General features: G+C 38.1%; 76 protein-coding genes, 1 other RNA gene, 2 pseudogenes, 1 riboswitch and 1 other annotated feature. Of the genes and pseudogenes, 21 read left to right on the top strand and 58 right to left on the bottom strand.

Annotation, left to right across the window (positions count from 1 at the left end; all coding sequences use genetic code 11):
- Positions 1-643: 643 nt before the first annotated feature.
- Together KFO35_RS08950 and KFO35_RS08945 are read right to left on the bottom strand one after the other, a co-directional pair.
- Positions 644-1,006: a hypothetical protein gene (locus KFO35_RS08950; RefSeq protein WP_002310196.1), complete on the bottom strand. Its 363-nt coding sequence runs from the start codon at positions 1,004-1,006 to the stop codon at positions 644-646.
- A 75-nt stretch (positions 1,007-1,081) separates the two neighbouring features.
- Complete coding sequence (locus KFO35_RS08945; RefSeq protein WP_002290989.1) at positions 1,082-1,462, bottom strand: CvfD/Ygs/GSP13 family RNA-binding post-transcriptional regulator; 381 nt, start codon at positions 1,460-1,462, stop codon at positions 1,082-1,084.
- Positions 1,463-1,525: 63 nt separating this feature from the next.
- Between KFO35_RS08945 and KFO35_RS08940 the strand changes: the two genes are divergently transcribed.
- A complete protein-coding gene (locus KFO35_RS08940; protein WP_181728961.1) occupies positions 1,526-2,719 on the top strand; it encodes a MalY/PatB family protein in 1,194 nt (397 codons plus the stop codon).
- Between the two features lie 75 nt (positions 2,720-2,794).
- Here KFO35_RS08940 and KFO35_RS08935 read toward each other — a convergent pair whose 3' ends face one another.
- A complete protein-coding gene (locus KFO35_RS08935) occupies positions 2,795-3,379 on the bottom strand; it encodes a peptidylprolyl isomerase (RefSeq protein ID WP_002290993.1) in 585 nt (194 codons plus the stop codon).
- Positions 3,380-3,589: 210 nt separating this feature from the next.
- Between KFO35_RS08935 and KFO35_RS08930 the strand changes: the two genes are divergently transcribed.
- Positions 3,590-4,588: an NAD(P)/FAD-dependent oxidoreductase gene (locus tag KFO35_RS08930; RefSeq protein ID WP_002315792.1), complete on the top strand. Its 999-nt coding sequence runs from the start codon at positions 3,590-3,592 to the stop codon at positions 4,586-4,588.
- Positions 4,589-4,699: 111 nt separating this feature from the next.
- Entirely contained in the window at positions 4,700-5,209 is a 510-nt protein-coding gene (locus KFO35_RS08925; protein WP_002290997.1) for a phosphatidylglycerophosphatase A family protein, read from the top strand.
- 26 nt (positions 5,210-5,235) lie between these two features.
- On the opposite strand, the gene KFO35_RS08920 is transcribed toward KFO35_RS08925, so the two are convergent.
- From KFO35_RS08920 to tadA, 6 genes are all read right to left on the bottom strand, one after another.
- The gene (locus KFO35_RS08920) at positions 5,236-5,895 is read right to left on the bottom strand and encodes a TIGR01906 family membrane protein (RefSeq protein ID WP_156271996.1); all 660 of its coding nucleotides are present in this window, start codon (positions 5,893-5,895) and stop codon (positions 5,236-5,238) included.
- A 1-nt stretch (position 5,896) separates the two neighbouring features.
- The gene (locus tag KFO35_RS08915) at positions 5,897-6,661 is read right to left on the bottom strand and encodes a TIGR01457 family HAD-type hydrolase (RefSeq protein ID WP_002290999.1); all 765 of its coding nucleotides are present in this window, start codon (positions 6,659-6,661) and stop codon (positions 5,897-5,899) included.
- Positions 6,662-6,668: 7 nt separating this feature from the next.
- Positions 6,669-7,346, bottom strand: a complete 678-nt coding sequence (locus KFO35_RS08910; RefSeq protein ID WP_070704731.1) for a YutD family protein — start codon at positions 7,344-7,346, stop codon at positions 6,669-6,671.
- A 36-nt stretch (positions 7,347-7,382) separates the two neighbouring features.
- Entirely contained in the window at positions 7,383-8,768 is a 1,386-nt protein-coding gene (locus tag KFO35_RS08905) for a bifunctional metallophosphatase/5'-nucleotidase (RefSeq protein ID WP_002291001.1), read from the bottom strand.
- A 221-nt stretch (positions 8,769-8,989) separates the two neighbouring features.
- Positions 8,990-9,076, bottom strand: an RNA gene (ffs, locus tag KFO35_RS08900) — signal recognition particle sRNA small type.
- A 39-nt stretch (positions 9,077-9,115) separates the two neighbouring features.
- Positions 9,116-9,613 carry a tRNA adenosine(34) deaminase TadA gene (gene tadA / locus KFO35_RS08895; RefSeq protein ID WP_002291003.1) on the bottom strand — a complete coding sequence of 166 codons (498 nt, stop codon included), beginning with the start codon at positions 9,611-9,613 and terminating at the stop codon, positions 9,116-9,118.
- A 106-nt stretch (positions 9,614-9,719) separates the two neighbouring features.
- Between tadA and KFO35_RS08890 the strand changes: the two genes are divergently transcribed.
- Entirely contained in the window at positions 9,720-10,577 is an 858-nt protein-coding gene (locus tag KFO35_RS08890) for a helix-turn-helix domain-containing protein (protein WP_156271994.1), read from the top strand.
- An 80-nt stretch (positions 10,578-10,657) separates the two neighbouring features.
- Here the strand turns inward: KFO35_RS08890 and KFO35_RS08885 are convergent, their stop codons facing one another.
- The 3 genes from KFO35_RS08885 to KFO35_RS08875 all read right to left on the bottom strand — a co-directional run bounded on the left by KFO35_RS08885 (position 10,658) and on the right by KFO35_RS08875 (position 13,053).
- A complete protein-coding gene (locus tag KFO35_RS08885) occupies positions 10,658-10,993 on the bottom strand; it encodes a hypothetical protein (RefSeq protein WP_002291007.1) in 336 nt (111 codons plus the stop codon).
- A 75-nt stretch (positions 10,994-11,068) separates the two neighbouring features.
- Entirely contained in the window at positions 11,069-12,439 is a 1,371-nt protein-coding gene (locus KFO35_RS08880) for an RsmF rRNA methyltransferase first C-terminal domain-containing protein (protein ID WP_002315789.1), read from the bottom strand.
- 77 nt (positions 12,440-12,516) lie between these two features.
- Positions 12,517-13,053 (bottom strand): TetR/AcrR family transcriptional regulator, encoded by a 537-nt coding sequence (locus tag KFO35_RS08875; RefSeq protein ID WP_025477330.1) that lies wholly within the window; start codon positions 13,051-13,053, stop codon positions 12,517-12,519.
- A gap of 319 nt (positions 13,054-13,372) precedes the next feature.
- On the opposite strand from KFO35_RS08875, the gene KFO35_RS08870 reads away from it, so the two are divergent.
- Complete coding sequence (locus KFO35_RS08870) at positions 13,373-14,863, top strand: helix-turn-helix domain-containing protein (protein ID WP_070704724.1); 1,491 nt, start codon at positions 13,373-13,375, stop codon at positions 14,861-14,863.
- Positions 14,864-15,020: 157 nt separating this feature from the next.
- On the opposite strand, the gene KFO35_RS08865 is transcribed toward KFO35_RS08870, so the two are convergent.
- The 7 genes from KFO35_RS08865 to KFO35_RS08835 form a co-directional block, all read right to left on the bottom strand.
- On the bottom strand, positions 15,021-15,728 hold the full coding sequence (locus tag KFO35_RS08865; protein ID WP_002287139.1) for a zinc metallopeptidase: 708 nt from the start codon (positions 15,726-15,728) through the stop codon (positions 15,021-15,023).
- A 78-nt stretch (positions 15,729-15,806) separates the two neighbouring features.
- On the bottom strand, positions 15,807-16,145 hold the full coding sequence (locus tag KFO35_RS08860) for a zinc ribbon domain-containing protein YjdM (RefSeq protein WP_002315786.1): 339 nt from the start codon (positions 16,143-16,145) through the stop codon (positions 15,807-15,809).
- Positions 16,146-16,256: 111 nt separating this feature from the next.
- Positions 16,257-17,219: a DHH family phosphoesterase gene (locus KFO35_RS08855; protein ID WP_002315785.1), complete on the bottom strand. Its 963-nt coding sequence runs from the start codon at positions 17,217-17,219 to the stop codon at positions 16,257-16,259.
- Between the two features lie 14 nt (positions 17,220-17,233).
- Complete coding sequence (locus KFO35_RS08850; protein ID WP_002315784.1) at positions 17,234-18,565, bottom strand: DRTGG domain-containing protein; 1,332 nt, start codon at positions 18,563-18,565, stop codon at positions 17,234-17,236.
- Positions 18,566-18,572: 7 nt separating this feature from the next.
- Positions 18,573-19,253: a metal-dependent hydrolase gene (locus KFO35_RS08845; RefSeq protein ID WP_002291020.1), complete on the bottom strand. Its 681-nt coding sequence runs from the start codon at positions 19,251-19,253 to the stop codon at positions 18,573-18,575.
- A gap of 213 nt (positions 19,254-19,466) precedes the next feature.
- Entirely contained in the window at positions 19,467-19,946 is a 480-nt protein-coding gene (locus tag KFO35_RS08840) for a YbaK/EbsC family protein (RefSeq protein ID WP_002315783.1), read from the bottom strand.
- Positions 19,947-20,073: 127 nt separating this feature from the next.
- Positions 20,074-21,753, bottom strand: a complete 1,680-nt coding sequence (locus KFO35_RS08835; RefSeq protein WP_002287130.1) for a ribonuclease J — start codon at positions 21,751-21,753, stop codon at positions 20,074-20,076.
- A gap of 547 nt (positions 21,754-22,300) precedes the next feature.
- Between KFO35_RS08835 and KFO35_RS08830 the strand changes: the two genes are divergently transcribed.
- Together KFO35_RS08830 and KFO35_RS08825 are read left to right on the top strand one after the other, a co-directional pair.
- A complete protein-coding gene (locus KFO35_RS08830) occupies positions 22,301-23,797 on the top strand; it encodes an ABC transporter permease (RefSeq protein WP_156271992.1) in 1,497 nt (498 codons plus the stop codon).
- 12 nt (positions 23,798-23,809) lie between these two features.
- Positions 23,810-24,472 carry an ABC transporter ATP-binding protein gene (locus KFO35_RS08825; protein WP_002315781.1) on the top strand — a complete coding sequence of 221 codons (663 nt, stop codon included), beginning with the start codon at positions 23,810-23,812 and terminating at the stop codon, positions 24,470-24,472.
- Positions 24,473-24,571: 99 nt separating this feature from the next.
- Here the strand turns inward: KFO35_RS08825 and KFO35_RS08820 are convergent, their stop codons facing one another.
- From KFO35_RS08820 to KFO35_RS08785, 8 genes are all read right to left on the bottom strand, one after another.
- Positions 24,572-24,775, bottom strand: a complete 204-nt coding sequence (locus KFO35_RS08820) for a CsbD family protein (RefSeq protein WP_002291027.1) — start codon at positions 24,773-24,775, stop codon at positions 24,572-24,574.
- 111 nt (positions 24,776-24,886) lie between these two features.
- Positions 24,887-26,071, bottom strand: a complete 1,185-nt coding sequence (iadA, locus tag KFO35_RS08815; protein WP_002315780.1) for a beta-aspartyl-peptidase — start codon at positions 26,069-26,071, stop codon at positions 24,887-24,889.
- A gap of 160 nt (positions 26,072-26,231) precedes the next feature.
- Complete coding sequence (gene yfcC / locus KFO35_RS08810; RefSeq protein ID WP_002291032.1) at positions 26,232-27,971, bottom strand: putative basic amino acid antiporter YfcC; 1,740 nt, start codon at positions 27,969-27,971, stop codon at positions 26,232-26,234.
- A 772-nt stretch (positions 27,972-28,743) separates the two neighbouring features.
- Positions 28,744-29,358: an SIS domain-containing protein gene (locus KFO35_RS08805; protein WP_025477328.1), complete on the bottom strand. Its 615-nt coding sequence runs from the start codon at positions 29,356-29,358 to the stop codon at positions 28,744-28,746.
- Between the two features lie 606 nt (positions 29,359-29,964).
- Positions 29,965-30,342, bottom strand: coding sequence for a hypothetical protein (locus KFO35_RS08800; protein WP_025477327.1), 378 nt, complete (start codon positions 30,340-30,342; stop codon positions 29,965-29,967).
- Positions 30,343-30,642: 300 nt separating this feature from the next.
- Positions 30,643-31,524: a UTP--glucose-1-phosphate uridylyltransferase GalU gene (galU, locus tag KFO35_RS08795; RefSeq protein WP_002315776.1), complete on the bottom strand. Its 882-nt coding sequence runs from the start codon at positions 31,522-31,524 to the stop codon at positions 30,643-30,645.
- Between the two features lie 42 nt (positions 31,525-31,566).
- Positions 31,567-32,586 (bottom strand): NAD(P)H-dependent glycerol-3-phosphate dehydrogenase, encoded by a 1,020-nt coding sequence (locus KFO35_RS08790; RefSeq protein WP_002291040.1) that lies wholly within the window; start codon positions 32,584-32,586, stop codon positions 31,567-31,569.
- A 729-nt stretch (positions 32,587-33,315) separates the two neighbouring features.
- On the bottom strand, positions 33,316-35,052 hold the full coding sequence (locus tag KFO35_RS08785) for a fibronectin type III domain-containing protein (RefSeq protein WP_156271990.1): 1,737 nt from the start codon (positions 35,050-35,052) through the stop codon (positions 33,316-33,318).
- 205 nt (positions 35,053-35,257) lie between these two features.
- On the opposite strand from KFO35_RS08785, the gene KFO35_RS08780 reads away from it, so the two are divergent.
- Complete coding sequence (locus tag KFO35_RS08780; protein ID WP_002291043.1) at positions 35,258-36,142, top strand: Rgg family transcriptional regulator; 885 nt, start codon at positions 35,258-35,260, stop codon at positions 36,140-36,142.
- 131 nt (positions 36,143-36,273) lie between these two features.
- Positions 36,274-36,918 (top strand): lytic polysaccharide monooxygenase auxiliary activity family 9 protein, encoded by a 645-nt coding sequence (locus KFO35_RS08775; protein ID WP_002315774.1) that lies wholly within the window; start codon positions 36,274-36,276, stop codon positions 36,916-36,918.
- Positions 36,919-36,981: 63 nt separating this feature from the next.
- Here KFO35_RS08775 and KFO35_RS08770 read toward each other — a convergent pair whose 3' ends face one another.
- The 7 genes from KFO35_RS08770 to KFO35_RS08740 all read right to left on the bottom strand — a co-directional run bounded on the left by KFO35_RS08770 (position 36,982) and on the right by KFO35_RS08740 (position 44,424).
- A complete protein-coding gene (locus tag KFO35_RS08770; RefSeq protein WP_002315773.1) occupies positions 36,982-37,986 on the bottom strand; it encodes an SIS domain-containing protein in 1,005 nt (334 codons plus the stop codon).
- Between the two features lie 12 nt (positions 37,987-37,998).
- Positions 37,999-39,048 (bottom strand): SIS domain-containing protein, encoded by a 1,050-nt coding sequence (locus KFO35_RS08765; RefSeq protein ID WP_002315772.1) that lies wholly within the window; start codon positions 39,046-39,048, stop codon positions 37,999-38,001.
- Positions 39,049-39,064: 16 nt separating this feature from the next.
- The gene (locus tag KFO35_RS08760; RefSeq protein WP_002315771.1) at positions 39,065-39,886 is read right to left on the bottom strand and encodes a PTS system mannose/fructose/sorbose family transporter subunit IID; all 822 of its coding nucleotides are present in this window, start codon (positions 39,884-39,886) and stop codon (positions 39,065-39,067) included.
- Positions 39,873-40,652 (bottom strand): PTS mannose/fructose/sorbose/N-acetylgalactosamine transporter subunit IIC, encoded by a 780-nt coding sequence (locus KFO35_RS08755; RefSeq protein WP_002315770.1) that lies wholly within the window; start codon positions 40,650-40,652, stop codon positions 39,873-39,875. The genes KFO35_RS08760 and KFO35_RS08755 overlap by 14 nt, the downstream gene beginning before the upstream one ends.
- Before the next feature lie 16 nt (positions 40,653-40,668).
- Positions 40,669-41,139: a PTS sugar transporter subunit IIB gene (locus KFO35_RS08750; protein WP_002287114.1), complete on the bottom strand. Its 471-nt coding sequence runs from the start codon at positions 41,137-41,139 to the stop codon at positions 40,669-40,671.
- Positions 41,140-41,150: 11 nt separating this feature from the next.
- Positions 41,151-41,570: a PTS sugar transporter subunit IIA gene (locus KFO35_RS08745; RefSeq protein WP_002315769.1), complete on the bottom strand. Its 420-nt coding sequence runs from the start codon at positions 41,568-41,570 to the stop codon at positions 41,151-41,153.
- Positions 41,571-41,649: 79 nt separating this feature from the next.
- Entirely contained in the window at positions 41,650-44,424 is a 2,775-nt protein-coding gene (locus KFO35_RS08740; protein ID WP_181728960.1) for a sigma-54-dependent transcriptional regulator, read from the bottom strand.
- Positions 44,425-44,617: 193 nt separating this feature from the next.
- Here KFO35_RS08740 and KFO35_RS08735 point away from each other — a divergent pair, with 193 nt between their 5' ends.
- Entirely contained in the window at positions 44,618-44,842 is a 225-nt protein-coding gene (locus KFO35_RS08735) for a hypothetical protein (RefSeq protein WP_002315767.1), read from the top strand.
- A 249-nt stretch (positions 44,843-45,091) separates the two neighbouring features.
- Here KFO35_RS08735 and KFO35_RS08730 read toward each other — a convergent pair whose 3' ends face one another.
- The gene (locus KFO35_RS08730) at positions 45,092-45,715 is read right to left on the bottom strand and encodes a hypothetical protein (RefSeq protein ID WP_025477325.1); all 624 of its coding nucleotides are present in this window, start codon (positions 45,713-45,715) and stop codon (positions 45,092-45,094) included.
- 598 nt (positions 45,716-46,313) lie between these two features.
- On the opposite strand from KFO35_RS08730, the gene KFO35_RS08725 reads away from it, so the two are divergent.
- Together KFO35_RS08725 and KFO35_RS08720 are read left to right on the top strand one after the other, a co-directional pair.
- Positions 46,314-48,029 carry an ABC transporter ATP-binding protein gene (locus KFO35_RS08725; protein WP_156271986.1) on the top strand — a complete coding sequence of 572 codons (1,716 nt, stop codon included), beginning with the start codon at positions 46,314-46,316 and terminating at the stop codon, positions 48,027-48,029.
- A gap of 2 nt (positions 48,030-48,031) precedes the next feature.
- Positions 48,032-49,795, top strand: a complete 1,764-nt coding sequence (locus KFO35_RS08720; protein ID WP_002315763.1) for an ABC transporter ATP-binding protein — start codon at positions 48,032-48,034, stop codon at positions 49,793-49,795.
- 39 nt (positions 49,796-49,834) lie between these two features.
- On the opposite strand, the gene KFO35_RS08715 is transcribed toward KFO35_RS08720, so the two are convergent.
- Positions 49,835-50,371, bottom strand: a complete 537-nt coding sequence (locus KFO35_RS08715) for a folate family ECF transporter S component (protein WP_002315762.1) — start codon at positions 50,369-50,371, stop codon at positions 49,835-49,837.
- A 37-nt stretch (positions 50,372-50,408) separates the two neighbouring features.
- A riboswitch (THF riboswitch) is annotated at positions 50,409-50,507 on the bottom strand.
- Positions 50,508-50,693: 186 nt separating this feature from the next.
- Complete coding sequence (gene mgsA, locus KFO35_RS08710; RefSeq protein ID WP_002291069.1) at positions 50,694-51,116, bottom strand: methylglyoxal synthase; 423 nt, start codon at positions 51,114-51,116, stop codon at positions 50,694-50,696.
- Positions 51,117-51,324: 208 nt separating this feature from the next.
- Here mgsA and KFO35_RS08705 point away from each other — a divergent pair, with 208 nt between their 5' ends.
- The gene (locus KFO35_RS08705) at positions 51,325-52,434 is read left to right on the top strand and encodes an ABC transporter ATP-binding protein (protein ID WP_002291070.1); all 1,110 of its coding nucleotides are present in this window, start codon (positions 51,325-51,327) and stop codon (positions 52,432-52,434) included.
- Positions 52,435-52,552: 118 nt separating this feature from the next.
- Here the strand turns inward: KFO35_RS08705 and KFO35_RS08700 are convergent, their stop codons facing one another.
- The 5 genes from KFO35_RS08700 to KFO35_RS08680 form a co-directional block, all read right to left on the bottom strand.
- Positions 52,553-53,182, bottom strand: a complete 630-nt coding sequence (locus KFO35_RS08700; RefSeq protein WP_002291071.1) for a hypothetical protein — start codon at positions 53,180-53,182, stop codon at positions 52,553-52,555.
- 313 nt (positions 53,183-53,495) lie between these two features.
- Positions 53,496-54,380: a 16S rRNA (adenine(1518)-N(6)/adenine(1519)-N(6))-dimethyltransferase RsmA gene (gene rsmA, locus KFO35_RS08695; protein ID WP_002315761.1), complete on the bottom strand. Its 885-nt coding sequence runs from the start codon at positions 54,378-54,380 to the stop codon at positions 53,496-53,498.
- Positions 54,373-54,942 carry a ribonuclease M5 gene (gene rnmV, locus KFO35_RS08690; RefSeq protein ID WP_156271984.1) on the bottom strand — a complete coding sequence of 190 codons (570 nt, stop codon included), beginning with the start codon at positions 54,940-54,942 and terminating at the stop codon, positions 54,373-54,375. The genes rsmA and rnmV overlap by 8 nt, the downstream gene beginning before the upstream one ends.
- Positions 54,935-55,711 carry a TatD family hydrolase gene (locus tag KFO35_RS08685; RefSeq protein ID WP_002315759.1) on the bottom strand — a complete coding sequence of 259 codons (777 nt, stop codon included), beginning with the start codon at positions 55,709-55,711 and terminating at the stop codon, positions 54,935-54,937. The genes rnmV and KFO35_RS08685 overlap by 8 nt, the downstream gene beginning before the upstream one ends.
- A gap of 154 nt (positions 55,712-55,865) precedes the next feature.
- The gene (locus KFO35_RS08680; RefSeq protein WP_025477323.1) at positions 55,866-57,188 is read right to left on the bottom strand and encodes an APC family permease; all 1,323 of its coding nucleotides are present in this window, start codon (positions 57,186-57,188) and stop codon (positions 55,866-55,868) included.
- A gap of 174 nt (positions 57,189-57,362) precedes the next feature.
- Here KFO35_RS08680 and KFO35_RS08675 point away from each other — a divergent pair, with 174 nt between their 5' ends.
- Positions 57,363-57,950 carry a hypothetical protein gene (locus KFO35_RS08675; protein WP_002315757.1) on the top strand — a complete coding sequence of 196 codons (588 nt, stop codon included), beginning with the start codon at positions 57,363-57,365 and terminating at the stop codon, positions 57,948-57,950.
- Positions 57,951-58,100: 150 nt separating this feature from the next.
- On the top strand, positions 58,101-58,373 hold the full coding sequence (locus KFO35_RS08670; protein ID WP_156271982.1) for a hypothetical protein: 273 nt from the start codon (positions 58,101-58,103) through the stop codon (positions 58,371-58,373).
- A gap of 54 nt (positions 58,374-58,427) precedes the next feature.
- Here KFO35_RS08670 and metG read toward each other — a convergent pair whose 3' ends face one another.
- Positions 58,428-60,437, bottom strand: coding sequence for a methionine--tRNA ligase (metG, locus tag KFO35_RS08665; protein ID WP_002315756.1), 2,010 nt, complete (start codon positions 60,435-60,437; stop codon positions 58,428-58,430).
- Positions 60,438-60,705: 268 nt separating this feature from the next.
- Here metG and KFO35_RS08660 point away from each other — a divergent pair, with 268 nt between their 5' ends.
- Positions 60,706-60,984 carry a hypothetical protein gene (locus KFO35_RS08660; protein WP_002293582.1) on the top strand — a complete coding sequence of 93 codons (279 nt, stop codon included), beginning with the start codon at positions 60,706-60,708 and terminating at the stop codon, positions 60,982-60,984.
- A 97-nt stretch (positions 60,985-61,081) separates the two neighbouring features.
- On the top strand, positions 61,082-61,903 hold the full coding sequence (locus tag KFO35_RS08655) for an NUDIX domain-containing protein (RefSeq protein ID WP_002293580.1): 822 nt from the start codon (positions 61,082-61,084) through the stop codon (positions 61,901-61,903).
- A 282-nt stretch (positions 61,904-62,185) separates the two neighbouring features.
- Here KFO35_RS08655 and KFO35_RS08650 read toward each other — a convergent pair whose 3' ends face one another.
- The 5 genes from KFO35_RS08650 to opp3b are packed head-to-tail and all read right to left on the bottom strand — an operon-like array spanning position 62,186 to position 67,212.
- Positions 62,186-63,196 carry an RNA-guided endonuclease TnpB family protein gene (locus tag KFO35_RS08650; RefSeq protein WP_002293578.1) on the bottom strand — a complete coding sequence of 337 codons (1,011 nt, stop codon included), beginning with the start codon at positions 63,194-63,196 and terminating at the stop codon, positions 62,186-62,188.
- An 11-nt stretch (positions 63,197-63,207) separates the two neighbouring features.
- Complete coding sequence (locus KFO35_RS08645; RefSeq protein ID WP_002315753.1) at positions 63,208-64,161, bottom strand: ABC transporter ATP-binding protein; 954 nt, start codon at positions 64,159-64,161, stop codon at positions 63,208-63,210.
- The gene (locus KFO35_RS08640; RefSeq protein WP_002315752.1) at positions 64,151-65,221 is read right to left on the bottom strand and encodes an ABC transporter ATP-binding protein; all 1,071 of its coding nucleotides are present in this window, start codon (positions 65,219-65,221) and stop codon (positions 64,151-64,153) included. Before KFO35_RS08640 ends, KFO35_RS08645 begins: the two co-directional genes overlap by 11 nt.
- A gap of 5 nt (positions 65,222-65,226) precedes the next feature.
- Positions 65,227-66,270, bottom strand: coding sequence for an ABC transporter permease (locus KFO35_RS08635; protein ID WP_002293574.1), 1,044 nt, complete (start codon positions 66,268-66,270; stop codon positions 65,227-65,229).
- Positions 66,271-67,212 (bottom strand): oligopeptide ABC transporter permease, encoded by a 942-nt coding sequence (gene opp3b / locus KFO35_RS08630; RefSeq protein ID WP_002293573.1) that lies wholly within the window; start codon positions 67,210-67,212, stop codon positions 66,271-66,273.
- 83 nt (positions 67,213-67,295) lie between these two features.
- On the opposite strand from opp3b, the gene KFO35_RS08625 reads away from it, so the two are divergent.
- Positions 67,296-67,643, top strand: a complete 348-nt coding sequence (locus tag KFO35_RS08625; protein WP_002293571.1) for a DUF3899 domain-containing protein — start codon at positions 67,296-67,298, stop codon at positions 67,641-67,643.
- A gap of 69 nt (positions 67,644-67,712) precedes the next feature.
- Here the strand turns inward: KFO35_RS08625 and KFO35_RS08620 are convergent, their stop codons facing one another.
- The gene (locus KFO35_RS08620; protein ID WP_002315750.1) at positions 67,713-69,374 is read right to left on the bottom strand and encodes a peptide ABC transporter substrate-binding protein; all 1,662 of its coding nucleotides are present in this window, start codon (positions 69,372-69,374) and stop codon (positions 67,713-67,715) included.
- 193 nt (positions 69,375-69,567) lie between these two features.
- Here KFO35_RS08620 and KFO35_RS14460 point away from each other — a divergent pair.
- A pseudogene (locus KFO35_RS14460) lies at positions 69,568-69,669 on the top strand (ribonuclease P); the annotation flags it as partial.
- A gap of 321 nt (positions 69,670-69,990) precedes the next feature.
- On the opposite strand, the gene KFO35_RS08615 reads toward KFO35_RS14460, so the two are convergent.
- Positions 69,991-70,539 (bottom strand): aminoglycoside 6'-N-acetyltransferase, encoded by a 549-nt coding sequence (locus KFO35_RS08615; protein WP_002293989.1) that lies wholly within the window; start codon positions 70,537-70,539, stop codon positions 69,991-69,993.
- Between the two features lie 549 nt (positions 70,540-71,088).
- On the opposite strand from KFO35_RS08615, the gene KFO35_RS08610 reads away from it, so the two are divergent.
- Complete coding sequence (locus tag KFO35_RS08610; protein WP_002315749.1) at positions 71,089-72,192, top strand: iron-containing alcohol dehydrogenase family protein; 1,104 nt, start codon at positions 71,089-71,091, stop codon at positions 72,190-72,192.
- On the opposite strand, the pseudogene KFO35_RS14410 reads toward KFO35_RS08610, so the two are convergent.
- The 7 genes and pseudogenes from KFO35_RS14410 to KFO35_RS08580 form a co-directional block, all read right to left on the bottom strand.
- Positions 72,189-72,395: pseudogene (locus KFO35_RS14410) on the bottom strand (hypothetical protein). The gene KFO35_RS08610 and the pseudogene KFO35_RS14410 sit on opposite strands and share 4 nt — an antisense overlap.
- Positions 72,385-73,452 carry a dual-specificity RNA methyltransferase RlmN gene (gene rlmN, locus KFO35_RS08605; RefSeq protein WP_002293564.1) on the bottom strand — a complete coding sequence of 356 codons (1,068 nt, stop codon included), beginning with the start codon at positions 73,450-73,452 and terminating at the stop codon, positions 72,385-72,387. The pseudogene KFO35_RS14410 and the gene rlmN overlap by 11 nt, the downstream one beginning before the upstream one ends.
- 233 nt (positions 73,453-73,685) lie before the next feature.
- The gene (locus KFO35_RS08600) at positions 73,686-76,133 is read right to left on the bottom strand and encodes a DNA translocase FtsK (RefSeq protein WP_002315748.1); all 2,448 of its coding nucleotides are present in this window, start codon (positions 76,131-76,133) and stop codon (positions 73,686-73,688) included.
- A 188-nt stretch (positions 76,134-76,321) separates the two neighbouring features.
- Positions 76,322-77,758 carry a glycoside hydrolase family 1 protein gene (locus KFO35_RS08595; protein WP_002315747.1) on the bottom strand — a complete coding sequence of 479 codons (1,437 nt, stop codon included), beginning with the start codon at positions 77,756-77,758 and terminating at the stop codon, positions 76,322-76,324.
- 154 nt (positions 77,759-77,912) lie between these two features.
- Entirely contained in the window at positions 77,913-78,728 is an 816-nt protein-coding gene (locus KFO35_RS08590; RefSeq protein ID WP_070704702.1) for an amino acid ABC transporter substrate-binding protein, read from the bottom strand.
- A gap of 17 nt (positions 78,729-78,745) precedes the next feature.
- Positions 78,746-79,381, bottom strand: coding sequence for an amino acid ABC transporter ATP-binding protein (locus tag KFO35_RS08585; protein ID WP_002293345.1), 636 nt, complete (start codon positions 79,379-79,381; stop codon positions 78,746-78,748).
- 18 nt (positions 79,382-79,399) lie between these two features.
- The gene (locus KFO35_RS08580) at positions 79,400-80,041 is read right to left on the bottom strand and encodes an amino acid ABC transporter permease (RefSeq protein ID WP_002293344.1); all 642 of its coding nucleotides are present in this window, start codon (positions 80,039-80,041) and stop codon (positions 79,400-79,402) included.
- Between the two features lie 155 nt (positions 80,042-80,196).
- Positions 80,197-80,431, bottom strand: a binding site (T-box leader).
- A gap of 89 nt (positions 80,432-80,520) precedes the next feature.
- Here KFO35_RS08580 and KFO35_RS08575 point away from each other — a divergent pair.
- Entirely contained in the window at positions 80,521-81,006 is a 486-nt protein-coding gene (locus tag KFO35_RS08575) for a prolyl-tRNA synthetase associated domain-containing protein (RefSeq protein ID WP_002293342.1), read from the top strand.
- Between the two features lie 430 nt (positions 81,007-81,436).
- Here the strand turns inward: KFO35_RS08575 and KFO35_RS08570 are convergent.
- Positions 81,437-81,972: Cna B-type domain-containing protein (locus KFO35_RS08570; RefSeq protein ID WP_211140337.1), on the bottom strand; the 536-nt coding region annotated here is incomplete at its 5' end.

The following is an 81,972-nucleotide window of genomic DNA, read 5'->3' as shown; positions in this document are numbered from 1 at the left end:
TTAAAAATGTTTGTTGTCTTGAATTGAATCAAGACGCCCTACACATTTGGTTTGTCTTACTTTGTTCAGTTTTCAAAGGTCTACTTCATCGGAAGTGTTTTTCCGATTTGTTTTTGGCTGCCGTAGCAACTTTTATATCATATCAGAGCGACAAGTGATTGTCAACTCTTTTTTAAAAGTTTTTTTCGATTTCGTTTTTCGAAATCTTTCAGCAACTCATTTATCATAACTTATTGTTTGTTATTTGTCAAGAACTTTTTTTGAAGTTTTTTTCGATAGAATCGAGCTTCGCAAGTTGTTCTTTTTTAACGACTCAGTTATCTTATCATGTCATTATCAACATGTCAATAACTATTTTTTAAGTTTTTTTCAGAAACGTGATATAACGTCCACTTCCAGAATCAACGCTGTTAAATTTATCATGTATTTCTTCCTCGGTCAACTATAAATTAAGCATTACTTTGTGAAATGATTTTTCGATCAATTATTATTATTCGTTATACAAACGTTTTCTACATATTTTGAAAACAAAATTCACTAAAAAATTATCTATAGCAGAACATTTCAATGTCTTTTCTGGATCAAACAATAAAAAAAGAAGTTTGAAAAAAATTCAAACTTCTTTGTTCGCTTAATCTGTATTTTAGAAGAAAGGCACTCCCTCTACTTCGTAAGTTCCAAGAACAGAGCGCATTTGACCTGGTTCTTCCCAAATATATCCTTCGCCTAATTCTTCTCTTTGATTCTTTTGTTCAGTCTCAAAGACAAACAACGGAACATTTTCCTGATTAATATGTGTATTTGTCAATTCCATCAAACTAATCTTGCTAACATCGATATGAACTATTTCTTTTAAGAAATTAAGTATATTCGCTAAACCAGTCTTCCCTTCAGAAAGTTCCGCTAACGCAAATTCCAACTTGTCATCAATTGAATGGACCAAAAATTTTTTAGAACCATCCTCCAAATGCAACATAATTGTACCAGCAACTCTTTTGCTTGCCAAAATTTCCACCTCGATCACCTTGTTCTATGGCTTACATAAAAATTCTAGCACATTTTCAGAAAAAATACACACTTTTTATTTCTTATTTTCTTTCCGTTCTAATTCAGATAACGCTTCTTCTATCCAAATAGGTAACTGCTCCGCAATAGTAGCAAAACCGATTTTACGATTTTTATTCGTGAAATATCTTTTTCTACGATAAGGAACAGCTGGATTTGTTTTTTCTAATGTTCTTAAAGATAAACTGATTTTTTTGGAATATTCATCAATGTCGATGATCTGAACGGTTACTGGCTGCCCGACTTTTAACAATGAATGGATATTTTTCGTATAACCGGATTGTACTTCCGAAACATGAATAAGTCCTTGCGTCTCATTATCAAGAGAGACGAATGCCCCATAAGGCTGTATCCCTGTTACTTTTCCTTCAATTATTTGTCCAATTTTATAAGTCATCTACTTCCCTCTCTTCGCATTTATCATTATACTGTAAATAGCTCAAAAAAAGAAGCGACGAAAATGACTGGAGGTATTGAGATGATCGAATTTGATAAAAAGATTTCAAGAAAAGATACAGAAAGTGTAAAATGGGACGCGATTGCCGAGACATATCAAATGGATGATTTACTTCCTTTGTGGGTAGCAGATATGGATTTCTTATCTCCCGAGGGGGTAGCTAATGCGTTTAGTGAATACATCAAACACGGAATCTTTGGTTATGCCACTCTGTCTGATAAACTCTATCAGGCTATCATTCATTGGGAACGTCAACGCCATGCTGTTGAGTTGACGAAAGAAAATATTGTTTTTACAAGTGGTGTGTTGACTAGTTTAGCTGCAGCAGTACAAACTTTTACAAAACCAGGTGATTCTATTTTGGTTCACGACCCAGTTTATCCTCCATTTTCCTCTATTATAGAAACAAATCAACGTCACATTGTTCGAAGCTCTTTGCTAGAAAAAAATAATCATTTTGTCATGGACTTTTCTGACATGGAGAAAAAAATAGAAGAAAACAATGTAAAAGCAATGATCTTGTGCAATCCTCATAATCCAGGAGGTCGCGTTTGGAACAAAGAAGAATTGAAACAGTTAAGCGAATTGTGTTTAAAACATCGAGTGTTTCTGTTTAGTGACGAAATCCATCAAGATTTGACTTTATTCGATCATACATTTACTTCCATGCTGACGATTAATCCCGATTTGGACGATTTGCTCATTGCCTTTACTTCTGCAACAAAGACTTTCAATTTAGCTGCAATCAAAAATTCAATGGTATTTATCAAAAATCCAGAGCTGAAAGATAAATTTGAAAAACATCTAGTGATGAATCAACAGCACGAAATCAACACTTTTGGTTTGATTGGGACTCAAGCGGCTTATGAGACCGGTGGAGAATGGTTAAGTCAACTGATTCCTTATCTAGAAAAAAATGTTCAAACAGTTAATCAGTTTTTTGAACAGCATCTTCCGAAAGTGAGAATAATGAACCCTGAAGGAACTTATTTAATGTGGTTGGATTTTACCGCTTATATTTCAGACGACCAGAAATTAGAGAACACTCTAGTGAGAAAAGGAAAGGTCGTATTAAATCCTGATATCACATTTGGGCCTTCCGGTCATGGACATATGCGCTTGAATATTGCTTGTCCAGAAGAAACTTTACTAGAAGGACTTCATCGAATCAAGCACGCTTTAGAAACAATCGAATAAATCAGTTATCAAAGTAAAAGGACGAGACCTTACTAGGTTTCGTCCTTTTCTATAATTGCTCCGTATCATACCAAACTATTCTGAAATTTCAATTGTTTCTATCACTACATCATGTACAGGGCGGTCTTGTGGACCACGTTGCACATTTGCAATTTCATCTACTGTATCCATTCCTTCCAGTACATGTCCAAAGACTGTATGTCGGAAATCTAACCAAGGGGTTCCGCCACCTTTATACGCTTCAATGATTTCTGATGGGAATCCAGCACCTTCTAATTGTCCAAGCATATTAGCTGGCACATTTGTGTTATTTACAATAAAGAATTGGCTTCCGTTTGTGTTTGGACCTGAATTTGCCATAGATAAAGCTCCGCGAAGGTTGAACAGTTCACGACTGAATTCATCTTCAAAACTTTCTCCATAAATACTTTCTCCACCCATTCCTGTTCCAGTTGGATCGCCGCCTTGAATCATGAAATCAGGAATAACACGGTGAAAAATCACGCCATCATAATAACCTTTTTTGGAAAGTTCAATGAAATTTTGAACCGTCTTCGGTGCTAGTTCAGGGAATAATTGAACAGTAATATCACCACGGTTTGTTTTGATAACAGCTTTTGGTCCTTTTTCACTTTTTAAATCTAGTTGTGGGAATCCCATATTGTTTCCTCCTATTATTTGCATACTTCATAAATAATAATAACATAATACCTAACCTTCCGTAAAAATACTAGATTTGTTTTTCTTTATTTTTTCATCACTGCCTGCATTCCATGAATAAATTCTATGACTGACCATTTCAACTTCAAATATTTTTGAGAAGCATTCTCAATTAAATTCTGCTATAGTGTGAAAAGGGAGGAATTTTTTATGGAAATCTATGACATTACAATTATCGGTGCAGGTCCTGTGGGGATGTTTGCCGCTTTTTATGCAGGAATGCGCCAAGCTAAAACAAAAATCATTGACAGTCTACCTCAACTTGGTGGTCAATTAGCAACATTATATCCTGAAAAATATATTTACGATATCCCAGGTTATCCAGCAATCAAAGCAAGTGAATTAATCGATCAATTAGAAAAACAGTTAACTACTTTTAACCATACATTTCATTTAAAAGAAGAAGTTCTCTCGCTTACTCGTGAAGACGAAGTTATCGAGATCACTACAAATAAAGGCATACATTATTCTAAAGCAGTCATTTTAGCTTTAGGAAATGGTTCATTCCAGCCAAGAAAATTGAATTTAGATAATGCTGAAGCATTCGAAAACCACGGATTGGATTATTTCGTAAATGATTTGATGAAATATGCCGGAAAAAAAGTTGCTATTGCTGGAGGCGGCGATTCTGCTATCGATTGGGCATTGATGTTGGAGCCTATTGCAAGCGAAGTTTACCTGATCCATCGTCGTCCGGAATTCCGTGCGCATGAACATAGCGTATCACGTTTGAAGTCTTCATCTGTCAACTTGCTTACTCCATATCTAATCGATGGATTGTCTGGAAACGATGGAGAACTGTCAGATATCCGCTTAAAAAAAGTGAAGAGCGATGAAACAATTGATTTGATGATTGATGCTCTGATCGTCAATTATGGATTCACTTCTAATTTAGAACATCTCTCTTCTTGGGGACTTGATAGTACCAGAAATGCCATCACTGTAAAATCAGATATGTCTACTTCTATTCCAGGTGTTTATGCAGCTGGTGATATCTGTACCTATGAAGGAAAAGTGAAACTGATTGCTACTGGGCTCGGTGAAGCACCTACCGCAGTGAACAATGCTTTACACTACATTAATCCAAAAGAACGGACTCAGCCTGGTCACAGCACAAGCTTATATGATAAAAATCTTCGTCCTAGTTGATTTTTTAGATTCCTCTGCATTTCACGCGAGATCCGAAAGCAGTTTCTTGCATTTTTTTCATGTTCCGTTAACATGAAATAGAGAAAGAAAAAATAAAGGGGGAGCAATAATATGGTCGTCAAAACTGAGACTTTAGAAGAAAAAGCAAGAGAACTATTGAAGGAACGTGGCGTAACTGTAGAAGATATCGCACAACTTGTCATGTTTTTACAAAAAGACTATATTTCTGATTTGACTTTGGCAGATTGTACTGAAAGTGTCAACAGCGTATTAACAAAACGTGAAGTACATAACGCCATTATCACCGGAATCCAATTAGATATATTAGCAGAAAAGAAAAGATTGATGGATCCGTTGCAACACATTATCGAAGATGACGAAGGTCTTTACGGTATCGATGAGATCTTAGCTTTATCAATCGTGAATGTTTACGGTACGATTGGCTTTACGAACTATGGCTATATCGATAAAGTGAAACCTGGTATTTTAAAAGAACTAAACAGCCACGATGGCGTTCATGTCCATACCTTCTTAGATGATATCGTCGGAGCAATCGCCGCTGCTGCTGCCAGTCGATTAGCACACAAAGAACCAGAAAAAAGAAGTCGACTTACTCAATAAATCAAAAAAAGAAAGAAAACGTCTATTTAGACGAGTTCTTTCTTTTTTGTTTGTTTCAAACTATTTTTCCCTAAGAAAAGAAAAATAGCAAAAAATACTTCTAATACTACAAAGAACAAGATAAAGCTATGCATGAAAAATTCTTCTGGAAGTACATTGATGATTGGATCAGTTACAGGATCGAATAACCAGTCATCGTTGTTGAAAAACGTTTCATGAAAAAGGATAAAAAAGCGATCAAATCCAATCATCATGAAAAAAACGAAAATAACTGGCAGCAACATGCCAATCTGAAACGGACGAATCAATCGCCAAAGACGATCATTCTTTTGCAAATATCTGATAAACAAAATACTTGGGATCAGAGTGATGAAAAATACAGCATAATCCACTAAAAACAAAATTTTCACTTCATAAAAATGATGAGCGCCGCTAGCAGAAACTGGAAAGTCCGGCAAACTGAGGACTGTTTGGAAGGGATTATTAAGATAATTCATCAGGTGATCAAAATTTTTCAGTAATGTCTCTTGGTCTAAAGAAGTATAATCCAAAATATGCAAATGTCCGATATCAAATACATACAGCGGTCGAAAATTGATCGTCACTCCAACTGCCAAACTGATCAGCGTCAGAAACAGGCTGAATAATCCGGCATATTCCAACCACCGCCATCTCGAATTTTTCATATTAGAAGCTCCATTCATCCAATGATCGTTTCACATAGGTAGCTGGGATAGGCAGCCCAGGTACATCTTCTTCTTTTGTGAAACCTGATAAAACGAGCAAAGTATCGATATTATTACGTATCCCTGCTTGGATATCTGTTTCATAGTTATCTCCAACCATGATTACTTCTTCTTTTTGCAGACCTAATACTTCAACGGCTTTATCCATAATGATTGCTTCTGGTTTTCCGATATAAATTGGTGGAGTTTGGGTTGCTGTCTCGACGAAAGAGATGACTGACCCAGCTCCAGGAAGAAGACCTCGTTCTGTAGGTATATTCTTATCCGGATTCGTTCCAATGAAAGTAGCCCCTTTTTGAATAGCAAGAGTTGCTTTGACGACCTTTTCATAGGTCAAATAATTATCTAGCCCTACTACTACATAGTCAGGAACCTCTTCTTCCCATGTAAATCCGGCAGCTAAAATCAAGTCAATCAATCCGGCTTCTCCGATAACATACACTTTTTTTCCTTTTCCATCTGTTTTCATGAAATCAATTGTAGCCAAAGTAGCTGTATAAACTGTTTCTGGTGCTACATGAATGTCAAACTCATCTGCTAGACGATTAGCCACTGTTTCTGGCGACTTAGTCGTGTTATTCGTAACAAATAAGAAAGGCAATTTCCTTTTTTGTAATTCTTCCACAAACCGTTTTCCTGCCGGTATAGGTTCCGTCCCGCGATAAATCGTCCCGTCTAAATCAATTAAATATCCTTTATAATCCATTCATCCACTACTCTTCCCTTTTTCTTATCGTAAATGCTGTTTTTGTTTTTTCCACTTGTTTAGATTGTTCCTGTTTTTTTACTTTTTCAGAGGTTTTTGCTGACTCTGTTTTTCGGTTTTTAATAACCGTTTTTTTGCGATTCGATGTGACTGGTCCTTTTTTCTCATCGATATACGCACGATTATGGTTTTTTTTCTTTTTTCGGCGCTGAGTTGTCTTTTCTTTTTTACCGCCGATTCTTTCGATGACAAAATACGCACAACCAAAATTGCAATATTCGTAAAGATAGTCTTCCAATGAATCAATTCGCTGATCCGGATGCGCCCGTCGATTATCCGCTCGGAAGAATCCTTTTAAACGTAGTTGTTCATAACCCCAATCTCCTACGATATAATCATATCGGGCTAATACATCACTGTATCGTTCTCCCAGTTTTTCTGCATTAAATCCTTCACGATAATCGGACACAAGCCGATAATGTCTTTCGCCTACCAAAAAATTACTGTCATCTAACAGCGTCACTAATTCACCTTTGACTTTTTCTGCTTTCGGCTCCTCGACGATTTCTTCCAAAGCAGCTGTCAATTCTTCTGTGACTGTTTTTTCCTGTTCAGCTGATGATTTTTTCTTAGCAATTTCTGTTTTATGCTCAACGTTCTGCTGTTCATTTTGTTTTGCAGACATGCGTTCACCACCTATCTTTTTTATTATACCTTGTTTTTATTTGATTGGGTAGTGAGCTTTCAAGTAATCTCCTACCACGCTTCGGATAAATTCAGGAAACAAAAATTCATTTTTTCCAACAATTTCGATCGTTGGAAAAAATGGGACAAACATTAGATGATCGACGGTAGTAAAAGTATAATTTTTAGTCGGATCGACTGGCTTGTTCTTCCAAAAGACTTGGTGGTTAACAGAATCATACGTGATTCCATTATAGACCATCTGTCCAAAAATCTTGCCGCGAAATCCCATTCCCTTCATCGGATAGTTACGTAAAAAAAGACGATTTTTTTCTATTTCTAAAACTAAACGAATCAGATCATTTCCACCCAATGTGACATTCAGCAAGTGCATTGGATGTGGCAATGCCGTGTGAAGCTGATCTTGATTGACCCGTCCTTTTGGAATTTCAGTTAAAAACAGACCACTGTTTAATATTGCGGCGTCCGTCTTTCCTCGTTCTTTCACCGCCTCAAGGGCTACTTGGATAAACGAATGCTCACTGAAGATATCTAGGCTTAAAGAAAACGGCAAATCCGCTACTTCTTTTTCTTTTAGCAGCTCATGCCCCTGTTCTAAGTAACCGTTTACCTCTTGTTCATCTTCTGTAAAAGCTGTCATTGTTTCTGTAGGGATGGCTTTGGCCGAATGCTTAAGGATTTTTTTTTCTTCATCGATGGTTAAATGGACTTCTCCCACATACTGACCGTATTTGCCAGCTGCTGCTATTTGGACATCGTTGACTACATGACCTTCTCTGAATAAATGATGGGTGTGCGAACCTAAAATAACATCAATTGCTGGTATTTCTTTTGCAATTTGTAAATCATCTTGAATCCCGAGATGACTCATCAAAACTAAAACATCCACTTGTGGACGTAAATCTTCGACTAATTCCGGCAAAATATCATATGGATTGCGTATGTCCCAGCCATTTGGATTATACGTAAGCGGGAACGGGGCAGTAAATGCAATCAAGCCAATTTTTGTCTGGTGTTTCGTTGTAATGATTTTATACGGTTTCGTCCATATCGGTGGCTGCAACGTATTTTTATCGAACAAGTTATCAAGGATGATATCAAACTCAGCATGATCATATAAATGATTTAGATCTTCTTTGGAATTTCCTACGCCTTCATTGTTTCCTATCGTCGCTGCATCATAACCAACTTCATTCATCAGCAAGATATTCGCCTGTCCATTCGTTGCCTCTGATAATGGATGCCAACGATCCACAAAATCACCTAGATCGACTGTAATCGTTGTTGTATTTTCTTTCTTTTCGTTTTCTCGTTTACGCTGATCTAAGAATCTTCTGATCCTTGGCCAATTTTCTAAATGTGAATGCAGATCATTCGTATGTAAAATCACTATTTTTTCCATGTGTCCTCTCGCCTCTCTTTATCTTCATCATACCACAGGCAGCTTTTTCTTCCATTGAAACAAGCTCCATTTCAGAGCTTTTCCTGCCTAAAAGCAAATTACATAAGTATAATATTCGATAAAATAGTCTGGCTAAAAGAACGAAAAACCATTCAGTTTTATAGCCTAATTATTTCTAGAAATAAAAAAAAAAAACAGACCCGAAAGTCTGTCGTCGTTTCATTATAATCAGACACATGGCGGAACCTGCTTAGTGCTGCTTCCTTCCAGACCTGACACGCTTCACAAGCCCACCATTGTCCTAGCCTTTCGGCAAAGAATAGTATACCTTATTTTTCATTCGTTGACTAGTCTTTTTTTAATTTCTTTTTTCGCTGACGTAGCTTTCGAAAAAAGTCAGTCAAAATCATCCCGCATTCGTCTTCTAAAATGCCACCTTCTACATACGCTTGATGGTTGAATCGTTCGTCTTCCAAAAGATTCATCAAAGTGCCGGCTGTTCCGCCTTTCGGGTCATATGCACCGAAATAAACTTCTGCTACACGAGACAAAATCATCGCGCCACTGCACATAGGACAAGGTTCCAAGGTAACAAAAAGAGACGCATTTTCTAAGCGCCAACTTCCAACTTTTTCACAGGCTTCCTTGATTGCAAGCATTTCTGCATGTGTAGTAGCATCTTGTGTCGTTTCTCTAAGGTTATATCCTTTTCCAATTACTTCTCCCTCTAATACAACCACTGCTCCAATCGGAACCTCATGGAGCACTTCTGCTTTTTTTGCTTCTGCCAATGCAAGGCGCATCCATTTTTCTTTATCTACTGCATCAAGATTTGTATTAACCAATTATCCTTCCCTGCCTTTGTTTTTTCTTGTTTTACTTTAGCATATGACAAAAAGGCTGTAACTAACTTTTTTTTCTATGGTAAAATAAATACAAGAGGTGAACAAGATGAAAATGAATAAATTACTTGCTCTTTACCCACAAGCACAGAAAAAAAGCTGTCCAGCGTCAGAAGCTGATATCCTTTCTTTTGCAGTTGATGATGCTTTTATTTGGATCAAAAGCGATTCACTATCCCAACAAGAAACTAGTCTTTTGAAAGCGTTATTCCCTATAGTCAGCGATCAAAAAAAACATCCATGGTATCACTATCTTTTTAAAGATGCTTCTTGCATCCAAGAAAAAAGCTTTCGCTTGATCCAGCTTCACGTCGAATCGAAAGGAGAATTCTTAAAAAAAGAATGGCAAGATACTATTTTGGAATTATTTCGCTATTCTGCTGATTTCTTCTTTTATACAGATACTGATGCTCTCTTGATCGAACAAAAAAATTGTGATTATCTTGATGCTGCTGAGATCAATGGTATTTTTCTATCTTTAGATGCTGATTTTGATACGACAACGTCTGTATTCGTTGGTTCTTTTCATTCACCAGGTAGCGACCTTGTCCCTTTGTTTGCTGAAGAAAGAAGAATTTTTTTAACAGAGCAAAACAATCTCTATACTCACAGCCGTACTTTTTCTATGCAAGATGTTGCTTTACATTACTATACAAAAGATGTCATAAAAGATAGTGCGTTGATCAAAAGTTACATAGAACTGATCAAACAAAATGAAATGGAAGAGATCATTCAAGAATTATGGAATGAATTAGGTAATGTCAGCTCTGCTGCAAAAACATTGTTTCTTCATCGGAATACGCTAAAATATCGAATCGAAAAATTTCAAGAACAATCAGGTTTCAATCTAAAAAAAGCCAATGATTTACTGTTTTGCTACCTTTTATTGATTCATGAACATGATTAAAGATAAGTTAAAGGGGTTATGACAAAAATTTTGTCACAACCCCTTATTTCGAATGAATAGTGTTCAAAAGCTAGTTTCTCTTACATCATTTTTTCAACAAAATGCATAAGGCGATCTTTTACGTCTTCGGTTGAGTCTTTGATGGAATCACCGTAAACAGAGATTTTCTTTTTTCCTGATTTTATTTTTGCTAACATCCCCATCAAAGAATCCAAGTCACTATCTGACAGATCATCTACGATTTCCATCAATTTTTCATTTCCATCGAATTTGTCATGGACGAATTTTTTTACTTTTGTCCGAGTAGTCATATGATGGATCTTTTCCATTACTTTTCCCGATACGACGACTGCTGTCGCTACACTGGCAGCGGCTGCTACGCTTAATCCAATTGTTACTTTTGTTGATGTTTTCATAAGTATCAGCTCCTTTTTATCTACTTCAATCATAGCATAGACAAAAAAATAAACGAACTAATCCACTCATCGAAATCAGCGAAATCTTAATCCTTTAGGAAAAAAGTTCTTTACTGTTCCTTTTACTTGTTTACCAAAACCGACAGGTATCTTATCCAATACTAATAAAACCCATCCTTGATCCCCATCACGTTGAAATGTTTCTCCTGCTGTGTAAGATTGCCATTCCTTTTGAGTGATCGACAAACAAGGGATGTTTTCTGTCTTTTTCATAGCAAGTGCTAAGGCATAGCTAGGTTCAAATCGATTCTTTTTGAAATCTCCTAAATGCAAACCTGTACGCATGACTTTCAAACCATCAAGAGAAGGGAGCAACTCAGGAACTTCCCAAAGATGATCGTTGAACACTAAAAGTCTCCCAGTGATTTCATAATGGAAATCCATTGAAAATTCCGTCCAAAGTTTTTCCTGTTCTTTTGTCAATTGTTCTTTCCGTTTCTTACGTACTTTCTTTTCTTTACACGTCGGGTTTTGTCCATGAAAAGTCAACTTTGCGACAAAATGCCCTTCTCCTTGATTTTCATGAGGCCATATACGTACTGTTTTGTCCAAACCATCTACGCTTCCCCATTCAGGACGTCCTGAACTAACGGTTTGAGACAAAGGGATTTCTTCAATTGTTACTGGATAATTTTCTACAAGCCAGCTAATAATCTCTTCATTTTCTTCTGGTGCAAACGTACAAGTAGAGTAGATCAGCTGCCCTTCATGTTTTAGCATCTTTATTGCTGAAGACAAAATCTCTTGCTGACGTTTTTGACAGTGTAGCGGAGATTCTTCTGTCCACTCTTTTACTGCATTCGGGTCTTTTCTGAACATCCCTTCCCCTGAACAAGGCGCATCAACCACGATTCGATCAAAAAAACCGGAAAAATGAGGAACAAGCTCTGCAGGTGCATGATTTGTCACTATTGCGTTCGAAACTCCCCATCGTTCTATATTTTCTGATAGGATCTTCGCGCGTTTCGGAAATATCTCATTTGACACTAATAACCCTTTGCCTCTCATTTGAGCAGCTAATTGGGTCGATTTACCGCCGGGAGCCGCACACAAATCCAACACTTTTTCTCCGGGTTTTGCTGCAGCAACTGTTCCAACGATCATTGCACTTGGTTCTTGGCTATATTCGTACCCAGCTTGATGGAGGAAAGACTTTCCATTCACAGTGCCAAGAAATCCCTCATTGCTGTAGGGAGCGGGTTGCAATTCTTCGCTATGGTAAGTTTGAACCATAGCCAATCCTGCCGGTTTTAGTGGATTCCACCGAAATCCTTTTTTTGCGCTTCCTTGCTCAAGTGCGCAAAAAAATTCAGTTGATTCTTCGCCTAAAAGAAGACGGTATTTTTTGATAAATTGCTGTGGTAACGTTGTAGCTTCCTCCTTCATTCAAATGTTTCGTTAGACATTTTACAATCTTTTTTACGAAAAATAAAGGTGGCTGATCTACTTTTTCATGTTGCTTCCTAAGATAACTGGTCCTTTAAGATACTTTCCAAGTATTCATCCGTCACCTCGTTTTTATCCCAAACAGCGTTCATCGTTTCAAAAAAATCTTGAGAAAAATTATCTGAGCTTAAACTTCCCAATGCATTAAGCCAAAGCAATTCAAGCAACTTTTCTTCTTTGATTTTCGTGTGGCTTTTGATGTATGAGAAAAATGGCCGTTTAAATAGCGAATTCATGTCTAATTCAGATTTTGCAATGATTCCACGGATACTTTCATGGATAGAAAAAAAATCTTTCAGCAAGTAGACCGTGCTTAGAACATCATTGGAATTGCATTCAGCTAAGTATCGTTCAAAGCAAACAGTGATTTCTTCTAATATTTTCTCCTTTAACCCGCTGATCGATTTGAAATGTGTATAAATCGGATATGTAGAGCACCCGCAGAAATCCGCCAGATCTCTTGCAGTAATTGATTTCATTCCATATTCTTCCACATATACCATACTTTTGAACAGCAAGTATTCTTTACTATAATTCGTTACTCTCCCCATTATTCTTACCTCCTTCCCTCTTCAACTACCCTCTAATAAATAACATACAATATTAAAAAAATAGCGAAATAATCACTGATAACCTTCATAATCACTTTAGATATATCCATTAAAAATCAAGTATATTTACTTCTTATACAAGAAAGCCTTGACAAAACATCCTATGAAATAAACAATAGAATAAACAAGGTGATAACTAGATTTAAATAACAATATATACAAACAAAAGGCGTTACTCTGTGAGAATAACACACACTGAAATGACTTTCCACTCACAGTTTTTGTCTAACTATATACAAAAACAGAATAAAAGGAGGCTATTATGTTAATTGAAGCAAGAAAAAAAGAGTTGCTTGTTCTGCACAGGGTCATTCAAAAAAAAAATTGTTCTTTACAGGAATTAGCCAATGAATTGCATATTCCAAAACGAACAATCAAAGAGTTGATTCGGAAAGTAAATTTTTCGCTCAAGCAATTTTTATTGATGGAGGAATTTATTTATTCTAACCATAAAGGAGAGATCTACACCAAAGAAACCGATCAACCTAAAAAGCTAGCTGTTTTTTATAAGTTAAGATTACGCTACCTACAAGAATCCAATCGTTTTAATTATTTAATGTTGCTGATCAATTATCCACAATCTGCTGTACCAAAAAAGTATTTACTTGAACAACTTTATATATCGCCCTCCTATCTCGAAAAGCTGACAAAACAGCTCAATCATTCATTAAATAAATTCCATTTAAGGATCGTATCTGTACAAAACTGCTGTGTTCTTGAAGGAAACGAATTATCTATCCGCCTTTATCTTTATTTTTTTCTTTCAGATACATTCGAAGGAGACGATTGGCCGTTTTCCTCTCTTGAATTAAATACACTAAAAAAGAAAAGTAAGGATGAGCACAGAGAAAAAAATCCAAAACAAGAAAAAAACATCTATTTATTACTTGCTTTATTCATATGTCGTAACAGACAACAGGCACGTTTTTCGAAAATTTCTCCTGAAATTACTGAATTAATGGATTTGTTGCAGCGTACACATGATTATTCAGAATGCTTTACTTCTTTTTCAGCGATTTATCCCTGTGAAGAGGTAGAAACGGAAAGAGCCTACTTCAATTATTTTTTCTATTGTTTTTTTCCAAATCAAATTTCATTCCAACAAAAACAGGTGATTGGTTTCTTATTTTCCACAAGCAAAAACCTTATTTGCCAACAAGTCGATCAATTGATGACTTACTTAACTCAACAGTTTCCTATCAATCATTTGGAAGACAAAAAACCGATCTATTTTTATTTTCTCGTACTAGCAGTTATTCTTTTGGAACTGTTAGGTGAATCTAGCAGTAGCTTTTCTACACTCTGCTTTCCAGAAACTACCTCCAATCAAACAGCTTCTTTTATACAGGAAAAAAAATTAAGAGAAAAAATCGACACAATTTTTTCAAACTCTAGAAAAAAAGTTCAATTAAGTCAATACCTTAGTCAATTGATCCAACACTTATTACAAACAGAAATGAAAGAACAATTACTCATCCACTTGCAGATAACCAAACCATTCACAGGGAATTACCATCTGCAAAGTCATTTACAGAAACTATTTCGCAATGAAGCAATCAAGATTATCGAATATCCTGAACATGCTGATTTGATTATTACAGATCAGCATGAGAAAATATCAGCTGAAACGGAAACTTTCTATCTAGATACAAACCACGATACAGTATTATTCGGTGAGTTGATAAAAGCGATTCAAGAACTGTATATGAAAAAAAGATATGAGAATAAAACAAAGAGCGTGGGACAAAAGTAAAGAACACTTTTGTCTCACGCTCTAAACACGTATAAACGACGGAAGCAGAAGCAACTCCTTCGGAAATAAGCTGAAATTCACAAAAATTTGAAAAGCAATTTTCGTGAATTCCTTCTTATTTCTTGGAGTAAAACGCTTCTGTCCCAGCCTCTTTATGTTAATCTCTTCGGTTACCGCCAAACAATAAAATCAGACGCAGTAGTTGCAAGAATGTCGAAAGCGCCGCTGCAACGTAAGTCAATGCCGCTGCAAACAATACGTGTCTTGCCATCGGTACTTCTTCTTCCGTCAGCAGTCCGCCTTCACTCAAAATTTGGATTGCTCGACGAGATGCGTTGAATTCAACTGGTAATGTCACCAATTGGAAGAGTAACGCTAAAGAAAAAGCAAAAATCCCGATATTGATCAACGTAGAGTTCCAACTAAGCAATACACCTACCATAATCAATGGGAACGAAATCATCGAACCAAAGTTAGCTGCGGGAACAAGTGCCGCACGGATCTTCAATGGAACATACCCCGAAGCATCTTGCACCGCATGTCCGCATTCATGAGCTGCTACACCTATCGCAGCAACTGAAGTAGATTGCGCAGTCGCTTGAGACAGGCTCAGCATCTTATTACCTGAATTGTAGTTATCTGTGAGATCTCCGGCAATTTGTTGAACGCCAACATTATTTATTTGTTGGCTTTGCAATATATATTGTGCTGCTTGTGTACCAGTCACGTTGTTTTTGCTTCTCACTTGATCATATTTGCGGAAAGTACTATTGACATAAGCAGACGCAATTCCGGAAATGACTAATCCAAGAATGACCAAAAGAAATGTCGGATCTAAAAAACCATACATTCCATAACCATACATTGTCGTTTCACTCCTTTTTGTTTCCTTTATTTTATCATTAGTAGCAAGAAAAGAATGTGAAAAGACCTTGAATATTCTTTAATTCTTTTTCACAAATTCCGATTTCAGTTTCATCGGTCCAAATCCTTCTACTTTACAATCGATATTATGGTCGCCTTCTACTAAGCGGATGTTTTTGACTTTCGTTCCTTGTTTAATGGCACCTGATGCACCTTTTACTTTCAAATCTTTGATCACTGTCACGCTATCGCCTTCTGACAGACGGTTTCCATTTGCATCTAATACCACTAATCCGTCTTCTATGACAGCTTTTTGTTCTTCTTTGCTCCATTCGTTCCCGCATTCTGGGCAAATCAACAGACCTCGATCTTCATATGTGTACTCTGAGCCGCATTCTGGGCAATTTGGTAATGTCATCTTCTTTCTCCTTTAAAATCTTTAGTGAGCACTATTGTAACGGAAAAAGAAGATGTTGAAAAGATACATTTGTGATTTTTACCACAAAAGGAACGTTTTCGAATGAAGTTGTTACTTCGTTTCTCTACTCTTATACGATTGGCAAATGTCTTGAATCTCTTTATAGATTTCCTCTACTTCTGCTAAATCTTTTGCATTCGCACCACTTGCTAATGGGTGGCCTCCCCCATGATGGCGTTTCGCTAATTCATTGATGACTGGTCCCTTAGAACGTAAGCGTACGCGGTAATGTCCTGAAGGCTGCTGAACAAAAATACCCCAAGCTAGTACTTCGTCGATCACTCCAGGAAGAGAAACGATTGAAGCCGTCTCTGAATCATCGATTCCATATTTATCAAGAATTTCTTCCGGAAGGATTATTCTTCCTGCACCATTTTCATCCACCTGGATATTTTGATAAAGATAACCGGAAAGTTTAGCGACTTTCATCGGCATTTGCTCAATCTCTCTATTCAAAGCACTTGCATCAAATGGATAATTTCTCAATATCGATGCAATCTCTAATGTACGGGACGTCGTGGAGGGATACAAAAAGCGCCCTGTATCTCCGACGATTCCCGCATAAAGTAACCGTGCAGCTTCCACGTTCATCTTAAATAATTCAGGAAACATCAAAGCAAATTCTGCAATCATCTCACTACAACTGCTTGCTTTTGTATTTACCCACACAAGATCTCCATAAGGGTCATCATTGGGATGATGATCGATTTTGATCAGCTTTTCTGCTAACTGATATCTTTGATCACTGATTCTGGGTGAATTAGCTGTATCGGTCACGATGACTAGCGCTCCTTGATAGAAGGCATCTTCAACCTCTTGCATTTCTGCTAAAAAGCGAAGACCATCAATCGTTTCACCTACTTGTCGTATTTCTTTTTCTGGGAAACTTTCCCGTAATAGTTCAGCTAATCCTACTTGTGATCCTAACGCATCAGGATCAGGGCGCAAATGCCTGTGGATAATGATTTTATCGTATTTTTTTATTGTATCTACTATTTCTTGCTGTACTGTCATTTCACTCCTGCTTTCTAAGAACGTTCCATTACTTGACAAACAACGATTGCTTTGGAAACGATGGTATTTTCAATAAATACTTCGATATCCAATTTAGCGGAACGTCTGCCGATTTCCAATACACGTGGACGAATGTCCAACTCGCTTTCCAATTGGATCAGCCGCAAATAATGTAGGTTCACTTGTTCAATCAAGATATTTCGTTTTTGGTTCATCACCATTGTTTTTTGTGCGACATCAGAAATGATTTCGCTAAGTACACCAAAAGAAATGGTTCCAACACCATTGACCATTTGTGGTGTCACTACAAATTTGAACTTAGGGTTTTCCAAACGGTTCCCTTCACGATCGGTATCAATCGTATGGATATTTCCAGATATCTGATCTGAAATCGTATCTGCAATCTGCGGTTGTCGCTGGACAAGCTGCATCGCTTTCATTACATCTTGCCGGGTAATCAAGCCTTCCAATGTCAAGTCATCGGAAACGACCGGCATGACTTCCAGCCCATCCCAGATCATTTGATGGCTAACAGAAGCAATACTCATTGTTTTCTTTACACTGATTGGTTCTTTCGTCATCACTCGATCAATGATCTGATTTGGTGATTTCCCTAAAACGTCTTTTGCCGTAACGATCCCCATCAAACGGTGATGGCGGTTAACGACTGGAAAACGTGAATGTTGCGTTTCTTCTGACAAACGTTGATAATCAGATATCGTATCCATCTGATGCAAATAATGTGTCTTTTCTGCCGGCATGTAGATATCGCTAACAAGCATAATATCTTTTTTGATCAATTGGTCACTTAATACTCGGTTGATCATGGTAGCGACTGTAAATGTATCATAAGAAGTGCGCAAGATTGGCATTTCAAGTTCATCGGCTAGCTTTGCAATCTCAGCAGTCGTATTGAATCCGCCTGTGATCAATACTGCAGCGCCATCTTCCAATGCTAATTTTTGGACTTCCGCCCGATTGCCGACGATCATCAGTGAGCCTGGTGTAATATAGCGTTCCATGGCATGTTTAGTCATCGCACCAATGACGAATTTATTCAAGACCTTGTCTAATCCTGCCGAGCCACCTAAAACGTCCCCCTCAATGATCCGGACGACTTCGCCAAATGTCAAACGTTCAATATGTTTTTTTAATTTACGTTCGATACGAATCGTACCTACTCGTTGAATCGTTGAAACTAGTCCGACATTTTCCGCATCTTTGATTGCACGGTACGCTGTTCCTTCACTGACATTCAATTCTTTTGCGATGCTTCTTACAGAAATTCGATTGCCCACAGGTAAACTTTCAATATATTCTAAAATCAAATCATGTTTTGTCGCCATTTTCTGCCTACACTTCCAGCGTTTCCGAGACGCTCATTATTTTTCCTTCGCTATCTTCCAGTAATGCTACAAAAGATTCAGGATCTTGTTCAATAACAGGGAACGTATTGTAATGGATTGGAACGACTTTCTTGGCACGAATTGTTTGTGCAGCCCGAGCCGCATCCTCTGGTCCCATCGTATAGTTATCACCAATCGGCAAGAAAGCAACATCAATATCGAATTCCTCTGCAAGCAATCCTAAATCACTGAAATAAGCTGTATCTCCTGCATGATAAATCGTTTTGCCTTCTGCTTGGATAATGATTCCGCTAGGCTCACCCATATACTGAACGATACCATCTACTTCATAGCTTGAACTATGCTGTGCATGGACGAATTTTACTGTGCCGAATGGAAATGCATGTTTTCCGCCGATATTCATACCGAATGAATCTACTCCTCTGCTATTTGCATAATCAGCGATCTCAACAATACTGATAACCGTGGCTTGATTTTCTTTTGCAATAGGGATCATATCTCCTATATGGTCACTATGTCCATGAGTAATCAGCAACCAATCTGTCTTTACTTCTTCTGCAGTTAAATCTGACAATGGGTTTCCTGTAATAAACGGGTCAATCATCACACGTTGGCCATTTTCCATTTCAATCGTTAAACAAGAATGTCCATGATACGTAATTTTCATATTCTACACCTCACGTTTTCTCTGTATCTTTTTTATTAAAACCGATTTCATTACTTGCACATCAATGAAAAAATATAGTTACTAAATATATTTTCATTGGATTGATAGTACAGTATGCACAAAGTAATTGTAACAGATAATACAGGATGCACCAAGTACCAAGCAGATATAATCTCAAGTTTGAGCTCTCTGCTTGGCTCCTCTTCTCGTCACTTAACTAATTAAATCAGCGTAAATAGGATGGACGATTTTTTCTAAATCAGCTACTTTTATCTGGAGGCTTCTCCCGATTTCACCGCTCGACACAATCACTTCTTCTTTTTCTTTTAAAGAACTGTCTGCTAAAAAACAATAATCAGGATGTGCGAGTTTTATTCCAATAGGGGTATTCGCTCCGTGAGGATAGCCTGTATGTGCTAATACAAAATCCATTCCAGGAAAACCGACTTTACGATCTTTCGTCACTTGTCTCGTTTTTTTATAATCTAAATGATCATTCAAAGGAATCAATGCGATGATCACCCCAGTTTTGTTCCCTTTTACTACGAGAGTTTTACATATCAAAGCTGGATCAATCCCTCTTTTTTGTAGTTCTTCTGTGAAAGATCCCTCTACTATATGACTAAAATCAAGTGGTTGATAGGTGATTTTTTGTTCTTCTAAATAACGTTCGACTTTTGTTTGACTCATCATTGATCCACTCCCTTTATTCTATCGTTTATTATAAAACGAGGGATACTGTATTCAAAAATCATTTGTTTCCCTCAAAAAAAGAGCAAGACGAGCACTCTATAGAGAGAGCCATCTTACTCTTATTTATTTATTTCTTATTTCGGCGTTGAGTAGCTTCCATGATGACTGGCAAGATCACAGGACGTCGTTTTGTTTGTTCAAATAAGTAACGACCTAATTGATCACGAATATCTTGCTTTAATTTGCTCCACTCAAAATCATTGCTTTCTAAATGTTTCTCGACGATCGTTTCGATCATGTTGCTACTTTCTTTCATCAGATCACGGCTAGCTTTTACGTAAACGAATCCTCGTGAAGTGATTTGAGGTTTTGAGATGATTTTCTTCTCTCTTCGGCTAATAGTGACAACCGCTACGAAAATCCCATCTTCTGATAAGATTTTCCGATCACGTAAAACAATGTTTCCGATATCGCCTATGCCTAAACCATCAATCATTACATTTTCTGCACTTGTAGTTCCTGCAACACTCATACGTTTATTCTTATATTCCAGCACATCTCCGCGTCCAGTAATATAGATATTTTTGTAAGGCATCCCTACTGCATGAGCCAAATCTGCGTGAGCAGCTAATTCCCGATATTCCCCTTGAACTGGCACAAAATATGTCGGCTTCATCAAATTGATCATCAATTGCAAATCATTAGGATTGGCATGACCAGAAACACGCATATTCTCAGAAATCAATTTCACTGTTCCACCAGCTCGATAAATGATATCTTCCGTTTTCGCCACGATTGTTTCCATCGCGATGCTTGGCGTAGTAGTGATATAAACCAAATCCCCTTCTTCGATCTTGACATTACGGTGTGTGCCGTTTGCCATTTTTTGCAGAGACTTGATGGGTTCACCCATTCGGCCAGTTTCTAAAATGATTAGTTCTTCTGGATCATAGTTTTTCATGTCTTTCAATGTAACAAGCAAATCTTCACTTGGTAATTGAAGTTTTTCTAAACGCATCGCTGTTCGAATAATTCGTTCGAAATCTTGACCAGTCAAGACAACTTTTCGTTGTGCTTTTTCTGCTGCGTCCAATACTTGTTGCACTCGTTGCAAATTACTTGCTACACAGGCGACGATGATGCGTCCTTCCCAATATTTGATCGTATCAAATACTTCATCAGCTATCTGAGCTTCAGAAGCTACAGGTTGAGGATTCTCTGCATTTGCCGATTCACTCAGTAAAGCTAAGACTCCTTCTTTGCCGATTTCTGCCAATCGTGCATAATCTGTTTGATACATCGGGATAGCCGTTTGATCAAATTTAAAATCTCCCGTATAAACGATACTACCTTCTTTTGTTTTCAGATTGATCCCCACTGAATCTGGTATCGTGTGAGTGGTACGGAAAAAGCTCACTACTGTTTCACCAAAGTCGATTTCTGTATGCTCATCTACCACATGGAAATCCTTAAATCCTTTGGCTGCTTCGTTACGACTGACATTCAATTTTGCTAACTCGATCGTCAACTCCGTTCCAAATACTGGTACAGAAATTTTCGACAACAAGTAAGGAAGCGCCCCGATCGCATCTGCGTGCCCGTGTGTTAAAAAGACACCAGCTACACGATCAATGTTTTCTTCTAAATACGTAAAATCTGGGATTACGACGTCGATTCCCAGCAACTCATTTTCAGGATATTTTAGCCCACAATCTAATATGAAAATATCCTCGCCCACTTCTGCGACATACATGTTTTTTCCATTTTCGCGAACGCCGCCTAATGGGATAATTTTAATGGTACTCACAAATTTCACCTCTTCTTATGACATCCAAGTTTAAAGATGTCGATTTTCTTCTTTATCTAAATTTACGAGCCATTCCAATGAAGCACATGCAAAATCACTAGTTCTCAACTTATGGAGAATCAGCAGGAAAATTACCAGCACATCCGCGTTCTGACAGTTGGATGGGCATTTTATTTTGGATATACTTCATTAACAAAATGGATCTTTTGCGAAACGCTATAGCCAGAATCCTTATATAAGTATTCGGCTGTTCCCCATTATTATACAACAAATGAACTAAATCGCTAGTATCAGCAATTGTTAGAATCACTAAGTAAATGAAAATTCCTCTGTAACATCTAGGATTTCTTTTGCTGTTTCTCTTTCATCTCTTCTTCGTCGGTTTGAAACATACTTTTTTCATTTTACCACATTTTTTGCAATAACTATAGTGACTTTTTATATATACAGAACCTCGAGTTGATGATATGCAAACAGCATAAGATTTAAGCTAGTTTTAAGATAGGTTGTCTATTATCAAATGCATCTACTAGGAGGGATGCAAGATATGAATTTTATGAAACGTGCATGGAAAAGTACAAAAGTAAAATGGGGACGTTCATTGTTATTATTTGCCGTGTTCACAGCCATTCTTATTTTTGTGCTAGCTGGCCTCACGATTCGAAGCGCTGCAGAAGAAGCAGCGAATCAAGCACAAAAAGAAGTTGGAGCAACAGTGACTTTAAGTGCCAATCGAGAAGCCTCATTTAAAAAACAGGAACAAACTTCTTCAAGCAATTCTACCGCTGAAGAACGTCCAGATCCGGGCAGTTTTTCTCTTACCCCAGTATCCTTAACGGACGCGGAAAAAATAGCTAAATTAGATAATGTAAAGAGCTATTCCTTTGAAAGTTCCGCCTCAGCTATGGCAAAAGATGGAATAACTGCCATCACTAGTTCTGATTCAAGTGAAGACAGTTCAGAAACTACCGATGCAGGCGGTGGACCTGCCGGAGGAATGGGCGGAAATCCGCAAATGACTCAAGCAGATTTTCAAATCAGCGGTGTGTCAGCAACTGCACAAAATAGTACTTTTTCTGATGGGACAGCAAAAATCACGGATGGTGAAGGAATAGATGACAGCGACAAAGGCACAAACAACGTAGTCATTGATTCTACGCTAGCAGAAGCAAATGACCTGACAGTCGGAGATACTTTCACAATCACGAGTACTGAAGAAGAAGATACCACTTATGAAATGACGGTCAAAGGAATTTATGAATCTAGCGAAACAAGTAGCAGTATGGGTATGAAATTCAACTTCATGAATCCGTCGAATACACTTTACACCTCTTATACTTTTGCAAATGAATTAAATGGGACATCTGACGATAACACGATAGATTCTGCTGTTTACACTCTATCTGATCCAGATGAAATGGATAAATTTCTCGAAGAAGCAGAGAAGCTGATCGACACAGATACATTTAGCTTACAATCAAATGATTCCATGTATCAGTCAATGTTGGAACCTTTAAACAATGTGGCAAGTTTTTCTAAAAATGTTGTTTTACTAGTGGCTGTAGCCGGTATTATCATACTTACTCTGATTATCATGATTACCATCCGGGAGCGTCGGCATGAATTAGGCGTCTTGTTGTCTTTAGGAGAATCCAGAAGTAAAATCATTCTCCAATTGTTTACCGAAGTTGCTATTTGTATGATTCTTGCATTAGGAGTTGCTTCGATTAGCGGGAACGTCGTCGCGAATGCCGTGGGGCAGCAGCTACTTGACCAACAGACAGAAACCACGACACAAAACCAACAAGCTCCTGGCGGTGGACAAATGCCAGGTAACGGACAAGGCGGTCAACGTGGGGGTCAACAAGGAAACATGAATAATCCATTTGCTGTTTCTGATCAAGTCAGCGAATTGGAAATCAATGTCAAACCTACACAATTAGGACTACTAGCCGGAGTAGCATTTGGAATCAGCCTGCTTTCTGTCTTTTTAGCTTCTATAGGGATATTAAGATTAAACCCAAGAAAAATCCTATTAAATTAAAGGAGGAATTTGATGTTACGGACAGAACAATTGGGATTTTGGTATCAAGATCCGCAAGATGCGCTTTATAAAGATGTAGAACTGAATTTCGAAGCTGGAAAAATGTACGCTATTTTAGGAGCAAGTGGTTCTGGAAAAACGACTTTTCTTTCGCTTATTTCCGGATTAGATACACCAAAAGAAGGAAAGGTATACTATCAAGATCGTTCACTGAACAAAATCGGGTTAAGAAGTTATCGTAAAAATGATGTCTCGATTATTTTCCAAGCTTATAACTTGCTTCCATATTTATCAGCTCTAGACAATGTCATAACAGCAATGGAGATCACTAAAACCAAACAAGAGAATTATCGACAAGTTGCTTTAGATCGACTGGCTCGTGTAGGAATTGATGAAGTATTAGCAAAAAAACAGGTGACCAAACTTTCAGGAGGTCAGCAACAGCGAGTCGCTATCGTTCGTGCTATCTGTTGCGAACATCAACTGATTGTAGCTGATGAACCTACTGGGAATCTGGATGAGACCGCATCACAAGATATCGTCAAACTTTTCCAAGAAATCGCCCATGAACAAAATCGCTGTATTATCATCGTGACCCATGAGGTCGAAGTAGCAAAAAGCTGCGATGAAGTCTTTGAACTAAAAAATAAAGAATTTCAAAAAATAGAAGTTTAAAAAACAGGATAACTTTCAAACAAAAAATCCGAACCATATCTATGAAGCAGATACGGTTCGGATTTTTATTTGCTTGATTCATTTAGTAATGAACGTTGTTTATTTGTTTTCATCTTTTCGAGAGAATTTGTCTTTGATTTCATCGCCCAAATCACGAGCTTTTTCTTTGATATCAGAACCTAGTGATTGTGCTTTTCCTTCTGTTTCTTTGCTCTTGTCGTCTGTTGCTTTGCCGTATGCTTCTTTTCCTTTACCGACTACTTTGTCTTTCATGTCTTTAGAACGCCCTTTTAAATCTGCCATTGTGTTTCCTCCTCTTAATTTGTTTATTGATCTACTTTCAGGGTAACATCAACAACAGATACAGACAAACAGAACGCTCGTTTTCTAAAAAAGGATGAGACAGATAGTGGATCAAAAACTTTTTTCGAAAGTTCCCCATACTTTGACTTCTTTTTCTTGGACCATTATTTCTCCTTTAGCAATAACTGTATCGATATCAAGCGTTTCTTTGTCCAAGATACACAAGTCTGCATCTGCGCCAATTTCAATTTTTCCTTTTTTATCCAATTTCAATATACGTGCTGGGTTACTGGTTATAGCTCGCAAGGCGATTTCCAGAGGAATATTTTCTTTTTGCACAGCTTCTTTGATCCCTACTAGCAATGCCTTAGCACTTCCTACTCCTAACCCTAGGAAATGATTGTTTTCATCAAAATAAGGCAAGCTTCCTTGTCCATCTGAGGTCATCGTGAAATTATCTAAAGAAACATCTTCCTCAATCAATCGTTTCAATGCTTTACTGAAGCGCACTTCCCCATCTGTCTTCTCCCAAAAATCAGGGTCTTCGCTAGCGGTGAAGTCAATCGTGCCGCCACGTTTAGCAAATGCCACGCAAGCTTCAAATAATTCTGGTGTACGATTCGCATGAGTAGGCAAAAACTGTGTGATCGGAATTTCTGTTTCTTCTACAATTCGTGTCAATAACTCTAGCTTTCTTTTTCCTCCGCCTAAGTGGACATTGATGATCCCAGCTTTTCCCGACAACATGCCTCCTACACGAGCATCTGCTGCTGCACGGGCGAACTCTTCAAAACTTGGCTGAGAAGAACGGTGATCGGATACTGCGATTTCTCCGATTCCGATGATTTTATCGATTGTTAAAAAGTCTTTGATGATCGAATCTGTTACTGTTTTTACCGGCAATCGGTACGAACCCTCGTACACATAAGTGGAGATTCCTTCTGCTTCAAGTCCTTTCGCTTTGCTGATCAAAGCAGTCATATCTCGACCTTCTCCGTCTGTTCCCAAGCAACCGACAACTGTCGTTACACCAGCTGTAGTCAATTGACTTAATGTAACTTCTGGTGTTCGGTTTTGATAACCGCCTTCTCCTCCTCCGCCTAAAATATGGAAATGACAGTCAATGAAACCTGGAGTCAGTACTTTTCCCTCACCTGAAAGTTCTTCTACTTCCACTCCTTCGTAGCCGCCTTCTAGCTGTTCTTCTACAGCCAAAATCTTCCCACCGGCAATCAATACGTCCATTTTTCCTAAGTAATCTGGTGCAAACACTTCAATTTGTCGGATGATCTTCATACATTTTTCCTCTTTCTTTAAGTATAACTGATGATAGGATCTTAAAAAATAATCCAAACGATAGAATCTTTACTCCTTTGATTTTACCGTAAAATGACGGTTCTTGGAGTCATTTATCTACTGTTTGGATTACTTTTTTTATTTACTTATATCTCCAGTACTACTGCAGACCGATCGCAATAGCAATCATGATGAAAATAGTTCCCAAAACAAACAGGAATCCTTGCATCTTGATTTGGAACCTTGCCCATTTTGCCCACTCGATCCGTGCAACACCTAACACACCAATCAAGCTAGCTGATACGGGCGTAAAAGCATCCATGAAACCAGAACCAAGCTGATAAGCAAGAACTGCTACTTGTCTGGATACACCGACTAAATCTGCCAATGGAGCCATAATCGGCATGGTCAAAGCTGCTTGTCCTGAATTTGATGTAACAACCAAGTTGAACAAACTTTGGAAGATATACATCGCCCAAGCGCCAATGACAGCTGGCACACCGGTCAATGCCGTCCCGATTCCATGCAAAATCGTATTCAAAGCTGAAGGAACAGACGCATCGGATCCACCTAAGACGAGAAGGATTCCTTTGGCCATCCCTACTACGATTGCTGTACCAGCTAAATCAGCTGCACCAGATTGGAAAGAAGAAGCGATGTCATTGACTTTCATTCCATCTAATTTGAAAAGAACAGCAATGATTCCGGCAACTAATCCCATCACAAAGAATTGAGAAGCGATTTCGGGGATGTAATAGCCTTTTTGAGTCACGCCCCAAACGATCCAAACAAGAACAGCTAACATCTCTACTAAAATCAGTTTATGCCCAAGCATGAATTTTTTATTTTCATCAGATGTCTTTTTGATATGAGAACGGAAATAATCATCTGATTTATAAGTCAACGAACTTTCCGGTTTTTTACGGATTTTTTCTGCATATATCATCATATAACCAGCTGCTAAGGCAGTAACAACTACCCACATAATCAATCGGAATGTCGCACCAGACAACACTGGGATTCCAGCAATCCCTTGAGCTACAGCTACGCTAAACGGACTCATCCAAGAGGTCGCATTTCCGACTTGAGATGCGACATAAGTCACGGTTACTGCTACGATCGAGTCATATCCTAAGGCAATGACGAATGGAACCATCACCATTGAGAATGGAATTACCTCTTCTGCCATCCCAAATGTAGCGCCCCCAAATGAAAAAGCAAAGAATAATAGCGGTAAAGCTAAACGCTCCAGTCCCTTCGTTTTACTGATAAACGCATAGATTCCTGCATCAATCGCTCCGGTACGCATAATAATACCAAAAGCACCTCCGACAACAAGGATCAATGCAGCAATCCCTACAGCAGATCCATATTTATCTCCAGATACTAGACCTTCAAAAACGAAATTTAAGAAGCCAAAGCCACCAAAATCGTCTGTTCCCCATATTTTGGCTGTTTTATGCAATTTTTTAGAAGTATCATAGATATTTTCGCCATACTCATCGTAAAGAACATCATCTGTTAAGGAAATTTCATCTAGTTTTTCTTGCGTAAGATTTTTTTCTCCGTCAGCAATGACTTTTTCCAATCCTTTTTCAGGAACATCCAGTTTTTCACGTTCTGCTGGATGATCTTGCAGTTCTTCTAATTGATCAAATACATACGATTTATCCAGCTCGTAAGCATAACGGAAGGAATCTTGGCGTAAAACAGTACGAGTACTTGTTTCGCCATTCGCATCTTTATATTCAATGTCTTGCGTGCTGAACTTTCCTGCTGGTACGACAAAAGTCAGTATCCATGCAAAGATGACTACACCAAAAATAATGACATACGTATGGGGTGTCGATAATTTAGTGAAGTCACGTTTCGGTTTTCCTGAAGAATTTGTTTTCTTCAAATTTATTTCTTCCTTTCTTTTCTCAGTAATTTTGATGAATAAAAAATGGATAATCAAATGAATTATACAGTAAAAATGTCAATTCCACATGAATAATTTATTAGAAAATCACTTTTTTCTATTTTGCTTTTTTTCTCATATGTATGACTATTTTTTTCTTTTTCCATTTATATTGAGTATTTTATTTCTCTGTTTTTCCTTAAAATTCTTTTTTTATTTTTAGATTAGCGGAAATCCCGTCCTGATTTTTTCATTTTATAATCGTGAATAAATTGTATTTCATTGCAAAAAAGCAAAAAATAATAATAAATATTCATCTCATATCTTTCATTTTTTGTATATTTTCTTTCTATTAGAAAAAGGAATCTTCTTCGACAATTTTGTTATATCAGGTAAACTTCATTGCAATAATGATAACAAATGTACTATAATTACATTGTAAAGAGTTTTGGGGAAGACTCTTTCATCAACGTGTATTAAGAGGCAAGAAAGGATCCATGCGGATTCTTTCTTGTCTCTTTTTCCGCTATTTTTTTTCTATCTAGCATTGCATATTTTTGTAGCTCTTTTCTTCTCATTGTGAAACAACTTATAAAAATAACGCACCTTCAAAAAAAAAGGCTGACCTCTAGATCTAAACAAACTTAAAATAACATAAAATAAAAAATGATTATTACTGATTTTCTTTAAAAATCGTTTTCTTTGTTTCAAACATTCCATATTTACGTGGAACACCGTTTTTTTAATGAAACTTTGGTCATTATGTGGAAAACTATTTTCCTCTTGGTTCCTGAACTAGCTGTTTTGCTGTAAAATACAATACTTGTTGAAGCAAAAAAATCGTTGCAAGAGAGGCTGTTCCACAGATTGCTGGATCTAAATTCGGCAAAGTCAAGACTGCATCATGCAGATTGGCATGGTTATCCAAAACTAAATCAGCAAATTCAAATAATCTCAAACCACTGCTATGCTGGGACTTGATGCTTCGTGACAAATCAAATCCAGTAACAATGATCAAAGGATGTCCATTTTCTTTGATCCATTGAGCCAACTCAACGATTGCTGGATTTCTTCCTTCATTCGAAAGAAGTAGAAAAATGTCTTCTGGTTTGACAGAAAGCTCATCAATAATCGCTTGTCCTGCCCCTTCTAGCGTTTCATAGACACCTCCGGCTGGGTTTTCAATCAATATACTTGGCACAAGGTCCGGTGTTTGATCCCAAAATTCAAATGCTACACCACTTAGTGTGCGGCTAGCATATATCTGCAATTTGCCGCCTTGATTGATTTGTTTCGCAATCCAAGTTCCTGCTTGAACCATCAACGGCTCTTCTATCCTTAATTTCTCTTCCAATTGGTAATAATAGTCAAAATAACATAAACTCATTTTTCTCTCCCGCCTAGCTATACTTGACATGAATAGAAACAGCTGCCTAATCTAAGGAAATACATAAAAAACAGAAGATAAACAGTAATACATGCGGTCTTTGCTGTTTCAAACGCAAAAAAGGTATTGAACGAATACGCCCAATACCTTGACATAGCAAATAAAACAACGTGCAGACCATAGAAAATCTCTACATAGGGGTAGAATTTTCCCCTTAGATTAGGTACAATAAATAAGGTCGATGCACTGCATTGACTATGGCAAAATGATCGGTCAGGGTGTATGAGTGTGACTGGTCATTCCCTGATTCTTAGCGCCAACTAAGGGTCAGGGAGCCTTTTTTTATTCAGCTGTTTCTATCTGAACTCATTGTAAGTAATCTCTTATTCAAGTGCAAGTACGAAAACACAAAAAAACATTGGTATGATTTTTTTACAAATAAATAACATAAAAAAAAGGAATGGCTTGTCCTTATGTAGCAAGCATTCCTTTTTGAAAAGATTCTTTTAAATAAGTGAAAAAAGTTTTTTCTCACCAATTAAATAAATCTCTCAACTCAATATTTTGTCCATTATTTTATCTTTTTTTGCGTATACATACTAAATATTACCGTCTTCTTCTCGCTCTTCTGCTTTGTTCTAGAGAATCTGTACTAGAAAAAGTAGTGGCATGTCTACCCTTTCTTCCGATCCGAGACTTTCTTTTCCTATAAGGAATATAAATGAGCAGATACAATACAGCAAAAAATAAGGCAAATATGCAAGCTTCCCAACTACCTAACGCCAGTTCGATCATCAAGCTAGCAACTGCAATAGACGCTGCATACCAGATAAAAATTAGGAATCTTTCTTTTTTTCTGACCATTTTGAACATGATAAATAGACTAATGAGCAATAGTGGTAACACAAATACCCAATTATTTCCTTCCATCAGCCACTTGAGTATATCAAGTAGCGACTGCGCAATAGCGACTAATTTTCCCATAGTGGACACACACCTTTTTTATAATTAAAAAAATTCGCCTTTTTATTCTACTATGAATCTTCTGGATTGGCTTTCATTTCTCTTATGTAATCATTTTCTTTTATGCAACTTAAAAAAAAATTAAACCATTAGCAGAAAATTTCCTAAATATATTCACGAAAGTCTTTTTCTATCTTTCATTTTTCCTCGTCTTCATTCACTTAGCGTCAAAAAATAAAAACGACAGTTGCGCAAATGACGCACAAGCTGCCGCTTTAATACCCATTTGATTTTTATTCTCAGCAGGTCACTTATTTCCAGTTAATTTCCTGTTCTTAGCTCTTTGCTCAACTGGATAATATATGCGCTTAACGATGCGCCGATTTCCGGATGATGAAGTCCATATTCAATATTTGTCTTCATATATCCTAGCTTATCGCCTACGTCATATCTTTTTCCTTTAAATTCTCTCGCATAGACCGCTTCTGTTTGGTTAAGGGTCTGGAGCGCATCCGTTAGTTGTATCTCGTTCCCTGCTCCTGGTTCTTGAGTTGCTAATATCTCAAATATTTTGGGAGTCAGGAGATAACGTCCGATAATGGCTAAATTGCTTGGTGCTTTTCCAAGTTCAGGTTTTTCTACAAAACCATTTACTCTGCAACGTCCCTTTTCGTTATCCGTTTTAGGATCAATAATTCCATATTTAGAGGTTTCATTTTCTGGTACACGCATGACGGCAACAGCAGAAGATTGTGTTTCTTCATAATCCATCATCAATTGTTGAGTCAGTGGGATATCATCTTTCATCAAATCATCCCCGAGCATGACAACAAATGGTTCATTCCCTATGAATGCTTTTGCTTGAAGCACGGCATCCCCCAGTCCTCTTGGATGAGATTGACGGATGAAGTGAAGATTGACATGAGTCGTTTCTTCAACTAAAGCGAGTAGTTCTGTTTTTTCCTTTTCCCGCAAATTGTTTTCCAATTCGATATTTGCATCAAAATGATCTTCGATGGGTCTCTTTTCTTTTCCCGTTACGATCAAGATATCTTCGATTCCCGAATCCAATGCTTCTTCCACAATAAATTGGATCGTTGGCTTATCCACGATTGGAAGCATTTCTTTTGCCATGGCTTTTGTTGCCGGCAAAAAACGTGTTCCTAGCCCAGCGGCAGGAATAACTGCTTTTTTGACCTTCACTTACTGTTCCTCCTAAACGACGCTTACCTGTTAATCATCTATTTAACGAAGAGAAAATTCATTCTCCATTTTTCCGTCACGTAGCATGATTTCTTTTGCTGCTTTTTTAATATCTTCTCCATTATACAAAACATTATAGATGGTTTGAGTAATTGGCATCTCAACCCCTAGCTGTTGTGCTAGCTCGACTGCTGCTTTTGTCGTTGCCACACCTTCAACGACCATTCCCATGTTTTCCAAAACTTCTTCCAGTTTATGCCCCTGTCCTAGTAAGTTACCGGCGCGCCAATTACGGGAATGAACACTTGTACAAGTAACAATCAAGTCCCCAACACCGCTCAAACCGATAAACGTCAGCGGATTGGCACCCATTGCTACACCAAGACGACTAATTTCTGCTAATCCGCGAGTCATGATGGCCGCTTTTGCATCGTCTCCGAACCCTAGCCCATGGATAGCACCGGCACCAATAGCAATGATATTTTTTAATGCTGCGCCAGTTTCTACACCAATCACATCATTATTTGTATAAATCCTGAAATAATCATTCATGAATAATTCTTGTACATAAGCAGCTGCTTTTTGATCGATACTTGCAGCTGTAATCGTTGTAATATCATGAACTGCTACTTCTTCCGCATGACTAGGGCCAGATAATACGACGATTGCCTGTCGTTTTTCTTCTGGAATCTCTTCAGCCAAAACTTCTGAGATCCGTTTATGCGTATCTTGTTCTAGGCCTTTACTTGCATGGATAATGACGGGCTTAGTATTCATTTTACCAATAAGTTCCTGGGCGACTGAACGGATCGCTTTTGTCGGAACGACAAACAAAATAGCATCTGCGTCATCCACTGCTTCTGCCAATTCTTTATATCCGATAATCGATTCTGGGATCGTCAAATCGGGTAAAAAATGTTGATTTGTATGATACGTATTGATTTCGTCAATCTGTTCAGGTACATTTCCCCAAATCCGGACATCATGCCCGTTTTCTGCCAATGTCTGTGCTAAAGCAGTGCCCCATGATCCAGGACCAAGAACTGCGATTTTTTGTTTCATGGATATTCCTCCAAATAAATAATTGATAATTTCCATTATAGTATACATTTCTTAAAGTTTGGACTAATTTCCATTGTTTTTAAGTGTTTGTTTAATTCTTTTATCGACTTTCACTTGAAATAATCTATTAAATGTTGCAATAGCGTACATTTTAATTTTTTTCTTTTTACACTTGTTATACTTTATTTGTCACTAAGAGAAAGGAGGTTTGACTATGTTTCCATTACCATTACCATTGGGAGGCTGGGAAGTTTCTCCTAACAACCCTTAATTGAAGCTACATACAAGAAGAGGCTGGGACAGAAGCGTTTAACTCCAAGAAGTAAGAAGGAATTCACGAAAATTGCTTTTCAAATTTTTGTGAATTTCAGCTTATTTCCGAAGGAGTTGCTGCTGCTTCCGCCGGTTATACGTGTTTAGAGCGTGAGACAAAAGTGTTCTTTACTTTTGTCCCACGCTCTTTGCTTAAATCAATACATGGTAGAAATTTTGATAAAAGTCGTATCCTCCTTATTCCGAGTAAATGATGTGACACGCAGTTATACATCAGGCTTATTATCTCTTGATACACAGTGTTCAATCAGCTCACCCTCAATATTAGATTAAAAAACGGCAAAATATGAAAAACTATTTTGCCGTTTTGTTTCTGTAATACTTAGGTCAAAGTATTGATTTCACAACCGCTTGATAAACGGTGTTACAGAAGTAGCTTCTATCACGACCTCATCATCAACTTATTTTTTGCCATAAAGAGAAGGCCGTATCTGGTGCCCAATGTGCGGCTGCAATATGCGCTTGCAAGCAACGATATTGAATACCATTATATGTGACTATGTCTCCTGCTTGATAAAAAGTACCGACTGTCCAAGAATTTCCTTGGCCGTTCTCGTCTAGGGTTCTTGCTGTGACAGACTGGCTTAGTAAAGAAACACCTGTCCGATTGACTGCACGAACTTGATAGCGATACGCAGTAGAAGCTGTTAAATTTTGATCTTCAAATACAGCGGTTTGTGAGGTAGCGATCTTCTTGCCATCTCTGTATATTTCATAATAAAGTACTTCTTCCAATAAGCTATTTTCTTGCCATACCAAACGAACTGTTGATTGTGTCACATGGTTGATGCTCAACCCGTTTGGAATAGAAGGTGCTGGTAAAGCTGTTGCTTCTTGCGTACGGATATTCAATCTATCGGAACGTGCAGAAATATTTCCTGATGGATCGACCGCTTCAATCGTATAAGAATAAGTCGTTTCTGGTTGTAAACCTGTATGTATATAATTCGTAGTGTTGCTTGTTCCTACTAATCGATTGTTTTCATAAATATTATAATGTGACACACGAACGTTATCCGTTGACGCAGTCCAAGACAATGTGACTGTCGTACTTGTTGCTGTTCCTCGAAAATTGGTCGGTTTAGAAGGTTTCTCTGTATCTGGTTCTTGTTCCGTAAACAGATTTTGATAAGCTTTCGCAAATGATTCATTATAAGAAATGCCAGATGAGTTTACCCCTTCGTCCCAGTTCACGCTCCAAGTCATCAAACCTTTTAAAGGTGTACGTTCTTTTTCCATTTGTTCGAATACTTGATAAACAACGGATGGATCTTGCACATAACCGTTGGCTGCCGCATCGTTATTTGCTGGAATCCCCAAAGCCAGACGATCTGCTGGTATCCGAATGTATCCACTCTCTCCGTTATGCAAGGCTTTTGACATACCATATAAGAAATCATATTTTCGACTGTCATTGTTCTGAGCAATCCATTCGTCTCCCACGCTTAATCCGTCGCCCGCCTGATTATATAGTTGTGGTGCAATAAAATCATACTCATTTTCTAATGCAGTGATATAAGGTACATAGCCTCCCGCTGTTCTCAAATAAGGGAATTCAGGTGCCATAGAAATAATAAAGTGTTTTCCTTGCTTTTTATAATGATCTCGTACGATTTTCAACGCTTCTGGGATCACTTGCTGGTTATCTCCTGCCGTAATGGCGCTTTGTTCTAAATCAATGTCTAAACCATCAAAACCATAAGTTTCTACCAACCGAATCACTTCATCTGCAAATGCTTGTTCTTGTCCTCTGTGCAATTCGATATGGGAATCAGCTCCGCCTAAAGAAATGATAACTGATCGTCCTTCTTCATTCAGGGCAGCCACTTTGCTTCTGAATTCTTCATCACTCATATTAAATGGCTTAAATGTAGGGATTCCTTCGCCTTTCATAAAAGATACTGCGATGACATTGTAAAACGGATTGATCTTTCCTAAGTCTGTCTCTGCTGGTTTCCCACCTCTATATCCCGCACCTTGCTCTGGTACCCAGTTATGATAATATCCAACAGCAATTTGCTTTTCTGAGATATCCGGCATCAATGCCGCGGAATCTTGTGCAGCATGTATAGTTTGTCCACCTCCAGCGAAACAGCCGATTGCTGCCAATGACAGCCAAAAAATTTTTTTCATTCATCATACCTCCTAGTATTTGGTAAATATATTTTATTTTAACAACATCTGTTTTTCATTTTTTGTATGTTATTACAACATAAATAAAAATTGCTTTTAAAGCATGAGCACTTTTTATCAAAAATAGTACATAATTGACATTTTCGTCCTTAGATAACAGCCTTGTGTTATCTTATATTCATAAAAACGTATGGAGGTAACTTACATGATAAAACATGCTTCTTTAATTCGAAAACTAAGAAAAGAACGTGGACTGACACAAGCTCAATTAACAGAGGGGCTTTCTCAGCGAGGGACATTAGCTGCTTTTGAATCTAGAGGAACAAAAATCAGTTTTGAATTGTTAGTGGATTACCTTGAACGGATGAATGTTACACTTGAAGAATATCAATTTTTGCTGAACAACAATACTCTCACAAGTAAACAAAAACTTTCTAATTACCTGATCACAACAAAATATTTAACAAAAGAGCAAGAGAATGAACTGCTAAAAGAATATAAAAAAACTGGGAATATTTATTATCGCCTGCTATATACGCAACGTATACTAATTGATCAATATCTGGGAAACCGAAAGCTCACTCGTTCGGAAACTTTGACAGAAGTTTCTATTATCAAAAAGTACTTGGAAGGTATCGATACATGGGGACACTATGAACTTTCTATTTTTTCCAATTGTTTATTCATATTCGATGACGAGTATATTTATCATTCTTTTCAGCGTAGTGTCACAAAAATGAAAGCATATGTCGATACTGCTCATTATTCCGAATTATTATCAAATTTTCTTTTGAACGGGATACATCTATCTTTTCATCGTTCTTCTGTTTTTCTTAGAAAACTATTTTTAGGAGAATGGAAAAAAGTAAGTGACCGTTATAAACATACGTTAGACTTAGCCCGTTACAAAGCATTCACTGCTTTAGCTCTATTAGCAGATGGCAATGAACGAGCACTAGAAGAAATTGACGAAGCAATCCATTTCTTTGAATGGCTAGGACTAGAGGAAGTGAAAGAAGAGATCATTGAATTGAGAGATTCTCTTTTGAAAAAAACTATACATAAAAATGATAAGGCTATTTATCAATAGTCATTCTTCTAGTTTTTTATTTTTGTTGTAATACCATACAAAAAAATAATATTTAAATAATACATTTTATACTATCTTACGAAAAGGAAACCTTTTCTTAAAATATTTTATCTAACTGGAGGAATCATCAAATGAAAAAAAGTACTTTATTGGGATTAGGAATGTTACTTGCTACAACAGGAATCGCCGCTTTGTCTTCTGTAGATGTCTCGGCTCATGGCTATGTTTCACAACCTATCAGCCGTGGCTATCAAGGTGCTCTAGATAGTAGGAATAATTGGCAAAGTGCTTTTGAAAAGTATGGTCGTATCATCAACGAACCACAATCTTTAGAGGCACCAAAAGGATTCCCTTCGGCTGGACCTGCAAATGGTCGGATTGCTTCTGCTAATGGTGCAGTAGGTGACTTTGTTTTGGATAAACAAACAGCTACGTTATGGACAAAAAACAACTTAACTACTGGGGCAAACCGATTCACTTGGCATTTCACAGCTGACCACGCAACGACGAAATGGCACTATTACATGACTAAAAATGGTTGGAATCCAAATGCCCCATTGAATAGAAATGACCTGGAATTCATTGGTGAAGTAAATAATGGTGGCAATTCGTCTATTACTAATCCGACTCATACAATCAATATTCCTAGCAATCGTCTGGGGTATCATGTCATTTTAGCAGTTTGGGATGTAGCTGATACAAATAACGCATTTTATAATGTAATCGATGTCAATGTTCAAAATCGTAATGCATTAACTGACTTGGAAAACAACTAAAAAATAAAGGGAGCAGTTGTCGCTGCTCTCTTTATTTTTTATATTCTTTTCATCCAATCGACCCTAATAATCAAACTGACGATAGTAGCGGCGTATCTCTAATGGATGACAATTCAGCTGTTCGACATGTGCATCGATACGCTGTGTCACTGCATGCATCAATAAGAAAGACAACACACGTCCGCGATATTTTTCGCCGATACCTTCTACTGGATAGTCTTTTGTATCTATCAATGTATAATTACTACAAATTTTTGGCAAAAGTTTAGCTACACGTTCAGATAACACTCTCTGTTCATCTTCGCCTAAAAATAAAGTGACTGGGGTCGTTTCTTCAACGATCTCTAACGTCCCGTGAAGAAACTCGGCAGCATGGATAGATTTCGATGGAAGCCAGCTTTGTTCTTCCCAATAACACATGGCATATGAATAAACAGCTCCCCATTGATTCCCTGCTCCGATAAAATAATGCATGCTATCACGTCGATGTTTTTCTGCAAATGATAAGCCAAATGCATCTGCTTTTTTCTCTGCTTCTACTAACCCTGTTGGTAAATAACGTTCGAGCTGTTCATAGTACTCTGAGTAATCTTCGAATTCCCCATGCAAATACATCAATCGATCTGCTACCATAAAAAATTTGATTTGTTCTGTTCCGGGAGCTGGATAAGTAACCACAAAATCGCATAGTTGAGACAACTTACTCTCCGCTTTATCGATAAATCCAATCAGTGTCGCTCCTACTTTCTTGATTTCTTCTACTGCTTTCACTACTTCTTGGGTTGTCCCAGTAACAGAGGACACGACAACGATAGAATCTTTTGTTAATCTTTTGTTCCCAGTAGTGTAATATTCTGCAGCATGCTGTACAAAGACAGGCAAGTTGCTTTTCCCATTCATATAAGTGACAGCTTGCATCGAAGAAGCATACGTTCCACCAATTCCTAAATAATAGACAGCATCGAATTTTTCCGTATAAAGTTTATCGATGATTTTTTCTACTTGCGGACGTAAAGCTAGTGCACCTTTTATTGCTTTGATTTGTTCTTCTTCATTGAACTTCAACATGATTTACACCTCTTATAATTTACTTTTCAAGACTGTATCAAAGTCTTCAAAGATCTTTTTGTTCAAGTCGATTCCTTTAGCTGCTGCGATTTTATAAGCGAATAGTTGAAATGGAACGACAAGTGCTAATATAGACAGATATTCATCACATTCTATTGCTAATCCAAGTGTTTTCTCGTCTCTTGCTTTTTTTGTGGTAATTGTGAGAGCCTCTCCAACATACTGACTCATATATCTCCGCAACTTTTGTGAACGTTCCTTATTTTCATTGTCCCCTTCAATAAAGAACAGCAAATGGGAAGCATCAGCCTCTAGATATGGGCCATGCATGTAAGCTTCTAACTCAAATCCTTGTGACGGGACACGGATTGTTTCCGTCAATTTCGTTTCTGCTTCTTTCGCTGTTCCCCAGTTTGGACCATAGCCAATAGTGATGAAGCGTTGTGTTAAACGAAACAAACTTTGATGCTCATCAAAAAATTCTTCCGTTTTTTGAATAATCACTGGTAAATGATCGATTATTTTTTGTAACTGTTGCATGTAGTTTTGTTCTATTTCTTTGCTGATATTATTTTTACTTATCCCAATTCCTAGCCCTAAGAGTAGTAACTGTAAGACAGTAGCAGAATAGCCTTTTGTAACGAAGCCAACTGTTTCTATCCCAGCACCTAAATCAATAATCTGTGTAGCTTCTAAAGCAAGTGGACTTTGTACGTCATTTGTGACAGCAATAATCGGTATTTCTTGTTTTTGGATCATTTTTACTGCTTCAACAGTAGAAGCACTTTTCCCACTTTGTGACACAGCAATCACAGTATCGATTGATGGAGAAAGTTTTCCATAATGAGCAAAATGAAAAGGTTCTTGAATATCGACAGTTAGCTTGCCATAAGATTCCAATGCCGGCTTCGCTGCTAAACAAGCGTTGTAAGAAGAACCCGTTGCTAGCATCAGCAGATTCGTTGTTTTTTTCATTTGTTTTCTTGTCGAAAAATCATTCTTTTTCAAGATCGTACTTAGTACTTCCTTTTCTTCATAAATATAATCTTGCATCGTAACCATTTTCTCTGCTCCTTTTCTAAAAAATCCCTATCCACGAACCAAAAATCCCAAAGAAAGCTAATCCGATCAAAATCGTCAATGGTTTTACTTCTTTTTTCAATAGATAAAACACTACACCAAATGCACCCAGACATAAGATATTTGGGACAATATCATCAAAAATACTTTGAACAGTCACAGCATTTTCTCCTGAACCGATTTTTAAAGGAATATTGATGGTAATCATCGTGGCAGTCATTGCTCCGACGACCATCAACCCAATGATAGACGCGCCTAATGTCAAACTTTCCATCATCCCGTTTGCCTGAATCTTTTTCAAAAAACCCGTTCCTAAGCGATAACCCCAACCTGTTGCTAGATAGCGGAACAGAATGTGCGGAATATTGAAAATCAAAATGAACAAGATAGGTCCTAAAATATTTCCTTGCATAGCTAAAGAGGTGCCCACACCTGTGGTAATCAATCGTAAAGTTCCCCAAAAGAAAGAATCCCCTAGCCCTGCAAGTGGTCCCATCAAAGATGTTTTGATACTGTCGATCGTGGTCACATCAAATTCAGGATCATCCTTATTTTCTTCCTCCATTGCAGCCGTGATCCCTAAAATCAATGTAACGATATGTGGGGTCGTGTTGAAAAACTCTAGATGCCGTTTCAAAGCTGCTGCCATTTCTTCTTTTGACTGATATAACTTTTTCAAAATCGGAATCATTGCGTAAACATAAGCCATATTCATCTGTCGTTCATAGTTCCAAGAAAACTCCATTTGAAAAGAACGCCAGAATACATGATTCAGTTCTTTTTTCGTTATTTTGCTGTTTTTACTCTCAGAATTCTTCATCTTCTTCGACCTCCCCTGCAGTGGTTTGAAGTGGCAGTTGACGGACATTCATGATATTGACTACCACAACGGCTAAAATTGCACCAAAAATAGCTACTCCGGTCACAGGAATCTCTAGGTAAGAAGCTATAGCAAAACCTAAGAAAAAGTATGGTGCAACTTGTTTATTAATCAGCAAGCGAGCGAGCATCGCGAAACCAAGAGCTGGAATCAACCCTGTTGCTACTGATAAGCCATTCTGAACGAAGTCAGGAATCTTATTGAGTAGATTTCCGATCGTATTGCTTCCCACCATATACGAAACCATTACCACAACACCAAGCATCAAGGAAAGACCGAAACCGGCAAGCAAGTGCATATGCTCGACTCCTTTATAGTTTCCTTCTTCTGCATAACTGTCCGCTTTATGGTTCATAATTGGAATCAAAAGACCTAAGTAAATATTTTTCAATATCAATGTCAACGTAGCAATTGGTAAACCTAGTAAAAGTGCCGTTTCCGTACCAGCTCCAGCTGTGATAGCAAAAGCCGTGCCTAGAATTCCTCCGGTCACCACATCAGGGGGGATCGAAGCACCTACTGAGAATGATCCGATAAATGCTAACTCCAAAGTGGCACCCATGACGATCCCAGTTTTTACATCACCCAACACGATTCCTGTAAACAGTCCCGTCACAATTGGACGAGAAAGCAGTGATGTCCCTAATGCATATTCTGATTGTGCGATAAATGCAACGATACCTAATAAGACTGCTTGTACAATCATTGAGTTTCTTCCTTTCTTACAAAACTTCCCTTACGTCCACTTTTTTATCTGCCGGTACTTGACGGATCTCCACTTCTATTTGTTTGTCAATCAATCTTTTCAATCGTTCCTCCTCTTCTGGTAAAATATTCACCGCTTTTCCAATACTGCGAGTACCAGGTTTCGCCTTGATCCCTCCTAAGTTGATGGTTTTGATTTCTGGATACGCTTCTGCCAGCTTATATGCGTCCTCGATTGATTCCACTACGATGAATAGCTTATATTTATCTGTCACACCGCTTTTCAATGCGGCAATCGAGTCATCAATGGATTTGATTACTAGTTTGACTCCTTGCGGCTTGGCTAATTTGATTGTTGTCTTTCGTATCTCATTAGTAGGCACATCATCATTGGCAATCAAAATACAATCTGCGCCTATTGTTTGTGTCCAAGAAAAAGCGACTTGTCCGTGTAATAACCGATGGTCAACTCTTGTCAATACAATCATTCTTCTTCCTCCTAAAATTCGTCTTCTTCTATTTTTTGATTGATCCGTTCGTTACAAAACTGGATCATTTTTTTTGAATCAGTTAGCACCTGCTGGATCAAAACAGTTGTCTCTACTTCAGCGTCCAACCGAGATACTAGCTCAATCAAGAGTGGCAAATTCAATCCGGCAACAAGATAGACATGATTCTGATTGATATATTGTAAGAATTCATTGTTGACACTTCCGCCAAAAAGATCCGTCAGAACAATGATTTCTTTATCTTTGTACCTCATAAACAGCTGACTTACTGATTCCGTTAAATCAAAATTCTCATCAGTATAGCAGTCCAATGCAGTAATAGAATGATTTTTCCCATAGATTAGCTCTAATGAATCTAGTATCCCTGAAGCAAATTTCCCATGGGAAGCTAAGATAATTTCTCTGTCCACTTTTTCATCTCCTCTTTTTACTTACACATACTAAAAAGCAAGTTGCGTGCCAAAGTTAGTGGCCGCAACTTGCTTATGTTCAAAATTCTTCTATCGAGAGTAACTCTGTACTTTCACTCAAAATATCACAGATATAGGCAATCTCAGAATGAGGGATCATGACACTATAATGCTCTTCAATGACACTAAACGCAGATTTAATAGCAGATACCTCTTCTTTTTGACACTGTTCCCATTTCTCTAATCCTTGATAGGTTTCAATTGGCATTTGTCGGATCAAACGTTCGATTAGACAGCTCACATGGACATATAACGCTAGTTTTTTAGGATTACTGATTCTTCGATTCAACTGCACCTCTAATTCTCGCATAAAATGATCGATTTCCTCCATCACCTTTTCTGTATCTAGAATAGTCACAGAGTCCAGTACTTTCTCCAATGAAAAATTGCGAATGATGTTCTGGTTGAATGTTTCCTTATCTGAAACATTCATAGCAGAATCCAACCATTCTGCTAGTACAGACATCTTCTCTCCTGAGATGAGGTCTTCTAATGAAAGATAGTCGATATCGGTGATAGCAGGATCTGCGGTACCTATGATCCCTACGATTTCGTATATGGAAAACAATGGTTCACTGTTTTTCTTATCTTTTAATCGCTGATATTCATATGGGATGATTTTCAACTGACAAGTCGTAGGCAAACTTTTCTCTAGCAGTTCACTTAGGTGAGCCGCCGTGCCGATTCCAGTGAAGCAGGTAGTAATGAGTGCTTTGGGTTTATTTTCTTGTGGATAGAGGAGCCGCCATTCTGGTTGGATTTGACGAACGGCCTCTTCTGCTATTTCTTCTAAAGCTGCATTTTTTTTCAAGCATTCCCCTACTGTGATGGCTAAAGGTGTCGTCACATTATTCAAAATCAAAAGTGGTACAGATAATTGTTTTTTAAAAAACTGATGGATTTCTTTCAGAGATCCCATATCTACTAATATGATCAACCCATTTGAAACATCGCTGTTTTCGCAATAATCCACGATTTCTGCAGCAATCTGCTGTGGTGTGACATCTAGCGGCATATCAAATGATTCAAATAGATCTTCTTGTAATAAACGATTGACCACATTTGCCATACTGCTGGCAGTTGCATAACCGTGCGCAGCAATCATTGCTTTTGGCAGTTGTTTTTCTTTTGACCATTTTGCTTTTTTTAGATAGATCGTCAGTAAAATCCGATCCATACTAGTGACTTCAATATCTAATTTAATCTTACTCAGTTCCAAGATTCGCTGGACATAATGATAACTAGATGGATAAGATTGAGAAACCTGTTTTTCTAATTCTTTGATTAGTTGGATAATCGCATGTTCTTCCGGTAACCATTTGACAGTGCTTCGCTGATAAAGATAGTAACTCAAGGCATAGACACTGTTTCCATCGAACTTGATTTGATAGGCAGACTCCATTTGTCGAAAGGTCTCACGGATAGATTGAGTCCAATAAACCAACAGCTCGTGTTTTTCTTGTCTACTGGTCTCAAATAGCAAAAAATCAAATAATTGGATCACTTCTTGTTTTAGTTTTCCTTCGCAAGAATATAGAAGACACTTATTTTTTTTGAAATCAAGCAGGATTTGCTCAAAACTTTTAACGATTCGTTGCTGTTCTGGTTGTTGCTTTTCCATCAATTGTTCTAAGGTCTGGTCTTGCGTGATATAGATTCCTTGCTGTGCTGTATTTTTGGTAATGGGCTCAGCGAGTAGTTCTTTTTGCAAATGATGGATGGTGACATGAATCTCCGACTGTTCACGTTGTTCAGCATACGCTTTTGCTGCTGAAACTTTGACAATATTTTTCAGCTCTCCTATGTTTCCAGATAATTTTTGACCTGCTAGAAGTGACAAAACTGGGCCACTGACTGACAAAGGGCTCCCCATTTTTCTTTGTTCCTCGATAAAAAAAGAGTAAACCAGTTCTAGCCGTTCATTTCGACTACGCTGATTGAGTGCAGGTAGTTCGATTCGGATAGGTATTCTTCGAATGAAAGTGGTTAAGAAATGACTAGTGGCCTCTTCTGTTGTGGCAAAAAAAAGACGTGTTTTGATCCGCCGTGACAAATTAGGTTCTCCCATACGATAAATCACACCTTGATCAAGATAGGTGAATAGTTTTTCCTGCCCTTCTGGTGTTAAGCGATGTACCTCGTCTAAAAACAAGATTCCACCATCTGCTGCTTCGAAAGCCCCTTTTTTATTTTCTTCTGCTCCAGTGTAAGCTCCTTTGACGTGACCAAACAAATTGCTAGTCAACAGTTCAGGATTATCTGCATATTGTGCACAATTGAAAGTGATGAATGGTGCAGAGTCCTCTAGTAAATCATGAAGCAGACAATACTGATAGACTAAATGGACTAAATAACTTTTACCTGTGCCGCTTTCACCTGTAATCAAAAGTGGCAGTCCGCCATCTGGATAGTAAAGAGCTGTTTTGATTTGTTCGATACTTTCTTTCAAACTGGCGTCGTGTCCGATCATAAAAGAGAATAAATCTTTTGGTTGTGCGAAAAAAGGCTGTTCTTCTTTAAGATCATTGATAGAAAAATAAAAATTCGTACGTAACTTAAAAAATTGTTTTTCAAAAGCTTCTTTGTGGAAATAAACCACTGGACGAGAATTGATTTTGACTAGTAGTTTCTCCTCATTCAACTGGTTCAAATAATGACTGACTGTGTTTCTTTTTACCCCAAAATGTTCAGCCAATCTTTTTGCTGTAAAGACCTCGTTCATATGGTTGAGATCGAAAAAGGCTGTCTGGTTCTCTAAGTAGCATAAAATTTCGTGTTTTAACAACTTATCCACCCCTATTCCATCATAGAAAACGGATTCATTTTGTCAATAAAATCTTTAATAAAGGGTTGAAAAATATGTCTTGTTATAGACAGCAGCTCACTTATCCCTTATAATTTTTATTCTAAAAAAGAACAGTTCCTTCCGGTTTTTATACTGGGATTTCCAAACAATAAAGAAAGAACAAGGAGGCTATGACTATTCAATGAAATCGGATAAATCTAAAAAGAGGAAGTATACTTCTTGGAAAACTTTTCGCGAAATCATCGGATCTTATCTCGCTGTGGTTGTGTTTTTACCTTTGCTTTATATGGCTATGACAGAACAAACCCGTTTTATTGATGTAGATACGCAATATATAGCCGAAACAGGATTTTTATTTATCTTTATCTTGATTTTTGCGTTCTATAAATCCTTCCACACAAAATAGGAGGCACAGCTCTCAATTTTTCTGTCTGCTTTTTGTTATTACAAATCCTTATATCTGGTATAACAACAATTTATTGGCGTAACGAGGAAAAACGAGTTATGATGCTTTCAGAGAGTAAAGAGGTACTGTTGTCACCATCCTTTTTATTGATTACGTACACCACTCTTAGTTTTTTCCCATTGATTAAGAAAACAAGGTAGAAACATCACTGTTCCTGCCTTGTTTTCTTTTTCGTGTGCTGTTTTGATATCAAAATCGCAAATGGCTTTCTACATAGCAATATTGATAATGAGAGGTTGTATTCGTTACACCGAACTTAATAGAAGCGTTTCTTCCTACTCCGATATTCACCCCTGCATTCCAAGTTGTCGAACCATTATTGAAGAAGTCGCCATTTACAATGTAAAAAATACGGTTAGCATCTTCTAAATGAACATAAACAGTTCCTCCAAATTGTTTCGACAAACCATTATATCCACGGATCATTTCAACTCGTACGATTCTTTTGATAGCCCTAAAATTTCCACTTTCACTGGTCTCGCAATAAAAGCGCATCGTAGATTTATAACTAACATTATCTGTCAAAGATTGCGATAATGCTCTGTATGTTGCTCTTGCTGTACGTGCATGTCTTGCACTTTCAGCTGTGAAGCCAAGCTCTTGTTGTGCTTGGATAATAGGGATGCCGTTTTCTTTTGCTACTTCTCGCACCATTTCATCAAAAGTGAGTATGGGACTTATGTTTATCTCTTTATTTTTATTTAATATGTCGATAACTGACGTATCACCTTCTACAGTAAACACATGCTGTCCGATATTATTTATCCCCCCTAAAGCTGCCATACATAATAAACCAATCAACAATTTTTTTATTTTCATAGTCCTTCCTTCAACATTAATTAGGTTTCCCTCAAACAATTTGTGACAATAACTTTATAGCATAAAAAGAAAACGATTTCAACAACTTTTGAAAAAGGAAAATAAACTATGAAAACAGAGCTTTTATTAGATTTAATAACATCCTTACTTTTAATTTTTTCGCCAAAAATAACGATGGTTTTTATGGAAAATGAAGCTTCGCCCTCTCCATTTTATGAGATTCTCTTTATTATTAAGATCATTTGCTTTATACTCGCTGTTTTTTACATAAATCATGGAATCACTACTTTTTTATTTTCAAAAAATAAATAGCGCTCCATTGATGATTCTGTACCTGATCCACCTTTTGCACACGATTCATTTATAAAAAATCGGACAAAATAGACGTTTGGAGGAATGAAGAGACCGGGATGAATTTCCCGTTCTCTTTCTTTTTTTCTAAAAAATATTCTATTCAATCTCTAAAATCTCTTCATAATAAAACTTTCATTTATGAAAAGGCTTGTTCTCTTTTCATTCTAAATTTCCTAAGCTACAATGTGGTAGTACTTGTTTTTTCAACTGTAGACAAATAAATAATAGGAGGAATCATATGATTCAGTTATTACGTTATGCAAAAGATTATCGTAAGCAAATCATTTTGGGTCCGTTCTTCAAGTTTCTTGAGGCTGTCTTCGAACTTGTCCTACCTTTAATGATGGCTTCCTTGATCGATAATGGACTAAAAATGAATGACCGAGGAAAAATCATTGAAATGGGCTTATGGATGGTCGCTATGTCTGTGATTGGTCTGATTTGTGCTATCATTTGCCAATACTACGCTTCAGTAGCTTCACAAGGATTTGGTACAGAGTTGCGAAATCAGCTGATCAAAAAAATCAATACTTTCTCTCACAACGAGTTGAATCATTTTGGAACAGATACCTTGATCACTCGAATGACAAACGACATCAATCAGCTTCAACTAGCTTTAGCAATGGTCATTCGTTTATTGATTAGAGCACCATTTTTAAGCATCGGTTCAGTAGTCATGGCTTTTGTGATCGACTGGGAAGTAGGTCTGTTTTTCTTAGCATTATTGCCTATTTTCTCCATCATCTTATTTTTTATCATCAGAAAAACTGTTCCTCTCTATCAAAAAGTGCAAGAAAAACTAGACCAGCTCAATGAACACGTCAGCCAGAATCTTAGCGGCGTTCGTGTCATACGTGCATTTGCACAGACAAAAAAAGAAACAGAAAAGTTTGATAAAAGCACAAATGATCTAGCGAACAATTATTTACGTGTTTCCAATATCTCTGCCCTTTTATCACCTGCTACGACCTTGATCATGAATGTCGGAATCATTTGTTTGCTAACAGTCGGCGGGATCAAAGTAAACATTGGTAGTTTGGAACAAGGACAAGTTCTTGCTTTGATCAATTATATGAATCAAATGCTTTTGGCACTGATCGTTGTTTCAAACCTCGTCGTGATCTTCACACGTGCCGAAGCTTCAGGTAATCGAGTAAAAGAGGTTCTAGACACAGAGAATTCGATTCTTGAAGCCGAGATCAGTACTACTCCCGATTTTTCTTCTGAATCGATTCTCGCTTTTGATCACGTTGACTTCCGTTATACTCCTGATTCTGGGCTTTCTCTTCAAGGGATTACATTTCAGCTGAAGCGAAATACGGTGCTTGGAATCATTGGTCCAACGGGAAGCGGGAAAACGACTTTGACTCAATTGATTCCGCGCTTCTATGATGTCAGTTCCGGTACAGTCATAATGGATGGAATGGACGTTCGTTCTTGGCAGCTGGATCATCTTCGTCAGCAAATCACCCTTGTTCCCCAAACTTCCGTGTTATTTACTGGGACTATTCGTGAAAACCTTCAATGGGGTAAGCAAGATGCCACAGAAGATGAGTGTTGGGAAGCCCTGAAAATCGCTCAGGCAGAAGAATTTGTACGTCAGCTTCCAAATGGTTTAGATACAAAAGTCATGGAAAACGGAAAAAATTTCTCCGGCGGTCAAAAACAGCGACTAACGATTGCAAGAGCTTTGATTGCCAAGCCAGAATTACTGATTTTAGATGACTCTTTGAGTGCGTTGGATTATCAGACTGACTTGGATTTGCGTAAGGCGCTGCAGACTTATCTTGGCAGTACAGTGATCATTATCTCCCAACGTGTCCGCTCCATTCAAGAAGCACACCACATCTTAGTGATGGATCAAGGAAAGATCGCTGCTCAAGGTACGCATGAAGAATTACTTGCTCAATCAGCGGAATATCAGGAAATCGTCGCATCACAGGAGGAAGAATAGTTATGAAAGTAAAAAAATTATCCTTGCAGACACTCCGTCGCTTCATCCCTTATCTTACTGCTTATGCGAAAGACATTTGGCTAGCTGTATTACTAGGGATCATCAACGGGATCGCAACAGTTGTGATGACGTTACAAATTGGCCAAAGTATCGATCAAATGATCGGAGAAGGACAAGTTCGCTTCAATCGACTATTCCATTTACTGATTCTGTTCGGTGGGATCGTTTTGATCAACGTAGTCAGTCAATGGCTCATCCAAGTATTAAGCAATCGGTTAGCTTACTTGTCCGTTGCAACATTAAGAAAAGATGCTTTTGCCCATTTAAATCGATTGCCACTTCGTTATTATGATCAAAATTCTCATGGAAATATCGTCAGTCGATTTACAAATGATATGGACAACATTTCTATTGCGATTTCTGCTGCCTTCAATCAATTGTTTTCCGGAGTTGCGATCATCCTTCTTTCGTTTATTTTTATGATGCGTCTAAGTCCACTTCTGACATTGGTCGTTCTTTGTTCCACACCGATTATTTTCCTTGTGAGTTGGATCGTTGCTCGTGCTTCGCAAACAAATTTCGATAGACAGCAAAGAATCATTGGGGAGATCTCGGGCTTTGTGACCGAACGAATCGGTAATCAGAAAATCGTGAAAGCTTTTCAGCAAGAAGAAGCTAGTCAACAACAATTTGAACTGCTTAATGCTGATCTATATCAAAAAGGACAACGGGCACAATTTTCTTCTTCTTTGACAAACCCGTCTTCTCGTTTTGTAGATCACCTTGCTTATTTATCGATTGGTTTAGTTGGCGGCCTATTGGCATTGAAGAGTGGTTCGTCAATCACTGTTGGTGTGATTTCCAGTTTTACGATCTACTCAAGTCAGTTTTCTAAACCATTTATCGAACTTTCTGGAATCACGACACAACTGCAAACCGCTTTTTCTGGTCTAGAACGAGCATTTGATTTGATCGATCAACCAGAAGAAACGCCTGATTTGCCAGATGCCTATGCCTTGGAACCCAAAAATATCAAAGGAAAAGTCTCTTTTGATCATGTTTCTTTTTCTTATGACCCCAAACAGCGTTTGATCGAAGATTTCAATTTTACTGCTTATCCAGGTCAAACCATTGCTATAGTAGGAAAAACAGGGGCCGGAAAATCCACACTTGTTAATTTGCTGATGCGTTTTTATGACACAACAAAAGGAACGATTACAATCGATGACCATGACATCCGCTCTATCCAACGTGATACATTACGTAAAAGTTTTGGAATGGTGTTACAAGATACTTGGCTATTTGACAGTACATTGCGAGAAAATCTTCGTTTTGGGAATCCGGAAGCAAGTGACGTAGAAATCAACGATGCCCTAAAAGCCTCTTATATGTATGAATTTGTTGAACGTTTGCCGGAAAAATTAGATACTAAGATTGGCGGTCAAGGGTTAAAGATATCAGATGGCCAACGCCAACTGTTGACGATTGCTCGAACGATGATCAGTAATCCGCCTATGTTGATCTTAGATGAAGCTACCAGCTCAGTCGATACATTGACAGAGAAAAAAATCCAACAAGCTTTCTTAGCAATGATGGAGGGAAAAACCAGTTTTGTTATTGCCCATCGCCTGTCCACAATCAAAAATGCGGACCAGATATTAGTGATGGATCAGGGAGCCATTGTCGAAATGGGCACCCATGATGAGTTGCTTCACAAAGATGGTTATTACCGACGGCTCTATCAAGCACAATTCACAGCACAATAAAAACAAGCAGTCTTCTGGGATGGGAAGACTGCTTGTTTTTTATTTAGCGTGGATCGCTAAAGTTCTTAAAATTTTTTTGTAAGGAACACTACGCCCTACGTAATAAATGGCAATTGATTGAATCGGTAACCATATCACTGTTTTTAACAGGCGGGGCGCCCAAACGACCCAGCTGAACAATGGCACATGGTACATCAACGCAAGCCATAATGGTGTCAAAAATAAGTTTATGATCAGCGTGACACTAAGCGTAGCCAAAATGGCATTTTTCCAAGTGATTTCTTTTCGATAGAAAAAGAATCCGTAGATTGCTCCTTCAATAAATGCATTCAATGTAAATCCAATAAAAAATGCAGATTTCGAGAAGAGAGCCATTCCTACTAAATCAGCTAAAACTGCGCCTATCCCTGACCAAAAAGGACCAAAAAGAATGCCCATGATCACTTGTGGAATAAATGTGACACTGATTTTAATAAATGGGGTCTCGATTGCTACCAGACGGGACAACGTGACCATCAATGCAATCAGTAAGCCCATAATAGCAATCATACGTGCGTCTAACCGGTGTTTCTTCATTTTTAGCATCTCCTTTAAGAGCTGCTACATCTTATCATGCAGCGAATGCGAAAATAAAACCGCGAACATTACGTCCTTCGTCCAAGAGGCAACATCCCATCCTCTTAGCACTTAACGCTTTATTTTCTACTCTGTATTATTTTTGGGATCTTTTCCCACAGAAACTATAGCATATTTTCACATTTACTGCAAACACGAAAAACTAATATTATTGGTTATATTATACAATACGTTCGTATTATATCGCATATTCTCAGTTCGTTTAGCTTTTATAGCTACATATAAGCGAACATTAAACGTTATTTTTCCATACACTTATTCATCAAAATGAAAGTGGACGTTTGTCTATTTCATGGACGATTCTTCGAAAATCTAGGAAGCCGGCTTCCAGTCCTCTTAGCAGCACCTCAGCTGTTCCGATATTCGTAGCCAACGGAATCTCATAAACATCAGACAAACGGATAAGTGCTGTTACATCTGGTTCATGCGGCTGTGCAGCTAGGGGGTCTCGAAGAAAAATCACCAAATCTAACTGGTCCTCCGAGATCATTGCTCCAATTTGCTGATCTCCGCCTAACGGTCCGGATTTAAACCGATGAATGGGCAAGCCGGTCGCTTCCGTGATCCGTTGTCCAGTCGTCCCAGTAGCAAAAAGTTCATGTTTTTCCAATATTGTTTTATACGCTGTTGCTAATTTCACCATCATAGGTTTTTTTCGGTCATGAGCGATTAAAGCGATTTTCATAAGAGACACTCCTTTTGATATGGTTAACATACTTATTTACTCCAGTGTATCAGTTTTTATTTCTTATGGATATTTATTGAAGCTTAAAACTAGCACATTGACAAAAAAAAGAAAAAATTCTTGTTCAACATGACATTGAACTTAGTTAACGCTTTCATTTATACTTTAATCAGTTAATAAAACTAAAAAAGAAAGTGTGGAACGTATTATGGTAGAAATGGCTCTGAAAAACGTATATAAAAAATATGATAATGCAGAAAATTATTCTGTGACTGATTTTAATCTATCAATCAAAGATCGTGAATTTATCGTTTTTGTTGGTCCTTCCGGTTGTGGAAAGTCAACTACTTTGCGAATGATTGCGGGACTGGAAGATATCTCTGAAGGAGAACTAAATATTGGCGGAAAAGTCATGAATGACGTGGCACCTAAAGACCGTGATATTGCCATGGTTTTCCAAAACTATGCATTGTATCCTCACATGACTGTTTATGATAATATGGCTTTTGGTTTGAAATTACGTAAATATGATAAAGCAGACATTAAAAAGCGTGTGGACAATGCAGCAGAGATCCTCGGACTGACAGAATACTTGAAACGAAAACCAGCTGCTTTATCTGGTGGACAAAGACAACGTGTAGCATTAGGACGTGCAATCGTTCGGGATGCCAAAGTCTTCTTGATGGATGAACCATTGTCAAACTTAGATGCTAAATTACGTGTAGCCATGCGTGCTGAAATTGCCAAACTTCACCAACGTCTTGAAACAACGACGATCTATGTTACTCATGATCAGACAGAAGCGATGACTATGGCTGACCGAATCGTTATCATGAAAGACGGATTTATCCAGCAAATCGGTACACCGAAAGAAGTTTATGATACACCAGTCAATATGTTCGTTGCCGGCTTTATTGGATCTCCTGCCATGAACTTCTTTAATGTGACATTGAAAAACGGTGTCATCACAGATGGACATGGGCTTAAGCTTCGTATTCCTGAAGGGAAAAACAAAGTATTAGTCGAAAAAGGTTATGAAGGAAAAGAAGTCATCTTCGGCATTCGTCCAGAAGACATCCACAGTGAACAAGTAGCCCTTGAAGCTTCACCTGAAGCCGTAGTGAAATCAGAAGTTGTCGTTTCCGAATTACTTGGTGCTGAAACGATGCTTTACACAAAAACTGGTTCTACTGAGTTCATCTCAAAAGTAGATGCAAGAGATTTCCATAAACCAGGTGAAATGGTTGACCTTGCCTTCAACATCAATAAAGGGCACTTCTTTGATAAAGAAACCGAACAAGTCATCAAACTTCCCTAATCTGCCCCCTTCAGAGCTACGCCAGAAAATAGTGGTGTAGCTCTTTTTAGGACAAAAAACGCTCATCTTAGCGGATTTATTATCCGTTAGCAGATGAGAGTTTTTCTTTGATAGATCATTAGTATGTCGTTTTCTTCGCGTACCCTTGAATCGATTCTTTCCGATTTCCTTTTTTTGCTGCCGTAAATACCGGGATATCAAAGTATTTGCTGAGTGTTCCTGCTATAAAATAAGCAATATTATAATCAACCAAACTGTGGATGAGTCCACCAATTCCCATCAAGATGAACACTGTATAAAAATATCCTTGAGAGTAATACGTGTCAGGCATATTACCGATGAAGTAAAAGATGCTGACTACTAGCATTTCTACTAAAGAATGAATCACACCTATCACAAAATTGAACCCTTGGAAACGCCAATTAGTAAAAGTAAACTGTCCATTCTTTAAAACGATACTAGGATGCTTTTGCAAGTACCATGCCCCGATCAATGCAAATACAAGATGTGACAATGCGCGCAATGCAATGATAACTGGCGTTGTCAAAAAGAAACCGAATGTCGTACCTAGTGCAACAGCCACTGCAACTCCTGGTGTAAAAAACATCGCAATAAATAATGGCACATGAGACGCTAATGTAAAAGAAGCAGGTGGGATCATGATTTTAGGCATAACCATTGGGATAATGACCCCCATCCCAATCAATAAAGCAGAAATCGTTAGTTTTCGAACTGAATTTTTTCTCATTTTTTCCCTCTCCTAATATGTCTTGACACATAAATGTCGACTTAGTATAACTCACTTATCAATAACTGTCAAGACACATATTCTTTTCTAAATCCATACAAAATGAGTGTGAGTATCCAGTATAAGAATTTTTTGATCAAGAGACAAAAATAGGAGATGTGACAAAATTTGTGTCACATCTCCTTGTTCATAATGGGAATCAAAAGCTTGCCTTTGCGGAAATAAGACCAACCAAATCAAAAATAGGAGAAGCTGTTTTTTGAAATTGCTCCTTGTGCCTCAGAGTTAAACGGCAGGCTCACAACCTCTTTTTTTACTGCTTATTTTCTGACATCGCATTGCTTAATGCGGCAAATTCTTGTAATGACAACGTCTCTCCACGACGTTTTGGATCGATTCCAGCCGTTTCCAAGCTTTTTGCTAACCATGCTTTTGTCTGATCATCTTTGCCATACGAATGCTGCAAATTATTCCAAAGCGTTTTTCTTCTTTGCTGAAATGCAGCTTTTGTCAATCGGAAAAATGCTTTTTCGTCCGTCACTTCTACTGCCGGTGTATCTCTTCTTGTCAGTTTCAAAATCGCTGAATCTACATTTGGCTGAGGGACAAATACTGTTTTTGGTACGATGAAGGCTAAACTGGCTTCCATATAATATTGAACAGCAATCGATAATGAACCGTAAGCTTTCGTTCCTGGTTCAGCAGAGATTCGATCAGCTACTTCTTTTTGCATCATGACGACTAATTCATCTACGACCAAATCCGATTCAAGAAAATGCATCATGATGGGCGTCGTAATATAATAAGGTAAATTCGCCACGACTTTTAACGGAAGCTCTTCTTGAAATGTTTCTCTTACGGCTGTTGATAAATCCGTCTTCAGAATATCTTGATGTATGATGGTCACATTGTCATAGGGTTGCATCGTATCAGCCAATACAGGGATCAAACGATCATCAATCTCAAATGCTACGACTTGCTTTGCATGCATCGCTAATTGTTCTGTCAATGCGCCGATTCCTGGCCCAACTTCGATCACGTTCGTTCGTTCATCTATTTGCGCAGTTTCTACGATTTTTCTTAAAATATTTGGTTCAGTGAGAAAATTTTGTCCTAAACTTTTTTTAAATGAAAAACCATGTTTCAATAAAATCTCTTTTGTTCTAGAGGGTGTCGCGATTTCACGATATTCACTCATGTTGTTCCTCCACTATTTTCATTGCTTGTGCGAGCTCTTTCGGCGTGATACGAAACATCTTCAAACGTTTTTCCAATTGTTTGCCGTTCGTATAACCGATACGCAACTCATCACCTAGTTTTTCTCGTTTTTCTTTTGCTTGTGCTCCAGCTATTAAACCATAGTCTAAAAGGTCTTGTCTAGTGATTTCAGAAACAGCCATTTGGGAAATGTCTGGCGTCACAACTTTTTTCAATGCTTCTAAAATAGCAGCATCACTTGCATGTTCAACACCAAGACTTCCCTTTTTCTTTGGTTTAGCTTGTGTACGCGGCAAAAAAGCATGTTTTGCCTGAGGAACAGCTTCCATAATGATTTTTCTTATTTTTTCTCCTGAAAAATCAGGATCGGTAAAAACGATCACCCCTCGTGTCTCTTGGGCATGTTCAATTTGCATCAGGATATCTTCATTGATAGCAGAACCGATCGTTTCTATCGTATCTGCATCAACTACTTCCCGTAGCCTTCTTGTATCGTCTTTTCCTTCAACGACTATAATCTCTTGGATCCTCATCTTATCCATGTTCGCTTAGACCAAATAATCGGTGCGCATTTGACCATGTTTGGGCAGCCACTTCTTCTGTTGGCAGATTCCGAAGTTCAGCAATCTTTTCTACTGTATAACGAGTATAGCCTGGTTCATTTCGCTTTCCTCTAAAAGGAACTGGTGCCAAATAAGGGGCATCTGTTTCCACAAGTAATCGTTCGATTGGTACATTTGTTGCAGCCTCTTGGACGTCTAATGCTTTTTTGAAAGTGACGACACCGCTAAATGAAATATGCATCCCTAAATCAAGAAATCGTTTTGCCCATTCATAATCACCGCTGAAACTATGCATGATTCCACCGATATCTCGAACATCTTCTTCTTTTAGGATTTGATACGTGTCTTCAAGTGCTTCTCTAGTATGGATACTGATTGGAAGGTTCATTTCTTTTGCGATAGCAATCTGTCTGCGAAATACTTTATCTTGGACTTCTTTCGGGTCTTCCATCCAATGATAATCCAAGCCAATTTCCCCTAATGCTACAACCTTTGGTAAAGTCAATTGTTCTTGTAATTTATTTTCGATTTCTTTCGTATAACTGCCAGCCTCTGTCGGATGCCAACCGATAATACTGTATATATTTGGATAGTCATGGCTTAATTGCAAAGACTTTTCAATCGTTGGCGTATCGAAGCCCACGACCGCCATTTTCGTTACCCCCATTTCTTGTGCTCGCTGAATCGTTTCTGGAATATCTTCATTGAACTGTTCCGCATTTAAATGGGTATGAGAATCAAATATCATGTTTATCGCTCCTTTTCATTCTTACTTTAGCACATTAGCACTGCTTGCAGAAGTAGCAAAAATCAAAATAGAAGAACTTGTTTTGTTGAAACAGAAAAAGCACGAAGATCCAGAGGACTTAGTTCGTACTTTTTCTATCTGTTGTTGAAATATTTTACTCTTCTGAGCGTTTTTTCTTTTTTTGATAATAGACTGGGATACCAATCAAGGTAACACCTATACCGATCAATGCTAATTTCGTTTGCGTCATCATCGTCATACCTAAAATGAAAATAGCACCGAGAATCGCAATAATCGGAACGATTGGATAAAGCGGTACTTTATATGGGCGTGGCAATTTCGGCGCTTTTTTTCTTAAAATAAAGACACCGATAAAAATCAGTAAACTGAATAGCCACATCACAAAAATCAACATGTCGGTTAAAAAGTCGAAAGAACCAAGGCTCATCATAATACAAGCTACTGCTAACTGGAAAATCGCAGGAACATAAGGTACCGTAAATTTCTTTGAAAGCTTTGTCAGCTGTTTGCTGAAAGGTAGCTCGTCTTCCAAAGCCATCGCATAAGGCACACGAATCCCAGTTAAGGTATACCCATTCAATGCCCCGTATACCGAAATCAAAATCCCAATAGTGACCAGTTTTCCGCCGATTTCTCCAAAAATGACGTCTGATGCTTCAGAAGCTGCGTTCAAATTACCGGCAAGATGATCAATCGGCAGAGTTTTCAAGAAAACAAAATTGATCAATAAATAAACGACAGTGACAAAACTCAGCCCAAGTATAATCGCTTTAGGCAAATCTTTTTCCGGCCGTTTCATTTCACCAGCCATTGCGCCGACGCCTAACCAGCCGTCATAAGCAAACAATGTTGCTAGCAACGCACTGCTCAAGCCTTCGACAAAAGTAACCTCTTTTCCAGCTTCGATTGGAAATAGCTGGACAGTTCCTTGTCCTGGTGTCAATAATCCCCATACGACAATCACGGCAATTGGTATCAATTTAACAATCAGCGTCACTGATTGTACAGACGCACCGACTTTTGTTCCTAATAAATTCAATCCTGTCACAGAAACAGCGGTAATCACTGCAATCAACAAAAGGTAGTCGGTAGATAATTGTAATAAGTTCGTCAATTGTGTCGCAAAGATAATCGATAATGCAGCAATATTAGCAGGGAAATAAATCAAGCTTTGCGCCCATCCTAATAAAAAGCTAGGCAGCTTTCCATAAGCTGCTTCAATATATTTGACAGCTCCACCAGTTTCTGGGATCGCTGTAGCTAATTCAGCCACTGTCAATCCAGCACAGATCGTTAAGAAACCACCCAAAAGCCAAGCTAGTAATGTCAAACTTGTAGACTGTGTGCTTGCAGTAACAGCAGCGGTTTTAAAGAAGACCCCTGCGCCGATCACGGTTCCCATAACGGTAGCTAATGCGCCAAACAGATTGATTTCTCGTTTTAGTTTGCCTTTCATTCCCATCCTCTTTCTTCTTTGAAATTTGGTATAATTTTCAGTATAACTGAGAATATTTTAATTTACCATTCTTTTTTCTCAACTTTCAATGAAAAACTCCCTCTTAAGACGGATGTATTTCCTCTTTATTTTGCGTATACTAAACCTACCTTTTCCACGAAGGAGGAACAGTTTATGGATTTTAAGCGTTCTTATCCGAAATTAGCAGATTATTTATCCAACCGAATCGATTTTTCTCGTAAAGAACAGCAGCAGTCCCGTTGGCATTGGTTCACGTTGATTTTATTTGGATTATTGACCATTGCGACGTTATCACAAAAATTGATATTGCTGACTGTGTTCATCGCAATCGTTGCATTGATCAAAGGTCCCGTGATGATTTTGTGGGGGATGTTGTATTCCTTTCTAGTGGGGCTATTCCCACCTATCGGTATTTTGCTTTCAGCGATTTTCTTTTTATTGAACATCGGAACATTTACAAAGAACTGGCGGATGACCTTAGTAGGGATCTATTTTTATTTTTATCCCTTCGGAGTGATGGCACTTCGTGAAGTCATGCATTGGAATAATCATTGGTTTTCAGCTGGTGCCTTGCTTTTAGGATTGATCTTGCTTCATGTGATGTTGACGAAACTGTATCAGCGTTATGGTATTGGAAGAACGATTTTCTGGTATGTCTTTTCGATTCCATTTGCACTGCTTACTGCGCTCTTACCAAGCCGTTTGAAGACAAAAATAAAAGGTTACCATAAAATCAAATAATCGGATTTTTACAAAATAAAGAAAACAATCATCGAGGTCAAAATCGATGATTGTTTTCTTTATTTTAAATACTATTAGTAGATGTCAACAAATTATTGCTTTCAAAATCCTTGGATGTAAGAGACAATAAAATAAAAAGGAGTACCCCAGATGAACCAATTAAAAACCGCCCGTCCACTTATCATTATGTTGCTTCTTTCTGTCTTTACGATGCCTATTAGCCTTTTTCTTAATTGGCAGACAGAGGAAAGGATCACAAATATTTTATTCAACTATTCGCAGCCACTTTTTCTTTTGTTTTTAGGAAGCTGCAGATTCCATCGGTGGGTAAAGCTCGTCCTTCTTTTTCTAGGATACATTTTATATGGTTATATGTGTCTTTATTATATGATTGGCTTCCATAATCACCATTGGGGCAATTGACAGGAATTAAAAAAACTCGCAAGCAACATTGTCTTGCGAGTTTTTCTTATGATTTTATGCGATCTCTGAGCCATTCGGCATGGATTTTGGTGCTTCAATCACTTGTAAAGAGCCATCTGGTGCTTCTGCGGAAAGGATCATTCCTTGACTGATTTGTCCACGCATCTTTCGTGGTTTCAGATTTGCGACGATCACTACTTTTTTCCCAATCAGTTCGCTTGGATCAGGATAGAATTCAGCGATTCCTGACAAAATTTGACGATCTTGGCTGTCTCCAGCATCTAGTCGGAATTGCAACAACTTATCTGCCCCTTCTACTTTTTGGCAGTTGATGACTTCTGCTACTTTTAGTTCAACTTTTTCAAATACATCAAATTTGATTTGTTTTTCTTTCGTTGAAACAAGTTCTGTTTCTTCTGGATCCCATTTGACTGTATCTTCGTTTGTTTGAGTACCTTCAGACATTTTTTCTTGGATAAAAGCAACTTCTTCTTCCATATCCAAACGTGGGAAGATTGGTGTACCTTTTGCAACTACTTTTGTTCCTGAAGGGAATTCGCCAAAGTGCAATCCTTCAAGATTCATCGTTTCAGGGTCCAACCCTAGTTGATTGAAGATCTTCTCTGGCGTTTCTGTCATGATCGGTTGAAGTAAAATTGCGGCGATACGCAAGGATTCAGCTAAATGGATCATGACACTATTCAATTCAGCGTTCTTTTCTTCATCTTTTGCTAATACCCATGGTTCTGTTTCGTCAATGTATTTGTTTGCACGAGAAATCAGCACCCAGATTTCAGCTAACGCTGTATTGAATTCCATTTTTTCCATTGCATCATGGTAACGTCCGACAACGTTAGCAGCCGTCGTAGACAGTTCACTGTCAAATGGAGTGACAAGTGAGGCATAATCAGGAACGAGACCATCACAATATTTGTTGATCATAGCGATCGTACGATTCAATAAGTTCCCTAGATCATTTGCCAGATCATAATTGACACGAGAAACAAAATCTTCTGGCGTAAAGACGCCATCTGACCCAAATGGCACAGCACGAAGCAAATAATAACGGAGTGCATCTAAACCATAACGTTCCACAAGCATTTCAGGATAAACGACATTTCCTTTTGATTTAGACATTTTTCCATCTTTCATCAATAACCAGCCATGACCAAATACTTTTTTAGGCAGAGGCAAATCAAGAGCCATCAGCATGATTGGCCAATAGATCGTATGGAAGCGAACGATTTCTTTACCGACCATCTGAACATCTGCAGGCCAGTATTTTTCGAATAGACTTTCATCCTCGGACCCGTAGCCTAGTGCAGTGATGTAATTGGACAATGCATCGATCCATACATACACCACATGTTTCGGATCACTCTTGACTGGTACCCCCCAAGTAAAGGTTGTTCTTGAAACTGCAAGATCTTCTAATCCTGGTTTGATAAAGTTGTTGATCATTTCATTTTTACGAGATTCTGGTTGGATGAATTCAGGATGTTCTTCATAGTATTCCAACAGACGATCTGCGTATTTGCTCATGCGGAAGAAGTAAGATTCTTCTTTTACCAATTCTACTTCGTGTCCGCTTGGCGCTTTACCGCCGATCACATTGCCTTCATCATCTTTGTACACTTCTGCAAGTTGTGTTTCCGTAAAGAATTCTTCGTCAGAAACAGAGTACCAGCCTTCATATTCACCTAAGTAAATGTCTCCCTGTTCTAATAAACGATCAAATATTTTTTGAACAGCTGCTTTATGGTAATCATCTGTCGTACGAATGAATTTGTCATAACTGATATCAAGCGTTTTCCATAATTTTTTGACATCAGCCGCCATTTTATCTACGTATTCTTGCGGTTTTACACCTAATTCTTCTGCTTTTGTTTCGATTTTTTGACCATGTTCATCCACTCCAGTGAGATAAAACACATCAAAGCCCATCAACCGTTTATAACGAGCAATTGCGTCACATGCAATCGTAGTATATGAGTTGCCGATATGAAGTTTGCCGCTTGGATAATAGATTGGCGTAGTGATATAAAAAGTTTCCTTTTCTGCCACGGGGCTCTTCCTCCTTTATCGCATGATGCGAATTCGTTTCCTTGCTAGTATACCATAAAAAAAGCAAGCTGTTAGCTTTTTTTCAAAATGAAAAAGTCTGGATAAATGACTTCTTCTCTATGATGAATCCCTCCTTCAAAAGGAAGGACAGAGGGAATAAATGCTATTTTTCATCTTGTTTCATGTTTAGTTGGAGACGGCTTTTTATTTCTCTTCTGACTCGTGGTATAATAAAGACTATCTATTTTAGTAAGGGACTGGAACGATCATGCAGAAGAAACATCTTTTTTTTACACTTAGTATTGCTTTTCTTTCATTAGCACATTTGATATTCAGCTATTTTTATATTCGTATGTATGGTTATTTTAACCTTCATGGGCATTTGAACAGTTTCATGACAGTCGCATGGCTTTTACGTTTTGTCATTGACGCATATATCGTTATTTGCGGCTTCTTTGCCGTTCGTGAAGAGCGGTATAAAGTATTACCGTTTTATCTGCTTTTCTTTTTATTCAATCTAGTACTTCCATTTATTTTTCATATTTAAGGGAGAACCAAGGATTTTCCAAGTAAATCCTTGGTTTTTTTTCAGAGTCTGCTACAATAAGGTAAAAAGTACTTTTAATGTCAACGGAGGTGGTCTGATGAACCGATTTGCTTCTAAAGAAGAAGAAAAATTATATTATGAACATGAAGCAAGTGAAGAAGATTTTCTTAACTGGTATCAAAAACAGGAACGTCCAGAATATGACAAGCCCTCTTTGACTGTCGATATCGTACTGATGTGCTATAACAAAGAAGAAGATCAGCTGAAAGTATTGCTGATCCAACGAAAAGGGCATCCTTATCGAAATTCATGGGCATTACCTGGTGGTTTTGTCCAAAAGGATGAGTCAACTGGAGAAAGTGTCTTAAGAGAAACAAAAGAAGAAACTGGTGTAGTTATCTCTAAAGAAAACATTGAACAACTGCATACATTCAGTACGCCTAATCGAGATCCGCGAGGTTGGGTCGTCACAGTCAGCTACTTAGCTTTTATTGGAGAAGAACCGCTGATCGCCGGAGATGATGCTAAAGAAGTACGCTGGTTCACATTGGAACGTCACGGCAACAAAATCAATTTATCGAGCGGAGAAGTGGCTATCTCACTTGACTTAGTCACTGGAGAGTCTTCTGGCAAAGATACTTTAGCTTTTGACCATAGTCAAATCATTTTGAAAGCATTCAACCGTGTAGTCAATAAAATGGAACACGAACCGCAAGTTTTGCAAGTTTTAGGTAAAGATTTCACGATTACAGAAGCTCGAAAAGTATTTGCAAAGTTCTTAGGAATCGATTATAAAACGATCGATCATTCCAATTTTAAGAAAGCTATGCTCCAATATTTCGACGAGATTGGCGAACGTCCTGTAGGAATCGGTCGCCCTTCAAAAATCTATCAGCTCAAGCCGGGGCATCATGAGTAAGGATTGTGAAGAAAGGGCTCCGTTCTAAACACTCAAGAAAAATGGAAAGCCGCTCTTTGTGTTTTGCGTTTTTTGCTCTATACTTTGGCGTGTCAGTAAAATTCTTCGAATAAAAAAATAACAATAGCAGAAAAAACTCGTACGAATTTTTTCTGCTATTGTTTTATTGGTTTGTCATAATTAGTGAGCTTTTCTTCTAAAGAAAATTCCTAGAAACAAAAGTCAATCAGACTTTTTATTAACAAGGCGAACCCTAACGCTCCTGTCAGTTTCATTCATTTTTTATTCCTTGATGACCGAATGCCTGCCTAGTTGTTCTAACACTTGGCTCTTTCTTACAGAATTGCTTTCTTCTGCTCCGTCGGTATTGATCAAAAGAAATTTTTTATTATACCATTGGGACTTATAACGCAATTTTGTTATTAATTTATGCCAGTCATGAATAGAAAAATCAGCATGTGCCTCTTCTTTTGGAAAAGATTCTACAAATAAGTAGTCATATTGTTTGACCAATTTCCCAGATAATTGTTCAAGATAATCTTCTCGTTGGTTCTTTTGTTTCAGATAAAGATCCATTACTTTTCTCTTTTGTTTCTGATAATTGCTTGCCTTATCTAACCTGGTCTTTCTATGGTGAGCGGAGCGGACTTTTACGCTTAATTTCCGCTGTGCATGCTGAAGTTTTTCTTCTGTCTGGTCAAATTTTGGCAAAGTTACTTCTATGGGCTGCGATGTTTCGATCAATGTTTTTGGATGATAGGCAATCCCAATCCATTTAGCTGAAGATTCTTTTTTTATTGATGAAACATCACAAAGTAGTGCGACATAGAACTCTTCATTATATCGAGCAGAAATCGTAGCGGAACGAATCGTGCCTTCGACTGGACGGTGCTGGTTTATCTTGATCAGTTCTTTTTGTTTTGGTAATTTTAAATGACCGTTTTTCAGATAGACCGTATGGGTTTGATTATTCGTCGTATAAGATTGCCACATACTTTTTTTCGTTTTAAGCTTTGGAAAGCTGGCACGTCCCTTGAAATAATTGCGAAAAGCTCGGTCCAAATTAAGCTGTGCATTTGCTAAAGCAAGACTGTCTACCTCTTTTAAGAATGGGTATTCTTTTTTTAACGTAGCAGGCGTGAGGGAAAAATCGGCCACTCCTGTTTGTTGCCAACTTTTCTGCCGTTCTTTCAGCAAATGGTTATAGGTAAATCGAACACAGCCAAAAGTACGGATCAATTGCTGTTTTTGTTCTTCTGTCGGATACATACGGAATTTAAAAGCTTTTAGCATCTATGTCCCTCCTAGTTAGCAACCAGAAGAGATTCCTTTTGTCGTTTTAATTTTTTTGCATAATATGGGACTTCCTGCTCAGTTGCATAGACAAAATGTTCTGGTGCGATTTCACGAAGCTGACGTACTTGTCCGTCATCTGGTTCGGGTTGATATTTGATTCTTCTGCGCTTTCTCTCATGATCTGGATCTGGCAAAGGAATAGCAGATAACAAACTTTCTGTATAAGGATGGACACCATGATTATATATTTCATCACTTTTTCCCATTTCTAATAACAAACCGTTATGCATTACACCGATTCGGTCGCTGATATGTTTAACCATTGATAAATCATGCGCAATAAATAGATAGGTCAATTGATGTTCTCGTTGGAGATCTTGCAATAAATTAACAACTTGGGCTTGGATGGAAACATCTAATGCAGAAATCGGTTCATCGCAAATGATAAATCGCGGTTTTACTGCTAATGCTCGTGCAATACCAATACGCTGGCGTTGTCCTCCTGAAAATTCATGGGGATAACGAGTGCCATGGCTCGGATTCAATCCAACGGTTCTTAATAGATCATCGACTTTTTTGGCACGTTCCTTTGGTGACTTAGCTAACCCATTGACATCAATTCCTTCCGCAATGATATCTCTGACTTTCATCCGAGGATTCAACGAAGCGTATGGATCTTGAAAGATCATCTGAACATCATGTCGGAATTTCGTCAATCCTTTTTTGTCTTTGATCTTCGTTACATCTTGACCGTCGAATAATATCTCACCGTCAGTAGGTTCATTCAAACGAATGATCGTACGGCCAGTAGTGGATTTTCCGCTTCCAGATTCTCCTACTAAACCAAATGTTTCTCCTTCATAGATGTGAAAGCTGATGTCATTTACAGCATGTACTTCATTCTTTTTTCCTACATTGAAATACTGTTTCAGTCCTTTAACTTCAAGTAGTTTATTTGGCATCAGCAATTCCTCCTTGACCATAAGTATGTTTTTGTTTCTCTTTAAAAATAGCCCAGCGACGTTGGATTTCTTCTGGCGGCGTCACTTTAGGCGCTTGTGGAGCAAGTAGCCAAGTTGCTGCCTTGTGCGTTTTTGATAGTTCAAAAAATGGCGGTTCTTGTTCTGCATCGATTTTCATCGCGAATTCATTTCTTGGGTAGAATGCGTCTCCTTTTGGCGGGTTCAATAAATCCGGTGGAGAACCAGGAATGGCATACAATCGGTCGTTCGCACTGTCTAATGTCGGCATTGACCCAAGCAGTCCCCAAGTATAGGGATGTTGCGGGTTGTAGAAAATCTCTTCGGATGTTCCAACTTCAACGATTCTTCCCCCATACATAACAGCTACACGGTCAGCAACGTTTGCTACTACACCAAGGTCATGAGTGATAAAAATGATTGATGTATCGATTTTTGTCTGAATTTCTTTCAGCAGTTCCAAAATTTGTGCTTGGATAGTCACATCAAGTGCTGTTGTGGGTTCATCAGCAATCAGGATTTCCGGATAACATACCAGTGCGATCGCAATCACGATCCGTTGGCGTTGACCTCCTGAAAACTGATGGGGATAACTATTGATACGTTTCTCAGCTTCAGGTATACCAACTAATTTAAGCAGTTCTAATGCAGCTTTTTGTCCCTCTTTTTTCGAAACTTTATTATGCTTTCTAAGAGACTCAGCAACTTGTTTCCCAATAGGCATCGTCGGATCTAAAGAGGTCATTGGATCTTGGAAAATCATTGCTATTTCTTTTCCGCGGATTTTTTGCATCTCTCTTTCTGTCTTTTCAACGATGTCTTTACCTTTAAAGAGGATTTGCCCAGCATCTATATTGGCATTGCTCGACAGCAAGCGCATGATGCTTCTGGTCGTCACTGATTTTCCGCTTCCGGATTCCCCAACGATCGCCAATGTTTCTCCTTTATTCAAATGAAAATTGACACCGCGAATCGCTCGTACCTTTCCAGCATACGTATCAAAAGAGATTTCTAAGTCTTTCACTTCTAAAATTTTCGTCATCGTCCTCACTCTTTCATTTTAGGATCAAAGGCATCACGCAATCCATCAGCAAGTAAGTTAAAGCCAATCATGATAACCGATAAAGTTACTGCCGGAATCCATAATAGATAAGGCAGATACAGGAATGTCTTGTACCCTTCGCTCAACATCGTTCCTAATGAAGCTGACGGAGGCGTAAGACCTAAACCGATAAAACTTAAAAAGGCTTCGAAGAAAATAGCAGATGGGATGCTAAACATCATTTGAATAATAATGACACTGGAGATATTCGGCAAAATATGTTTGAATGCAATTTTCATTCTTGATTCACCTAATGTCAATCCAGCTAGAACATATTCTTGATCTTTTAATTTCATTGTTTGTGCACGAACGATACGTGCCATTGGTATCCAGTTTGTGATGGCCATAGCAGCCACGATGGAAAAAATTCCTGGTTCAAAAACGACCAACATCAAGATCATGACAACGAGGTTTGGAATTCCTGACAAGATTTCCAAAAAACGTTGCATCGCATTATCGACACGTCCGCCTAACAAACCAGATATTAACCCGTAAGCTACACCAATCGTTACATCTAGTAATGCAGCAATAAATGCGATCAGCAACGAGATTCTCGTTCCCATAAATAAACGGCTTAATACATCACGGCCCAAACCGTCTGTTCCTAAAAAGAAACTTACGTTTGAAGGAACGTTTGCTTGAGCATATTTATCCACCAGTTCACCGCCGACCATTGCTTTTCCATTCAATCCATCGATATTGATTCCCGGAATACGAGGAGGCAGATTGATATAAGCCACATTTTGGGCAGTTGGATCATGTGGAGAAACAAAGATCGTGACCACAGAGATCAAAATGATGACCAACAGTAAAAACATTGAAATAACGGCAGCTTTGTTTTTCTTTAAACGGCGCCATGAATCTTGGATAAAATTCAAAGAAGGCGCAGTAATCTGCTCACGTTCTTCTTCGGTATTTTTTTGTAATGGAAGAAACTCATCCGCAGGAATATCTGCGACTGTTTCATAACGCTTTGGTGTCATTTCCATTTATCCTCGGCTCCCTTCTGAAACACGAATTCTTGGATCAACTAGACCGTACAACAAATCAACGATCAAAATAACAAAAATCAACATAAATGAGTAAAGGATCGTTACAGCCATGATCGTAGGATAATCATTTGTTGTGATCGACTTAACGAATTGTTCCCCGATACCAGGAATAGCAAAGATATTTTCTACCACCAGTGATCCGGTCATCAATGCGACAGCCAAGGGTCCTAATAAAGTCATCAATGGGATCAAACTATTTCGAAGACCATGTTTAAAGGCGATTTCCCAACGGCTCAACCCTTTTGCTTTTGCTAATTCCACGTAATCACTATGCAGTACTTCCACCATTTCCGTCCGGATAAATCGAGCAGAATCAGCAAGCGGCGACATGGCCAATGCAATTGTCGGCAAGATCGTGTACACAAAGCCATCCCATTTTGCGATTGGTAAAACTTGTAATTTGATTGCAAAGATATATTGTAGTAAAACAGCAAATACAAAGTTTGGAATGGAACGACCTAATATCGCTACAAGTGTAGAAGATGTATCTGCCCATGTATTTTGCTTCATGGCAGAAATCGTTCCTAAAATCGTTCCTAGGACTGTTCCAAAGATAATTGCCTGTAACCCTAATTGCAAAGATGGTCCGATTCTTCCAGCTAACAAATGTGCGACTGGCTGGTTTTTAAATTGGAAGGAAATTCCAAAATCGCCTTGAAGCAAATTAGAAAGATAAATCCCATATTGTACGATAACTGGTTTATCCAAACCGACTTGTTTATTTAGCATCTCGATTGTTTCAGGACTCAAACGTTCCTGATTCGTATATGGCGTGCCCGGCAGCAATTGCATCAAGAAAAAGGTGATTGTTGCAATTAACCAAAGCGTGATGATCATGAAAAAGACACGTTTTAATACATATTTGATATAACTATTCACTAATGTTTCCCCCTAGCTTTTGACTTCTGACAGATGTTTCGCTACATTATTAGATAATGAACCAAAAATAAAGGAGCAATCAAATGAAAAAAAAATCTATCCCTTACGCAGTAGCTTTTCTACTGATTCTGGTTATTTTAATAAAAAACGTCATCAACCATTCCTTTACACTCATTCAATTATCTAATGATCTATTCTTATGGTCATTGCCGTTTCTGATTATCGGCGGTTTTTTATGGGTCTTTTCTTCGGGTTTCTTCGATCATTTTCAGCGATCAGTCCATCTTGCACGAACAAGGAACCGAAAGAAAAAACCAGAATTTTCCTCGCTCTCGTCTGCCAGCTACGGTATGTACAGCTTTTGGCTGATCATTGCCGGAATACTAATTGCTCTTTCTGCTATTTTCATGCTTTTTTCTTTGTTAGGATAAGTAAATATGAGAACGAGGTTGCGACATTTGCCGCAGCCTCGTTTTTTCTCATGCTCACGGTATTAACGATTATTCTTCAACGTATGTCCATTTGTAATCCCATGAAGCGCCTGCAGCATGGTGAACGATACCTTTGATTTTTTCATTCACTAGGTGACCTTCTGCTTTTTGGTACACCGGAACGACACCCATATCATCAGAGATGATCTTGATTGCTTTTTGGAAATCATCCCAACGTGCTTGTTCATCGCCAGCATCTGTTGATGAAGCTGCTTTAACTGCTTCGTCATATTCTGCATTGCTCCAGCGACCACGGTTGTATGAATTACCTGTGACAAACAAATCAGTAAAGCTGCTTGGGTCTGCATAGTCAGCAGCCCATCCACCTAGTACTGCGTCAAAATCACCCGAAGTTGAGCGGTCAAGACGTACAGAGAATGGAACAGGTGTTGGTTTGACTGTTACGCCATCCAAGTTTTCTTGGATTGAGTTTTGAACATATTCGATTACTTTTTTCGATGAATCATCATCAGAAGCCATCAAATCAAATTCTAAAGAATCAACGCCCAATTCTTTTTTCGCTTTTTCCCAATATTCTTTTGCTTTGTCTTTGTCATAAGAAACTAATTTTCCAGCTTCTTTTACAAAGTCTTCGTTCGTTGTTGGACTTTTTACCATATCTGATGGGATCAATCCTGTAGAGACAACTGATCCGTCACCTAGTACTTGTTTTACTAAAGCTTCACGATCGATAGAATAAGAAATAGCTTTTCTTAGGTTCACATTGTTGAATGGTGAATTCTTTTCGCGTTGGTTGAATTCGATATAGCTTGTTCGTGCTTCTTTAACAGAAGTATAAGCTGGATCGTTTGCGTTTTGCTGTGCTAATTCACCAGACAAGATCACATCATCTGCTTGGCCATCTTTGAATAAGTTCAACGCAGTAGAAGATTCTTTTACTACACTGACTTTGATTTCAGAAAGTTTTACTGTGTCTTTGTCCCAGTAATGGTCATTTTTCTTATAAGTCCATTCTGTATCTGTTCCTGGTCCATCGAAATCTTCTAATGTGAATGGTCCATTATAAACAGCTTTATCACTTGCAGATGCATAGGCATCCCCATTTTCTTCCACTACGGATTGTTTTTGTGGGAAAAATGATGGGAAAGCAAGCAGGTATTGGAAATATGGTGTTTGTTTCGTCAATTTGATTTCTAATTCATAGTCGCCAACTGCTTTGATCCCTAGTTCTGATTTATCTTTCTTTCCAGCTGTGATGTCTTCTGCGTTTTCAACTGGCGCATACAGGTAAGCATATTCAGAAGCTGTAGCTGGGTCTACTGTTCGTTGCCAACCATAAACGTAATCCGCTGCTGTCACAGGATCACCATTTGACCATTTTGCGTCTTCTCGTAATTTGATTTTGTAAGTTAATCCGTCTTCACTGACTTCTGCCAACTCGCTAGCTCCTGCCGGCTGTGGTTTGCTATCTTCATCAAGACGGTAAATACCTTCATAAACGTTATTCAATGCTGTAAAACTGATTGTATCTGTTGCAACTGATAAGTCAGCTGTAGGCATTTCTTGAGGCACGACTAAGTTAAATACGCCTCCTCCATCTGCTGAACCGCTTTTTGCTGAACTACTGCTTGTGGCTGAACTGCCGCCATAACATCCAGCAAGTACAAGGCCGCATACCGCAACCAACCCAAATGTAAATTTCTTTTTCATTTTACGTACCCCTTTATTGGAATTTTCAGAATAATTAATATTTTCTGAAGTTGTTTAAGAGTTTAATGAATAATTATTAAAAAATCAACACTTTTTTTTGTCTTTTTCATAAAATAATGATTTTTTCGTGAGGTTTCAAGGAATTTTTCAGAAAAAATAGCTTTGTACAAGGTTTTCTATTGTCTTTCAGTAGCCATTAAATAATTTTTGTTATATTGTCTATTATTGCCATACAAAGATAAAAAAGAATAAACAAAAAGGAACTCTGACAAAAGTCTTGTCACAGTTCCTTATCCGAATAAACGGTGTTCAAAAGCTTGCATCTGCGGTAATAAGCCCAACCAAACGAAAAATAGGAGGAGCTATTTTTGTTTGGCTGTTCTTATTACTTGATGCAGGACAGCTTTTTCACAACCTCTCCACTAAACGGTGTTCTCCTGCCAACTCCTCGGTCACAAGTCACAATATTCATCAAACATGAGAAGCTGTTTTTTGAAATTGTTCCTTGTGACTCGGAGCTGAACGGCAGGCTCACAACCTCTTGATAAACGGTGTTCAATCAGCTGACCCTCGGTATTAGCTCAGGTCAGGACGCTGATTTCACCACCTCTTTTTATTATTGAGAATCTGGTCGAGGAATAATCGTTTTTGCCATCCAAATATCCGGTTTGTCCCAGCCATTTGCATTTGGTAAGACACCTACGATTTTATAACCTAATTTTTCATAGAACTCATAGGGATGTTCACGAAGGTTCTGGATGGAAGCCACTTTATCAAATGTATGCTCATACAGGTCCGTTTGACTTAACGTTGTTCCATGGTCTAAATCATCCGTACCTAAATAAATCGTGATTCCTCCTCTGGAAGCTACTTCTTTTTCTAAGTAATTGACTAATCGAGTACCTATTTGGTTCTTTCGTCGGGAGCTTTCTACAACTAATGGATGCAATTCCCAACCTGTGATACCGTATTGAGGGATTGCACCAATAAATCCTACTAACTCATCTTGGTCAACCGCTGCTACCGCGATCCGTTCTGGATTCATCATTTCTTCTACTTCTTCTGCCGAGCTGTCTCCATATTCTTCCGGCCAAGTCAGTCTCAGTAAATCAGAAAGCTGATCTTTCAATACTGGATTATTACGGTCAAATTCACTGATTATCATACGTCTTCCCCCTTGTTCTTGCTTATTCTAACAGTCCTTTTGAAAAAACGAAATGTTCTCGCTCAAAAATCTTTAGCTACCAATCAGTATCTCTATTCTTTCATTATTTACCTTACTTATAAAATAAAAAAATTATACAGAAACACTTTATTCAAAATAGGAAAGATCAGGAAAGCCATCAATTGGAGGAAAAAACTCTGTTTGTTCATCATGATATAGATTATCTTTTGCTTTAAAAAAACCAATTATGAATTGACAAATGAAACACATTTTTATAAAATAATCTAAATGTTCAGAATTTTTAGATTATTTAAATAAGCAAGAGGAATCGTAGAAATACTAGGAGGAACAAAAATTCATTATTGTCGTTTTCAATGTTTTTGTACTTGTTCGTTTTTAGGATACTTATTGATGATTTCAAGGTGTTCATGCCACCTTATTCATTACTTATCCTGTCTTGAGCTTGCCTCTACTCCATCTACAGCCGCGGTCAGATCGATCACTCTTTAAAATTTTAACCCGTTTCAACGAAGAAAGAAGGAAAAGAATATGAGTCAAAGTGTTTTCTTACCAAATTATACCATTGGAACAGATGCGTATGAAAAAGCAAATGGAATCGTCAAAGAATATGGGACAAAAGTAGTGCTGATTGGAGGGAAGACTGCACTTTCAAAAGCAGAAAACAAAATAAAAGCAGCTTTGACTCAGGAAATAGAAGTTAACGCCAGTCTCTGGTACGGAGGTAATTCAACTTATGAAAATATTGAACAGTTGATCCAACATGAAAGTGTCCAAAAAGCAGACGTCTTGTTTGCAGTCGGCGGTGGTCGTGCTTGCGATACTGTAAAAGTCATTGGTGAAAAACTAGCTAAACCAGTCTTCACCTTCCCCACTATTGGTTCGAACTGTTCGCCCGTCACTGCGGTGTGTGTCATCTATAACGAAGAAGGCGTAATGGACGGACTCTTCTTTCCTTCAAAACCACCTGTACACACCTTCATTGATACAACAATTATTGCCGAAGCACCTGATAAATACTTATGGGCAGGTATTGGCGATGCTTTATCCAAAGAAGTCGAATCTACTTTTTCTGCTCGTGGCGATGATTTAGGCTACACGGATAGATTAGGAATCCAAATCGGAAAAATGTGCATTGATCGTCTCTTGACTTATGGTACGCAAGCATTGAAAGATAGTGCCGACGATCGTCCCTCATATGCAATTGAACAAGTCGTTTCGGATATCATTGTTACTACCGGATTGGTTTCTGTTTTAGTTAACAATAACTATAATTCTGCTATGGCACACTCATTCTATTACGGTACGACTGTTCTAGAAAAAATGGAGGGATACCTTCACGGAGCATCTGTCAGTTATGGTGTACTGACCTTATTGATGATGGATCAGCAGTTCGATTTGTTTGACAAAATCTATGTGTTTATGAAAAAGAACCAACTTCCAGTATCGTTAGCCGACATGAATCTCAATGTCACGACCGATTTAGAAGCAATCTTAGATAAAGCCATGACCACAAATGATATCAAACATGTGCCTTATGAAATCACCCGAGAAAAATTTAAACAGGCCATTCTTGACGTAGAAACTTATCATGCTACACAAGAAAGCCAGCAAGGATATAAGAAAATCAGTTAAATAATTGCTAAAACCCCCATCAAGCAGGCTGTCATCAAATTGACGACATTTCTTTGCTTATGAGGGCTTTTCTTGTCAAAAAACGCTTTATAACTTTCGCTATAGAATCTTTTCACTTATTTAAGTTGGACAGTTCCTTAATTAAGAAAACTGCTCCTTTTATGGTAATTGAAAAAACGAAGTAGGCTACGATTATTTGGCAGCTGTTTTTTTCATTTGCTTGCTTCGCAATTGTCCGCAAGCTGCATCAATATCTGTACCATGTTCTTTACGTATCACACAGTTTACGCCGTTTTTCTTCAATACATCATAAAATCTCAATACATCAGCTTTTGGACTGCGAGAATATTGATCATGTTCACTGACTGGATTATATGGAATCAAGTTGACATATGCTAATTTTTTCTTATCTTTTAATAGATCTGCTAATTGTTGCGCATGCTCTGGTCTATCATTTACTTGATTCAACATGATATATTCAAACGTGATTCGACGGTTTGTTTTCTCTAAATACTCATCCACAGCTTCCATCAATTTCTCAATTGGGAAACTTCGGTTGATCCGCATGATCGATGTTCGCACCTCATTATTCGGCGCGTGCAAGGAAATAGCCAGATTGACTTGCAAGCCGTTATTAGCGAATTCCTTGATTTTGTGTGCTAAGCCACTAGTAGAAACTGTAATATGTCGCGCACCAATCGCCAATCCTTTGGCATCATTAATAATATGCAAAAAGTCCATTACATTGTCGTAATTATCAAATGGCTCACCGATTCCCATTACGACGACATGGGAAACACGTTCACCAAGATTGCGCTCATCAAAATAATGTTGAACCATCATGATCTGCGCAACGATTTCTCCAGCGGTCAGGTCTCTGTTCTTTTTAAGCAACCCGCTTGCACAAAATGTACAGCCGATATTACATCCTACTTGTGTCGTCACGCAAACGGACAAGCCGTATTCTTGTCTCATTAGTACGGTCTCGATCATATTTTTATCAGGAAGTTCAAACAAATATTTAACTGTACCGTCCGAAGCTTCTTGGACGACCATTTGTTTCAGAGGATTGATGATAAAATGCGCCGATAATTTTTCTATCAATTGTTTTGATAGATTCGTCATTTCTGTGAAGTTACTTACACGTTTTTGATACAACCATTCCCAAACTTGGGCAGCTCGGAATTTTTTCTCACCGTTTTCTATAAACCAATTGATTAATTCTTCATTCGTCAAGCCATAGATGGATTGTTTTTCCAAAGTATTTTCCCTCTTTTTCTCAAAGTTTCGCTACATACTATACATGATTCGTTTAGTTAATGCAATACTTCACAAATAAATCGAATAGAACTTTCATCTCATAAAAAGCAAAAAAGACAAGACATCGTACCGTATTAGAAAAAATGGGAAAAAAGCCATTTTTTCTCTTGGTATCATCATGTCTTGTCTTTTTTACATAGTTATTCTTTTTTCAACCGTTCATCGAACAAGTTTTACATATCATTATCTTCCGGCAGTGGTTCTGATGTTTCCTCTTGCTCAATGAATACTTTCCGAGGCTTACTTCCTTCTGATGGGCCAACAACTCCATGAGCTTCCAGTTCATCTACGAGTCGAGCGGCTCGGTTGTAACCGATTCGAAACCTTCTTTGGAGAAGGGAGATACTTGCTGTTTGCATTTCAACAACAAGTGCTTTTGCTTCCTCAAACAGCTCATCTTGTGGCTGTTCTGGGACACCTGCCGTTTCAACTTCATCTGTCGGCATCATTTTCTCTTCATAATGAGCTTCTTGCTGATTTGTAACAAATTGAACGACCCGCTCCACTTCATGGTCAGAGATGAATGCTCCTTGCACACGGATAGGTTTATTCTCACCCATTGGTAAGAACAGCATATCTCCTCGCCCTAAGAGCTTTTCTGCTCCATTAGAGTCGATGATCGTCCGAGAATCTGTACCGCTTGATACAGCAAATGCCATTCTGGAAGGTACATTTGCTTTGATGATCCCTGTGATAACATCCACACTTGGACGTTGAGTAGCTAGGATCATGTGGATGCCCGCTGCCCGAGCCATTTGCGCTAAACGAATAATCGCATCTTCGACTTCGTTGCTAGCTACCATCATCAAGTCAGCTAATTCATCTACGATTACTACGATGAATGGTAAGGTTGGGTGTTTCGTTCCGTTTTCTAAGTTTTTCTGCTGAACAAATTCATTGTAACCAGAAATATTTCTTACACCAGTTGCCGCAAATTTTTCATATCGTTCTTCCATTTCTTGTACTACTTTTTGTAAGGCTTGTGCCGCTTTTCTAGGGTTCGTCACGACCGGCGTCAACAGATGAGGTATCCCGTTGTACATATTTAATTCAACCATTTTCGGATCGATCATCATCAGTTTTACTTCATGGGGCTTAGCACGCATCAATATACTTGTAATGATCCCATTGATTGCTACTGACTTCCCACTACCAGTCGAACCAGCTACAAGTAAGTGAGGCATTTTCGAAAGATCAGCCGTTTGTACTCGTCCAGAAACATCACGTCCTAAAGGTACTTCCAGTAATTTGTCTGGATGGTTTGGCTGAGCTTCGATGATTTCTCTAAAGGAAACCATACTGATCTTTCCATTTGGTACTTCAATACCAATCAGTGATTTACCTGGGATCGGCGCTTCCATCCGAACATCTTTCGCTGCTAAAGCAAGTGCGATATCATCTGTTAAGTTCACGATTTTACTTACTTTTACCCCTACAGCTGGTTGGACTTCAAATTTTGTGACGGATGGGCCTAAACTAGCTTTGACGACCTTAGCATCCACCCCGAAACTTTGGAAAGTTTGTTCCAATACACCGATATTTTTTTCAATTTTTTTATACTCATCACTTTGATCCACAGTTGGTATAGAATCAAGCAAGTCAACTGTCGGCAATTCATAATCTTGATTTTCCTGTTCTGCTTCGATCTCAAATTCTAATGAAGTACCGTCATCCTCTGGCAACTCATCAGCAAAGCCTTCTGCTATATTGGTCTGTTTTGGTGTATCTGGTACTGGTTTCTCTTGATTCGCAGGATGGATATTTTCTTGAAAACTGTCAATTGGAACAAAACTTAACTGCTCAGGTTCGGCATTTTCTGGTTCCTGCCATTCATCAGGAGTATTTTTCCTTTGCTTGTTCACAACTTTTTTCTTCTCATATTCTGCAGCTTCTTTTTCTGCTGCTTCTTGCGCAGCCAAGCGTCTTGCTTCTTTCGCTTCTGCACGCTGTTTCATTCTTTCTTCCTTTGCCGCTTGCTTTTGAGCTTGCTTGGCAGGATCACCTTCTAATAATTCCTGTACCCGTTCTCCAATTGATTGGATACCATTCAGCAGCTGATAGCCTTCCAAATTACTGAACAAGAATGCTCCACCCGCCAGTAATAGAACGGCTGCTAAATAACTTCCAGGCTGTGCAATCAAGAAATAAGTGAAATGATAAAGAATTGCTCCGATCATTCCTCCGCCAACGTTATTATCTACTTGACTTTGTTTTATATCGCTAGCTAATAAGTCCCATGTCGTTCCCATGATATTTGGTTCCCCAGTATGGAGTTTGCCGAATAAATGGGCATGTAGCAATAATAAGATACCGAAATAAAAGAGTATACCGCCAAACCAGCGTCGGTTTTTGCCAATTGAAAACTCTGTATTCTTAATGACAATCCAAAATCCTAATACGGCTAATAAAAGACAGAGGATTTGGTAAGTATTTCCTGCAATGATCCGAAAGCCGTTTGCAATCAATATTCCTAAAAAACCTAATTTTAAAAAGCCGAATACAGCAAATAGAATCAAGGCAAATCCAACACCAATCGTCAGCATTTGTTCTTGCTGCTGTTTTTGCTTTTTCGTTTTTTTCGTCTTTTTCCTTTTCTTAGTAGGCCGTTTCTTTTGTGCCATTTATTATCCCTCATTTCATCAAGTTTCATTATACAAAAAAAAGCAAGGGAACTAAAGTTTTGTTTGAAAGAACTGACGCTTTCTTTCATTTTTCAGCTTATTTTACAGTTTTTCTTAATTTCTAAATGATTTTATCAAAAAAAGGCACGGCCATATCCAGCCGTACCTTCTTGTTTTAAGCATGAGAACTAAAGGTTCTCTCCATTTTCTTCGATCAGTTTTTGGTACCAGTAATAACTGTCTTTCTTATATCGTTCCAAAGATCCTTCTTGTGTTTCATCTTGATCGACATATACAAATCCATATCGCTTTTGATAACCGTTCAGCCAACTCAGTAAATCTGTATAAGACCATGTACAATAGCCTAATACTTCTGCTCCATCTGAAATTGCTTCTTTGATTGCTTTGACATGGCTTTGTAAGTAATGGATTCGATAGTCGTCATGGATTTGTTTGTCTTCTGTCAACTTGTCATACTCTCCTAAGCCATTTTCCGTGATCAGCACCGGCATGCGGTAACGGCTCGTGATACGACGCAATCCGATCCTTAAGCCTTCTGGGTCGATTTCCCAGTCCCAATTTGTTCGTTCGACAAATGGATTCTCAACTTTTTTATACATTCCAGGAACCCCAGTTTCTTCTGATGAACCTTTTTTCCCGGTCGTATTCATTTTTCCTGCTCCAACCCCATCTAATGGATTGAATGCATTCGTCGCTGTTTGATAGTAATTGATCCCAAGGAAATCTGGCTTGGCTGATTCTAGCAATTCTGCATCGCCCGCTTCAATCGTTGGCGCCCATCCTTTTTCTTCTAAGAATCTCATAGCAGCAATAGGATATTTCCCCCACATATAGACATCCATCCAGTAATTGGCCATTAGATCTTCTGCATTTTCGGCTGCCAGAACATTTTCAGGATTACTGTCGATTGGATAATTTGGCGTATACGCAAAGCTTGGTCCGATTTTCCCAGGCATTTCTAACTCATGGAATTTGTTGATGACAGATGCATTTGCTAGATTTGCGATATGGTTGACTTCATACATTCGTTTTGGATCCGTCACGCCTGGCGGATGTGCTGCTAATAAATAGCCTAATGAAGTGAAGATATTTTGTTCATTCAAACTAATCCAGTAATGGACTTTCCCGCGGAATGCCTCAAATAATGTTTCTGCATAATGAGTGAAATCTTCAATAATCTGACGTGACTCCCAACCATTATATTCATCTTGCAACGCTTGTGGAAGATCCCAATGATACAAAGTCAACATAGGTTCGATACCGTTTTCAATCAATTCGTCAATCAATCTCTCATAAAAAGCGAGCCCAGCTTGATTGACTTCTCCGCGCCCATTAGGAAAAATCCGTGTCCAAGCTACAGAGAAGCGGTAAGCTTTCAGACCTTGTTCTTTCATTAAAGCAATATCTTCTTTATAACGATGATAGTGGTCTACTGCCAGATCACCGTTTGTTCCTTTAAATGTCTTTCCTGGAATCCGAACAAATCGATCCCAGACTGATTCGCCTTTCCCATCTTCTTGCCAAGCTCCTTCTACTTGATACGCTGCAGAAGCAGAGCCCCACAGAAAATCTTTTGGAAATGAGGTAAGTTCTTTGTGTTCCATTCATCTCTTCCTTTCCTATAACCTTCAATCGTTCCTCTTTTTAGAATAACACGAAACCCCTTCCATAACAAAATAAAATTATGTAAAACATACTAAGATTAGAGGGGAACATCATTGACGAATGATGTTCCCCTCTAATCTTAGTATGTTTTTGTTAATTTCTCGGCGTGACATCTTCACCAAACCATTTATTGGAGATCTTTTGGAATTCCCCTGTTTTTTCTAATCGATCAAATGCTTCATTTATCTTCTTCACTAACGTATCATCTGACTTACGCACGCCAACCGCAAAATCCTCACTTTCGTAAGAACCTTTTGTCATGTTGAAGTCTTCTAGCTCGTTTCTTTGTTTCAAATAATAGTCCGCATATACTTTATCCATCAGCAAACCATCGATCCGTCCGCTTTTCAGATCAATCAGTGCTTCATTAAAACTATCGTACAAAACAGCATCTTGGTTTTTGACTATCTCTTTTAACACTTCTGGTTGTTTCGTAAATACATCATAACCAGATGACCCATTTTGCGCACCTAATCTCTTATTTTTCATTTGCTCAAAGCTTGTGATTCCTGATTCTTTAGGTGTGATCAGTACTTGATCATTTTCCATATAAGGTTTTGTAAACTGCACTTTCTTTTCTCTTGCCGGTGTCTTGGAATAGCCATTCCAGATCAAGTCGATCGTTCCATTGTTCAATTCAAATTCCTTCATTGACCAGTCAATAGGCTGAAAGTCTACCGTAATCCCATATTGTTCAAAGACTGCTTTGGCTAAATCAATATCGAATCCTGTAAGCTTCCCGTCTTTATCTCTAAATCCCATAGGAACAAATGTATCGTCCAAACCTATAACGATTTTTTTCTCTTCGTTGATAGCCGCCCAATTATCTGCTGAAGCCTTTTTATTCGAACAGCCTGCAAAAAGAAGAAGACCTACGAACAAAGCGAATAGAAAACTGATTTTTTTCATCTCTATCTTCTCCTTTCTTAACGAATTGGGGAAACTTTTAATAGTTGATCACCGACATTTTCTGCAAATACGAGATCATGGGTGACAATGATTTGGGTTACCCCGTCTTCTTTCAATGATAGGATCAAACGCTCGACTTGCTGACGCAACTCAGGATCTAAAGCACTCGTTGGTTCATCATAAGCCAATACCCTCGGATTCATGGCCAATGCTCTGGCAATCGCTACCCGTTGTTTTTGTCCGCCAGAAAGCTGATAAGGATAGTTATTCAATAAATCGCTAATCCCTAATGAAGCCGCTAATTCTTCTGCTTTTTTAGTGTATTCTTCTTTTGTCTGTTTCAATACCATTTTCGGTGCTAAGGTAATGTTTTCAAAAATATTCAGATGTGGAAATAGCTGGAAGTCTTGGAATACGACTCCTACAACTTGTTCTTTCATTTTAAGTTCGAATGGATTGAACGGTACACCGTCTAAATAAAATTCTCCGCTGTCAGAACTTTCTAAGCCAGCCAAGATACGTAAAAGCGTGGTTTTACCGCCACCGGAAGGGCCTACGATAGCTAATGTTTTCCCATCTGGAATGATTAGATCCAAATCTTTGATTATTTCTTTTTCACCAAATGCTTTGTTCACTTTCTTCAATTCAATCATATTTCTTCCTCCTATCAGTTAGCGGTAATAATTTAATTTTCCTTCAACTTGTTTCATTACGATTGTTAGAATACCAGTCAATGTAAGATAGATGATTGCCACGCCTAGCAAAGGCAGTAAAGTCGCGTCGCGTTCCATCGCGATTTTCCCGGCACGCATTACGTCACCTAAACCTAATATATAGATCAAGGAAGAATCTTTGACCAAGTTGATAACTTCATTACCTACAGAAGGTAAAACAATCTTTGTCACTTGCGGGATGACGATTTTCGTCACCGTTTGGAAGGGACTTAATTGCAAAACTTGCGCTGCTTCATATTGACCTTGAGGAATCGATTGTATCCCTCCACGGAAGATCTCTGCAAAATAAGCGGCATAGTTCAAGATAAAAGCAATGAGCGCTGCTTCGAATCGATCAAAAACGATCCCAATCGTCGGCAAACCATAAAAAACAAAAATCAGCTGTAACAATAGTGGCGTTCCCCGCATGATCCATACATATGTTTGAAGAAAGTAGCGTAGTGGCTTAAAATGCAAGGACAATCCTAGTGCTAAAATAATCCCTAATGGCAACGAGCCAATCAAGGTAAATAAAAATAATTTCAATGTTGTGAGTGCTCCTACTAATAATTGCGGCATAACTTCAATTAAATACTCCATCTTCTTTTCCTCCTTTAAAATAAAAAAATCCTCTTGGCAAATGCCAAGAGGACGTATTATACGTGGTTCCACCTCTGTTTATTTTTTCCTTGCAGAAAAAACCTCACACAGTCGTTGCAAATCAGATGAAAACAAAAAGTCCTTTGATCCGAAGATCAAAGGACGTTAATCACGTGGTTCCACCTTTTTTTACCGGCTCCTCACGGAAAAGCCAGCCTTATCTGGTCATCTAGCAACGACCGCAGCTGTAACGGGCTCCCCGGATTTTCCTACTATACGCTTCAGAAAATCGACTCCAAGATGTGTTTCACGGTTAACTGCTGCCTCTTTCCACCAACCAGAGACTCTCTAAAAACACCTAACTGCTACTCTTCTTTTCGATGTCATTTGTTTTAACTTTACGTGTAATTTACATGATTATTTTTCATTTGTCAACTCTTTTTTATGATACACTAATAAAAAAAGGAGGGTGATGCGCGATGAGTCGTGCAACCGAACAAGAAGCTTATGAACTACTAAAAAAACTGGATATCTCTTTTCAAAAAGTCGATCATCCTGCGATTACGTCAGTCAAAAATGTCCCTTTTTCCCTACCTGGTCCGCAAGTAAAAAATCTATTATTGAAATCAAGAAAAGGAAAAAAAATCTATCTTGTCATCTTGCCTGATGAAAAGCATGCCGATTTAAAACAACTAGCTGAACAATTAAAAGAAAAGCGCTTATCTTTTGTTTCTGAAGAACAGCTTCCTGACCTCCTAGGCGTTCCAGCAGGTACAGTGACTCCATTAGCATTGATGCACGACAAAGAGAAAAAAATCCAAGTCGTGATCGATGCTGCTATTGATCGTCAAGATACCGTAGGCTTTCATCCAAATATCAATACCACTACGTTGATCATGGATTTTTCCGACTTTGAAAAGATACTTGTTTACTTAGAACATCTGCCAGTTTATGAAAATTTGTAATGATAGAGTAGTTTTCTTATTTCCCAATTCAAGCGTCTTTTTCTTTATTTAGCACAAAATATATCAGAAATTCTTTTAGCCCATCAAACAATGTAACAACTAGTATGAACGCTGAAAACTAGAGTATTCTTCCATAGTTAGCCAAATCCATATTTATTGATTCTACGAAAAGAGGCTGGGACAGAAGCGTTTAACTCCAAGAAATAAGAAGAAGTTCACGAAAATTGCTTTTCAAATTTTTGTGAATTTCAGCTTACTTCCGAAGGAGTTGCTTCTGCTTCCGCCGTTTATACGTGTTTAGAGCGTGAGACAAAAGTGTTCTTTGCTTTTGTCCCACGCTCTTTTCAATTATAAAGCGGAATTTTATTCTTTTGCTTTCAGTCATATTTAACAAGAAATATTATATTCTGAATAACAAAAATTATTCTAACTAAACTGTTTTATATTTTTGTAAGAATATCCCTGTACAGATAGTTACTATCAATAAACCAATGATTACAGCAAAACTAGATTTTTTACTACTTGTTTTAGGAAGAATGCTTTTTGATTTATTTGTTATCTGTTTAGGTACAGCTCTCTTACTAATATAATTGGTTCTTTGTTCGCTAGATTCCCCTGTATGAGCAAATATTTGCAATTTTTGAGAGAATAGATTTCTAATTTTTTCTCTCTCTGTCTTCTCTGGAAAATTTTTCCACGGTTTTATGTGGTTACCTGGTATAGCTATATTTGTTTTGCCCGGTATATAACTGTTTTTGATGTTATACCCTTCAATCGTCGTACTGTATTCTGGCACGTTGTCTTCCGTTACAGTATAGATGATTTCTTGCCCGTCTTTGTATTTTGGCAGATTTGTGAAACGATAGCGCCAATCATCTTTTTCACTGACTTCTTTGTGTTGGATCGGTTGACCGTCGGCTAATAGATTCACTGTGATTGTTGTCGGTCGTTTGCCGTCTTGATTCT

This window comes from Enterococcus lactis, from assembly GCF_015751045.1.
Taxonomy (GTDB): domain Bacteria; phylum Bacillota; class Bacilli; order Lactobacillales; family Enterococcaceae; genus Enterococcus_B; species Enterococcus_B lactis.
The sequence above is the reverse complement of the archived record's forward strand: the minus strand, read 5'-3'. Positions and strand labels throughout refer to the sequence as shown.

Coding starts and splice junctions, on each gene's coding strand:
- KFO35_RS08620 (WP_002315750.1), bottom strand. CDS start 69,374: ATGAAAAAGAAATTTACATTTGGGTTGGTTGCGGTATGCGGCCTTGTA.
- KFO35_RS08840 (WP_002315783.1), bottom strand. CDS start 19,946: ATGATGAGTCAAACAAAAGTCGAACGTTATTTAGAAGAACAAAAAATC.
- KFO35_RS08800 (WP_025477327.1), bottom strand. CDS start 30,342: ATGGGAAAATTAGTCGCTATTGCGCAGTCGCTACTTGATATACTCAAG.
- rsmA (WP_002315761.1), bottom strand. CDS start 54,380: ATGAGTGAATATCGTGAAATCGCGACACCCTCTAGAACAAAAGAGATT.
- KFO35_RS08670 (WP_156271982.1), top strand. CDS start 58,101: ATGAACCAATTAAAAACCGCCCGTCCACTTATCATTATGTTGCTTCTT.
- KFO35_RS08830 (WP_156271992.1), top strand. CDS start 22,301: ATGAATTTTATGAAACGTGCATGGAAAAGTACAAAAGTAAAATGGGGA.
- KFO35_RS08925 (WP_002290997.1), top strand. CDS start 4,700: ATGGTCGTCAAAACTGAGACTTTAGAAGAAAAAGCAAGAGAACTATTG.
- KFO35_RS08940 (WP_181728961.1), top strand. CDS start 1,526: ATGACTGGAGGTATTGAGATGATCGAATTTGATAAAAAGATTTCAAGA.
- KFO35_RS08775 (WP_002315774.1), top strand. CDS start 36,274: ATGAAAAAAAGTACTTTATTGGGATTAGGAATGTTACTTGCTACAACA.
- KFO35_RS08615 (WP_002293989.1), bottom strand. CDS start 70,539: ATGATAATCAGTGAATTTGACCGTAATAATCCAGTATTGAAAGATCAG.
- KFO35_RS08920 (WP_156271996.1), bottom strand. CDS start 5,895: ATGAAAAATTCGAGATGGCGGTGGTTGGAATATGCCGGATTATTCAGC.
- KFO35_RS08890 (WP_156271994.1), top strand. CDS start 9,720: ATGAAAATGAATAAATTACTTGCTCTTTACCCACAAGCACAGAAAAAA.
- KFO35_RS08915 (WP_002290999.1), bottom strand. CDS start 6,661: ATGGATTATAAAGGATATTTAATTGATTTAGACGGGACGATTTATCGC.
- KFO35_RS08930 (WP_002315792.1), top strand. CDS start 3,590: ATGGAAATCTATGACATTACAATTATCGGTGCAGGTCCTGTGGGGATG.
- iadA (WP_002315780.1), bottom strand. CDS start 26,071: ATGAAGATCATCCGACAAATTGAAGTGTTTGCACCAGATTACTTAGGA.
- KFO35_RS08785 (WP_156271990.1), bottom strand. CDS start 35,052: ATGAAAAAAATTTTTTGGCTGTCATTGGCAGCAATCGGCTGTTTCGCT.
- KFO35_RS08805 (WP_025477328.1), bottom strand. CDS start 29,358: ATGAGTTTATGTTATTTTGACTATTATTACCAATTGGAAGAGAAATTA.
- KFO35_RS08905 (WP_002291001.1), bottom strand. CDS start 8,768: ATGGAAAAAATAGTGATTTTACATACGAATGATCTGCATTCACATTTA.
- KFO35_RS08650 (WP_002293578.1), bottom strand. CDS start 63,196: ATGCTAAAAGCTTTTAAATTCCGTATGTATCCGACAGAAGAACAAAAA.
- KFO35_RS08685 (WP_002315759.1), bottom strand. CDS start 55,711: ATGATATTTGATTCTCATACCCATTTAAATGCGGAACAGTTCAATGAA.
- KFO35_RS08765 (WP_002315772.1), bottom strand. CDS start 39,048: ATGGTTACGATGCAAGATTATATTTATGAAGAAAAGGAAGTACTAAGT.
- KFO35_RS08610 (WP_002315749.1), top strand. CDS start 71,089: ATGAGTCAAAGTGTTTTCTTACCAAATTATACCATTGGAACAGATGCG.
- KFO35_RS08680 (WP_025477323.1), bottom strand. CDS start 57,188: ATGAAAGGCAAACTAAAACGAGAAATCAATCTGTTTGGCGCATTAGCT.
- KFO35_RS08755 (WP_002315770.1), bottom strand. CDS start 40,652: ATGATTGTACAAGCAGTCTTATTAGGTATCGTTGCATTTATCGCACAA.
- KFO35_RS08580 (WP_002293344.1), bottom strand. CDS start 80,041: ATGGAGTATTTAATTGAAGTTATGCCGCAATTATTAGTAGGAGCACTC.
- KFO35_RS08770 (WP_002315773.1), bottom strand. CDS start 37,986: ATGTTGAAGTTCAATGAAGAAGAACAAATCAAAGCAATAAAAGGTGCA.
- KFO35_RS08705 (WP_002291070.1), top strand. CDS start 51,325: ATGGTAGAAATGGCTCTGAAAAACGTATATAAAAAATATGATAATGCA.
- KFO35_RS08880 (WP_002315789.1), bottom strand. CDS start 12,439: ATGAAGGAGGAAGCTACAACGTTACCACAGCAATTTATCAAAAAATAC.
- KFO35_RS08575 (WP_002293342.1), top strand. CDS start 80,521: ATGAGTCGTGCAACCGAACAAGAAGCTTATGAACTACTAAAAAAACTG.
- KFO35_RS08790 (WP_002291040.1), bottom strand. CDS start 32,586: ATGAAACAAAAAATCGCAGTTCTTGGTCCTGGATCATGGGGCACTGCT.
- KFO35_RS08870 (WP_070704724.1), top strand. CDS start 13,373: ATGTTAATTGAAGCAAGAAAAAAAGAGTTGCTTGTTCTGCACAGGGTC.
- KFO35_RS08850 (WP_002315784.1), bottom strand. CDS start 18,565: ATGGCGACAAAACATGATTTGATTTTAGAATATATTGAAAGTTTACCT.
- KFO35_RS08715 (WP_002315762.1), bottom strand. CDS start 50,371: ATGAAGAAACACCGGTTAGACGCACGTATGATTGCTATTATGGGCTTA.
- KFO35_RS08645 (WP_002315753.1), bottom strand. CDS start 64,161: ATGCCAAATAAACTACTTGAAGTTAAAGGACTGAAACAGTATTTCAAT.
- KFO35_RS08945 (WP_002290989.1), bottom strand. CDS start 1,462: ATGACTTATAAAATTGGACAAATAATTGAAGGAAAAGTAACAGGGATA.
- KFO35_RS08910 (WP_070704731.1), bottom strand. CDS start 7,346: ATGTCTGCAAAACAAAATGAACAGCAGAACGTTGAGCATAAAACAGAA.
- KFO35_RS08820 (WP_002291027.1), bottom strand. CDS start 24,775: ATGGCAGATTTAAAAGGGCGTTCTAAAGACATGAAAGACAAAGTAGTC.
- KFO35_RS08760 (WP_002315771.1), bottom strand. CDS start 39,886: ATGAAGAATTCTGAGAGTAAAAACAGCAAAATAACGAAAAAAGAACTG.
- KFO35_RS08935 (WP_002290993.1), bottom strand. CDS start 3,379: ATGGGATTCCCACAACTAGATTTAAAAAGTGAAAAAGGACCAAAAGCT.
- KFO35_RS08855 (WP_002315785.1), bottom strand. CDS start 17,219: ATGACAGTACAGCAAGAAATAGTAGATACAATAAAAAAATACGATAAA.
- KFO35_RS08750 (WP_002287114.1), bottom strand. CDS start 41,139: ATGATTGTATTGACAAGAGTTGACCATCGGTTATTACACGGACAAGTC.
- KFO35_RS08660 (WP_002293582.1), top strand. CDS start 60,706: ATGCAGAAGAAACATCTTTTTTTTACACTTAGTATTGCTTTTCTTTCA.
- KFO35_RS08860 (WP_002315786.1), bottom strand. CDS start 16,145: ATGACATTACCAAATTGCCCAGAATGCGGCTCAGAGTACACATATGAA.
- KFO35_RS08635 (WP_002293574.1), bottom strand. CDS start 66,270: ATGGAAATGACACCAAAGCGTTATGAAACAGTCGCAGATATTCCTGCG.
- KFO35_RS08725 (WP_156271986.1), top strand. CDS start 46,314: ATGATTCAGTTATTACGTTATGCAAAAGATTATCGTAAGCAAATCATT.
- mgsA (WP_002291069.1), bottom strand. CDS start 51,116: ATGAAAATCGCTTTAATCGCTCATGACCGAAAAAAACCTATGATGGTG.
- KFO35_RS08885 (WP_002291007.1), bottom strand. CDS start 10,993: ATGAAAACATCAACAAAAGTAACAATTGGATTAAGCGTAGCAGCCGCT.
- KFO35_RS08590 (WP_070704702.1), bottom strand. CDS start 78,728: ATGAAAAAAATCAGTTTTCTATTCGCTTTGTTCGTAGGTCTTCTTCTT.
- KFO35_RS08825 (WP_002315781.1), top strand. CDS start 23,810: ATGTTACGGACAGAACAATTGGGATTTTGGTATCAAGATCCGCAAGAT.
- KFO35_RS08585 (WP_002293345.1), bottom strand. CDS start 79,381: ATGATTGAATTGAAGAAAGTGAACAAAGCATTTGGTGAAAAAGAAATA.
- KFO35_RS08625 (WP_002293571.1), top strand. CDS start 67,296: ATGAAAAAAAAATCTATCCCTTACGCAGTAGCTTTTCTACTGATTCTG.
- KFO35_RS08655 (WP_002293580.1), top strand. CDS start 61,082: ATGAACCGATTTGCTTCTAAAGAAGAAGAAAAATTATATTATGAACAT.
- KFO35_RS08675 (WP_002315757.1), top strand. CDS start 57,363: ATGGATTTTAAGCGTTCTTATCCGAAATTAGCAGATTATTTATCCAAC.
- KFO35_RS08720 (WP_002315763.1), top strand. CDS start 48,032: ATGAAAGTAAAAAAATTATCCTTGCAGACACTCCGTCGCTTCATCCCT.
- KFO35_RS08865 (WP_002287139.1), bottom strand. CDS start 15,728: ATGTATGGTTATGGAATGTATGGTTTTTTAGATCCGACATTTCTTTTG.
- KFO35_RS08735 (WP_002315767.1), top strand. CDS start 44,618: ATGAAATCGGATAAATCTAAAAAGAGGAAGTATACTTCTTGGAAAACT.
- KFO35_RS08700 (WP_002291071.1), bottom strand. CDS start 53,182: ATGAGAAAAAATTCAGTTCGAAAACTAACGATTTCTGCTTTATTGATT.
- KFO35_RS08595 (WP_002315747.1), bottom strand. CDS start 77,758: ATGGAACACAAAGAACTTACCTCATTTCCAAAAGATTTTCTGTGGGGC.
- KFO35_RS08780 (WP_002291043.1), top strand. CDS start 35,258: ATGATAAAACATGCTTCTTTAATTCGAAAACTAAGAAAAGAACGTGGA.
- KFO35_RS08600 (WP_002315748.1), bottom strand. CDS start 76,133: ATGGCACAAAAGAAACGGCCTACTAAGAAAAGGAAAAAGACGAAAAAA.
- KFO35_RS08845 (WP_002291020.1), bottom strand. CDS start 19,253: ATGAAAATTACGTATCATGGACATTCTTGTTTAACGATTGAAATGGAA.
- rnmV (WP_156271984.1), bottom strand. CDS start 54,942: ATGGATAAGATGAGGATCCAAGAGATTATAGTCGTTGAAGGAAAAGAC.
- KFO35_RS08640 (WP_002315752.1), bottom strand. CDS start 65,221: ATGACGAAAATTTTAGAAGTGAAAGACTTAGAAATCTCTTTTGATACG.